This is a genomic window from Sphingomonas qilianensis (assembly GCF_039614825.1).
GTDB lineage: Bacteria > Pseudomonadota > Alphaproteobacteria > Sphingomonadales > Sphingomonadaceae > Sphingomonas > Sphingomonas qilianensis.
The window spans coordinates 228,246-325,643 of the sequence record NZ_JBDIMF010000004.1; the positions used below are offsets into that span (position 1 = coordinate 228,246).

At 65.8% G+C, this 97,398-nt stretch carries 95 protein-coding genes, 2 tRNA genes and 1 riboswitch; of the genes, 53 read left to right on the plus strand and 44 right to left on the minus strand.

Translation table 11 applies throughout. The features are described 5' to 3' along the window. Positions 1-123 precede the first annotated feature (123 nt). The 3 genes from ABC969_RS11230 to cysD form a co-directional block, all read right to left on the minus strand. Positions 124-852, minus strand: a complete 729-nt coding sequence (locus ABC969_RS11230) for a 3'(2'),5'-bisphosphate nucleotidase CysQ (RefSeq protein WP_380808318.1) — start codon at positions 850-852, stop codon at positions 124-126. Beyond that, positions 849-2,762: a sulfate adenylyltransferase subunit CysN gene (gene cysN, locus ABC969_RS11235; RefSeq protein ID WP_345865007.1), complete on the minus strand. Its 1,914-nt coding sequence runs from the start codon at positions 2,760-2,762 to the stop codon at positions 849-851. Before cysN ends, ABC969_RS11230 begins: the two co-directional genes overlap by 4 nt. A gap of 148 nt (positions 2,763-2,910) precedes the next feature. Further along, a complete protein-coding gene (gene cysD, locus ABC969_RS11240) occupies positions 2,911-3,819 on the minus strand; it encodes a sulfate adenylyltransferase subunit CysD (RefSeq protein ID WP_345865009.1) in 909 nt (302 codons plus the stop codon). Between the two features lie 130 nt (positions 3,820-3,949). Here cysD and ABC969_RS11245 point away from each other — a divergent pair, with 130 nt between their 5' ends. Then, positions 3,950-5,764, plus strand: coding sequence for a DUF885 domain-containing protein (locus ABC969_RS11245; RefSeq protein WP_345865164.1), 1,815 nt, complete (start codon positions 3,950-3,952; stop codon positions 5,762-5,764). 27 nt (positions 5,765-5,791) lie between these two features. After that, positions 5,792-6,307 (plus strand): hypothetical protein, encoded by a 516-nt coding sequence (locus tag ABC969_RS11250; protein WP_345865011.1) that lies wholly within the window; start codon positions 5,792-5,794, stop codon positions 6,305-6,307. Here the strand turns inward: ABC969_RS11250 and ABC969_RS11255 are convergent. Both ABC969_RS11255 and ABC969_RS11260 read right to left on the minus strand, forming a co-directional pair. Further along, entirely contained in the window at positions 6,256-7,455 is a 1,200-nt protein-coding gene (locus tag ABC969_RS11255) for a multidrug effflux MFS transporter (protein WP_345865165.1), read from the minus strand. The genes ABC969_RS11250 and ABC969_RS11255 overlap by 52 nt on opposite strands. A 20-nt stretch (positions 7,456-7,475) precedes the next feature. Beyond that, positions 7,476-8,762, minus strand: a complete 1,287-nt coding sequence (locus ABC969_RS11260; RefSeq protein WP_345865013.1) for a glycoside hydrolase family 130 protein — start codon at positions 8,760-8,762, stop codon at positions 7,476-7,478. 219 nt (positions 8,763-8,981) lie between these two features. On the opposite strand from ABC969_RS11260, the gene ABC969_RS11265 reads away from it, so the two are divergent. The 4 genes from ABC969_RS11265 (at position 8,982) to ABC969_RS11280 (ending at position 14,441) form a co-directional block, all read left to right on the plus strand. Further along, entirely contained in the window at positions 8,982-9,215 is a 234-nt protein-coding gene (locus ABC969_RS11265) for a CsbD family protein (protein ID WP_345865015.1), read from the plus strand. A 288-nt stretch (positions 9,216-9,503) separates the two neighbouring features. Further along, positions 9,504-11,159, plus strand: coding sequence for a ShlB/FhaC/HecB family hemolysin secretion/activation protein (locus tag ABC969_RS11270; RefSeq protein ID WP_345865017.1), 1,656 nt, complete (start codon positions 9,504-9,506; stop codon positions 11,157-11,159). A gap of 44 nt (positions 11,160-11,203) precedes the next feature. Continuing rightward, entirely contained in the window at positions 11,204-13,789 is a 2,586-nt protein-coding gene (locus ABC969_RS11275; RefSeq protein ID WP_345865018.1) for a two-partner secretion domain-containing protein, read from the plus strand. Between the two features lie 34 nt (positions 13,790-13,823). After that, positions 13,824-14,441 (plus strand): L,D-transpeptidase, encoded by a 618-nt coding sequence (locus ABC969_RS11280; RefSeq protein WP_345865020.1) that lies wholly within the window; start codon positions 13,824-13,826, stop codon positions 14,439-14,441. On the opposite strand, the gene ABC969_RS11285 is transcribed toward ABC969_RS11280, so the two are convergent. After that, a complete protein-coding gene (locus tag ABC969_RS11285) occupies positions 14,360-15,397 on the minus strand; it encodes a M48 family metalloprotease (protein ID WP_345865022.1) in 1,038 nt (345 codons plus the stop codon). The two genes, ABC969_RS11280 and ABC969_RS11285, sit on opposite strands and share 82 nt — an antisense overlap. A gap of 194 nt (positions 15,398-15,591) precedes the next feature. On the opposite strand from ABC969_RS11285, the gene ABC969_RS11290 reads away from it, so the two are divergent. From ABC969_RS11290 to ABC969_RS11300, 3 genes are all read left to right on the plus strand, one after another. Next, positions 15,592-16,770 carry a zinc-dependent alcohol dehydrogenase gene (locus ABC969_RS11290; RefSeq protein ID WP_345865024.1) on the plus strand — a complete coding sequence of 393 codons (1,179 nt, stop codon included), beginning with the start codon at positions 15,592-15,594 and terminating at the stop codon, positions 16,768-16,770. 155 nt (positions 16,771-16,925) lie between these two features. Then, positions 16,926-17,741, plus strand: a complete 816-nt coding sequence (locus ABC969_RS11295; RefSeq protein WP_345865025.1) for an SGNH/GDSL hydrolase family protein — start codon at positions 16,926-16,928, stop codon at positions 17,739-17,741. 7 nt (positions 17,742-17,748) lie between these two features. Beyond that, positions 17,749-19,380, plus strand: a complete 1,632-nt coding sequence (locus ABC969_RS11300; RefSeq protein WP_345865166.1) for an alpha-L-fucosidase — start codon at positions 17,749-17,751, stop codon at positions 19,378-19,380. A gap of 64 nt (positions 19,381-19,444) precedes the next feature. On the opposite strand, the gene ABC969_RS11305 is transcribed toward ABC969_RS11300, so the two are convergent. From ABC969_RS11305 to ABC969_RS11315, 3 genes are read right to left on the minus strand one after another with little or no spacing between them, the layout of a single operon-like run. Continuing rightward, positions 19,445-22,318 carry a glycoside hydrolase family 31 protein gene (locus ABC969_RS11305; RefSeq protein ID WP_345865027.1) on the minus strand — a complete coding sequence of 958 codons (2,874 nt, stop codon included), beginning with the start codon at positions 22,316-22,318 and terminating at the stop codon, positions 19,445-19,447. Between the two features lie 46 nt (positions 22,319-22,364). Next, a complete protein-coding gene (locus ABC969_RS11310) occupies positions 22,365-23,990 on the minus strand; it encodes a DUF5597 domain-containing protein (RefSeq protein WP_345865028.1) in 1,626 nt (541 codons plus the stop codon). Then, entirely contained in the window at positions 23,987-26,251 is a 2,265-nt protein-coding gene (locus ABC969_RS11315; RefSeq protein ID WP_345865029.1) for a beta propeller repeat protein, read from the minus strand. The genes ABC969_RS11310 and ABC969_RS11315 overlap by 4 nt, the downstream gene beginning before the upstream one ends. A gap of 239 nt (positions 26,252-26,490) precedes the next feature. Between ABC969_RS11315 and ABC969_RS11320 the strand changes: the two genes are divergently transcribed. From ABC969_RS11320 to ABC969_RS11330, 3 genes are read left to right on the plus strand one after another with little or no spacing between them, the layout of a single operon-like run. Continuing rightward, complete coding sequence (locus ABC969_RS11320) at positions 26,491-28,698, plus strand: TonB-dependent receptor (protein WP_345865031.1); 2,208 nt, start codon at positions 26,491-26,493, stop codon at positions 28,696-28,698. Positions 28,699-28,706: 8 nt separating this feature from the next. Further along, positions 28,707-29,858 (plus strand): PepSY-associated TM helix domain-containing protein, encoded by a 1,152-nt coding sequence (locus tag ABC969_RS11325; RefSeq protein WP_345865033.1) that lies wholly within the window; start codon positions 28,707-28,709, stop codon positions 29,856-29,858. After that, positions 29,855-30,040, plus strand: a complete 186-nt coding sequence (locus ABC969_RS11330; protein ID WP_345865034.1) for a hypothetical protein — start codon at positions 29,855-29,857, stop codon at positions 30,038-30,040. The genes ABC969_RS11325 and ABC969_RS11330 overlap by 4 nt, the downstream gene beginning before the upstream one ends. Here the strand turns inward: ABC969_RS11330 and ABC969_RS11335 are convergent. Genes ABC969_RS11335 through argH form a run of 4 tightly spaced genes read right to left on the minus strand, consistent with a single transcriptional unit; the run spans position 30,037 to position 33,680 of the window. Continuing rightward, entirely contained in the window at positions 30,037-30,816 is a 780-nt protein-coding gene (locus ABC969_RS11335) for a precorrin-2 dehydrogenase/sirohydrochlorin ferrochelatase family protein (RefSeq protein ID WP_345865036.1), read from the minus strand. The genes ABC969_RS11330 and ABC969_RS11335 overlap by 4 nt on opposite strands. Next, positions 30,813-32,075, minus strand: a complete 1,263-nt coding sequence (lysA, locus tag ABC969_RS11340) for a diaminopimelate decarboxylase (protein WP_345865037.1) — start codon at positions 32,073-32,075, stop codon at positions 30,813-30,815. The genes ABC969_RS11335 and lysA overlap by 4 nt, the downstream gene beginning before the upstream one ends. Before the next feature lie 10 nt (positions 32,076-32,085). Further along, complete coding sequence (locus ABC969_RS11345; protein ID WP_380808304.1) at positions 32,086-32,319, minus strand: hypothetical protein; 234 nt, start codon at positions 32,317-32,319, stop codon at positions 32,086-32,088. Then, positions 32,316-33,680: an argininosuccinate lyase gene (argH, locus tag ABC969_RS11350; RefSeq protein ID WP_380808944.1), complete on the minus strand. Its 1,365-nt coding sequence runs from the start codon at positions 33,678-33,680 to the stop codon at positions 32,316-32,318. Before argH ends, ABC969_RS11345 begins: the two co-directional genes overlap by 4 nt. 16 nt (positions 33,681-33,696) lie before the next feature. Between argH and ABC969_RS11355 the strand changes: the two genes are divergently transcribed. Then, positions 33,697-34,278 carry a TlpA family protein disulfide reductase gene (locus tag ABC969_RS11355; protein ID WP_345865039.1) on the plus strand — a complete coding sequence of 194 codons (582 nt, stop codon included), beginning with the start codon at positions 33,697-33,699 and terminating at the stop codon, positions 34,276-34,278. A gap of 109 nt (positions 34,279-34,387) precedes the next feature. Here the strand turns inward: ABC969_RS11355 and ABC969_RS11360 are convergent, their stop codons facing one another. Next, positions 34,388-34,708, minus strand: a complete 321-nt coding sequence (locus tag ABC969_RS11360) for a terminase small subunit (RefSeq protein WP_345865041.1) — start codon at positions 34,706-34,708, stop codon at positions 34,388-34,390. A 181-nt stretch (positions 34,709-34,889) separates the two neighbouring features. Here ABC969_RS11360 and ABC969_RS11365 point away from each other — a divergent pair, with 181 nt between their 5' ends. The 4 genes from ABC969_RS11365 (at position 34,890) to ABC969_RS11375 (ending at position 36,620) form a co-directional block, all read left to right on the plus strand. Further along, complete coding sequence (locus ABC969_RS11365; RefSeq protein WP_345865043.1) at positions 34,890-35,138, plus strand: type II toxin-antitoxin system Phd/YefM family antitoxin; 249 nt, start codon at positions 34,890-34,892, stop codon at positions 35,136-35,138. Next, positions 35,135-35,401 (plus strand): Txe/YoeB family addiction module toxin, encoded by a 267-nt coding sequence (locus ABC969_RS11370; protein WP_345865045.1) that lies wholly within the window; start codon positions 35,135-35,137, stop codon positions 35,399-35,401. Before ABC969_RS11365 ends, ABC969_RS11370 begins: the two co-directional genes overlap by 4 nt. A 140-nt stretch (positions 35,402-35,541) precedes the next feature. Next, on the plus strand, positions 35,542-36,075 hold the full coding sequence (locus tag ABC969_RS16510) for a RelA/SpoT domain-containing protein (protein ID WP_427916131.1): 534 nt from the start codon (positions 35,542-35,544) through the stop codon (positions 36,073-36,075). Then, complete coding sequence (locus ABC969_RS11375; RefSeq protein WP_345865047.1) at positions 36,075-36,620, plus strand: hypothetical protein; 546 nt, start codon at positions 36,075-36,077, stop codon at positions 36,618-36,620. The genes ABC969_RS16510 and ABC969_RS11375 overlap by 1 nt, the downstream gene beginning before the upstream one ends. Positions 36,621-36,627: 7 nt before the next feature. Here the strand turns inward: ABC969_RS11375 and thiC are convergent, their stop codons facing one another. From thiC to ABC969_RS11405, 6 genes are all read right to left on the minus strand, one after another. Beyond that, complete coding sequence (gene thiC, locus ABC969_RS11380; protein ID WP_345865048.1) at positions 36,628-38,559, minus strand: phosphomethylpyrimidine synthase ThiC; 1,932 nt, start codon at positions 38,557-38,559, stop codon at positions 36,628-36,630. A 52-nt stretch (positions 38,560-38,611) separates the two neighbouring features. Then, a riboswitch (TPP riboswitch) is annotated at positions 38,612-38,721 on the minus strand. Between the two features lie 89 nt (positions 38,722-38,810). Next, positions 38,811-39,848: a ferritin-like domain-containing protein gene (locus ABC969_RS11385; RefSeq protein WP_345865050.1), complete on the minus strand. Its 1,038-nt coding sequence runs from the start codon at positions 39,846-39,848 to the stop codon at positions 38,811-38,813. Positions 39,849-39,898: 50 nt separating this feature from the next. Continuing rightward, entirely contained in the window at positions 39,899-40,903 is a 1,005-nt protein-coding gene (locus tag ABC969_RS11390; protein ID WP_345865052.1) for a ferritin-like domain-containing protein, read from the minus strand. Positions 40,904-41,099: 196 nt separating this feature from the next. Then, positions 41,100-41,948, minus strand: a complete 849-nt coding sequence (locus ABC969_RS11395; protein ID WP_345865054.1) for a MipA/OmpV family protein — start codon at positions 41,946-41,948, stop codon at positions 41,100-41,102. 101 nt (positions 41,949-42,049) lie between these two features. Further along, the gene (locus ABC969_RS11400) at positions 42,050-42,424 is read right to left on the minus strand and encodes a DUF2141 domain-containing protein (RefSeq protein WP_345865055.1); all 375 of its coding nucleotides are present in this window, start codon (positions 42,422-42,424) and stop codon (positions 42,050-42,052) included. After that, complete coding sequence (locus ABC969_RS11405) at positions 42,411-43,205, minus strand: sterol desaturase family protein (protein ID WP_345865057.1); 795 nt, start codon at positions 43,203-43,205, stop codon at positions 42,411-42,413. Before ABC969_RS11405 ends, ABC969_RS11400 begins: the two co-directional genes overlap by 14 nt. A 236-nt stretch (positions 43,206-43,441) precedes the next feature. Between ABC969_RS11405 and crtY the strand changes: the two genes are divergently transcribed. Genes crtY through ABC969_RS11425 form a run of 4 tightly spaced genes read left to right on the plus strand, consistent with a single transcriptional unit; the run spans position 43,442 to position 47,628 of the window. Next, complete coding sequence (crtY, locus tag ABC969_RS11410; RefSeq protein WP_345865059.1) at positions 43,442-44,614, plus strand: lycopene beta-cyclase CrtY; 1,173 nt, start codon at positions 43,442-43,444, stop codon at positions 44,612-44,614. Beyond that, positions 44,611-46,095 (plus strand): phytoene desaturase, encoded by a 1,485-nt coding sequence (locus ABC969_RS11415; protein ID WP_345865061.1) that lies wholly within the window; start codon positions 44,611-44,613, stop codon positions 46,093-46,095. Before crtY ends, ABC969_RS11415 begins: the two co-directional genes overlap by 4 nt. Continuing rightward, a complete protein-coding gene (locus ABC969_RS11420; RefSeq protein ID WP_345865063.1) occupies positions 46,092-46,673 on the plus strand; it encodes an LOG family protein in 582 nt (193 codons plus the stop codon). Before ABC969_RS11415 ends, ABC969_RS11420 begins: the two co-directional genes overlap by 4 nt. Before the next feature lie 7 nt (positions 46,674-46,680). After that, positions 46,681-47,628 (plus strand): phytoene/squalene synthase family protein, encoded by a 948-nt coding sequence (locus tag ABC969_RS11425; RefSeq protein ID WP_345865065.1) that lies wholly within the window; start codon positions 46,681-46,683, stop codon positions 47,626-47,628. Positions 47,629-47,728: 100 nt separating this feature from the next. Here the strand turns inward: ABC969_RS11425 and ABC969_RS11430 are convergent, their stop codons facing one another. Continuing rightward, the gene (locus ABC969_RS11430; RefSeq protein WP_345865067.1) at positions 47,729-48,127 is read right to left on the minus strand and encodes a hypothetical protein; all 399 of its coding nucleotides are present in this window, start codon (positions 48,125-48,127) and stop codon (positions 47,729-47,731) included. Between the two features lie 81 nt (positions 48,128-48,208). Continuing rightward, positions 48,209-48,439 carry a hypothetical protein gene (locus ABC969_RS11435; protein WP_345865068.1) on the minus strand — a complete coding sequence of 77 codons (231 nt, stop codon included), beginning with the start codon at positions 48,437-48,439 and terminating at the stop codon, positions 48,209-48,211. Positions 48,440-48,534: 95 nt separating this feature from the next. Here ABC969_RS11435 and ABC969_RS11440 point away from each other — a divergent pair, with 95 nt between their 5' ends. Continuing rightward, a complete protein-coding gene (locus ABC969_RS11440; protein WP_345865070.1) occupies positions 48,535-50,358 on the plus strand; it encodes an ABCB family ABC transporter ATP-binding protein/permease in 1,824 nt (607 codons plus the stop codon). A 69-nt stretch (positions 50,359-50,427) separates the two neighbouring features. Here the strand turns inward: ABC969_RS11440 and ABC969_RS11445 are convergent, their stop codons facing one another. Further along, positions 50,428-50,700, minus strand: coding sequence for a GNAT family N-acetyltransferase (locus ABC969_RS11445; protein ID WP_345865072.1), 273 nt, complete (start codon positions 50,698-50,700; stop codon positions 50,428-50,430). 34 nt (positions 50,701-50,734) lie between these two features. Beyond that, positions 50,735-51,643 carry a hypothetical protein gene (locus ABC969_RS11450; protein WP_345865074.1) on the minus strand — a complete coding sequence of 303 codons (909 nt, stop codon included), beginning with the start codon at positions 51,641-51,643 and terminating at the stop codon, positions 50,735-50,737. A 98-nt stretch (positions 51,644-51,741) separates the two neighbouring features. On the opposite strand from ABC969_RS11450, the gene recQ reads away from it, so the two are divergent. The 3 genes from recQ to ABC969_RS11465 all read left to right on the plus strand — a co-directional run bounded on the left by recQ (position 51,742) and on the right by ABC969_RS11465 (position 54,291). Further along, positions 51,742-53,520: a DNA helicase RecQ gene (recQ, locus tag ABC969_RS11455; RefSeq protein WP_345865076.1), complete on the plus strand. Its 1,779-nt coding sequence runs from the start codon at positions 51,742-51,744 to the stop codon at positions 53,518-53,520. A gap of 184 nt (positions 53,521-53,704) precedes the next feature. Next, a complete protein-coding gene (locus tag ABC969_RS11460; RefSeq protein WP_345865078.1) occupies positions 53,705-54,139 on the plus strand; it encodes a protein tyrosine phosphatase family protein in 435 nt (144 codons plus the stop codon). Positions 54,140-54,144: 5 nt separating this feature from the next. Continuing rightward, positions 54,145-54,291 (plus strand): hypothetical protein, encoded by a 147-nt coding sequence (locus ABC969_RS11465; protein WP_345865080.1) that lies wholly within the window; start codon positions 54,145-54,147, stop codon positions 54,289-54,291. Between the two features lie 179 nt (positions 54,292-54,470). On the opposite strand, the gene ABC969_RS11470 is transcribed toward ABC969_RS11465, so the two are convergent. The 5 genes from ABC969_RS11470 to ABC969_RS11490 all read right to left on the minus strand — a co-directional run bounded on the left by ABC969_RS11470 (position 54,471) and on the right by ABC969_RS11490 (position 58,436). Then, positions 54,471-55,931, minus strand: coding sequence for an ammonium transporter (locus ABC969_RS11470; RefSeq protein WP_345865081.1), 1,461 nt, complete (start codon positions 55,929-55,931; stop codon positions 54,471-54,473). Positions 55,932-55,957: 26 nt separating this feature from the next. Next, positions 55,958-56,296, minus strand: a complete 339-nt coding sequence (locus ABC969_RS11475; protein WP_345865083.1) for a P-II family nitrogen regulator — start codon at positions 56,294-56,296, stop codon at positions 55,958-55,960. A 141-nt stretch (positions 56,297-56,437) separates the two neighbouring features. Then, the gene (locus tag ABC969_RS11480; RefSeq protein ID WP_345865085.1) at positions 56,438-56,641 is read right to left on the minus strand and encodes a putative signal transducing protein; all 204 of its coding nucleotides are present in this window, start codon (positions 56,639-56,641) and stop codon (positions 56,438-56,440) included. 111 nt (positions 56,642-56,752) lie between these two features. Then, positions 56,753-58,183, minus strand: coding sequence for a metalloprotease TldD (gene tldD, locus ABC969_RS11485; RefSeq protein WP_345865087.1), 1,431 nt, complete (start codon positions 58,181-58,183; stop codon positions 56,753-56,755). 19 nt (positions 58,184-58,202) lie between these two features. After that, complete coding sequence (locus ABC969_RS11490; RefSeq protein ID WP_345865088.1) at positions 58,203-58,436, minus strand: zinc-finger domain-containing protein; 234 nt, start codon at positions 58,434-58,436, stop codon at positions 58,203-58,205. A gap of 102 nt (positions 58,437-58,538) precedes the next feature. Between ABC969_RS11490 and ABC969_RS11495 the strand changes: the two genes are divergently transcribed. Beyond that, complete coding sequence (locus ABC969_RS11495) at positions 58,539-59,462, plus strand: ABC transporter ATP-binding protein (protein WP_345865089.1); 924 nt, start codon at positions 58,539-58,541, stop codon at positions 59,460-59,462. A 33-nt stretch (positions 59,463-59,495) separates the two neighbouring features. On the opposite strand, the gene ABC969_RS11500 is transcribed toward ABC969_RS11495, so the two are convergent. After that, positions 59,496-59,693, minus strand: a complete 198-nt coding sequence (locus ABC969_RS11500; protein ID WP_345865090.1) for a hypothetical protein — start codon at positions 59,691-59,693, stop codon at positions 59,496-59,498. A 154-nt stretch (positions 59,694-59,847) separates the two neighbouring features. On the opposite strand from ABC969_RS11500, the gene nadB reads away from it, so the two are divergent. From nadB to ABC969_RS11545, 9 genes are all read left to right on the plus strand, one after another. Beyond that, positions 59,848-61,437: an L-aspartate oxidase gene (nadB, locus tag ABC969_RS11505; RefSeq protein WP_345865091.1), complete on the plus strand. Its 1,590-nt coding sequence runs from the start codon at positions 59,848-59,850 to the stop codon at positions 61,435-61,437. Between the two features lie 48 nt (positions 61,438-61,485). Further along, positions 61,486-61,818: an ArsR/SmtB family transcription factor gene (locus tag ABC969_RS11510; protein ID WP_345865092.1), complete on the plus strand. Its 333-nt coding sequence runs from the start codon at positions 61,486-61,488 to the stop codon at positions 61,816-61,818. Between the two features lie 10 nt (positions 61,819-61,828). Then, on the plus strand, positions 61,829-62,257 hold the full coding sequence (arsC, locus tag ABC969_RS11515) for an arsenate reductase (glutaredoxin) (protein ID WP_345865093.1): 429 nt from the start codon (positions 61,829-61,831) through the stop codon (positions 62,255-62,257). Beyond that, entirely contained in the window at positions 62,257-63,543 is a 1,287-nt protein-coding gene (locus ABC969_RS11520) for an arsenic transporter (protein ID WP_345865094.1), read from the plus strand. The genes arsC and ABC969_RS11520 overlap by 1 nt, the downstream gene beginning before the upstream one ends. Then, positions 63,540-63,986 carry an arsenic resistance N-acetyltransferase ArsN2 gene (gene arsN2, locus ABC969_RS11525; RefSeq protein WP_345865095.1) on the plus strand — a complete coding sequence of 149 codons (447 nt, stop codon included), beginning with the start codon at positions 63,540-63,542 and terminating at the stop codon, positions 63,984-63,986. Before ABC969_RS11520 ends, arsN2 begins: the two co-directional genes overlap by 4 nt. Then, positions 63,986-64,759: an arsenical resistance protein ArsH gene (arsH, locus tag ABC969_RS11530; protein WP_345865096.1), complete on the plus strand. Its 774-nt coding sequence runs from the start codon at positions 63,986-63,988 to the stop codon at positions 64,757-64,759. The genes arsN2 and arsH overlap by 1 nt, the downstream gene beginning before the upstream one ends. Positions 64,760-64,880: 121 nt before the next feature. Next, positions 64,881-65,969 (plus strand): serine hydrolase, encoded by a 1,089-nt coding sequence (locus ABC969_RS11535; protein WP_345865097.1) that lies wholly within the window; start codon positions 64,881-64,883, stop codon positions 65,967-65,969. 53 nt (positions 65,970-66,022) lie between these two features. After that, positions 66,023-68,806 (plus strand): DNA polymerase I, encoded by a 2,784-nt coding sequence (polA, locus tag ABC969_RS11540; protein WP_345865099.1) that lies wholly within the window; start codon positions 66,023-66,025, stop codon positions 68,804-68,806. 101 nt (positions 68,807-68,907) lie between these two features. Further along, positions 68,908-70,332 (plus strand): lipopolysaccharide biosynthesis protein, encoded by a 1,425-nt coding sequence (locus ABC969_RS11545; RefSeq protein WP_380808942.1) that lies wholly within the window; start codon positions 68,908-68,910, stop codon positions 70,330-70,332. A gap of 251 nt (positions 70,333-70,583) precedes the next feature. On the opposite strand, the gene purH is transcribed toward ABC969_RS11545, so the two are convergent. From purH to ABC969_RS11565, 4 genes are all read right to left on the minus strand, one after another. Continuing rightward, positions 70,584-72,155 (minus strand): bifunctional phosphoribosylaminoimidazolecarboxamide formyltransferase/IMP cyclohydrolase, encoded by a 1,572-nt coding sequence (gene purH / locus ABC969_RS11550; protein WP_345865101.1) that lies wholly within the window; start codon positions 72,153-72,155, stop codon positions 70,584-70,586. Positions 72,156-72,180: 25 nt separating this feature from the next. Next, positions 72,181-73,908 (minus strand): heparinase II/III family protein, encoded by a 1,728-nt coding sequence (locus ABC969_RS11555; RefSeq protein ID WP_345865103.1) that lies wholly within the window; start codon positions 73,906-73,908, stop codon positions 72,181-72,183. After that, positions 73,905-74,567, minus strand: a complete 663-nt coding sequence (gene rpe, locus ABC969_RS11560; protein ID WP_345865105.1) for a ribulose-phosphate 3-epimerase — start codon at positions 74,565-74,567, stop codon at positions 73,905-73,907. The genes ABC969_RS11555 and rpe overlap by 4 nt, the downstream gene beginning before the upstream one ends. A 219-nt stretch (positions 74,568-74,786) precedes the next feature. After that, the gene (locus ABC969_RS11565; RefSeq protein ID WP_345865106.1) at positions 74,787-76,058 is read right to left on the minus strand and encodes an RsmB/NOP family class I SAM-dependent RNA methyltransferase; all 1,272 of its coding nucleotides are present in this window, start codon (positions 76,056-76,058) and stop codon (positions 74,787-74,789) included. A 126-nt stretch (positions 76,059-76,184) separates the two neighbouring features. On the opposite strand from ABC969_RS11565, the gene ABC969_RS11570 reads away from it, so the two are divergent. Further along, positions 76,185-76,373, plus strand: a complete 189-nt coding sequence (locus ABC969_RS11570) for a DUF1674 domain-containing protein (protein WP_345865108.1) — start codon at positions 76,185-76,187, stop codon at positions 76,371-76,373. Between the two features lie 170 nt (positions 76,374-76,543). On the opposite strand, the gene ABC969_RS11575 is transcribed toward ABC969_RS11570, so the two are convergent. From ABC969_RS11575 to ABC969_RS11585, 3 genes are all read right to left on the minus strand, one after another. Continuing rightward, the gene (locus ABC969_RS11575; RefSeq protein WP_345865110.1) at positions 76,544-77,113 is read right to left on the minus strand and encodes a fasciclin domain-containing protein; all 570 of its coding nucleotides are present in this window, start codon (positions 77,111-77,113) and stop codon (positions 76,544-76,546) included. 73 nt (positions 77,114-77,186) lie between these two features. Beyond that, positions 77,187-77,936 (minus strand): anti-sigma factor, encoded by a 750-nt coding sequence (locus tag ABC969_RS11580; RefSeq protein ID WP_345865111.1) that lies wholly within the window; start codon positions 77,934-77,936, stop codon positions 77,187-77,189. Continuing rightward, on the minus strand, positions 77,933-78,499 hold the full coding sequence (locus ABC969_RS11585; protein WP_345865113.1) for a sigma-70 family RNA polymerase sigma factor: 567 nt from the start codon (positions 78,497-78,499) through the stop codon (positions 77,933-77,935). Before ABC969_RS11585 ends, ABC969_RS11580 begins: the two co-directional genes overlap by 4 nt. A gap of 157 nt (positions 78,500-78,656) precedes the next feature. Between ABC969_RS11585 and rpiB the strand changes: the two genes are divergently transcribed. From rpiB to ABC969_RS11610, 5 genes are read left to right on the plus strand one after another with little or no spacing between them, the layout of a single operon-like run. Further along, the gene (rpiB, locus tag ABC969_RS11590) at positions 78,657-79,109 is read left to right on the plus strand and encodes a ribose 5-phosphate isomerase B (protein ID WP_345865172.1); all 453 of its coding nucleotides are present in this window, start codon (positions 78,657-78,659) and stop codon (positions 79,107-79,109) included. After that, the gene (gene glyA / locus ABC969_RS11595; RefSeq protein WP_345865115.1) at positions 79,106-80,422 is read left to right on the plus strand and encodes a serine hydroxymethyltransferase; all 1,317 of its coding nucleotides are present in this window, start codon (positions 79,106-79,108) and stop codon (positions 80,420-80,422) included. The genes rpiB and glyA overlap by 4 nt, the downstream gene beginning before the upstream one ends. A 1-nt stretch (position 80,423) precedes the next feature. Next, positions 80,424-80,594, plus strand: a complete 171-nt coding sequence (locus ABC969_RS11600) for a hypothetical protein (RefSeq protein ID WP_345865117.1) — start codon at positions 80,424-80,426, stop codon at positions 80,592-80,594. Next, positions 80,595-81,056 (plus strand): transcriptional regulator NrdR, encoded by a 462-nt coding sequence (gene nrdR, locus ABC969_RS11605; RefSeq protein ID WP_345865118.1) that lies wholly within the window; start codon positions 80,595-80,597, stop codon positions 81,054-81,056. Beyond that, a complete protein-coding gene (locus ABC969_RS11610; protein ID WP_345865119.1) occupies positions 81,053-81,790 on the plus strand; it encodes an RNA methyltransferase in 738 nt (245 codons plus the stop codon). The genes nrdR and ABC969_RS11610 overlap by 4 nt, the downstream gene beginning before the upstream one ends. Here the strand turns inward: ABC969_RS11610 and ABC969_RS11615 are convergent. Then, complete coding sequence (locus ABC969_RS11615; RefSeq protein ID WP_345865120.1) at positions 81,787-82,092, minus strand: chorismate mutase; 306 nt, start codon at positions 82,090-82,092, stop codon at positions 81,787-81,789. The genes ABC969_RS11610 and ABC969_RS11615 overlap by 4 nt on opposite strands. 209 nt (positions 82,093-82,301) lie before the next feature. Between ABC969_RS11615 and rpsD the strand changes: the two genes are divergently transcribed. Further along, on the plus strand, positions 82,302-82,916 hold the full coding sequence (gene rpsD / locus ABC969_RS11620; RefSeq protein WP_345865122.1) for a 30S ribosomal protein S4: 615 nt from the start codon (positions 82,302-82,304) through the stop codon (positions 82,914-82,916). A gap of 59 nt (positions 82,917-82,975) precedes the next feature. On the opposite strand, the gene ABC969_RS11625 is transcribed toward rpsD, so the two are convergent. Continuing rightward, the gene (locus tag ABC969_RS11625; RefSeq protein ID WP_345865124.1) at positions 82,976-84,922 is read right to left on the minus strand and encodes an alpha/beta hydrolase family protein; all 1,947 of its coding nucleotides are present in this window, start codon (positions 84,920-84,922) and stop codon (positions 82,976-82,978) included. Between the two features lie 162 nt (positions 84,923-85,084). Between ABC969_RS11625 and ABC969_RS11630 the strand changes: the two genes are divergently transcribed. The 10 genes from ABC969_RS11630 (at position 85,085) to ABC969_RS11675 (ending at position 91,948) form a co-directional block, all read left to right on the plus strand. Beyond that, the gene (locus tag ABC969_RS11630; protein ID WP_345865126.1) at positions 85,085-86,725 is read left to right on the plus strand and encodes a M28 family peptidase; all 1,641 of its coding nucleotides are present in this window, start codon (positions 85,085-85,087) and stop codon (positions 86,723-86,725) included. After that, positions 86,725-87,693, plus strand: a complete 969-nt coding sequence (locus ABC969_RS11635; RefSeq protein ID WP_380808941.1) for an agmatine deiminase family protein — start codon at positions 86,725-86,727, stop codon at positions 87,691-87,693. The genes ABC969_RS11630 and ABC969_RS11635 overlap by 1 nt, the downstream gene beginning before the upstream one ends. A 138-nt stretch (positions 87,694-87,831) precedes the next feature. Further along, positions 87,832-88,692, plus strand: a complete 861-nt coding sequence (gene aguB, locus ABC969_RS11640; RefSeq protein ID WP_345865129.1) for an N-carbamoylputrescine amidase — start codon at positions 87,832-87,834, stop codon at positions 88,690-88,692. Between the two features lie 15 nt (positions 88,693-88,707). Next, positions 88,708-89,202, plus strand: coding sequence for a sigma factor-like helix-turn-helix DNA-binding protein (locus tag ABC969_RS11645; protein WP_345865130.1), 495 nt, complete (start codon positions 88,708-88,710; stop codon positions 89,200-89,202). A 44-nt stretch (positions 89,203-89,246) separates the two neighbouring features. Further along, positions 89,247-89,615, plus strand: a complete 369-nt coding sequence (locus ABC969_RS11650; RefSeq protein ID WP_345865132.1) for a hypothetical protein — start codon at positions 89,247-89,249, stop codon at positions 89,613-89,615. A gap of 46 nt (positions 89,616-89,661) precedes the next feature. Further along, positions 89,662-90,108, plus strand: a complete 447-nt coding sequence (locus ABC969_RS11655) for a hypothetical protein (RefSeq protein ID WP_345865133.1) — start codon at positions 89,662-89,664, stop codon at positions 90,106-90,108. A 19-nt stretch (positions 90,109-90,127) separates the two neighbouring features. Then, the gene (locus ABC969_RS11660) at positions 90,128-90,520 is read left to right on the plus strand and encodes a hypothetical protein (RefSeq protein WP_345865135.1); all 393 of its coding nucleotides are present in this window, start codon (positions 90,128-90,130) and stop codon (positions 90,518-90,520) included. A 76-nt stretch (positions 90,521-90,596) separates the two neighbouring features. Continuing rightward, positions 90,597-91,076, plus strand: coding sequence for a 2-amino-4-hydroxy-6-hydroxymethyldihydropteridine diphosphokinase (gene folK, locus ABC969_RS11665; RefSeq protein WP_345865136.1), 480 nt, complete (start codon positions 90,597-90,599; stop codon positions 91,074-91,076). 16 nt (positions 91,077-91,092) lie between these two features. Continuing rightward, positions 91,093-91,168 (plus strand) — tRNA-Lys (locus ABC969_RS11670). 15 nt (positions 91,169-91,183) lie between these two features. Further along, positions 91,184-91,948 carry a phosphatase PAP2 family protein gene (locus tag ABC969_RS11675; RefSeq protein ID WP_345865137.1) on the plus strand — a complete coding sequence of 255 codons (765 nt, stop codon included), beginning with the start codon at positions 91,184-91,186 and terminating at the stop codon, positions 91,946-91,948. Here the strand turns inward: ABC969_RS11675 and ABC969_RS11680 are convergent. Next, entirely contained in the window at positions 91,928-92,761 is an 834-nt protein-coding gene (locus tag ABC969_RS11680; protein WP_345865139.1) for an HpcH/HpaI aldolase/citrate lyase family protein, read from the minus strand. The genes ABC969_RS11675 and ABC969_RS11680 overlap by 21 nt on opposite strands. 127 nt (positions 92,762-92,888) lie before the next feature. Between ABC969_RS11680 and ABC969_RS11685 the strand changes: the two genes are divergently transcribed. Next, positions 92,889-95,003, plus strand: a complete 2,115-nt coding sequence (locus ABC969_RS11685; RefSeq protein WP_345865141.1) for a TonB-dependent receptor — start codon at positions 92,889-92,891, stop codon at positions 95,001-95,003. A 34-nt stretch (positions 95,004-95,037) separates the two neighbouring features. Here ABC969_RS11685 and ABC969_RS11690 read toward each other — a convergent pair whose 3' ends face one another. From ABC969_RS11690 to ABC969_RS11705, 4 genes are all read right to left on the minus strand, one after another. Continuing rightward, complete coding sequence (locus ABC969_RS11690) at positions 95,038-96,039, minus strand: threonine aldolase family protein (protein ID WP_345865143.1); 1,002 nt, start codon at positions 96,037-96,039, stop codon at positions 95,038-95,040. Continuing rightward, on the minus strand, positions 95,937-96,806 hold the full coding sequence (locus tag ABC969_RS11695) for a DDE-type integrase/transposase/recombinase (protein WP_345865144.1): 870 nt from the start codon (positions 96,804-96,806) through the stop codon (positions 95,937-95,939). Before ABC969_RS11695 ends, ABC969_RS11690 begins: the two co-directional genes overlap by 103 nt. 96 nt (positions 96,807-96,902) lie before the next feature. Then, positions 96,903-97,166, minus strand: a complete 264-nt coding sequence (locus tag ABC969_RS11700) for a transposase (protein WP_345865146.1) — start codon at positions 97,164-97,166, stop codon at positions 96,903-96,905. Positions 97,167-97,291: 125 nt separating this feature from the next. Continuing rightward, positions 97,292-97,368, minus strand: a tRNA-Met gene (locus ABC969_RS11705). Positions 97,369-97,398 lie beyond the last annotated feature (30 nt).

A 97,398-nucleotide genomic window follows, 5' to 3' on the forward strand; every position in this document is an offset into this window, starting at 1 on the left:
TACCCCCACCGTCACCCCGGACCTGGTCCGGGGTCCACTAAGCCGCTTGGCTGGTGGCCAAATGCGCGTGCGCTTCGCGTGCCGCCCGGTGGACCCCGGAACAAGCCCGGGGTGACGAAGGGGTTAGGTTCCCGCCAAAATCGCCAGGACGACATCCCGCAATTCCGCGCGGCAGATCAGCAGATCGGGCAGCATCGGGTCTTCGCAATTATAAACAAGCGCCGCACCGTCGAGCCGCGTGGCGCTGAGGCCCGCGGCGATCGCCACTGCGGCGGGGGCGCAATTATCCCATTCATATTGCCCGCCGGCATGCAGATAGATGTCGGCACGGCCATCGACCACGGCCATGGCCTTGGCACCGGCCGAACCCATCGGGATCAGCTCGGCATCGAGCGCCCGGGCGACGGTGAGCGCCGCCTCTGGCGGGCGTGTGCGGCTGACCACCATGCGCGGGCGGCGGGGCGTTTCGATCGTCGCGAACTGCTGCCCGCTGTCGAACGTGACGCCTTGCGCGGGCAAGGCCACGGCGCCGATCAGCGGCACGCGATCGACCGCGAGCGCGACATGCACCGCCCAATCATCGCGCCCTTCCGAATATTCGCGCGTGCCATCGAGCGGATCGACGATCCACACGCGCGGGCAGGCGCAGCGCACGCGATCGTCGCCGGCTTCTTCCGACAGAATGGCATCGCCGGGCCGCGCCGCCGCCAGCCGGGCGAGGATCAGCGCATTCGCCTCGTGATCGCCGCGCACGCCGAGCGCCTTGCCGTCCTCACGGCCCTCGGCGCGGATCGCCAGCAGCAACCGCCCCGCCTCCTCGGCAATGTCCCGCGCCAATTCCGCGTCGTTCACAGATCGTGACTCCATACGCCCATGACATGCTCGACGATGCGCTCGGCCGCCGCTTCGGGGCTTTCACGCGTCGTATCGACGCGGATCTCGGGATTGACCGGCGCCTCATAGGGGCTGTCGATGCCGGTGAAGTTGCGCAATGCGCCCGACCGCGCATTGGCATACAGGCCCTTCACGTCGCGCGCCTCGGCCACATCGAGCGGGGTATCGACGAACACTTCGACGAACTCGCCCGCGGGCAGCATATTGCGCACCAGCGCGCGCTCGACGCGGAACGGCGAGATGAACGCGGTGAGCACGATCAGCCCGGCATCGGTCATCAACTTGGCGACCTCCCCCACGCGGCGGATATTCTCGATCCGCCCGGCATCGGAGAAATCGAGATCCTTGTTGAGCCCGTGGCGGATATTGTCGCCATCGAGCAGGAAGGAATGCCGCCCGAGCGCGTGCAATTTCTTCTCCACCAGATTGGCGATGGTCGATTTGCCCGAGCCGGACAGGCCGGTGAACCACAGCAATTTGGGATTCTGCCCCTTTAGCCGCGCATGCGCCTCACGCGTGATGTCGATCGCCTGCCAGTGGACGTTCTGGCTGCGGCGCAGCGCGAAATTGAGCATGCCCGCGGCGACCGTGGCATTGGTGATCTTGTCGATCAGGATGAACCCGCCCAACTCATGGCTGTCGGCATAGGGCTCGAACGCGATGTCGCGATCGGTATACACTTCGGCCACGCCGATATCGTTGAGCCCGAGCGTCTTGACCGACAATCTGGCCATCGTGTTGACATCGATGGCGTGCTTGGGCGCCTGCACCGTTGCCGAGACCGTGCGCGTGCCCAGCTTGAGCCACAAGGCGCGGCCGGGGAGCAAGGGCTCCTCCGCCATCCACACGATCGTCGCCTCGAACTGATCGGCGGCCTGCGGCGGATTGTCGGCGGCAGCGATGACATCGCCGCGCGAACAATCCACTTCGTCGGCGAAAGTCAGCGTGACCGACTGGCCGGCGACGGCGAGGAGCAGATCGCCATCGGCGGTGACGATGCGCGTGATCGTCGAGGTGCGGCCCGAGGGCAGCACGCGGATCCTGTCGCCGGGCGTAATGCTGCCACTCGCGATCATGCCGGAGAAGCCGCGGAAGTCGAGATTGGGGCGATTGACCCATTGCACCGCCATGCGGAACGGCTTGGCCTGTTCCGCCTCGACCTCAAGCGGGACGGATTCGAGATGCTCGATCAGCGTGGGGCCAGCATACCACTGCGTATTGGGCGACAGCGTGGTGATATTGTCGCCGGCGAAGCCTGAGATCGGCAGTGCGGTGAACGACGTGATGCCGATGCTCTCGGCGAACTCCGTGTAATCGGCAACGATGGCATCGTATGTAGCCTGATCATAGCCGACCAGATCCATCTTGTTGACCGCGAGCACGAGATTGCGGATGCCGATCAGGTGGCAGAGATAGGAATGCCGCCGCGTCTGCGTCAGCACGCCCTTGCGCGCATCGATCAGGATCACCGCGAGATCGGCGGTCGAGGCGCCAGTGACCATGTTGCGCGTATATTGTTCGTGGCCGGGCGTATCGGCGACGATGAACTTGCGCTTTTCGGTGGAGAAAAAGCGATAGGCGACATCGATCGTGATGCCCTGTTCGCGCTCCGCGGCGAGGCCATCGACGAGGAGCGCGAAATCGATGTTCTGCCCCTGCGTGCCGACGCGTTTGCTGTCGGCTTCGAGCTGGCTGAACTGATCCTCGAAGATCGTCTTGCTGTCGTAGAGCAGGCGACCGATCAGCGTGGATTTGCCGTCGTCCACGCTGCCGCAGGTGATGAAGCGGAGCAGCGATTTATGCGCGTGGCCGTGGAGGTACGCGTCGATGTCCGAGGCGATGAGGGCGTCGGTGACGTAAGCGCTCATCGTGCTCCCCTCCCTGAAAGGGAGGGGTTGGGGGTGGGTCGATGCACACGATACGGTGCCGTTTGAGCACGTGGTTTCCGTAACGCCTGGACGCTACCCACCCCCGGCCCCTCCCTAAGAGGGAGGGGAGTGAATTCTAGCGCGCCCATCAGAAATACCCCTCCTGCTTCTTCTTCTCCATGCTGCCCGCCTGATCGTGATCGATCGCGCGGCCCTGGCGTTCGCTGGTGGTGGTGAGCAGCATTTCCTGGATCACCTGCGACAAGGTGGTCGCCTCGCTTTCCACCGCACCGGTGAGCGGATAGCAGCCCAAGGTGCGGAAGCGGATCGAGCGTTCGACCGGCACCTCGCCCGGTGCCAACCGGAAGCGATCGTCATCGACCATCAGCAGCATGCCATCGCGCTCCACCGTCGGGCGCGGGGCGGCGAAATAGAGCGGCACGATCGGGATGTCCTCCGCCTGGATATATTGCCAGATATCGAGCTCGGTCCAGTTGGAGATCGGGAAGACGCGGATGCTCTCCCCCTTGGCTTTGCGGGCATTGTACAGATGCCACAGTTCGGGGCGCTGGTTCTTGGGATCCCAGCGATGATTGGTCGAGCGGAAGCTGAACACGCGCTCCTTGGCGCGGGACTTTTCCTCGTCACGCCGGGCACCGCCGAACGCGGCATCGAAGCCGTATTTGTCGAGCGCCTGTTTCAACCCTTCGGTCTTCCACAGATCGGTGTGCAAGCCGCCATGATCGAACGGGTTGATGCCGCGCGCCTCGGCATCGGGATTGCGATGGACGAGCAAGTCCATGCCGCTTTCCTGCGCCATCCGGTCCCGCAGCGCATACATGTCGCGGAATTTCCACGTCGTATCGACATGCAGCAGCGGAAAGGGCGGCGGCGCGGGATAAAAGGCCTTGCGCGCCAGATGCAGCATCACCGCGCTATCCTTGCCCACCGAATAGAGCATTACCGGACGCTCGGCCTCGGCCACCACTTCGCGCAGGATCTGGATGCTTTCGGCTTCGAGGCGATCGAGGTGCGTCAAAATCGTCGGTGTCGTCATGCATCCCCAAGTGGGCGATCGGGCCCGCCGACGGTATGCCCCGAATTGTTGGCCGCCGACAATCACAGGTTTGCCGACGCCCCGGCCTTGCTCCCCGCACGACGGCGACCTAGGCCTGTTTACCATGATCATGACACCGCTGCGGCTCGCCGCCCTGCTCGCCTCCACCCTTCTCGTCGCCGCGCCGGTCGCGGCGCAGCAACTGGCCAAGCCGGTGGCCGCGCCGGGCGACGGGCCGGAGGATGCCAGGCTCAAGCAATTGTTCCACGACAGCGATGAAGCGAGCCTCAAGCGCAATCCGATCAGCGCGCTGTTCCGCGGCGACCTGCGCTATGCCGACCGGCTGGGCGATTTCTTCTCCGACGCCGCGATCGCCGCCGAGCGCGCCGCGAGCCAGAGCGATCTACGGCGCCTGGATGCGATCCAGCGCGCCAAGCTGACGCCGGTCGATCAGCTCGCTTATGACGTGTTCCGTTTCGCCACGCTCAGCAGCCTGCGCAGCTCGGAACCCGATATCGTCGCGCTGACGATCGTGCGGCCGCTGGATCATTTCAACGGCATCCAGGGCTTCTATCCCGATATCGCCTCGGGCCAGGGCGCGGCGCCGTTCAAGAACGCGCTCGACTACGAGAATAATCTTAAGCGCAACGCGCAATATGCCGGGCAGCTGGATGCGGCGATCGCGCGCTTCCGCCAGGGCATGGCAAGCGGCGTGGTGCAGCCCAAGCTGACCGTGCGCAACATGATCGAGCAGTTCGACAATATCATCGCACAGGGCGTGGCGGGATCGACCTTTTACGGGCCGGTGAAAAGCTTCCCCGAGACGATCCCGGCGGCCGAACAGGCGCGGTGGCGCGCCGCCTATACCAATCAGATCCGCGACGTGCTGATCCCGGCGCACCAGCGCATGCGCGATTTCCTGAGCGGCACCTATCTGGCGGCGGCGCGCGACAGCATCGGACTGTCGGCGATGCCGGGCGGGGCCAAATTGTACGATTACTTGATCCAGCAGAGCACGACCTTGCCGCTGAAGGCCGAGGACGTGCATCAGCTCGGCCTGTCCGAAGTGGCGCGCATTTTGAGGGATATGGAGACGCAGAAAACGGCGACGGGCTTTACCGGCACGCTGGCCGACTTCTTCACCTTCCTGCGCAGCGATGCGCGCTTCCAGCCCAAGACCAAGGAGGAATTGCGGCTTGCTTACGAGGCGATCGGGCGGCGCATCGATGCGCGCGTGCGCGAGCAATTCTCGCTCATTCCGCGCAGCCAGCTCGTCATTCGCCCGGTGCCGGCGTATAAGGAAAAGACCGATGCCGGTGGCTCCTATCAGGACGGCACGGTGGATGGATCGCGCCCCGGCACGTTCTTCTACAACACTTATGATCTGCCCTCGCGCTACACCTGGGGCACCGAGACTTTGTTCCTGCACGAAGCCGTGCCGGGGCATCATTTCCAGATCAGCCTGGCGGCGGAAAACGAGAAACTGCCGGCATTCATGCGCTTCGGCGGCAATACCGCTTATGTCGAAGGCTGGGCACTATATGCCGAGACGCTGTGGCCGGAGCTGGGCATGGAAACCGATCCCTATCAGCGCATGGGCGGGCTTTCCGACGAGATGCTGCGCGCGATGCGGCTGGTGGTCGATACGGGCATCCACGCCAAGGGCTGGAGCCGTGAGCAGGCGATCAAATACATGCTCGACAATTCGCCGATGGCCAAGACCGACGCCACCGCCGAGGTGGAGCGCTATATCGCCATTCCGGGCCAGGCTTTGGCCTACAAGATCGGGCAGCTGACGATCCTGCGGTGCAAGGCCCGGGCCAAGGCGGCGCTGGGCGCCAAATTCGATCCGCGCGGCTTCCACGCCGCGGTGCTCGATTCGGGATCCCTGCCGATGCCGGTGCTGGAGCAGAAGATCGACGCCTGGATCGCGGCGCAGCGCTGACCCGCAGGTACCTGGACGATCGCGCTTATGCTGAGCAAACCGGATCAGGCGGCGGCGAACGTGGAACAGGCACGGGCGTTGCGCGCGGCGGGGCAGCCCTATCGCGAGATCGGCCGCCGACTGGGGCTGAGCAGCGCGCAACTGGGGCATGTGCGCCGCACGCTGAAGCGCGAAAAGGCCGCGCGCACGCGGCTGCGCAACGCCGCGCCACAGGCGGGCGATGCCGATCTGCCGGTGGCGCAGGCCGCGCTGCCCAAGGGACTGCGCCGCATCCTGACCCAGGCCGGATACCGCACACTGGGCGATATCGCCGCACGGCTGGCGGAAACGGACGACCGCGTGCTCGAGCGGATGCCGGGCATCGGCGCGCACCGCGCGCGGCTCGTGACGCGGCTGCTCGACCAGTTCGACCTGCTGCCCGGGCCCAGCGACCTGCAGGCCGCGGTGGAGCAATTATTCCCTGAATTCAGCGATGCCCCCGCGCCGCCGCCTCAGGCGGCAACCCGATGCGGGCGAAACAATTTGCCGCGCTCCACGACGTAAACGATGGCAAGCACGGCAAGGCCGATGCCGAGATAGCCGATCGCCAGCGGGAAAGTGGTGCCGTTATACGATTGCCCGATCAGCGACCCCACGACGACCGCGCCGATGCTGGTGATGAAGCCCTGGATCGACGAGGCGGTGCCCGCGATATGGCCGACAGGCTCCATCGCCATGGCGCCGAAATTGGAGCCGCACAGCCCGATACAGGTCATGCTCAGCGCCTGGAACGGGATATAGGTCCACAGCGATTCGAGCCCCGCGCCGATCACCGCGAGATGCACCAGCGACAAGGCGATCAACCCGAACACCGCGGCTTGCGAGATCAGCCGCGTACCCAGCCGCTCGACCAGCCGGCTGTTGGCAAACGAGGCACAGCCCATGGCGAACGCGCACAAGGCAAACAGCAGGGTGAAACGCGCGCCGGCATGGAATTCATCGACGAAAATCTGTTGTGCCGAGGAGACGAAGGCGATGATCCCGCCAAAGGTGAGCGACGCGGCGACGGCATAGCCGAAGGAGAAGCGATTGGTCAGCGTGAGCCGGTAACCCTCACGCAGCGAGGCGAGCGACAGCGGGATGCGACGCGCGGCGGGCAATGTTTCCGTCAAGCGGAGCAGCGCCCAGGCCAGCACGGCGGCGGCGAACCCGGCGAGCGCATAGAAGATGAAGCGCCACGGGCCGATGCCGAGCAGCAGCTGCCCCAGGCTGGGCGCGAGGATCGGCACGAGGAAGAAGATCATCTGCGCCAGCGACAGCGTGCGCGCCATTTGCCGGCCGGATTGGCCATCGCGGACGATCGCCACCGCCAGCACGCGCGTGGAGGCGGACATCAAGCCCTGCAACAACCGCGCGCCGAGCAATGCCGCGAACGTCGCCGAACTGGCAGCGAAAATGCTCGCCGCGACGAACCCGGCGAGCGTGACGACCAGGATCACCTTGCGCCCGTAGCGATCGGCGAGCGGGCCATAGACCAGCTGCCCGGCGCCAAAGCCCAGCAGATAGGCGGTGATGATCCATTGACGGTGGTTGGCCGCCACGATCGACAGTTCGTGGCCGATATCGGCCAGCGCGGGGAGCATCAGATCGACGCCCAGCGCATTGACCGCCATCACCGCGGCAATGAACGCGACGAATTCGCGCCGCGCCATGCCGCCGGGCTGAACCACGCTCATGCCGGGACCATCACCGAGAGCAGATCATCGACATTGGCAACCGCGAAGGCGGAATATTCATCGCCGATGGCATAGGGCAGCAGGATGCGCCGATCGTGCAGCAGCCCGCCGCAGCTATAGGTGACGTTAGGCACATAGCCACCGCGCTGCTCGGCGCTGGGAAACAGCAGGGGCGAGGCAGTACGCGCCAGCACGCGCGCCGGATCCTGCTTGTCGAGCAGGCAGGCACCGATGCAATAGCCGCGCACCATGCCGACGCCGTGGGTGAAGACCAGCCACCCCTCGTCGACCTCGATCGGCGAACCGCAATTGCCCAGCTGGACGAATTCCCAGGGATATTTGGGCGCCATGATCGGCGCACCCGCATCCCATTGATACAGATCGTCCGAGCGCAGCAGCCAGATATTCTCGTTATCCTGCCGCCCGAGCATGACGAACTGCCCATCGATGCGCCGCGGAAACAGCGCCATGCCCTTGTAACCGGTCAGTTTGCCGACCAGCGGGCGCATTTCGAACGTGCGCATGTCGACGCCGCGGAGTAATTCCTGCCGCGCATTCTTGCCGTCGAAGGCGGTGTACGTACCGATGATGCTCTGCACCCCATCATGATCAGTGAAATTGACCATGCGCAGATCCTCGATGCCCTGCCGCTGGCTGGGCAAAATCGGGAAGATCACGGTTTCGGAGACATCCTGGCTATCGTCGCACAGCAGGCGGATCCAATCATCGGCATAGCGCTCGATACGCGGCGGCACGCCGTGCGGACTGACCGGATCGATCACCAGCCGGTCCCCCGGACCCCAGCGGCCGGTGCGCAAGGTGACCGAGGAGACATGCCCCTCGCCAATGCCGCGCAGCGACAGCAGGAACTGCACGCCATCTTCCACGCTGGGCGTGGTATCGGGCAGGCGCACGATGCTGGGATTGAACAAAGCGGCGGATTCGAAGGCGAATTCCTGGCTGAAATAGGCACCGATCAGCAACTGCGTGGTGCCATCGACCGGCGGGTTGCCCAATTGCTCGCGCACCGCCTCGAAACGACGCAGGAAGACCGCATCGCTGTTACGATGCCGTTCCTGCATCGGTTTTCGCAGCAGGCCGAGCATGCGCGTGCGCAGCGCAGGGGTAAGCCCCTCGATGCGCTGCAACACTGCCGCCGCACGCGACGGGCGATCGGCGCGAAAGGCCTCGGGATAGTCGAAACTGAACGGGCGGATCACGGTCCGCGAGGGATCAGGCTTAAGCTCGATCTCGAGCTTGGTGAAAACGTCCGCTGCTTGCATGGGGCACTTTCATGACGCGGCCGGGCAGAATGCGATCGGCGCTGGCACAGCGCTGCTGACGCCATTTGTATCCCGGGCATAGCCGCAAAACACACATGTGACGTTATCGCTCACATGCCTGCAGCGCGCGAGCAATATTGCGCGCACCGCACAATGGCGTGGACATTATACGCCGCCGCGACGTTCTAGCGGGCACGATTAACCACAAGGACGATTGCCATGACCGACACCCGCACGACCGACACCGACACCACGCCCACCACCCAGACCACCAGCGCAGCATCCAGCGTTGCCGGCACGCTGCAAAACGGCACCACCGCCGTGCAGGACGCGGTGACGCCGATGGTGGACAAGGCACGCACCTTCGCCCGCGAACGCCCGTATGCCACCGCCGCACTGGTCGGCACGATCGCGCTCGCCGTGATCAACACGCTGCGCGGCAAGCGCGCCTAAACGGCGACCGCCGCCGCGGTACTTTGACGACCGATTCCCCGGGGGGCCAAGCGTGAGGCGCCTGCCCCTCGGGCGATCCCGACGCCGCGCAGACAGGCGCGGGGCCATTTCTGCTCCCGAAAATCTTGCCTTATATTAACTAGTCAGCAGTGTTTGGCGCCTAAGCGATAGATCATGGTTCGCAAGTGAACCCGGTCGACGTGTATGCCGGCCGATATTATGTTACGAGTGCGCCTCACTGCGCGTGAGGCGTCACCGCCTTACAACGCGCCAGCACTCGAGATCCTCATGCTCAAGACCAGCCATGTTGCGTTCGCCTTGTTAGCGACGATCCCTGCCGCGCATGCGCAGCAAGCGCCGAACGCCGGCACGCAGCTGCAGCAGCTTCCGCAACCGCCGGCGCCTGTTAAAACGGTGCCGGATCTGGTGATCGATGCGCCCCGCCCGGCCCCCGCCAGCGACAGTGACACCGCCGTGCCGGTGCAGACGCTGCAGATCACCGGACAGACCCTGTTTTCGGAACAGGAATTGCGCACCGCCGCCGGCTTCGTGCCCGGCGCGCTGACCTTCACCCAGGTGCGGGCGCTCGCCGCGCGGATCGCCGATTTCTATCACGCCCGTGGCTATATCCTCGCCCAGGCCTATCTGCCCGAGCAGGATGTGCAGGATGGTGCGATCACCATCGCGGTGGTCGAAGGGCGTTACGGCAAGATCGACGTGCGCAACGCAGCGCGCCTGTCGGACGGCGTGCCACGGCGCATCCTGCGCGGCCTCGCGCCGGGCGATGTCGTCACCAATGCGCCGCTCGAGCGCCGCTTGCTGTTGCTCTCCGACATTCCCGGCGTGCGCACCAAGGCGACGCTGGCGCCGGGCACGGCCGTCGGCACCTCCGATCTGATCGTCGATGTCGCGCCGGGGCCGTGGATCAGCGGCAATCTGGAAGCGGATAATGCCGGCAACCGTTATACCGGGGCCTATCGCTTCGGCGGCACGGTCAATCTCAACAATCCGGCCGGGATCGGCGACCAGCTCAGCCTGCGCCTGCTCGCCTCGGACAGCGGGCTGGGCTATGGCCGGATTGCCTATCAGGCACCCATCGGCAACGCGACATTGGGCGTCGCTTATGCGCATCTTCGTTACGATCTCGGTCGCGAGTTCGAGGCGCTCGACGCCTCCGGCACGGCCGACATCTTCAGCGTGTATGGCAGCTATCCGCTGATCCGCTCGCGCCGCGCCAACCTGTATGCGCTGGCAAGCTTCGATTATAAAATGCTCAACGACGAGATCGGGCTCGTTTCGAGCGATTCCAAGCGCCACATCAAGGCCGGCACGCTCGGCTTTGTCGGCGATGTGCGCGACGATTTCGCCGGCGGCGGCTCGACCGTGTTCTCGGGCAGCTGGACGAGCGGCGATCTCGACATCCGCAGCAGGCCCGAGCGCATCGCCGATGCCGCCAGCGCGCGCAGCAATGGCGGCTATAACAAGGTGCAGGGCAGCGTCGCACGGCTGCAGTCGATCGCCGGGCCGCTGTCGCTCTACGGCGCCGTGCGCGGCCAGCGGGCGTTCAACAACCTCGACAGTTCGGAGAAGATCCAGCTCGGCGGCGCATACGGCGTGCGCGCCTATCCCGAGGGCGAGGCGTTCGGCGACAGCGGCTATATCGCCACTGCCGAGGCGCGCGTGCGGCTCAACGAACCGGGCCTGCTTGGCCAGTTCGAGCTGATCGGTTTTATCGAAACGGGCGAAGTGCGCTTCGCGCAGGATCCCTGGTTCACCGGCTCCAACCATGCGGTGCGCAGCGGCTATGGCGCGGGGCTCAACTGGTATGGCCCCTACGGGCTGATCGTGCGTGGCAGCTACGCCCGCAAGCTCGGCACCGGCCCGGCCACCTCGGCACCTGATCGCGATGGCCGCTTCTGGGTCCAGATCGTCAAACTTTTTTGAACCAATTCCTGGGCGTCGCGCCTGTACGCGTAAAGGATTATCCCATGACCAATATTCGCCGCAAGACCCGCCTGTTCGGCACCAGCGCGATGGTGCGCTATGTCGGCATCGCGCTGGGCATCGCCGCGCCGATGGCGGCCGGCTCCGCGCAGGCGCAGACGCTGCCCGGCGGCGGCACGGTGGCGGCCGGCGCCGCGACCATCACGACCAGCGCCAACACCCTGACCGTCAACCAGACCAGCCAGAACGCCGTGCTCAACTGGCAGAATTTCTCGATCGGCCAGGGCGACGCGGTGGTCTTCGCACAACCCAACAGCGCCGCCGTCGCGCTCAACCGCGTGACCGGTGCCGATCCCTCGACGATCCTCGGATCACTATCGGCCAACGGCAAGGTTTTCCTGGTCAATCCCAACGGCATCGTCTTCGGCCGCGGCGCCAACGTCAATGTCGGCGGGCTCGTCGCCTCGACGCTGGATCTGTCCGACGCCGATTTCATGAACGGCAAATACGCCTTTGCCGGTAGCGGCGGAACGGTGCGCAACGAGGGCAATATCCGCGCCGATGGCGGTTACGTCGCGCTGCTCGGCGGGCAGGTCGACAATCAGGGCGTGATCCGCGCCAATCTCGGCACCGTGGCGCTGGCCGCGGGCACCGCGATCACGCTCGACGTGGCCGGCGACGGGCTGCTCAACGTGGCGGTCGACAAAGGCGCGGTCGGCGCGCTGGTGCAGAATGGCGGGCTGATCCAGGCGAATGGCGGGCAAGTGATGCTCACCGCGCAGGCGGCGGGCGCCTTGCTGCGTACCGTCGTCAACAACACCGGCATCATCGAAGCGCGCAGCTTCGCCAATCGCGATGGCCGCATCGTCCTGCTCGGCGATATGCAGAGCGGCACTGCCAACATCGCCGGCACCCTGGACGCCAGCGCGCCCGATGGCGGCAATGGCGGCTTTATCGAAACCTCCGCCGCCACGGTGAACGTGGCGGACGGCGCGCGCGTCACCACGCTCGCCCCCGCCGGCGTGACCGGCACCTGGCTGATCGATCCGGCCGACTATATCATCGGCGCGGGCGGCAACATTTCCGGCGTGACGCTGTCGGCGCAGCTGGCGACCAATAACGTGACGATCAGCACGATCCCGGCGGCCGGCGATGTCACCCCGGGCGAAGGCAACATCATCGTCAACGATGCGGTTGCCTGGTCCGCCTCGGGCACGCCGACGACGCTGACGCTGAACGCGTTCGGCGACGTGATCTTCAACGCGGCGGTCAGCGCGACCAACGGCAATATCGTCGCCTGCTGCGGCCGCGACGTGGTGGTCGATGCGGCGCTGACCACGGTGAATGGCAGCATCTCGCTGAGCGCCGGGCGCGACATCCTGGTCTATCATGCGATCACCACGACGGATGGCAATATCCGCCTGTGCGCCGGGCACGACGTGCATATCGAGGATGCCATCACGCTGACGCGTGGCTCAACCATTCCGGCCCAAAGCCTGGGCCTGCCGGTCGGGCTGACGCTGATCGCCGGGACGGACGGCACTGGCCCGGGCACCGCCGGCGGCACGGTGATCTTCGCCGCGCTGGCGCCGCCGACGACGGTAACCGTCGCGCCGGTCAACATCTTCTACAATCCCGTATCCTATGCCGCGCCAACCGATTTCGCGCCACGCTTCGTGCTGACCGAGGGCGCGACGATCAACCAGCGCATGTTGCTGTTCCCCAACGCCACCAAGACGTTCGACGGCAGCACCGCTGCGATCCTGAGTGGCTTCAACACCACCGCCACGTCCGGTCTGCCCGCGGGCGTGACGCTGGTCGCCGGCGCGGGCGCCAGCGCGACGTTCGACAGCAGCGCGGTTGGCACGGGGATCGGCGTGACCTACGCCGGCTATACGCTGGCGGGCGACAATGCCGGCCAATATGCGCTGGCCGACGCCTGCTGCACCACGGGCGCGCGCACCACCGGCAGCATCACGGCCGCGCCGACGCCGACGCCGACGCCGACGCCGACGCCAACACCGACACCGACACCCACACCGACGCCAACACCGACACCAACACCAACACCGACACCGACACCGACACCAACACCGACGCCGACGCCAACACCGACACCGACGCCAACACCGACACCGACGCCAACACCGACACCGACGCCAACACCAACACCGACACCGACACCGACGCCAACACCGACGCCGACGCCGACGCCAACACCGACACCGACACCGACACCGACACCGACGCCGACACCGACGCCAACACCAACGCCAACGCCGACGCCAACGCCGACGCCAACGCCAACGCCAACGCCGACGCCAACGCCAACACCGACACCGACGCCGGTGCCGGTCCCTGATACGCCAAACGCGGTGGAGGCAGCGCAGCAGCCGATCACCGGGTTTGCCCCCGCGATCGTCGCTTTCCCGGTCGGGGAAGGGCTGGGCGTGGTCGGCGGCGGGGTGCTGATGCCGACGCAACAGCTCGCCTCGTTCCAGGCACCGCAGCCGGTCGCCGAAGAGGTGCCGGTCAACCGGGTCGGCAGCGAGCAGGTCGGCAACGGCTTCTTGCCCAGCGCGCCGGCGCCCGTAGTGCCGGTGTATCGCAAGAAGCAGGCGCGTCATTAAACCCGGCCGGCGCACCCTGCTGTGCGCGGCGGTCATGGCCTGGTCCATGCCCGCCGCGGCCGCACCCGACGCGCGCGCCGACTTCAAAGGCGAAGCCGCGTCGACGGCAGCGCGCACGATCGCCGACTGGGTGGTCGGCTCGCGCGATCACGCCGGACTGCCGTTCATCATCATCGACAAGAGCGCAGCCAAAGTGTTCGTGTTCGATGCGCAAGCGGCCAGCCTTGGCGCGGCCCCCGCGCTGCTAGGCGTCGGCATCGGTGACGACAGCGTGCCCGGCATCGGCGAGCGCAAATTGTCCACGATCAAGCCGGCCGAGCGCACCACGCCGGCGGGCCGCTTCCAGGCGTCATTGGGCGAGGATTTCGATCAGGACATCCTGTGGGTCGATTATGATACCGCACTGTCGCTGCACCGTGTGATCGCGGGCAAGCCATCCGACCGGCGCACCGCGCGGCTCACCTCCACCACCCCGCTCGACAACCGCATCTCGTTCGGCTGCATCAATGTGCCGGCCGCGTTTTACGACAGCGTCGTCGCACCTGCCTTCAAGGGCACGGTGGGGATCGTCTACATCCTGCCCGAAACCAAACCGCTCGACGCGGTGTTCGCGATGCGCCCCCGCCCGGCACCGTCCGCGCCCACCCCCTGAGCGGCAAGGGCGGCGCGCAACAAAGCGAGCCGCCGCGCTGCTGCGGGATGCGTCGTCACAGCCGTTGGCGCGGTGCCAAGCAAGCCCGCCATGAACGCCGCGGCGCCCGACATGTCGTAACCGGCAATGGCCGTCAGCCGCACGGCCCAGAGATCAGCCTGCTCCTCGGCGATGCGGCTCTGCTGCAGTTCGGCCGCGCTGATCGGCGTGCCAGCATCGTCAGCGGCGCGGAACGCCGCGAGCCGCTGCCGGTGGCGCAGCAGATTATGCGCCATTTCGTGCGCGATGATCAGCGCCAGATCGGCATCGCTCGCGCACCGCTGCAACAGCCCCGCGCCGATCAGGATGCGGCTGCCATCGGCCCAGGCATTCGTCATCGTACCGGGGATCAGCTCGATGCTCGCCGCGCACCCGTAATCAGGCGCGAAGTGCAGCGTGCGCGCGCCGCGCGCGCCGGATACCGCCAACGTCACCGCGCCGCGCTGCATCTCCTCGACCAGCAAGCGCTGCACCTGATCGACGCGGGCGCGACTGGGCGTTCGGGCAGCGCCGCCCATGCCGGCGGGCAGCGCGCGGCCATTGATCGCGACCAGTTGATCGCCCGCGACAAGCCCTGCCTGCTGCGCCGGACTGCCATCGATCACCGCCATCACGCCGATCTGCTGCCCCAGCCCGAAGCGCTGCGCCGCAGCGGAGCGATCGGCCGGGGCATATTGATCAAGCGCATGCAGCACGAAGCCCAGTTGCGGCGTGAGCGCCATCGGGCACAGCGCGCGATCGGCGGTCGCCAGACGATAAGCGACCCGCGCCACGCGGCGATCCTGATCCTGCAAGCGGGCGAAGCGATCCAGCGGACTGCCCGCCGCACCGGCGCTGATGAAGCTGAACACGAGCACCAACAGCACGCCCAAGCGGCGCGCGACGACGCCCGATCTGGTTTGGAATGGTAAATACATTGGTAACGATTAGGCTGCGGCGATGGCCGGCGGAACCGCCGAACATGGTTACCAAAATGCTGTGCCGAACTGGCACCAAATGGTGCAGGGTTAAGCAACGAGCGACCGGCAATGTCGTTGCGCAACCGCAACGCCAGGAACTCGCGGCGTGTTCACCGGTTCGGCAGGACGTACCCCCAATCGGAGAACACCCCATGCGCGCCCTAGTATGGCACGGTAAAGGCGACGTTCGCGTCGACACCGTCGCCGATCCCGAAATCAAACATCCCCGCGACGCCATCATCAAGGTGACGGCCTGCGCGATCTGCGGTTCCGATCTGCATCTGCTCGACGGCTATCAGCCAACCATGCAGGCCGGCGACATCCTCGGCCATGAGAATATGGGCGAAGTCGTCGCGGTGGGCTCCGAGGTCACCAACCTCAAGATCGGTGACCGCGTCGTCGTGCCGTTCACGATCAGCTGCGGTGACTGCTTCTTCTGCAAGAAGGGGCTGTTCTCGGCCTGCGAGCGGACCAATCCCAATGCCGATCTGGCGATCAAGGCGATGGGCCATTCGCCCGCCGGCCTGTTCGGCTTCAGCCACATGCTGGGCGGCTATTGCGGCGGCCAGGCGGAATATCTGCGCGTGCCGATGGCCGATTTCGGCCCGATCAAGATCCCGGACAACGTCACCGACGATCAGGCGCTGTTCCTGTCGGACATCTTCCCGACCGGCTATATGGCCGCCGAGAATGCGCAGATCGAAGAAGGCGACACGGTCGCCATCTGGGGTTGCGGCCCGGTTGGGCAGTTCGCCATCCGGTCGGCGCTGATGCTGGGGGCCGGTCGTGTCATCGCGATCGACGAAGTGCCCGAACGCCTCGCCATGGCCGAAGCCGGTGGTGCCGAGACGATCAACTTCGCCGATGTCGACAGCGTGTATGACGAGCTGCAGTTCCGCACCAAGGGCCGCGGCCCCGACAGCTGCATCGACGCGGTCGGCGCGGAAGCATCGGGCCATGGCTCGGCCGATGCCGTGCTCGACAAGGCCAAGGCCAGCATCGGTCTGGCGACCGACCGTGTGCATGTGCTGCGCGAAGCGATCATGAGCTGCCGGATGGGCGGCACCGTCTCCATCCCCGGCGTGTATGTCGGCATGGGCGACAAGCTGCCGATCGGCGCGATGATGAACAAGGGGCTGACGATCAAAACCGGCCAGACCCACGTGCAGGCCTATACCAAGCCCCTGCTGGCGCGGATCGAAGCCGGTGACATCGATCCGAGCTTCGTCATCACGCATCCCGCGAGCCTCGAAGACGCGCCGGAAATGTACAAGAAGTTCCGCGACAAGGAAGACGGCGTCATCAAGGTGGTGATGCGCCCGCACGGCTAAGCTAGCCGCCAACGACGCGCCCGCCGGCCTGGCGGGCGCGTTCGCGGCGTTCCTCCGCGCACCGCCGCGGGCTAGCAACGCCATCCCGGCAGCGATAACAGTGAGTTCGTTCGGTTACTGACCGGTGATGCACACCGGCATATTCGAGGAACGCCATGACCCGTTTGCCCGCCCTGCTTGCTGCCGCCGCCGCGCTTACAGCCATCCTGCCGAGCGCGACGCGCGCGCAGACCAACGTGCCAGGCGATCCCTACGCCGCGGATCCGGTCGGCATCGTCGCCGCGCCCTGCCCGGCGCGTGGCACGCCGAGCGACGGCGACAACTGGCAGATGTTCAACCTGCACATGCTGACGCGCGATTTCGGCCAGCACTGCCGCTATGCCGCACAGAATGCCGCGCTGAAGGCCGCGGGCGCGCCGGTACGCGTGGTGTTCATGGGTGACTCGATCACCGACAACTGGATCAACCTCGACAAGACCATGTTTACCAACGGACTCGTCGATCGCGGCATCAGCGGGCAGACGACGCCGCAGATGCTGGTGCGGTTTCGCGACGATGTGATCGCGCTGCGCCCCAAGGCGGTTCATATCATGGCGGGCACCAACGACATTGCCGGCAATACCGGCGCCGCGACGATCGAGCGCGTACAGGGCAATATCGCCAGCATGGCCGAACTGGCGCGCGCGCACGGCATCAAGGTGATCCTTGCCGCCGTGCCGCCGGCAGGCGCCTTCCCCTGGGCCAAGGACAAGCAGCCGGTACCGCAGATTCGGGCGATGAACACCTGGCTGCGGCAATATGCGCGCGCCAACGGCGCTACCTTCGTCGATTATCATGCCGCACTGGCGACGCCGGAGGGCGCGATGAAAGCCGGCCTGGCAAGCGATGGTGTCCACCCGACCGCGGCGGGCTATGCCGTGATGCGCCCATTGGCCCTGGCCGCGGTGCGCCGCACGCTGGGGGGCAAGTGACATGAGCATGGATTTCAGCCGTCGCGCGGTGCTGGCGGGGATGGCCGCGATGGGCATGGCGCAACGCGCGCTGGCGCAAAGCCCGATGGGCCTGGCCCGCGGCCCGGTGCAGCCGACCTGGCAATCGCTGGTCGATCATTACCGCTTTCCTGACTGGTTCCGCGACGCGAAGCTTGGCCTGTGGTCGCATTGGGGGCCGCAATCCGTGCCCGAGCAAGGCGATTGGTATGGCCGTTTCCTGTATATGCAGGGCCATCCGATGTACGAGCATCACCTCAACACGTACGGCCACCCCAGCCAGTCCGGCATGATGGAGATCCAGCATCGCTGGACCGCCGAGCGCTGGGACCCCGATGCCCTGATCGCGCGCTACAAGCGGGCCGGCGCCAAATATTTCGTCAGCCTGGCCTGCCATCATGACAATCTCGATTGCTATGACAGCCGCTATCACGCCTGGAACAGCCTGCGTGTCGGCCCCAAGAAAGATGTGGTGGGCATTTGGGAGAAGGCGGCGCGGCGGGCCGGGCTCAAGTTCGGCGTGTCCAATCATGCGTCGCACGCCTGGCACTGGTATCAGCCAGCTTATGGCTATGACCCGACCGGCCCGCGCAAGGGCGAGCGCTATGACGCGTTCCGGCTGCGCAAGGCCGATGGGCGCGGCACATGGTGGGACGGGCTCGACCCGCAGCAGCTGTATACCGGCGGCCATGCGGTGATGCCCGACGGCATCGACAGCATTGCGGCGATGAACGCCTGGCATGACCAGCATGACGGCCAGTGGATCGAGACGGCGCCGCCCAACGATGCCGCTTTCGCCGCCAAATGGCTGCTGCGCCAGACCGATCTGATGCAGCGCTACAAGCCGGATTTCTGCTATTTCGACAATTACGAACTGCCCTTTGGCCCGATCGGGCTGCAGGCGGCCGCGGATTATTATAATCGCTCGATCGAATGGCACGGCAAGATCGATGTCGTGCTGACGGCCAAGCAGCTCAAACCCTATGCCCGCTTCGGGCTGGTGCAGGATGTCGAGCGCGGGTTTAGCGATCATTTGTGGGAAGAACCATGGCAGACCGATACGTGCCTGGGCGACTGGTTTTACAATGTCGCGCGGCTCAACGACAAAAGCTACAAGACCGCCGAGCAGGTGATCCAGCGGCTCGCCGATGTCGTGTCCAAGAACGGCAATCTGCTGCTGTCGGTCCCGCAGCCGGGTGATGGGTCGATCGACGGCGAGGAAGAGAAGATCCTCGATGGCATGTCCGCCTGGATCGCGATCAATGACGCAGCGATCTTCGGATCGCGGCCATGGCGCAGCTATGGCGAGGGACCGACCAAGCTGCAGGTCGGCATGCAGAACGAGCAATCGGCCGGCGCCTTTACGCCGCAGGACGTGCGCTTCACCACCAACAAGGGCGCGCTGTATGCGCTGTTCCTCGGCTGGCCGACCGGCAGCGCCTCGATCGCATCGCTGGGGCATGACCGCCTGAAGGATGCGGTGATCGAGCGCGTGACGTTGCTTGGCGGCGGTGCGGTGCCGTTCCGCCGCGATGCGCAGGGGCTGCATGTCGAGCTGCCGGCGCGGCCTGCCGCGGGGTTCGTGCCGGTGCTGCGGCTGGACGGCCGCGGCTTGGTGTAGCGCGCCCAAGCTATCGACCAAAAAAGGGCGGCTCTCGCGAGCCGCCCTTTTCATTTGCGCGATCTTAGCGCTGGCGCGTGACCGTCATTGCCGCGCCGGTGTACGTAACGGTCGTGTCCGTCGCGCTTGCGGCATCGGCCGACTGGTTGGGCCCGATCCAGCGCACCTTGATCGTGCGGCTCGCCGGCATGTTGGCATAACCCTTACCCTCGCGCGCGCCGAGCGTGAGCGTGCCGCTCGCCTCGTCATAGTTGAGCGCCACGCGGCTGAACGCGCCGCTGCGATATTGCTCGCTGCGGCCGTCATCCTCGTACAGGCTGAACTGCCCGTTGGCGCCGGTGTACACGACCAGCGTGATCGGCGCATCGGGCAGCTGATCGACATATTGCTGCACCGGCCCCATCGGCACGATCGAACCGGCGCGAACGAACAGCGGCATCCGCTCCAGCGGCGCGGTGGCGGTGATCGTGCGACCGCCGCGATAAGCCTGGCCCGAATGATAATCGTACCAGGTCTGATCCGCGTCCGGCAGATACACCTTGCGGGTGCGCGCCTTATATTCGGTGACCGGCGCCGCCAGGAAGGCTTTGCCGAACAGGAATTCGTCGTTCACGGTGCGCGCCTGCGCATCGTTCGGCCAATCCATCACCAGCCCGCGCATGATGCTGCCATCCTTGAACCAGGTATCGGCTGCCACCGTGTAGATATACGGCATCAGCCGGTACCGCAGCTCGTCATACCACACCATCGATGCGCGCATCGGCGAGCCCGCAGGCGAGATTTCGTAGATTTCGCGGAATGGCGGCTCACCATGGCTGCGGAACAACGGGCTGAACGCGCCGAACTGGAACCAGCGCAGGTTCAGCTCGCGCCACTCGTCGAGATCCGCAGGCAGTGGCTTGGCCGCCGCATAACGATCCTCCAGCGCGAAACCGCCGATATCGTGCGTCCAGTTGGGCAGCCCCGAGAAGGACGTGTTGACGCCGGCGGAGATCTGCGCGCGCAGATCGTACCAGCGGCTCGCCACGTCGCCCGACCACACCGCCGCGCCATTGCGCTGGAGGCCGCCGAAGCCGGAGCGGGTCAGCAGGAACGGACGGACATCCGGTTTGAACGCGCGCCAGCCATCGTAGAAAGCGGCCGAATTCATCAGCGGGAAGCTGTTGAAATATTCCGCTGCCGGGCCGCGCGCGGTTGGCCCCATGGCCGCGGTGCGCTCCTCGATCGACAGGTTGGAATGCAGATCGGGCTCGCTGGCATCGGCCCACCAGGCATCCATGCCGATCTTGCCCAGCTTGTTCTCGATCTGCTGCCAGAAGATGTGGCGCCCTTCGGCGGAATAGGGATCATACACGGTGTTGAGATAGCCGGGGCCGACCCAATCCTTGTTGCCCATCTTCAGATTGCCTTGATAGGCCAGGCCCTTGGCGGCGAATTCCTTGTAATTCTCGGTCGTCGGATAGAATTTCGGCCACACCGAGATCATGATATTGGCGTGCAGATCGTGGACCTGCTCGACCATGCCCTTGGGATCGGGGAAGCGCGCCTTATCGAAATCATGGCTGCCCCAGGCGTTTTCGGGCCAGTAGAACCAATCCTGCACGATGTTATCGATCGGGATGTTGAGCTCGCGATACTTCTGCACGACGCCGACCAATTCGGCCTGCGTGTTGTAGCGCTGGCGCGACTGCCAGAAGCCGTACGCCCATTTGGGCATCATCACGGCCTTGCCGGTCAGCTTGCGATAACCGGCGACGACATCGTCCATGTCGCGGCCGGGTACGTACCAATAATTGACCGAGCGCGCGACATCGCTGGTGAACCACACCGAATGGCGATCCGCCGCGGGCAGCGGATCGTTGTGCAACAGCGCGATATAGCCGGCGTTGGGCTCCCACTCGACCCGCACATCGACCTTCTTGCCCCGCGTCATCGGCAGATCGAAATTGGCGTACCAGGGGTTCCAATTCTGGCGCCAGCGATTGAGCACTTCGCGGCCGTTCATGAACACCTTGAAATAGCTCGAGCCGTACAGCTGGAACTTGTGCACGCCCGTTTTGTCCGGCGTGACCTGCCCGGTCCACACAACGCGCTGCTTCTGCACGGCATTGCCGGCGGTGTTCTGCCCGCCGGTGGCGGCGGTGGTCTGCGCCTTGGCCGCTTCGGGCCAGTTCGCCTGATCGCGGATATATTGATAATTGATCGTGGCTTCCTGCCGCATGACCGCCAATTTATCGTTGAGATAATAGGAGGCCGCAAAGCCCGGCTTGCCGCCGCTGGTGACCTTCAGGCCATCCCCGAGCAGCTTATAGGGCGCGGGATTGCCGAAGCGGGTGATGCCGTCATTGTCCCACAAAATGCCGTAATTGCGCGTGGACACCAGAAACGGGACGGCGATGTCCATATTGTGCTGGGCAAGTTCGACGTCCTCGCCATTATAATTCATCTGCTGATTCTGGTGCTGGCCCAGACCGTAGAAGCCCTCATCACTGGCGCGATTGAACTGCTGCGACGCGGTGACATATTGGCGGCCGTCGATCGTGGTCGGCGCGAAGCGCGGGGCGCCCGCCTGATCGAGCACGACACGCCCGGCGGCATCGAGAAAGCTGACCTCGCCCGTGGCAAGCTCGATATCGGCGGTGCCGCGCGCGGCGCGGATCAGCACATGGCCGGCGCGCTCGGTCACCTCATAGGCGCCCGCCTTGGGCGCGGCGGGGACCATCAGGCTGGCCTCCGCCGTATAGCCCTTCATCGCGGCGGGAATGGCGATGACATGGAACATGCCGTCACCATGCACCGTCACCTCGACACGCGCGGCAGTGCCGTTCGTTGGCGTCACCACGACGCCACCGTCGATCTTCTCGTACGGGGCGGCGGCGGCGTGCGCCGCGCTCATCGCGCTGCCGGCCAGCAGCACGCCAATAAGGGCCTTGTTCATCGCATATTCTCCGGATCGTTTCTGATGTGTGGGTAAGGGGTCGGGGTCAGCGATAGCGCCCCATAGTGACTTTCAGCACCACGGGCCGATCGATGATGTTGAGGCCATAATCGGTCTGGTCGCCGTTCCAGACGCGCTCCATGATCCAGCGACCATTATCGAAATGACCTTCCTCGACGCGCGTGACAATACCGTTCGGCGCGCCGCCCGCGCGACCGCCGAACGACACGCGGACGTGATCCCCGGTGAGGAGAAATTCGTTGGCCGAAAGCTGCGCCACGGTGACGCCGCCGACCGGCTGGCTGGCCCAGGGCGCGGGCTTGGATTTGAGCCAGGTCCAATCCTTCATCCCGAACTGCCATTCGCCCCAGCTGGCGGTGATGGTCCATTCGCCCATCGTGGTCGAAACGGCAGCGCCGTCATCGGGCTTCGCCGCGCCCCAGGTCGGGCGTTCGAAGGCGATCTTGGCCCATTCGCGGTTCATCGCCGCGAACACCTTATAGGGGCCGGCAAAAGCCTGCACGGTCGCCGCATCGAGCGCCTCGGCGCCCAGCGGAAAATTGAAGAAGCCCGTATCATCCATGCCGAACGGCGCAAAGCCGATCCCGCCATGCCCGAGCGCAGCATAGAAATATCGCGCGAATTCTGCCGCGTTGCCGATTTCGGGCACCAGCAGCGCGTTGTCCGGCCGCGCATACGCATCGAGATAAAGCGCGACGTTCTTGCTGGCGCGATCATAGATATCGGGTGCGGCGAAATCGATCGATGGCGCCGCCGCCTTCCAGATATCGAGCACATCCTGTTGCGGGCCACCGCTCGCCACGCCATCCGGATCGGGCACGTTCGACGGGCCGGCAAGCGCCGCATTGACGTACATCGGCACCGGTTTCACCGCCTTGCCCGCAGCGGCGATCTCGTTGACGTAGCTGGCGGTGTACCACGTGTTGAAAGCGCGATCGGCCTGCGCGCCAAAGGCCTGCGCCCAGGTGCCGGATTTGCCCAGCTTGCGCGCCAAAGCGGGCGGGATGGCGCGCGCAAACAGCGCGTTCGACGCCGCGCTGAAATCACGCGGATTGCGGTAACTGCCGACTTCGTTTTCCGGCTGCACCAGGATCACGGTATTCTGTGCATCGTGCTGCTTGAGATACGTGATCAGCGCAACGAAGGCGCGCTTGTCCGCCTCCAGCGTGGTACGCGCCATCGGCGACAGCACCTGATGATCTTCGCCAGCCTTGTTTTTCATGCGCGGGAAGCGGCGATTGTCCAGCTTGACCCAATCCGGCGTATAACTGGGCGAGGTATTTTTCCACGTACCGAACCACAGCAGGATGATGCGCTTGTCGTGTGTGCGCGCCTGATCCAGCAGCGTCTGGACGAAGGAGAAATCGAACTGCCCTTCGCTCGGCTCGATCTGCTGCCAGGCAACGGGGATCTCGACCGTATTGGCATGAAGCCGATCGAGCATCGGCCATACCTGCGGCAGCGCTGCCGCATAATTGCTCGAATTATTGACCTGTCCGGCCAGGACCAGGAAAGGCGCGCCATCGACGAACAGCGCGTGGCGCCCGTTCTTGCTCTCGAGATGCGGCACCGGCGTCGCGGCTTGCTGCGCGGCTGCGGGGACGGCGGCGGCAAGCATCGCGCTCGCCAGGATCGTATGGAGAAGCTTCATGATGTTCCTTTCCTAGTGGCGCGCGCGGCGCTGACGACGGGGTCGCCATAGACAATGCCACGCCCGTCCGTGCCGATATAGACGCGGCCGAAACGCTTCGGATCGCCGCTGATCACGCGGAAGCGCAGGCCCCATTGATGCGCGGCATCGTTGATCCGCTGCCAGCGGGTGCCGCCATCGATCGATCGCCAGATGCCATCGATCCCATCCTTGCGGCCAATGGCGTAGACCGCCGGCCAGCGCGCGCCGGGCGCGGCGCGGCCCAGCCCGTAATGCGTGATCGCCAGCCCCGGCGCGACACGCGTCCAGCGCGCGCCGGCATCGGCCGAGCGATACAGATCATCACCCAGCTTGAGCCATAATTGCCCGGCTGTGCCCGGCGTGGCCACCAGCGCGTTTTGCGCCTCACGCGATTGACCCTGCGACTTGCCGAGGTTGGACAAATCCGCCGGCAGCCCCTGCGTGGCAATCGGATGGAAGGTCGCGCCGCCATCATCGCTGCGCAACACACGACTGGCGGCGAAATCGATGGCGTAAAAGCGCCGCGCGTCGGCCTTGTCAGCGGTGGGGCGCAGCGCGCGGGGCAGGCCGGTGACCGGCTGCCAGCTGCGGCCATGATCACGCGTCAGCACCGGGTAATCGCTCTCGACCAGGAAGACGGCGCCATCGGCCGACACCACGATCGGCGCGTCCCCCGTGCGCTCGGGTGCAGGGCCATCGGCGCCGGCGGGGCGCGGCACCGCGGGCGGCTGCAGCGGCTGCCAGCTGGTGCCGCCATCGGCCGACCAGGCGAGGCTCGCACCCGGGACCTCCCGGGTATGCGTGCTGCCGCTGCGCACCATCACGTGCGGCGCACGGCCGGCATAATCCAGCGTGTTGGTGTTGGACAGAAACGGTGTGCGGTGCACATGCGGCGGCGACACCGACAGATCGTTATGCCGGAAGCCGCCAATATCGCCGAAGCCGGACACCAAGGGCGCGCCGCCGGTGGGGCTGGTCAACGTGATGACCGCGGTCTGCTCGATACCGCGCGTCCACGGTGCCCAGGGCATCGTGCCCGGGCGATCAAACGCCTTCGTGGCATACAGGGTGGCCCCGGTGACATAGGCGGCATGGCTCGCGTCGAACGGATCGATCGCGAGACCCGCGATCCAATGCCCGAAATCAGCCTCGCCGCTGAAAGCGAGAAACGGCGATGCGCTGACATCGCGCGTGCTGCGGCGATACAGTTCATCCCAATGGCGCCCCGCATCGGTGGATCGCCATACCGTATCGATCGGTTTGAAGCGATCGACGGTGCTGACCGCGATGACGCGCGGATCCTGCGCCGACACCGCCACGCCCATATAACCACCGATGGGGGCATCGGGCCGCTTGTCCGGCGTGACATCGCTCCAGCCCTGCGCCGGATCGTAGCGCCACACGGCGCCGCGCGTGATCCCGTTGGGGCCGATCCCGTCAGCATAAGTGATCGTGTAGACGTGATCGCGGCCGACCACCGCTTTCACCGGCAGCATGGTCTTGTCCGGGCCGCCCGTCACCGGCGCCCAATGCGCGCCGGCATCATCCGAGCGGAACAGATGCCGGTCGCCGGCGTCAGCGCTGCCGACCAGCACGCGCCCGCGCACCTCGCGATCGAACACGACAAAGCTCAGCCCGCCATGTGTCTGGCGCCGTGCCGTGGGAGCGCCCAGCCCGGCGAGCGGAAACGCGACTGCCTTCGACCAGCTGCGCCCGGCATCGCGGCTTTCCCATAGGCCATCGTGGCGCGACCCGAACAGCAGATGCGCGCGATCGTGCGGATCGATCGCCAGGCGTTCGCCCAGCCCGCGCCCATCCTCGTTGCCGCCCATGGCGAACGGCACACGGGTGATCGTCCAGTTCTGCCCGCGATCCGCCGAGCGCCAGATCGCCGCGGGACCGTAGGAACCCATGCCCGCGGCGAGATACACGATATCCGGGTTTACCGGATCGGGCGCGATGCTTTCGACACCCATATAGCTCGATTCGGCGTTGCCATCCTGGAGCGGAATCCACCGCGCTGCCGCGGCATCCCAACGATAGGCACCACCCATATCCGTGCGCAGATACGCGAGGCCGCGTTCGGCCGTGCTGAACACGATGCCGGGCGCGAAACCGCCGCCGCCAACGACGACATTCTGCCATTGATAGGGCGCAGCCCGGGGCGCCGGGGCGGCACCACCAGCCAAGACGCCGATCATTGCCAATGCGATAACGCCTGCAACCTTCCGCTGGATCATCCCCGTCCTCATTCCTGGCCAGCGCTGTGGCGCTGTGTTGATCCGCCTATCGCGCGAAGAGGTAGCGGTAACAAGTGCAGAACGTCGCAACGGCGATTCTCGGCATTGCGCTTTATTGCAACCACCTAGCGCGTATCTCGGAAGATCGACCCGCCGTGAACAGCATCCTAGCGCTATTTGATATTGATTATCATTAACGCGCGAGTTATCCGACGCCGGTCGAAACGAGATCGGATCCCATGAAGCTTTTCCTCCGCACGCTGATGTCAGGCGTGTTCATCGCCCCCGTCGCCGCCGCCGCGCAAACTGCGCCTGAGGACGTGCGACCGGACGACATCATCGTCACCGCGCAACAGGCGCAGAAGCAAGTGCTGAACGACGGCGCGGTGGGCGTGCTGGGCAATAAATCCGCGCTGGAAACACCATTCAACCTGACCAGCTACACCGCGCAACTGATCCTCGACCAGCAATCCGAGACGATCGGCGACGTGCTGGAAAACGAGCCGTCGGTGCGGGTCAGCGCCGGATTCGGCAACCAGGCCGAATTGTTCGTGGTGCGCGGTTTTGCGCTGGCCGGCGACGACATCGCCATCGACGGGCTGTTCGGCATCACCCCACGCCAGATCGTTTCGCCCGAGCCCTATGAGAGCGTACAGGTACTGGCCGGCGCCAATGCCTTTCTGTTCGGTGCCGCGCCCGGCGGCACGGCGATCGGCGGGGCGATCAACCTTATCCCCAAGCGCGCGGAAAAGCGCCTGCTGCGCGCCACCGCGAGCTACAGCGCGGATTCGATCCTGGGCGGCAATGTCGATCTGGGCACCCGCTTTGGCGCCGACGAGGCGTTCGGCGTGCGCGTGACGGGGGCGTATCGCAAGGGCGATGGCGCGGTAGAGGGGGAGAAGCGCGAGGTGCGCGTGGCCAGCGCCAGCGTGGATTTCACCAAGGGCCCGGGCCGGCTGTTCCTCCATCTCGGTTATGAAGACCAGGAGGCGATCGCCGCCCGCCCCAATGTGCAGCTGGGCACCGGCGTCACCGTCCCCGCAGCGCCCGGCGCCGACGCCAATTATGCGCAGCCGTGGAGCTTTACGCGGCTGCAGGATCTGTACGCGCTGGCGCGCGCCGAGCTGGATATCGCGCCGGGCGTGATGGTCTATGCCGCGGCCGGGTTTCGCGACGGCAGCGAGGATGGCGAGTATTCGACGCTGACGATCACCGATGGCGCCAGCGGGGCGGCGACCGGCAGCCGCCTGTTCGTGCCGCGCGAGGACAATAACCAGAGCGGGCAGATCGGCATCCGGGCGAAGTTCCGCACCGCGTCTCTCAGCCATGAAATCAACGCCGGCGGATCGGTCAACTATTCCGAGAACCGCAACAGCTATGCGTTCGGCGATTTCCCGCTGGCGCAGCGGCAATCCTGCGCCGCGCCGGCCAGCGCGATTTCCGCGCTCAATTTCTGCACCAATCTGTATGCGCCCGTGACGGTCGCCAAACCGGCGGATTCGACTATCCCCGGCTTCGTGGTGGGCAGCTTCAGCACGCCGCCGCGCGCGTCGCGGGGGGCATTTTCCAGCCTGTTCGCCTCCGATACGATCGGCGCGTTCGACGATCGCCTGCTGGTCACGCTGGGCGTGCGGCGGCAGAATATCGTCGTCGATGCGTTCGATCGCACCAGCCTGATCCGCACCACGCGTTATGACGAGAGCGCGACCACGCCGGTGGTGGGCATCGTGGTGCGGCCGACGGCGCGCTTCTCGCTTTATGCCAATCGCATCGAGGGCCTGTCACAAGGCCAGACCGCGCCGGTCGCCGCCAACACGCTGAACGCCGGCGACGTCTTCGCGCCGTACAAATCGGTGCAATATGAAGTGGGCGGCAAGCTGGCCGTGCGCGGGCTGACGGCGACGGTGGCGCTATACCAGACGCGGCAGCCCAGCGCCTACAACGCACCGACGCCGACCGCGACCAATCCCGCCGCGACGACCTTCGTGGTGGAGGGCGAGCAGCGCAACCGCGGGCTGGAAGTGTCGCTGAACGGCGAGCCGACCGACTGGCTGCGCATCATCGGCGGCATGGCGATCAACCATGCCCGGATCACCGCCTCGTTAAACGACGCGAACAACGGCAAGCAGGCGATCGGCGTGCCCGATTATCAGGTCAATCTGGGCGCGGAGATCGTGCCGCCCTTCCTGCGCAACGCGACACTCACCGGGCGGATCGTGCGCACCGACGATCAGCCGGTGGATATCGCCAATACGCAGTCGATCCCGGGCTGGACACGGTTCGATCTCGGCGCGCGGTATATCGTGGTGGCCGATGGCCGCCCGCTGACCTTGCGCGTGTCCGCCGAAAATATCGGCAACAAGGGCTATTGGGCTTCGGCCTTCAACGGCTATCTCGTGCAAGGCGCACCGCGCACGGTGAAGGCATCGGCGACGATCGAGTTCTGACCCGCCGCATGACCAACCGCACGATCAAGATCTGGTATCTGATCCATCGATGGACCAGCCTGGCCTGCACGCTTTTCGCGCTGATGCTGTGCGTCACCGGGCTGCCGCTGATCTTTCACGACGAGATCGATGCGGCGACGACGCCCCCGACGCTGCCGGCAATGGCGGCCGACACGCCGCTGCTGCCGCTCGACACCATGGTGCGCACGGCGACACGGCTCTATCCGGGCGAACGCCCGCTATTCCTGAGCTTCGACGACGATCGCCCGGTGGTGAACGTGACGACCGGGCCGCGCGCGCTTTCCGGGCTGGACGAGATGCATATCACCGCGATCGACCGGCGCACCGCGCGGAAGATCGAGGATCTGAACGAGGATGCCGGCGTGATGGGCTTCATCCTGCGGCTGCACGTCGATCTCTTCCTGGGCCTGCCCGGCGAGCTGTTCCTCGGCTTTATGGGTGTCCTGTTCTTCGCGGCGATCGTCTCGGGCGTGGTGGTCTACGCACCGTTCATGAAGCGGCTGAATTTCGGCACGGTGCGCACGCGGCGCAGCCGGCGCCTCAAATGGCTCGACCTGCACAATATGCTGGGCATCGTCACGCTGATGTGGCTGAGCATTGTCGCGCTGACCGGGGTGATCAACACGCTGTCTGCGCCCTTGGTCGATGTCTGGCGCAAGGATCAGCTGGCGTCGCTGGCCGGCGCTTATGCGGGCAAGGAGCCGCTACCGCCGGCGCGCTTCAGCTCGCTCGACAATGCCGTGGCGACGGCCGTGCGCCAGGCCCCCGGCACGACGCCGCAGTTCATCGCCTTTCCGGGGGTGCGCTTTACCACGGAACACCATTATGCCGTCTGGCTGCACGGCGCGACGCCGGCGACGCGGCAGATCCTGACCCCCGCCTTGATCGATGCGCAAAGCGGCGCGTTCAGCGCGATGCGGACGATGCCGTGGTACATGCTGGCGCTGCGACTGTCACAGCCGCTGCATTTCGGCGATTATGCCGGGCTGCCGCTCAAGATCCTCTGGGCGTTGCTCGATCTCGCCGCGATCGTCGTGCTGGGCAGTGGCCTGTATCTGTGGCTGGGCAAACGGCGCAGCTCGATCGATGCCCGGTTGCGGGAACTGCGCCGTGGCGGCGAGCCGGTACGCACGGCATGATCGCGCGGCAGCGCCGGCGTGGCGCGGTTTTCGGCATCCCCCTGCTCCTCGCGCTGGTGACGCTGGCGGGGCTGGTGATCGGGCTGCTGGGCGACGGCGGCTACGATATCGCGGCCGGGCTGGCGATGCTGCTGCCCGTGGCAGTGATCGCCTGGTCGCTGGGCAAGGCCCGGCGGGGCTAGCGCCGCCCCGACGGATCGAACAGCATATCGAGCGACAGTCCGGTGCCCGCGGCGGCCGGCGCCGCCGGGCAGGGTATGCGGATGGCATCCGCCCGCGCCCGATCGAGGATCGCCACCGGCACATCGGCACGGTGGAAGATGCGATCCGCCTGGCCCAGCAGGCGCGCTTGCCGCAGCGTCAGATCATCGGGATCGGCCGAAGTCAGCGTGATCGTGACCAGCTCGCCCGCCACCGCTGCCGCGCCCGCCAGCCAGTGCTCCACCGCGCCGCCCTCGACCAAAGGATCAAGCGCGCCGCCGGGGGCAAAGGCGGCGCCCAGCGCCCGGCGGCGATCCCCGCCATCCGGGTACCGCGTCTTGATCGCGCTGCGCACAGCGAACAGGCCGTTGGCCAAGGCACCGATGCCGGCGGGCAGGATCGTCTCGAGCCGCTGGCGCAAGGCCGCGGCCAATCCGGCGGAGACGCCGCCCGTGCCGATCGCCACCAGCACGGGATCACGATCGACGATCGCCGGCAGCGTGAAATCGCACAGATCGGGCCGATCGACCGCGTTGATCAGCACGCCGCGCGCGCGCAGCCGCATCACCGCCGCCACCGCTTCGCCCTCGTCCTCGATCGCCACCACGGCGAGCGCCGCCGGTGCTTCCTCACCCGACACCAAGGCACCGGCGCGTTCGAGCAGGCGGCGCTTGGCATCCGCCGGTTCGCCCTCGCCAAGCAGGATCACCGGGCGGCCCGCCAGCCGCACGAACAGCGGCAGGCTGTGCCAGCTCATGCGCGCAGCCAATCGGGCACGCGTTCGGCGGCGAAGATCGTCTCCGGCAGGATGCGATCGGCGACCACGGCATAACGATCGCCATCGACCAGCACCTCGGGCACCAGCGCGCGGCTGTTATACGTGCTGGCCATCGTCGCGCCATACGCCCCGGCGGAGCGGAAGATCGCCAGATCGCCCGACGACACCCGATCGATCTCGCGCCCCATGGCGAAGGTATCGCCGCTTTCGCACACCGGGCCGGCGATATTGGCGGTCATCCGCTCCCCGCTCGGGCGCACCGCGGCGAAATCGTGCCACGCATCGTACATGGCGGGGCGCGCCAGATCGTTCATCGCGGCATCGACGATCACATAGGGATTGATCGCGCCGGGCTTGACCCAGATCACTTCCGTCAGCAACGCGCCGGCATTGGCGGTGAGCAGGCGGCCGGGCTCAAACATGAGCTCCACGTCCCAATCCTTGGTCACGCGCGCGACCATCGCGCCATAGTCGGCGGGGCTGGGCGGCATATCACCCGGCTTGTACGGCACGCCTAGGCCACCGCCAAGATCGACGCGGCTGATGAAATGGCCGAACCGGCGCAGCTCGGCGACCAGCGCGCCGACCCGCTCGAACGCCGCTTCCAAAGGCGCCAGATCGAACAACTGGCTGCCGATATGGATCGCCACGCCGCGCATGCTGAGGCCGTCCTGCTCGGCGAGCCGGCCATACATCTCGACCGCGCGATCGATATCGACGCCGAACTTGTTTTCCTTGCGCCCGGTGGAGATCTTGGCGTGCGTGCCGGCATCGACATCGGGATTGACGCGCAGCGTGGCCGGCGCGCGCAGCCCGCGGGCGTGCGCCATGGCGCCGAGCACCTCGCCCTCTTCCTCGAGCTCGAGATTGAACTGGCCGATCCCGGCATCGAGCGCGGCGGACAATTCCTTGCGCGTCTTGCCGACGCCGGAAAAGACGATCTCGCTGGCCGGAATGCCCGCGGCCAGCGCACGCGCCATTTCGCCGCCGGAGACGACATCGGCGCCATAGCCCTCCTGCGCCAGCACGCGCAGCACGGCGAGATTGGGATTGGCCTTGATGGCGAAGGCGAGATGCACCCGCCCTGCCCCGGCCAGCCCCTCGCGAAACACCCGCGCATGCCGCCGCAACGTGGCGGTGGAATAGACATAGACCGGCGTGCCGACCTCTTGCGCGATCGTCTCCAGGCTGACGCCCTCGCAATGGAGCGCGCCATCGACAGCAGTGAAATGATCCATCAGTTTCTCGTCATTGTGGCGGCAGGCTGAATTCATCGCTGCGGCGATCCTGCGAGCGGGTGAGCAATTCATCGCTGCGATCGGGGCGTGCCTGGTTGCTCGGGGTGAGCAATTGCGCCGGGGTCGGCTTGGCCGTGGCACCATAAGGCGCGACCGGCAATTGTTTGCCCGGCGCGGGGGTAAGCCCCGTCGCGCCGCACCCGCCCAACGCCAGCGCGGCCAACAGCAGAGCGTATCGCATCATACTTCTCCTCGTGCCGCGGCGATCGCGGCGCGCACGCGCACCGGCGCGGTGCCACCGAAACTGGTACGGCTGGCGACCGAGGCATCGACGCTGAGCACGCCATATACCCGATCATCGATCCGCGCATCGATCGCCTGCAGATCGGCGAGCGACAATTGATCCAGCGCCACGCCCAGCTCTTCCGCGCGCTTGACCGCGCTGCCGGTGATGTGATGCGCCTCGCGGAACGGGATGCCGCCTTCGCGCACCAGCCAATCGGCGAGATCGGTGGCGGTGGCATAGCCCGCCTCGGCCGCGGCGCGCATCCGGGGCGTGCGGAACGTCGCGCTCTCGACCATCCCGGTCATCGCCGCGATGCTAAGGCCCAGCAGATCATGCGCCTCGAACACCGGCGGCTTATCGTCCTGCATGTCCTTCGAATACGCGAGCGGCAGGCCCTTCATGGTGATCATCAACGCGGTGAGGCAGCCGATGATGCGCCCGCTATGCCCGCGCACCAGCTCGGCGGCATCGGGATTGCGCTTTTGCGGCATGATCGAGCTGCCGGTCGACCATTGATCGGACAGCGCGACGAAGCCGAACGGCTGCGATGCCCAAAGGATAAACTCCTCGGCCAGGCGGCTGAGATGCAAGGCGGTCTGCGCCGCGGCGGTGAGATATTCGAGCGCGAAATCACGGTCGCTGACGCCGTCCAAGGAATTGCGCGTCGGGCCGTCGAAACCCAGGGCCGCGGCGGTGGCGGCGCGGTCGATCGGGAAACCGGTGCCGGCGAGCGCGGCCGAGCCCAGGGGGCACAGATTGGCGCGGGCGCGGGCATCGGCGAAGCGCGCGCGATCGCGCGCGGTCATCTCGTGATAGGCCATCAGATGATGCCCCAGCGTCACCGGCTGCGCGCTCTGCAGATGCGTGAAGCCGGGCATGACGCTGTCGGCATGTTCCTCCGCGCGGGTCAGCAACGCCTGCTGGAACGCGGCGAGCGCGGCATCGGCCTGATCGATCGCATCGCGCACCCACAGGCGGAAATCGGTCGCCACCTGATCGTTGCGCGAGCGCGCGGTGTGCAGCCGGCCGGCGACCGGGCCGATCAGCGCGGCGAGCTTCGACTCGCTCTGCATATGAATGTCTTCGAGCGTGAGATCCTCGGCCACGCCATTGGCCGCATAGTCCGCCGCGACCTGATCGAGCCCGGCGAGAATCGTCGCGGCATCCTCGGGCGCGATGATGCCCTGCGCGCCCAGCATCGAGGCATGCGCCCTGGAGCCGGCGATATCCTGCCGCCACAAGCGCTTGTCGAACGGGATCGAGGCATTTATCTCGCGCATCACCGCCGCCGGGCCTTCGGCAAAGCGCCCGCCCCACATCGCATTGGATGCGTTCATGTCTTTCCGCTCGACGATCGTATCGCTCCTGCTGCCGCCTACAGTAATATTGGGGGCCCTTGCCGGGTGCGATAAGCAAGACCAGGCGGCGGGGCAAGCAAACGCCACCGTCGTGGCGCCGGCCCCGGCGAGCAATGCCAGCGCCGAGGCGACCGGCACGCTCGACCGCAGCCATCAGGGCGAGACCGCGTCGATGCTGAAATTCCAGGGGCCGGACGGCAAACCGACCAGCATCGCCGCCTTTGCCGGCAAGCCCGTGCTGGTCAATCTGTGGGCCACTTGGTGCGCGCCGTGCGTGGCCGAGATGCCGACGCTGGACCGCGTGGCCGAGCGCATGCAGGTCGTCGCGGTGAGCCAGGATCTGGCGGGCGCGGCGAAGGTCGATCCATTCTTCGCCAAGGCCGGGCTGAAGAACATCAAGCGCTATCTCGATCCCGGCGTGGGGCTGAGCGTGGCTTATCAGGCCAGCCTGCCGACCAGCATCCTGTACGATTCGTCGGGCAAGGAAGTGTGGCGGATGAGCGGCGGGATGGACTGGACCAGCGCCGCCGCCGCAAAACTGCTCGCCGAGGCGCGCTGAACGCCGCGAATGTTGACAATGTTGAGGCGCTGACGCGGTGTTGCCGCCGACGCGCCGGGGAAGCGCCCGCGACGTGCGCCCCACGCGCGTCCGACGCGCCAGCCGCGCGTCATGACCGCGACGGCGACGCGGCGGGCGCGATGCGCGCCGGCGCGAACGGATCGGCGAGGCGACGGGCATGCACCGCCAGCGCCTGATCCCATGCCCTTACGAACGGCGCGCCGCCGAGCCGCGCGCGCAAGCGATGCGCGCTGGACGGCGACATGCCCGCGGCGCGCGCCGCCTCTGCGACGCAGCCGCACTCCAGCAGGGCGGCGAGGAAGATGCGCTGCTTGGCCGGGGTCCAATGCGCGCGGCGCGACGGGGACGGGGGTGCGGGGGCCGGTGGACCGGAGGCAGCGCGGGCGGGGGGAGCGGATGAGTCGGTCATCCGATAGTTTGGATCAGAAACGCCGCGTGTAGGACAGATGAGGCTGAGCGATTGTTGGACATTTTGCGGGCGGGGTGCGCCCATTGGGCATCCCTCAGGATTGCTCCGTTTACGCTGTCATCACAGGAGAGCCGCCGACCAATATCTTGACATTGGACAGGGTTTTGTCCAAGATACCCAGATGCAGGCAGTCTCCTATTCCGAAGCGCGCGAGAATCTGAAATCGATGATCGACAAGGTCGTCGCGGATCGGGCGCCGCTGGCCATTACGCGGCAGCGCGGCGAAGGCGCGGTGCTGGTTTCGGCGAGCGAATGGGCGTCGATCGAGGAAACGCTGTATCTGCTGCGCTCGCCCAAGAATGCCGAGCGGCTGCTGGAGGCGGTGCGCGGGTTTGAAGCGCGTGAAGCAGAGGCTATTCCGTTCCCGTGAACGTGGCGTTCTGGCCGACGGCGTGGGACGATTACCGCCATTGGCAGGACCATGACGCGAAGACGCTCGACAAGCTCCACGCGCTGATCGAGGAATGCCGCCGCCATCCGTTCAAGGGCACCGGCAAGCCGGAGCCGCTCGGCGGCAATCTGTCAGGCTGGTGGTCGCGGCGGATCAGCCAGGAGCACCGGCTGGTGTATCGCGTGACGGGCAGCGGGGACGCGCAGACGCTGCAGGTGGCGCAATGCCGCTATCATTATTAGGAAAGCATAATCACCTGAATTGGTGGCGGGAGCCTCAAGCAGTTGTGGAAGCGACAGACAGAGCATAACTTATTACATGTTGCCCGAACGCTGGAAGTCATCAATGTAGATTAAAACAGGGTTCTAATCGGATGCCATACATGTCGACATATCCCCCGCCCCCGGCATCGAAACGAGAAGTGAATCGGGCAGGCAAAGCGATCGCCGATGGAGAAGAGAGCGACGAAAACATTCAGGTCGTTGATCAGTGGCGAGCCGCGCACGGTTATGTTATCAATACCTTTCAGATTTTCTTTAAGAGAAGAGTAGAAAAATTTAACGCTTCCATTGAGTTTGCTCAAAGATTAAAACGGCGAAGCACGGTGATTGACAAAATCACTCGCCGGCATCCTGACGGCCGCCCTCTGATGTCCGATGTAACGAGCATGCAAGATTTTGCTGGGTGTCGCCTCATTTTTGACACCTTAGAAGACTTAACCCAATTCCGAGACTACGTTCACTCATCCCAGTCCATGGAACACGTTGCTCACAAACTGAAACATGATCGAGCGAAGTATGATTACATAAGTCACCCTAAGGCGAGCGGATATCGAGGTATCCATGACATCTATGCTCATTATCCCCGTGCGCACAGGCGCGGAAGTGACGCGTCGAACCGTGGCATGGGTTGCTAGTGGAAGTACAATATAGAACCCGTGTTCAACATGCTTGGGCTACGGCGTTAGAGATTTCTGACATCGTCGATGGGCAAAAAACAAAATTCGATCTGGACGATACGGACCGTGTAAAGTTCTTCGCTCTAGCTAGCGAAATATTGGCCCGCCACCATGAAGGCGTCTCGAACGCTATGACAGGGCGGGAAACTGAAGAGCTTTGCATAGAATTTGATAAACTTGAAAAGCAATTAGGCATTCTTCAAAGACTTCATGCTCTTAAAGCTTCTGGCGGATTCGATAAAATCAAGCGTCACAATGTTCTTAACGTCGTTCGTGACGCTGAGGGAAGTATCGGACTAGAAATATTGACATTTTCTAGTCCGGCAGATGCGATCGATAAAGCGTCCGAGCTCGAAAGTAACTCTGATAGCTTAAATGCTGTTTACGTTCGGGCGGATAACCCTGGTCAGGTACGAAGTGCTTATCGAAACTATTTTAATGATCCCGTCGATTTCGTGCGCCTAATTAACGAGGCTGTATCCAGTCATGGGATTTTAAGGTAGATATTTTCTAATCCCGCTCCCGTGGTCCAGCCCCCATATACAATTCGCTCCCCGTCTCCTTGAACACCCGGCTCATCTCTTCCATCCCGGCGATCGCCGCGGCCTTGCTCGCCGCCGCGGTTTCCGCACCGGTCGGGCCAGCGGCGATGAAGCCTTCGATGCCCTGATTCTGCTTCGCCGCGAAGTCGCGGACTTCCTGGCTGATCTGCATCGAGCAGAATTTGGGGCCGCACATCGAGCAGAAATGCGCGGTCTTGGCGCCTTCGGCCGGGAGCGTCTGGTCGTGATACTGTTCCGCCGTGTCGGGATCGAGCGACAGGTTGAACTGGTCGCGCCAGCGGAACTCGAAGCGCGCGCGGCTGAGTGCGTCGTCGCGCATCTGCGCGGCGGGGTGACCCTTGGCGAGATCGGCGGCGTGGGCGGCGAGTTTGTAGGTTACCACGCCGACTTTCACGTCGTCGCGGTCGGGGAGGCCGAGATGCTCCTTGGGCGTGACGTAGCAAAGCATCGCGGTGCCGTACCAGCCGATCATCGCCGCGCCGATGCCGCTGGTGATGTGATCGTAGCCGGGCGCGATGTCGGTGGTGAGCGGTCCGAGCGTGTAGAAGGGCGCCTCGCCGCAGACTTCGAGCTGCTTGTCCATATTCTCCTTGATCTTGTGCATCGGCACGTGGCCGGGGCCTTCGATCATCACCTGGACGTCGCTCTTCCACGCGCGGTGGGTGAGTTCGCCCAAGGTGTAGAGCTCGCTGAACTGCGCTTCGTCGTTCGCGTCGGCGATGCTGCCGGGGCGCAGGCCGTCGCCGAGCGAATAAGCGATGTCGTACGCCTTCATGATCTCGGTGATCTCGTCGAAGCGTTCGTAGAGGAACGATTCCTTGTGATGGCTGAGGCACCATTTGGCCATGATCGACCCGCCGCGGCTGACGATGCCGGTGACGCGCTTGGCCGCCATCGGCACATAGGCGAGGCGGACGCCGGCGTGGATCGTGAAATAGTCGACGCCCTGCTCGGCCTGCTCGATCAGCGTGTCGCGGAAGATTTCCCAGGTCAGGTCCTCGGCGACGCCTCCTACCTTCTCCAGCGCCTGGTAGATCGGCACGGTGCCGATCGGGACGGGCGAGTTGCGGATGATCCATTCGCGGGTGTCGTGGATGTTGCGGCCGGTCGACAGGTCCATGACGGTGTCGGCGCCCCAGCGGATCGACCAGACGAGCTTGTCGACTTCGGCGGCGACGTTGCTGGCGACCGCCGAGTTGCCGATATTGGCGTTGATCTTGACCAGGAAGTTGCGGCCGATCGCCATCGGTTCGGATTCGGGGTGGTTGACGTTGTTGGGGATGATCGCGCGGCCGCGCGCGATCTCGTCACGGACGAATTCGGGGGTGACGAAGTCGGGGATCGACGCGCCGAAGCTCTCGCCGTCGCGCTTGTATTCCTTGAGCATCGCGCGACCGAGATTCTCGCGGGTCGCGACATATTCCATCTCGGGCGTGATGATGCCGCGGCGCGCGTAATGCATCTGGCTGAGATTATGCCCTGGCTTGGCGCGTAGCGGGCGGCGGTGCGCGGCGGGGAATTGCGGCACGCCGCCCGAGCGATCGGGGCCGAGCTGGCCGTTATCCTCGGGGCGGACCTCGCGCGGGTCATAGCTCTCGACATCGCCGCGCGCAGCGATCCAGCCGCTGCGGATCGGCGGCAGGCCGGCATTGATGTCGATCGTCGCGCGGGGGTCGGTATAGGGGCCGGACGTGTCGTAGACGCGCAAAGGGGGTTCGCTGCACGAGGGATCGAGCACGATCTCACGCATGGCGACGCGGACATCGGGGCTGGAGGGCACGGCGACGTGGATTTTCCGCGAGCCGCGGATCGGGCCGGTGGTGACGCCGATCGTCGGCTCGGGGGTCGCGCGCTCGATGATGCTGTCGATGTCGGCCATGGTCGGTCTCCTATGCGTGTCGGAGACCGTGTCGGCAGATGCCCGTTTGCCGGGCCAGCTTGCCTCCGCTCCCTCCGCCGGTGTCAGCCGGATCAGGTTCAGCGGGTCGAAGGCTCCTGCCTTCCTCTCAGCTGCGGCACGGCAGCCCCCCGGGGAAGCGACTTGCATATGCCGTTGCGGGCATGACGCCAAACGAAAAAGGACCGGGCGTTGCCGCCCGGCCCTTCCTGCACACGCGCGGGTAGGCGCGATCAGGCGTTGGCGCTGCTCGCCTTGAACGTGCCGTTGAGCCCGCTCGGGAAGAAGCCGCCCGACGTCGCCCCCGCGGTTTTCGCCGCGGTGTTGAGATAGACGATGTTGAGCACCTGCGAGGGCGTGCGGCTGAAGGCGATGCCATTGGCATCGGCGGGGACGAGATTGGCCGAGCCGTCCGTATTGGTGATGCCCTGATCGCGCTCCGCCGTCGCACCGGTGGTGCCATCCAGGCTGTCACGCGCGTCGGAGATCTTGTTGGCATTGGTGCGCAGCGCATCAATGCCCTTGGCGTAGAGCGCGGTGCGGACGAGGCCGGCATGATAGGCCTCGGCGGCGAGGATGCCGGCGGCGGCCTCGAGATAGGTCTTGTTGCTGATCAGCGGTGCCGCGCCCTTATAGGCCGAGACGCCGACATCCTCGAAGATGAACGCGCCGAGCAGGAACGCCTCGGGCGAGGCATAGGGATTGAACACATCCCCTGCGCCGACCACGCCGGCGGCGCGCGCCGCCGCGGTGAACGCGCCATTGGCATCACCCGAAATGTTCAGATTGGGCATCGCCACCGCGCTGCTGCCGAGCACGGTGCGCAGGAAGGCGACATGCTGCGCCTCATCGCGCGCAATCTCACGGGCATAGGCGCCGACCAGCGCATCGCCGGCAAAATTGACCTGCGCGCCACCGGTGACGGTGCCCGGCGCGGTGCCGTCGCCGCCCGCGGTCAGGCTGGTCGCCAGGCCCGCGCCGGTGACGGCATAGCTGTAGAATTGCGCCTCGAGATATTCGAGATTGAGCGCGAAATTGAGCACCGCGAAATTCACCGTATTGTCCGATGCGGTCGGCGTGGGGGTGGGCGTTGCCGTGGGGGTCGGGGTCGGGGTGACTTTATTGTCATCGCCGGCGCCGCAGGCGGACAGCAGAGCGAGCCCGCCGACCGCCGCGGTGCCGCTGCCGGCGACCTTGAGGAACTGGCGGCGCGCATCACGGCGCGTAGCCACCGCGGCGAGGATTTCTTGAACGTTATCGTGATCGATCATGTCGAAAATTCCCTGGAAAAAGATGTCAGCAAAAGCGGGCGAAGGCGCGCTTATCCGCTCGTCTTGAGCGTGCCGTTGACACCATTGGGGAAGAAGCCGCCGGCCGTGTTGGTGCCCGCCTTGAGATAGACGATGTTGAGCACCTGGCCCGGCGTGCGGCTGTAGGCGAGGCCGTTTTCGTTGAGCGGCGCGATGTTGGCGATGGTGTTGACGCCGGTGCCGCTGGGCAGGATGCCCTGATCGCCATCGGGGCCGATGCCGCGCACGGCATCGAGCGCGGGGGCGCCATCGAGCGAATCGCGCGCGTTGGAAATCGCCTCGGTCGCCTCGATCAGCATCTTGGAGGGCGTGGCGATGCCCTTGGCATAGAGCGCGGTGCGCACGATGGCGGCATGATAGGCCTCGACCGCGAGGATGCCCGCTGCGGCCTCGATATAGATTGACGAGGTGAGCAGCGGCGCCGCGCCCTTATAGGCAGTGACGCCGACGTCTTCGAACAGGAACGCGCCGAGCAGAAAATTCTCGGGCGAGGCATAGGGATTGAATGCGCCCCCCGCGGTGAGCCCCGCGGCCGTGGCGGCGGCATTGAACGGGCCATCGGCCGCGCCGCTGATGTTGATATTGGGCATCGCCACCGCGGACGTGCCAAGCTGATTGCGCAGGAACGTGACGTGCGCCAGTTCGTCGGCCGCGATTTCCCTGGCATAGGCCGCGACCAGCGCATCGCCCGAGAAATCGACCTTCGCGCCGCCGGTGACGGTGCCGCCAGCGGTGCCCGTACCGCTCGCCGTCAGCGTGGCGGCAAGCCCCGTGCCGTTGACGGCATAGAGATAGAATTGCGCTTCGAGATATTCGAGATTGAGCGCGAAATTCAGGATGTCCGCGTCGGTCGGCGCGGTCTGCGCATTGACCACCGATCCCAGCGAGACCGCCGCAGCGCCCGCGCCGGCCATCGCCGCGGCACCAAACGCTGCCTTGAAAAAGTCACGTCGTTCGTTGCGTCGCTCGGCGCGCTCGTCGAACGCCGCGATCAGCTGCTGGTTGGTATCGGTCATCCCGTCTGTCTCCCTTGTCGTCGGCGGAGCGTTGCGGCCGCAGCCGCCCCGATCCGCCGATCCCAGGCAACCTTGAGACGCGCACCGCCCGATCTGCGGCAGCTGTTGCCAAGATCGGGCAGGACACGTCAACCAGATACGCGTGGACAGGGATTAAGACGCAACAATGTACGCGGGCTGAACCAATGAAGGGCGATCAGAACGTGTAGGCGAGACCCACCGCGCCGAGCAGCTGATTGCGATCACCGGCGATGCGCACGATCGGGCTTTCGGCAAAATCGCCCAGCAGCCGCGAATAGGAGCCGCCCGCGACCAGCGACAGGCCGTGCAGCAGATCGCCGGTCAGCGCGTAGCTGGCAAAGGCGGTAACCGAATAATTCTTCCAGCCCTTGCCGGCATTATAGCTCGGCAATGTGCTGAGCAACGAACCGGCGGGCGTGACACTGTAATAGGTATCGGCATATTCGCCGCCGACATATATCGCGTTGGCCGACAAGCCGACATAGGCCTTGCGGCTGAGCGGCGTGCCGTAATCGATCTGCGGCGTGATCAGATAGCTCTTGTGCGCCTTGTTGATATCCTGCGTGTACGACACGCTGGCGGCGAGCGTATCGTAATCCGAGGTGATCACGCCGGTGCGCGCCAGACCGACATAACCGCCGACCTCGATCGCGGTATCGCGTTCGCCAAGCGCCGCGACGCGGGCATTGTCGATCGTCTTGCGACGGGTGCGATCGAAATTGGCGCCGATCACCGGGCCGAGCTGGAAATCATAGCCGGGGCCGGCGGCATTGGGCACCAGATCGACGAACAATTGCGCGCCGCGGGTGGAGAAATTGATCCCCGACACCGAGCCGCGGATCAGGCCGGCGGGGATGATGCGATTGCTGCCCGAGCCTTCGAAATCGGGCAAGGTGGCAACGCCGACCGCAACCGTCAGGCTATCGCCGCCAGTGACGATTTCGGGCTGTGGTTGCGGGGATTGCGCGGTGATGTCCTGGGCGGCAGCGGGCAGTGTGCTGAGGGCAGCAGCAGTGAAAGCCAAGCAGCGGATCGTGTGGCGCAAAAAGTATACTCCGGGTGATATGAAAAATAGTGTTGTCGGGGCAACGCGCGCGTGGCGTCGTTAGCTCCGCGATGGGCGCATCAGAAAAGATACTTCATGCGGATCTGTTGTGTTTCGGCATCACTCGCCATGGTGAAGCGGGCGGCGGCAAAGCGCGGCGCGCCGAACAGGATTGCCGGATTGCGCGAGAAGCCGAACCCCTCGCGCGGGATGCCGGCGATCGTATCGAGCTTGTTATTGCCGTTCTCGTCATGAATCACGGCCAGCGCATAATCACCCTGCGGCAGCGCGCCGAAGGTGATGCCGGTGTCGCTGGCCGGCACCGAGCGGGTCAGCGCGCGCGCATCATCGACACAGGCGGGGAAATTCTTCGGATCGGCGGTGAGGCAGATGCGCACCATGCCCTTGGCAGAGCGCAATTTGGCGATATCGATATGCAGATCAGCGACCGGCATCGCCCCCGGCAACAACACCAGCAGCGCCGACGCCGCGGCGATCACCGGCAGGCGGGCGCGGCTTGAACGTACCGATGCCGCGGTCCGTGCCGCAGAGCCGATCCCAAAATCGGAAATAAAGGCCATAATTGCACCCATATCGCTCATGATGCCGCTGATGATGACTGGCGGTAATCAGCCACCCGCCGAGCCGCCCCTGCCACATCGCCGCCGGGAAAATCTCCCAACCCATGTGATTGGTGACCCCCATAACCGTCATCACCGTCAACACCACCCCTAGCGCAGCGACATGAATCGGAATCAGCAGCACCAGTAGCGGAATTGCCACAGCGCCGGTCAGCGCCTCGATCGGATGGAAGGCCATCGCCGCCCAGGCCGTGGGCGGGCGACTGGCATGATGCACGGCATGGGCGAGCTTGAACGGCCCCGGGCGGTGCATCCAGCGATGCGTCCAGTAAAACCAGGTATCGTGCGCGAAGAGATACAGCAGCACCGAGACGGGGAGATACCATAGCGGATAGGCATGGACATCGGCATACACCTCAGTCCAGCCGCGATGCTGCCAGCCCCAGGCGAGCACGCCGGCGGGCACGCCGTAAATCGCCGCCGAGGCGAGGCTCCAGCCGATCTCGCGGCGCATCTGCTTGTCGAGCCCCTGGTACAGCCCGGGGTGGCGCGCGCGCGTGGCCGCGGCGAAGGCGCCGCTGACGATCAGATAGCGGATTCCGACGATCAGCGTCATCGCGGCGGCGGAGAGCAGGATGGCAAGCGCAATGGACATGAGGGGGATATAGCGTCGCGGGGCACGGGGACCTAGCGCTGATCTGGCGTGCTGGCACAATCCGACAGCATTCTGAATTCGTTTCAGCATCCAGGCGCGACCGCCTGCCTTATGCGACGGCGGCCTTTTGGCCACTGCGCGAGCCTGGCCCTGAAACGCGTTCAGCATGATGTTATTGCGCGGCGGCCGCACCCTTCCCCTTGCGCCGCGCCCAAGATCGGGTACCCGCTAGAGCAATGGCGAGCACCTTACATTGCGATGTCGCGATCGTCGGCGCAGGGCTGGCAGGGGGGCTGGCGGCGCTGGCGCTCAAGCGACGGCATCCCCTGCTCGATGTGCGGCTGATCGATGCCGCGATGGCGATCGGGGGCAATCATGTCTGGTCGTTCTTTGGCAGCGACGTGGATGAAGCCGATCGCTGGATCATCGCGCCGCTGATCAGTTATGGCTGGCGCAATTACGATATCGCTTTCCCGGGCCACGCGCGGCAGATCGCCGCGGCCTATTATTCGATCGAATCCGAGCGCCTTGATGCGGTGGTGCGCAGCGCCTTGCCGGCCGACGCCTTGCTGCTGGGCCGCATGGTGGGCGAGGTCAGCGCGACCGAGGTGACGCTGGCGGATGGCGACCGCGTTGCCGCCAAGGCCGTGATCGACGCGCGCGGGCCGGGCGATCTCTCGCTGCTCGACTGTGGCTGGCAGAAGTTTCTCGGCCGCGAATTCCGCCTGAGCGTGCCGCATGACGATCCCCGCCCAATGGTGATGGACGCCACCGTGCCCCAGCTGGACGGCTATCGCTTCGTCTATTGCCTGCCGCTGACGGCGACCCGGATGTTCGTCGAGGATACCTATTACAGCGATACGCCGGAGTTTGATCGCAGCGTTCTGGCGGATCGTGTGCACGATTATGTCGCTGGCCGCGGCTGGCAGATCGAGCAGGCGGCGCGCGAGGAAGCGGGCGTGCTGCCGGTGACGATGGGGGGCGATTTCGAGGCCTATTGGGCAAGCAGCGGCACCGGCATGGCCAAGGCCGGGATGCGCGCCGGGCTGTTTCACCCGACCACCGGCTATTCGCTGCCCAATGCGGTGCGCACGGCCAGCCTGATCGCCGGCGCGGGCGATCTGGGCGGCGCGGCGCTGCACGATCTGACTCATGGCTTCGCGCGCGATCAATGGCGGCGGGGCGGTTTCTATCGCATGCTCGACAAGATGCTGTTCCGCGCCGCCGATCCCGAGGAACGTTACCGCGTGCTGGAGCGCTTCTACCGGCTCGATCCGCGCCTGATCGGCCGTTTCTATGCCGGACGATCGACCATGGCCGACAAGGCACGCATACTGACCGGCAAGCCGCCGGTACCGATCGGCCGCGCGATCCGCGCGATCACCGGAACCCACGGAGCAACGTCATGAACCCGCGCAGTGCAATCGTCATCGGCGCCGGCTTTGGCGGGCTGGCGCTGGCCATCCGGCTGCAATCGGCCGGCGTGGAAACCACCTTGATCGAGGCGCGCGACAAGGCCGGCGGGCGGGCCTATGTGTGGGAGAAGGACGGCTATACGTTCGATGCCGGGCCGACCGTGATCACCGATCCCGCCTGCCTGCAGGAATTGTGGGCGCTGACCGGGCGCGACATGGCCGACGACGTGACGCTGGCCCCGGTGCAGCCGTTCTACCGGCTCAACTGGCCCGATGGCGTGACGTTCGATTACACCAATGACGATGCGCTGCTGAACACGCAGATCGCGCAGCTCAATCCCGACGATGTCGCGGGCTATGCCAAGTTCCTCGACTATTCGGCGGGCGTGTTCAAGGAAGGCTATGAGAAGCTCGGCCATGTCGCGTTTCTCGATTTCGCCTCGATGATCAAGGCCGCACCGGCGCTCGCCAAATATCAGGCGTGGCGCTCGGTCTATTCGATCGTGTCGAGTTTCGTGAAGGACGAGCATCTGCGCCAGGCGCTGTCGTTCCACACGCTGCTGGTGGGCGGCAATCCGATGACGACGAGCGCGATCTATGCGCTGATCCACAAATTGGAACGCGATGGCGGCGTGTGGTTCGCGATGGGCGGCACCAACCAGCTGATCGCGGGGATGGTGACGCAGTTCGAACGGCTTGGCGGCAAACTGATGCTGAACGATGCGGTGGTGAGCATCGAGACGCTCGGCGACCGCGCGACCGGCGTGACCACCGCCAGCGGGTGGAGCGGAAACGCCGACATGGTAGCGTGCAACGGCGATGTGATGCACGTCTACAAGGACCTGCTCAAGACCAGCCGTTCGGGCCAGCGCACCAAGGCCAAGCTGGAGCGCAAGCGCTACTCGCCATCGCTGTTCGTGGTGCATTTCGGGATCAAGGGCACCTGGCCCGGCATCCCGCACCACACGATCCTGTTCGGGCCGCGCTACAAGGGATTGCTCGCCGATCTGTACGATACCGGCGTGCTGCCGGAAGATTTCTCGCTGTATCTGCACCACCCGACGGTGACCGATCCCAGCCTGGCGCCCGAGGGGCATTCGAGCTTCTATGCGCTGGCGCCGGTGCCGCATCTGGGCAAATTCCCGGTCGATTGGGACGAGATCGCGCCGGTGCTGGAAAAGCGTATCCTCGACGAGATCGGGCGGCGGCTGATCCCCGATATCCATGAGCGGATCACGGTGAAATTCTCCTACACGCCGAAGGATTTCGCGCAGGATCTGAACGCGCATCTGGGCAGCGCGTTTTCGCTCGAACCGATCCTGACGCAGAGTGCGTGGTTCCGCGTGCACAATCGCGACGATCATATTCCCAACCTGTATTTCGTCGGCGCGGGCACGCATCCGGGCGCGGGGATTCCCGGCGTGGTGGGCAGCGCCAAGGCAACCGCGGCGTTGATGCTGGAGACACAGACTTGAAGCGTTTGGCGATTTATTGCGGTTCGGCAACGCCGGCCGATCCTGTTTACATCGATTCCGCCCGCCACGTGGGGCGCACGCTGGCCGAGCGCGGCATCGGGGTGGTCTATGGCGGCGGGCGGCTCGGGCTGATGGGTGCTGTGGCAGATAGCGCGCTCGACGCCGGCGGCGAGGTGATCGGCATCATCCCGCAGGCGCTGGTCGATCTCGAAGTAGCGCATCAGGGCTGCACCGAACTGCACGTCGTCGAGACGATGCACCAGCGCAAGCAGGCGTTTACCGATCTCAGCGACGGCTTCGTCAACCTGCCCGGCGGCACCGGCACGATGGACGAATTGTGGGAAGCGCTGAGCTGGGCGCAGCTCGGCTATCATGCCAAGCCGGTCGGGCTGCTCAACGTGGCGGGCTACTACGATCATCTGATCGCCTTCTATGCCACGATGGGCGCGGTCGGCTTTCTGCGCCCGCAGCACCAGGGCGTGATGATCATCGATACCGCGCTGGACGGGCTGCTCGATCAGATGGCCGCGCATGAGCCGATGCACACCATCACCAAGATGAAGGCCAGCGACCTTTGAGCGTTCGGTGAGCGACGCCCTGCCCTCGCGCGAAGCGATCGTCGCCGCCGCGCAGCAATCCATCGCGCGCGGCTCGAAAAGCTTTGCCGCCGCGTCGACACTGTTCGATCGGCGGGCGCGCGAACGGGCATGGCTGCTTTATGCCTGGTGCCGCGCGTGCGACGATATCGCCGACGGGCAGGATCACGGCCACGGCATGACGGTGATCCACGATGCGCCGGAGCGGCTGGCGCGGATCACCGCGCTGACCGAGGCGGCGCTGGCCGGGCAGGTGGTGGGCGATCCGGCGTTCGATGCGCTGCGCATCGTCGCCGCCGAAACACGCATGCCACATGCCTTCGCGCGCGACCTGATCGCCGGCTTCGCGCTCGACGCGCGCGACTGGCGGCCGCGCACGGAGGCCGACCTGTACAAATATTGCTATCATGTCGCCGGCGTCGTGGGATGCATGATGGCGGTGGCGATGGGGGTCGATCCGGACGACCGCGAGACGCTGGATCGCGCCTGCGATCTCGGCATGGCCTTCCAGCTGGCCAATATCGCGCGCGATATCGAGGAGGATGACCGCGTCGGGCGCGCCTATGTGCCCGAGGACTGGTTTGTCGAGATGGATATCCCGCCGGGGCAGCATATGCGCCCGCCGTTTCGCCCCCGGCTGGCGGTGCTGGCGCGGCGGCTGGCGGAGCGCGCCGCCGCGTTCGAGGCGAGCGCGCGGGTCGGCACACCAAAATTGTCGTTTCGCTCGGCCTGGGCAGTGTTATCTGCGGCGGAGATTTATGGCGCGATCGGGCGCGAAGTGGCGGAGCGGGGGGAGCGGGCGTGGGATAACCGCGTGACGACCTCAGGCTGGCAGAAAGTGAAGTTCATCGCGCGCGCGGCGCGCGCGGCGCGCGGGCGAGCGCGGCTGTATCCGCCAGCGCCACGTGATATTGCCTGGGTGCGGCCGAACCGCTGACGGAGTGCGTCACCCCAGCGCACGCTGGGGTCTCGTGCGGCATCGGCACGACGGGGGTCGCATGAGACCCCAGCGTGCGCTGGGGTGACGCACGTCGCATTCATCCCAGCAGCGGTTCGCCCTTGTACGGCTTGTGGTGCGCACGCCATGCGAGCCCGGCACCGGCGAGCGGCAGCGCGATCGCGGCGGCCTGCAGCCATAAGGGATGCGCCAGCGCCGTCAGGGTGAGGACGTTGCCGGTGATCAGCAGCAGCGCGATGATCCAGCCGGCCCAGCGCCAATCGCTGACCCGCAACGCCAGCCAGGGACCGCCAAAGCCGGCGGCCAGCCAGGCGCACGCGATGATCAGCTGCGCGGCAAGCGGCACGGCCGCCATGCTGCGGCTGAGCGCGGCGGCATCGAACGCTGCCGGATAAAGCCCGTGCGCCATACGCTCGATCCCCGCCAGGATGGCCAGGGCAAGCGCAGCGCCGAGCACGATCCCGAGCATCCGCCGCATCCACCGTGCATACCGCATCAAAAAGCCCCCGTCGCGAAGCTGCGACGAGCGCGGTGTAGCAGTCGATCCGTTTCGGGCAACTCAGCCGCGGCGCTTGCCCTGTTCAGCCTGCGCCATCTGCGCGCCATTGGCGCGGCACGCGGCGGTAACCACGGGATAATCGATATCGCTGTTGCGCTGGAGCGCGCCGGGCATCGCCGCCTGGCATTGCTGGATCGAGGTGTAGCGCACCTGCTCGACACGGGCTTCCGAACATTGCGCGCTGCCATCCGCGCAGCCCATGATTGCCATGACGTAGAAAAAAGAACCCATGCCGCGTCTCCCGTATCGATCCGTAAAATCGACGAAGCGGCGTTCTTGTTCCATGAATTGCTTTCCCGGGGGCTTGACTGATCCTACATGGGGCTGTGCCCCCATTGACCGAACCCACCAGCGCCGACCGGCCGCTCCTGCCGACGCTTCGGCGTTTCCTGCCCTATCTGTGGCCGAAGGACGCGCCCGCGCTCCGCCTGCGCATCGTCGGTGCGATGACGCTCGTCGTGCTGTCCAAGCTGGTGCAGGTCTATGGCGCGCCGTTTGCGTTGCAGGGCGCGGTGGACGGCATGGCGCGCGGCGATCGCTCCGCCACCACGCTGATCGTCGCTTTGGTGGTCGGCTATGCCACGGCGCGGTTCGGATCGGTGCTGTTCGACAATCTGCGCAACGCGGTGTTCGAGCGCGTCGGGCAGGATGCGACACGGCGGCTGGCCGCCAACGTGTTCCGCCATCTGCACCAGCTGTCGCTGCGCTTCCATCTCGAGCGGCGCACCGGTGCCGTGACCAAAGTAGTCGAGCGCGGCACCAAGAGCATCGATACGATGCTGTACTTCCTGCTGTTCAATATCGCGCCGACGATCCTTGAACTGGCGCTGGTGATCGGCATTTTCGGTACCAAATTCGGCGGCTGGCTGGTTGCCGGCACGCTGGCGATGGTCGTCGTGTATATCGCCTTTACCCGCTGGGTGACCGACTGGCGCGCCGCTTTGCGCACGCGGATGAACGATCTGGATACCGGCGCCGTCGCGCATGCGGTCGATTCGCTGCTCAATTTCGAGACGGTGAAATATTTCGGCGCGGAGGAGCGCGAGGCCAGGCGCTATGATGCGGCGATGGCGGCCTATGCCGGTGCGGCGGTGAAATCGGAAAATTCGCTTGCGTGGCTGAACGTCGGGCAGGCGCTGATCACCAATATCATGATGGCGTTCGGCATGGGGCTGGTGGTGTTCGGCTGGGCGCGCGGCGAATTTACTGCGGGCAATGTCGTGCTCGTCTCCACGCTGCTGGCGCAGCTGTTTCGCCCGCTCGATCTGCTCGGCATGGTTTACCGCACGATCCGCCAGGGCGTGATCGATATGGGCAGCATGTTCGACCTGATCGATACGCCCTCCGAGATTCGCGATGCGCCGGGCGCGCCGGCGCTGGTGATCGGTGCGGGGCATGTGCGCTTCGAGGACGTGCGCTTCGGCTATGATGCAGATCGGCTGATCCTCAAGGGCATCGATCTCGACGTCCCGGCGGGGCACACGCTGGCAGTGGTCGGGCCATCGGGGGCGGGCAAGAGCACGCTCGCGCGGCTGATGTATCGCTTTTACGATCTGACGAGCGGGCGCATCACCATCGACGGGCAGGATATTGCGCAGGTGACGCAGGCCAGCCTGCGCGCGGCGATCGGCATCGTGCCGCAGGATACCGTGCTGTTCAACGACACGATCGGCTACAATATCGCCTATGGCCGCGAAGGCGCGGATCGCGCGGAAATCGAGGCGGCGGCGCGCGGCGCGGCGATCTCGACCTTTATCGAGGGGCAGTCGCACGGCTATGACACACGCGTCGGCGAGCGCGGGCTGAAGCTGTCGGGCGGCGAGAAACAGCGCGTGGCGATTGCGCGCACGCTGCTCAAGAACCCGCCGATCCTGATCCTCGACGAGGCGACCAGCGCGCTGGACAGCCGCACCGAGGGCGAGATCCAGGCGACGCTGGAAGATATCGAGCGCGGGCGCACCACGATCGTGATCGCGCACCGGCTCTCGACCATCGTCCATGCCGACGAGATCGTCGTGCTGGAGGCGGGCGAAGTGGTGGAGCGTGGCAGCCATGCGGCGCTGCTGCGGCAGAACGGGCTATATGCCGAAATGTGGAACCGCCAGGCGCAGGAACGCGCCGAGGAGGAGGGCGCGCTGGCGGCGGAATAGGCGGGCCGCGCCATCGGTCCTCACTTCCGGACTTCGTCCGGGATCCATCGGCGGCCAGGACTGCCGCCTTTAAGCCAGCAAGTCCCGCGTCTCGGGGTGCCGTTCGATATAGGCCGCGACGAAGCTGCACTCGGGGCGCACCTTCAGCCCGCGCGCGCGCGCTTCGCCGAGCGCATAGCCGATCAGCCGGCTGGCAATCCCCTGCCCTTCCAGCGCGGGCGGCACGATGGTGTGCGTGAAGGTGATCGTGTCGCCCGCCACCGTATAAGCGGCAAAGGCGGTTTCGCCCTGTTCGGCCAGCTCGAAGCGGTTTTGCGCGGGGGCGTCGTGCGGTTGGGTCATGCGCGGAATATAACCACAACCATTCGGCCGCCAGTCATCGACAGGTCAGCCGGATCTGCTTCGCGGGTTTGTCGAACACGATCTGCGAGCAGCGCTCGAGTTGGTCCGCGCCAAGCGACAGGCGATCGTGATTGGGATCGCGCTCCTTGCCCCGGGCGACGACGACGACCTCATCGGGATCGGCTTTTTCGGGCGGGCCTTCGGCGATGCCGGTGGCATTGCCGCCGTCATTGGTGCGCACGCCGAGCGTGGCGATCGACAGGGGCCCAAGCTCCAGCGGTCGCGCGAAATTCATCGTGCGCACCGGGCGCTGGATGCCGAACACGATTTCGGTCGGCACGCTCTCGCCGCTCAGCCTCCCCTCCTGCGCCGCGGCAAGCCGCAGCGCGGCGCCGGCAGTGGCCAGCGTGCGCGGGTGATAGGGATCGAAGCGGACGCGCATCGGCTGCCCGCCAACCATAATCTGTGCATAAAGCCCGAAAAACCCACCAAACATGCCGCCGCCATCGATCATCGGCAGCGCCACCGTGCGTTCGCCGGCCGCAGCCGCGCGCAGCACGAAGCGAACCACTGGCTCGGGCAGATCGGCGGGGCCGATCGTGCCGTCGGCAATCGGCGCATAATCGAGCTTGCCCCAGCCAATGCGCCGCTTGAACACGCCCTGCCCGACATCGAGCTTCGCCACCGCGGTCGACTGCATCGCGCGGATCGGCCCGACACCGTAACCAAGGCTGAACATGCCACCCTTCAGCCCAGCGCGCCCAGCATAATCGGCACTGACCAGCGGCACGCCGGGGGCACCTGGATCAACGCGTAGGTGGCCGGGCTGACCATTCAGGGTGACGGGGATGATCGCATCGCCCGCGACGATGCGTTCCGCCAGCGGTGCGGTCTCGCCTGCCAGGACACCCATCGCCGCGATTGCCAATGCTGCCTTGATCATGATCATCCCCCTCGTTTCAGACGGGAAGTCTTACCGGCGATCATGGCGGATCGATGTCGGCATTGCGGCACGGGCCCGCACGCCCTAGGTCCGCAGCAATGCCGCGCGATCCCCTGCCCCTGTTGCACTCCACCTTCGGTTTCCCCGGTTTTCGCGGGGTGCAGGAAAGCGTGGTCACGCGCGTGCTGGCAGGCGAGAATACGCTGGCGGTGATGCCGACGGGCGCGGGCAAATCGCTCTGCTATCAATTGCCCTCGGTGGTGCTGGAGGGGACCTGCGTGGTCGTCTCGCCGCTGATCGCGCTGATGCACGATCAGCTGCGCGCGGCGACCGCCGTCGGCATCCGCGCGGCGACGCTCACCTCGGTCGATACCGACCAGATGAAGACGATCGCCCGCTTCCGGCGCGGCGAGCTCGATCTGCTCTATGTCGCGCCTGAACGCGCCTCTAACATGGCGTTTCGCGAGCTGCTGACGCAGGCGCCGCTCGCGTTGTTCGCGATCGACGAGGCGCATTGCGTGTCCGAATGGGGGCATGATTTCCGCCCCGATTACCGGCTGCTGCGCCCGCTGCTCGATCATTTCCCGCATGTGCCGCGGCTCGCGCTGACCGCGACGGCGGACAAGGTGACGCGCGACGACATTCTCGATCAGCTCGGCATTCCACGAGAGGGCATGATCGTCGCCGGGTTCGACCGGCCCAATATCCGCTACACGATCACGCCCAAGGACAATACCACGCGGCAGATCGCCGATCTGATCGCCGAGACGCCGGGCGCGGGGATCGTCTATTGCCAGAGCCGCGCGGGCACCGAGAAGATGGCCGAGGCGCTGGCGCGCAGCGGGCGGCCGACGCGCGCCTATCATGCCGGGCTCGATCCGCAGATGCGCGCGCGCAACCAGGCCGATTTCGTCGCGAGTGAGGATATGGTGATCTGCGCCACGGTGGCGTTCGGCATGGGCATCGACAAGCCCGATGTGCGCTTCGTGGCGCATGCCGGGATGCCCAAATCGATCGAATCCTATTATCAGGAGACGGGCCGCGCCGGGCGCGATGGCGATCCCGCAGTGGCGCATCTGTTCTGGGGCGCGGAGGATTTCGCCAAGGCCCGGCAACGCATCGGCGAGGTCGAGCCGGCACGCCAGCAGGGCGAGCGCGTGCGGCTGCAGGCGCTGGGCGCGTTGGTCGAGACGCCGGGGTGTCGGCGGAAAATCCTGCTAAAGCATTTCGGCGACGACGCGCCGGACAATTGCGGCAATTGCGATAACTGCCTCAACCCGCCGGGCGCGGTGGACGCCACCGAAGTGGCCAAGAAAGTGCTCTCCGCCGTGTTCCGCACCGGGCAGAGCTTCGGCATGGGCTATATCGAGCAGGTGCTGACCGGTGTTTCGACCGAGCGCAGCCTGATGAACGGACATGAGGCGCTGGGCGTGTGGGGGATCGTTTCGGGCGACGAGCTTCCCCTGCTCAAGCCGGTGATCCGCGCGCTGCTGCTGCGCGATGCACTGCGCGCCAATGATTTCGGCGGGCTGGAATTCGGCCCGGGCGCGCGAGGCATTCTGAAAGAGCATGAGGAAGTGTCGCTGATCCTGCAGCCCAAGCGCGAACGGCGCGCGCGCGGTGGGCGCGGGAGCAGCGCGGGGACGGTGGCCAATCCGAGCGGCGATCCGCTGTTCGAGGCATTGCGCGCCAAGCGCCGCGCGCTGGCCGCGGAGGCGAGCGTGCCGCCCTACGTGATCTTCCACGATTCGGTGCTGCGCGAGATGGCGACGCTGAAGCCATCCACGCTGGCAGCGATGGGGCGGATTACCGGCGTCGGGCAGCGCAAGCTGGACGCCTATGGCGACGCCTTCCTGCAAGTCATCCGCGAGGGGTAAGGCTTCCCCAGCCCCAACCGTCAGCCCGGACTTGGTCCGGGGTCCACCCAGCGGCTTTCGACACGCTCGATTCCCTGCGCCACGCGACCGGCACAGTGGACCCCGGAAGAAGTCCGGGGTGACGAAGTCGGGAACCGGTTCTAGGAGAAATGGTCGTTTACGAGCAGCGCAGCGAGAACATGTCATGGCCACCATCCGCAAGATCGACGACCATATCTCGGTCGCGCCGCAAATAGCGCCGGAGGACGTGGAGGAGATCGCCGCCGCTGGCTTCACCGCGATCATCAACAACCGGCCGGATGACGAGGATGCCGGGCAGCCGGCGGGCGCAGCGGTGCGCGCCGCGGCGCAAGCGGCCGGGCTCGTCTATACCGAGGTGCCGGTGACGCAGGCGGGTTTTTCGCATCCGCAGATCGACGCGATGGCGGCAGCGATGGCGGCATCACCCGGGCCGGTGCTGGCCTATTGCCGCTCGGGCACGCGCAGCTGCAATCTGTGGGCGCTGGCCGCGGCGAAAAGCGGCGGGCATCCCGATACGCTGATGGCGAAGGCGGCGGCGGCGGGATACGATCTGACCGGGATCCGGCCGCTGCTGGATGCCCTGGCGTCCGGCCGCTAGGCGGCGTGGACACGAAGTGGCGCAAAGCGGGGCTCGCCGCGGTGATCGTGCTGGCGCCGGGCGGGTTCATCCTCGGCGCGACGCTGGGGCTGCGCGACTGGCAGAAGCGGCGCGCGGAAAAGGCCATAGCTGAGCGCGACAGCGCCACCTGACCTGGCGCTTTCCCCCGCCCGGCCGGGGAAGCGATTATCGTGGACCGCGATCCAATCTCGGCAAGCGCCGCTATGCCGACATCAAAAAAGGGCCGGTGCGTTGCCGCACCGGCCTGAGGTCGTCCGCAGGAGGAACATCGTGTGGGGCGCCGGCGCTTGCCGCCGGCGCGCCAATCTCGTCAATAATTGTAGGCGCGCTCGCCATGTTCGTTGATGTCGAGGCCTTCGCTCTCGACTTCGGCGCTGGGGCGAAGCCCGACCGTCGCCTTGAGGATGGTGAACAGCACCGCCGACACGCCGCCCGACCACAGCAGGGTGACGCCGACCGCCTTGGCCTGGGTGATCAGCTGCGCGCCGATATCGTAGGCTTCGGGGTGGAACGCGGCGGGCATCACGGTGTAATCGAAATAGCCCTGCCCGCCGAGCGCCGGCGAGGCGACGATCGCCGTGCCCAGCGCACCGACGATGCCGCCGACACAGTGCACGCCGAACACATCGAGCGAGTCGTCATAGCCGAGCTTGTTCTTCACCGTGGTGACGAAGAAGAAGCAGACCAGCGAGGCGACCGCGCCGAGCACGATCGAGGTCATCGGCGCGGCATAACCCGCCGCCGGCGTGATCGCGACCAGCCCGGCCACCACGCCCGAGGCGGCGCCCAGCAGCGACGGCTTCTTGTGCACGATCTGCTCGATCACCGCCCAGGTGATGCCCGCCGCCGCGGTGGCGACAAAGGTGTTGATGAAGGCGAGCGCGGTGACCGCGTTCGATTCCAGATTGGATCCGGCGTTGAACCCGAACCAGCCGACCCACAGCAGGCTGGCGCCGATCATCGTCATGGTCAGCGAGTGCGGCGGCATCGGCTCGACCTTGTAGCCCAGCCGCTTGCCGACGATCAGCGCACCGACCAGCCCGGCGATCCCGGCATTGATATGCACCACGGTGCCGCCAGCGAAATCGAGCGCGCCCCAGCCCCAGAGCAGGCCGGCATCGGCGGTGTTGGCGGCGAGGAAATCCGGGCCCGCCCAATACCAGACCATGTGCGCCATGGGGAAATAGACGATCGTCAGCCAGGCGACGACGAAGATGATCAAGGGCGTGAACTTGATGCGCTCGGCGAACGCCCCGACGATCAGCGCCGGCGTGATGCAGGCGAAGGTCATCTGGAAGATCACGAAGACATATTCGGGGAGATACACGCCGTTGGTGAAGGTCGCCGCGAAGGTCGAGGTCGTCACGCCCTGCAGGAACACCTTGGAGAAGCCGCCGACATAGGAATTGAGATCGCCGCCATTGGTGAAGGCCATCGAATAGCCCCAGCACACCCATACGAGCGAGGCGACGCAGACGATCGTCAACACCTGCATCAGCACCGACAGCATATTCTTGGTGCGCACCAGGCCGCCATAGAAGAGCGCGAGGCCGGGCACCGACATCATCAGCACCAGCGCGGACGAGATCAGCATCCAGCTGACATCACCCTTATCAACCATCGCCGCGGTGGGCACGAACGGCGCGGCCGCCGCCGTGGTGGCCGCAGCAGCGGCAGGCGCTGCCTCCACGGCGTTTTGCGCCCAGGCCGGCAATGCCGCGAACAGCGCAGCCCCGGCGCCCGCCGCGCCCGCCAGTTTCGTCGATGTCATCTTTTCCCCCTTCATGGTCGCGGCCCTCACAGCGCGGTCTGATCGGTTTCGCCGGTGCGGATGCGCACCGCCTGGCCGACATCGAGGACGAAGATCTTGCCGTCGCCGATCGCGCCAGTATTGGCCGAAACCTGGATCGTCTCGACCACGCGGGGGGCAAGCGCCGTATCGCAGACGATCTCGAGCTTGATCTTGGGCACCATGTTGGTGCTGTATTCGGCGCCGCGATAGATTTCGGTCTGGCCCTTCTGGCGACCGAAACCCTTGACCTCGGTAACGGTCATCCCCGCCACGCCGATCTCGGTGAGCGCCTCGCGCACTTCGTCCAGCTTGAACGGCTTGATGATGGCAATGACGAGTTTCACTCAAGCCCCCCTTATTGTCCCGGGAGCATACTCAGCAAAAGCCGTGCCAGAATGCTCGCGGGGCGGGAGCGTGCGAAATCGATTGCCGGGCGATCAATTCCCGGTCAGAAAATTGTGCAGATGCGAACGATTGCCTGCAAATTAAGCAGCGTCGGCGACAATGCGTTGTGCTGCAGCGAGATCGTCGTCATCGACCATCACGCGCACGGCGATGAACAGATAACTGCCATCGCCGATGCTCGCTTCGCCATCTAACGCGACGGCGGGGATACCATCGGACTCCAGACGCCCGATCAGGATATGCGCTTCATTGCGATTGAAGCGGCCGAGTTCGACAAGCGCCAAGCGGAGTTCCTGTTCTCAGCCCGATCGCCTGCCGGCGCAGGCGGGCATCATTATCGGTACGCGTCGCGCCCGCCCCATCGTCACCCCAGCTTGCGCTGGGGTGACGATGGATCAGACTGCCGTGCCGCCAACCGTCAGCCCGCTCATCAACACGCTCGGCTGGCCGACGCCGGCGGGAACGCTCTGCCCGCCCTTGCCGCACATGCCGACACCTTCATCGAGCGCGAAATCATTGCCGATGCCGATCACCTTGGTAAGCGCGCTGGGGCCATCGCCGATCAGCGTGGCGCCCTTGATCGGCGCGCCCAGGCGGCCATTCTCGATCTTGTACGCCTCGGTGCAGCTGAACACGAACTTGCCCGAGACAATATCGACCTGCCCGCCGCCGAAGCTCTTGGCGAAGATGCCGTTCTTGACGCGGCTGAGCAGTTCGGCGGGATCGTCGTTGCCGGCGCGCATGAAGGTGTTGGTCATGCGCGGCATCGGTGCATGCTGGAACGATTCGCGGCGACCATTGCCGGTCGGCGCGACGCCCATCAGCCGCGCGTTGAGGCGATCCTGAATATAGCCTTTGAGGATGCCGTCCTCGATCAGGATATTCTCCTGCGTTGGCGTGCCTTCGTCATCGATGCTGAGTGACCCGCGACGATCGGCGATCGAGCCGTCATCGATCACGGTGACGCCGGGCGCGGCGACGCGCTCGCCGATGCGGCCGGAAAAGGCACTGGTGCCCTTGCGATTGAAATCGCCTTCGAGGCCGTGGCCGATCGCTTCGTGCAGCAGGATGCCGGGCCAGCCCGGCCCGAGCAGCACGGTCATTTCGCCCGCCGGCGCAGCAACCGAATCGAGATTGACCACGGCCTGCGCCAGCGCCTCATCGATCGCGCGGTTCCACGTCGCCGGCTGCATCAGATCGTCATAGAGATAGCGCCCGCCAAGCCCGAACGTGCCCGTCTCGCGCCGCCCGTTCTGTTCGACCACGATCGACACGTTGAGGCGCACCAAGGGCCGGATATCAGTGGCGACGAAGCCGTCGGCACGGACGATCTCGACCACCGACCACGAGCCCATCAGCGCAACCGAGACCTGCGCTACGCGCGGATCGCGCGCCCGCGCGGCGGCATCGATCGTCTGGCACAGATTCACCTTGTCGGCGAACGGCACCAGATCGAGCGGATCGGCATCGGTATAGAGATGGCGGTTGGTGCCCTGCGGCGGCGGCGCCTTGGCCGCGGTGGACGGATCGATCAGCGCCATCGTCTCGCCGGCGCGCAGGATCGCCGCACCGCTCAGCTCGTTGGCATGGGCAAAGGCGGTGGTTTCGCCCGACACCGCGCGCAGCCCGAAGCCCGACTGCGTATCATAGCTGGCGGTCTTCAGCCGGCCATCATCAAAGCCGAACGCTTCCGACTTGCGATATTGCAGATAAAGTTCGCCGTCATCGGCCTTGCTCAGGACCTGCGCGGAGAGGCGCTGCGCCTCAGCCGGATCGAGCTGGCCGTCGTGATACAGGAACGCGCGGGGGTCTGTCGGACTGGTCATGCCCCACAATATAGGTGCGTTAGACGCTTGCGCCAGACGGGATGTCGCGCAGCGTGGATTGATCGACGCCGTCCGCCGGGCCGCCGATCAGCACGAAGCGCCGATCGCAATAGCCGCAATCGACATAGCCATGCTCGTCAATCTCGAGAAACACGCGCGGATGGCCGAGCGCCGCACCGCCGGCAATGTCGGTGGCGCCATCGCAGGTGTTGCGCTTGTGGCTGACGCGGAGCGTTTCGGGTGGGGCGATCATGGACTGCAGATAGCAGTTGATGGCGCGCGGCACAATTACCTCTCCCGTCTCCCCAAGGGAGAGGGCTTGAGGTCGTTGGGGTGGGGGCCTATCGCACCAACCATGACCGAAGCCGCCATCAGCATCGCCAATCTGTGCAAAACCTATGCGGGCGGCAAGCGCGCGCTGGATAATGTGTCGTTCGACGTGCCGCGCGGCCAGATCTTCGGGCTGCTGGGCCCCAATGGCGCGGGCAAATCCACGCTGATCAATATCCTGGCCGGCCTCGTCAACAAGACCGGCGGCAGCGCGACGATCTGGGGCTTCGACATCGACGCGCATCCGCGCAACGCCAAGGCGTCGATCGGCATCGTCAACCAGGAAATCCTGTTCGATCCGTTCTTCTCGCCGCTCGAGACGCTGGAGATCCAGGCCGGGCTGTACGGCGTGCCCAAGGCCAAGCGCCGCTCGATGGAATTGCTCCGTGCGGTGCATCTCGAGGACAAGGCCAATGCCTATGCCCGCACGCTTTCCGGCGGCATGAAGCGGCGGCTGATGGTGGCCAAGGCGATGGTCCATACGCCCCCGGTGCTGGTGCTCGACGAGCCAACCGCGGGCGTCGACATCGAGTTGCGCCAGCAGCTATGGGCCTATGTGAAGAGCCTCAACGCACAGGGCGTAACGGTGGTGCTGACGACGCATTACCTGGAGGAAGCCGAGCAATTGTGCGACCGCATCGCCATCATCAATCAGGGCACGCTGATCGCCAACAAGCCCACGCGCGAGCTGGTCGGCATGGCGACGGAAAAACTGGTCGAGGTGACGGTGGACCGCGATGTAATGGTGGCGCCGGACAATGCCTGTTTCCAGAAGATCGAGCTGAAGGGCAGCCGCACGCTGGCGATCACCTATGCCAAGGACAAGGTGAATGCCGGCGACGTGCTCGGCGCGGTGCAGGCAGAGGGATACGGCATCGTCGATGTATCGACGCGCGAGGCGGATCTGGAGGACGTTTTCCTCAATCTCACGCGCTCGGCCAACGCCTAGCATCACGTCACCGGGATGACGGGTGAAAACATGTCATTCCACCTCGCTCAATTCGCGCGATCGTTTCGCCAGTTTCAGCGCTTCGTCGATCAATTCGGCGCTATGCGCCTCTTCCTTCATCGCGATGGTCAGGCAATTGAGCGCCTGCTGGTGAAGCTTGGCGGCGCGGGTAGCGGGGCGGGTGGCGGGGTGGGTGGCGGGGTGGGTGGCGGGGCGGGCATGCTTGGTCATCTTGGTCACACAGGCGCAAAGCGCGAGCGACCCTGTCGTTCCACTGCCGCCCGTCAAAGCGTGTGCGGCATCCGATCGAGCGCGACGGATGCATGCCGCCTTGTCACGCGCGGCGCGAACGCCTTTAAGACGCGCCGGACTTAAGGAGACTGACGTGAGCGACGGCGAACATCGGAGCGACGTGCTCATCATCGGCTCGGGCGCGGCCGGGCTGACCGCGGCGCTCAACCTGGCCGATCGCTTCAAGGTCACCGTGCTGGCCAAGGGGCAGCTCAACGAAGGCTCGACCGCCTGGGCGCAGGGCGGGATCGCGGCGGTGCTGGAGCCGGGCGATACATTCGACAGCCATATCGAGGATACGATGATCGCCGGCGCCGGGCTGAACGACCGCGCCACCGTGGAATTCGTCGTCGAGGGCGCGCCGGCGGCGATCGAGCGGCTGGCGCAACTGGGCGTGCCGTTCAACATGGAGGGCGATGTGCGCCACCTGACGCGCGAGGGCGGGCATTCGCATCGCCGCATCGTGCATGTTGACGACGCCACCGGCTGGGCGGTGCAGGAAGCGCTGCAGAATGCCGCGGTGGCGCATCCCAACATCACGCTGGTGCCCGACATGGTGGCGATCGATCTTGCCACCGGCCGGCATGAGGAACGCTATTCGGGCGCGGGCAATGTGTGGGGCGTATACGCCGTCAACCGCGCCAGCGGACGCGTCGAGCTATACACCGCGCGCGCGACGATCCTGGCGACCGGCGGCGCCGGGCGCACCTATCTGTTCTCCACCGCGCCGCGCGGCGCCACCGGCGACGGCATCGCCATGGCCTGGCGCGCCGGCGCGCGCGTCAGCAACATGGAGATGATGCAGTTCCACCCGACCTGCCTGTACAATCTCGAGGTCAAGAATTTCCTGATCACCGAGGCGGTGCGCGGCGAAGGCGGGCGGCTGCTGATCCCCGAAACCGGATACCGCTTCATGCCCGATTTCGACGCGCGTGCCGAGCTCGCCCCGCGCGACATCGTGGCGCGCGCGATCGATCACGAGATCAAGCGGCTGGGGCTCGATTACGTCCATCTCGACATCAGCCATATGGGCGCCGACTTCATCACGCATCATTTCCCGACGATCTACGAGAAACTGCTGACGCTGGGCATCGACATGACCAGGGAGCCGATCCCGGTGGTGCCGGCGCAGCATTATACCTGTGGCGGCGTGGTGATCGACATCGATGGGCGGACTGATCTGCCCGGCCTGTATGCGGCGGGCGAATGCAGCGAAAGCGGGCTGCATGGCGCCAACCGCCTGGCCTCCAATTCGCTGCTCGAATGCTTCGTGTTCGGTGAAGCAGCGGCCAAGCATATCGCCACCTGCTGGGACGAATTGCCCCCGCCACCGCCGATCCGCGCGTGGGACGAAAGCCGCGTCGAGAATTCCGACGAGGAAGTGGTGATCAAGCAGAACTGGACCGAAATCCGCCGCTTCATGTGGAATTATGTCGGCATCGTCCGCACCACCAAGCGGCTGCAGCGCGCGCAGCACCGCATCAAGCTGCTGACCGACGAAGTGAACGATTATTACGGCCATTTCCGCGTCACGCCGGATCTGATCGAGCTGCGCAACCTGCTGCAGACCGCAGAACTGATCGTGCGTTCGGCGCTGCACCGGCATGAGAGCCGGGGCCTGCATTACACGCTGGATTATCCCGAGACACTGCCCGAGGCGGTGGATACCGTGCTGGTGCCCTAATGGATCCCGACATCTAGCGCTGTCGATCATATCGGCTATACTGGATATATGGATACCGATTCGGCGATCACGGCATTGGGCGCGCTGGCGCAGGGCACCCGCCTGGACGTGTTCCGCCTGCTGGTGCGGCACGAACCCGACGGCATGGCCGCGGGCGAGATCGCGCGCCAGCTCGACGTACCGCAAAACACCATGTCGGCGCATCTGGGCATTCTGGCGCGCGCCGGCATCGTGCGCGCCGAGCGGCAGAGCCGATCGATCATCTACCGCGCCGATCTGGATGGATTGCGCGCGCTGACATTGTTCCTCGTGAAGGATTGCTGCGCCGGCGCGCCGCAATTGTGCGCGCCGTTGCTCGCCGAACTCACCCCCTGCTGCTGAAGGATTGATCGTGGCCGTCGATATCGTAATCTATCACAACCCCGCCTGCGGCACATCGCGCAACGTGCTCGGGCTGATCCGCAATGCCGGAATCGAGCCGCATGTCATCGAGTATCTGAAGACGCCGCCATCGCGCGCGTTGCTGGCCGACCTGATCGCACGCGCCGCTATCACGCCGCGTGATCTGCTCCGCGAAAAGGGCACGCCTTATGCCGAACTCGGTCTGGGCGACCCTGCGTTGTCTGACGACGCGCTGATCGATGCGATGATGGCGCATCCGGTCCTGATCAATCGCCCGCTGGTGGTATCGCCCCTGGGCGTGAAATTGTGCCGCCCGTCGGAGGCAGTGCTCGATCTGCTGCCCGCGCCGCAACGTGGCGCATTTGCCAAGGAAGACGGCGAGCCGGTGATCGATGCCACGGGACAGCGTATCGCCTGATGCTGCTCGCGCTGGCCATTTTCATCGTTACGATCGCGCTTGTCATCTGGCAGCCCAAGGGCCTGGGCATCGGCTGGAGCGCTTTGGGCGGGGCGGCGGTGGCGCTGCTCGCGGGGGTCGTCTCGCTGGCTGACGTGCCAGTGGTGTGGGGCATCGTGTGGAATGCCACCGCGACCTTCGTGGCGATCATCATCATCAGCCTGTTGCTCGACGAGGCGGGCTTTTTCGAATGGGCCGCGCTGCACGTCGCGCGTTGGGGCGGCGGGCATGGCCGGCGGCTGTTCGTGCTGATCGTGCTGCTGGGCGCGGCGGTATCGGCGCTGTTCGCCAATGACGGCGCCGCGCTGATCCTGACGCCGATCGTCATCGCGATGCTGCGCGCGCTGGGTTACAAGGACCGGGCAACGCTCGCGTTCGTCATGGCGGCGGGGTTCATCGCCGACACCGCCAGCCTGCCGCTGATCGTCTCCAACCTCGTCAACATCGTCTCGGCCGATTTCTTCCGCCTCGGATTTGCCCAATATGCATCGGTGATGGTGCCGGTCGATCTCGCCTCGATCGCCGCGACGCTCGCCGTGCTGCTGCTGTTCTTCCGCCGCGATATCCCGGCGGTCTATGACCTGGCGCAGCTGCGCGCGCCGGCAGAGGCCATCCGCGACGCTGCCACGTTCAAGGCCGGCTGGGTGGTGCTTGCACTTTTGCTCGCCGGCTTCTTCCTGCTCGAACCGATCGGTGTGCCCGTCAGCGCTGTCGCCGCCGCCGGGGCGGTGCTGCTGCTGGTCATCGCCGCGCGCGGCCATGTCATCCACACGCGCAAGGTGCTGCGCGGTGCGCCGTGGCAGGTCGTGATCTTCTCGCTCGGCATGTATCTGGTGGTTTACGGGCTGCGCAATGCGGGGCTGACCGACCATCTTGCGAGCCTGCTCGATCGTACAGCCGAGGGCGGCGTATGGGGGGCGGCGTTCGGCACTGGGATCATCGCTGCCTTGCTCTCCTCGGTGATGAACAACATGCCAACCGTGCTGGTGGGGGCGCTGTCGATCGACGCAACGCACGCTACCGGCGCGGTCAAGGAGGCGATGATCTACGCCAATGTGATCGGTTGCGACCTTGGCCCCAAGATCACGCCGATCGGATCGCTGGCAACGTTGCTGTGGCTGCATGTGCTGGGCCAGAAGGGCATTCGCATCGGCTGGGGCTATTATTTCAAAGTGGGTGCGACGCTGACCATCCCGGTGCTGCTGGTGACGCTGGCCGCGCTTGCGCTGCGGATCAGCGCGGCATGAGCGCCTTGGTGGCCACGACGCTGGAGGCGGCCGCGATCGACGGCATGGCGCAAGCGCTGGCGGCGGCGGGGCTGCCGACCGCGGACCTGCTTCACCCCGGCCGCATCTTCTACCGCTTCGATGATGGCGCGGCGGCGGCGGGCTATGCCGGGCTGGAAGGCGATGGCGCGGATCGCCTGCTACGCTCGCTTGTCGTGCTGCACGACCGGCGCGGTGCTGGCCTCGGCCGGCGCATCATCGCCGCGGTGGAACGCGAGGCGCTGACGTTGGGCGTGCGGCGGTTGCATCTGCTGACCACGACTGCCGCGCCCTTCTTCCGCGCTTGCCGCTATGTCGAAGCGGATCGCGCGAGCGCCCCCGCGGCCATTGCCGGCTCGACCGAATTCACCGCGCTGTGCCCGGCAAGCGCCTCATATTTCGTCAAAACACTGGAAGCCGCCTGATGCCGCTGCGCACGCTCGCCGATCCCGATCATCTGCCCGCGCTCGACCGACGCTTTGCACTCGATCGTCCCGCGCTGGGCCTGGGGCCGGGCGATCCGCCGCCGCGCATCCTGCTACTGTACGGATCGTTGCGCGAGCGCTCCTATTCGCGCTTGTGCGTCGAGGAAGCAGCGCGGCTGCTGCGTCTGTTCGGCTGCGAAACGCGCATCTTCGATCCCACGACGCTGCCCCTGCCCGATCAGGTCGCCGGCGACGATCATCCCGCGGTGCACGAATTGCGGGCGTTATCCTTATGGTCCGAAGGCCAAGTATGGTGCAGCCCCGAGCGGCACGGCCAGATCACCGGCATCATGAAGTTGCAGATCGATCATCTGCCGCTGGCGATGGGCGGGATGCGCCCCACGCAGGGGCGGACGCTGGCAGTGATGCAGGTTTCCGCCGGCTCTCAATCATTCAACAGCGTCAACACGCTGCGCGTGTTGGGCCGCTGGATGCGCATGGTGACGATCCCCAATCAATCGAGCGTGGCCAAGGCATTCGAGGAGTTCGACGCGGCCGGCCGCATGCGGGCATCGAGCTATTATGACCGGATCGTCGACGTGATGGAGGAATTGGTGCGCTTCACCGTGCTGCTGCGGCCGCATAGCGCGCAGCTGGTGGATCGTTATTCCGAGCGGCGCGATGCTGGCGTGGCGATCGACGCCACGACCGACCTGTCGAGCATCGCCACCGCTCCACCAGCGGGTGCGACCGCGCCGCGCAACGCCGGATAGCACCGACTCGCTCCGCCGCATTTCAGCGGCAGTTCATCGCACCGCGGTTAATCAGCTATTTTTCAATATCTTTGGCGCAGTACGGTTGCGCGGGCGGGATTAGGGCAAAGATGTGACACGGATGCGGATAGATCAGAGCGCGCTCCGCCAATCGACCGCGGTGCTGACCTTGGCCGTCATCCTCGGCTCGTGCGGGCATGGCAAGCAGGAGCGCGTTGCCACCGTCGTGCCCAAGCCGGTCTATCAATTGATTATCCCGGTGCCCGCCAAGGCCGCCGCTGCGGCCGCCGCACCACGCGCGCTGACCACCAATATCGAGCTGCTCGGCGCGAATTTCGATGGCAAGGTCGGCATCGCGGTAAAAAGCGTGGAGGACGGCTGGATCGTGCAAAGTGGCGGCGCGACGCGCTTGCCGCAGCAGAGCGTAAGCAAATTATGGGTCGCGATGACCGTGCTGGATCTGCGCGATCAGGGCCGGTTGCGGCTCGACGATCCGGTGACGGTGCGGCGCGAGGATCTGACATTGTTCCACCAGCCATCGGCGATGCTGATCCAGGGCGATGGCTGGCATACAACGGTGGGCGCGTTGCTACAGCGCGCGCTGACCATGAGCGACAATTTGTGCAACGATCGACTGCTGCACTATGTCGGCGGCCCCAGCGCGGTACGCAGCTTCATCACGCGCAAGAGCCTGGGCGATATCCGTTTTGGGCCGGGCGAGCGCGTGCTGCAAAGCGGCACCGCCGGACTGACGTGGAAACCCGCATATGCGATGAGCGGCGCGTTCGAAAGCGCGCGGGCGGCGCTGCCCAAGGCCGAGCGGGTGGCGGCGTTCCAGCGTTACGTCGGCGATCCGCCCGACGGCGCGGCACCGATTGCAATTGCCGGCGCACTGGCCGAGCTGAAGCAGGGCGAGCTGCTCTCCCCCGATTCGACACGCTATCTGATCGGCACGATGGAATCCTCCAAGACCGGCAAGCAACGGCTGCGCGGCGCGGTGCCCCCCGGCTGGAGCTTCGGGCACAAGACCGGCACCGGGCAGGATCTCGCCGGGCGCACCGCGGGCTATAACGATGTCGGCATCCTCACTGCCCCCGACGGGCGCAGCTACGCGCTGGCAGTGATGATCGGCGATACGCCGCGCGGCATCCCCGAGCGCCAGCGCCTGATGCAGGCGGTGGTTTCGGCGGTGGTGCTGAATCACGGCTAAGCGCGTGTACGGTTAGGCTTGGGCCTGACCCAACTCGCTGCTATCCAGCGCGCATGCCTCATCTCTTTCTCGTCGACGGCTCGGGCTACATCTTCCGTGCCTATCACCGCCTGCCGCCGCTCACCAACAAGCATGGCGAACCGGTCGGCGCGGTCTATGGCTATACCACGATGCTGTGGAAGCTGGTCGACGAGCTGCATGCGGCGGACGGCCCGACGCATATGGCGGTGATCCTCGACAAATCGAGCCAGACATTCCGCAACGAACTGTACGACCAGTATAAGGCGCACCGCCCGCCCGCGCCCGAAGATCTGGTGCCGCAATTCCCCATGATCCGCGACGCCACGCGCGCGTTCAGCCTGCCGTGCATCGAGACCGAGGGGCTGGAGGCGGACGATATCATCGCCTGTTATTCCAAGGCGGCGCTGGCGCAGGGCTGGTCGGTGACGATCGTCTCCAGCGACAAGGATTTGATGCAGCTGATCGAGCCGGGGCTCGACCTGTACGATACAATGAACAACCGGCGGCTGGGGCCGGAGCATGTCGCGGAGAAGTTCCACGGCATCGCACCGTCGCAGCTGGGCGATGTGCTCGCGCTGATGGGCGACAGCGTCGATAACGTGCCGGGCGTGCCGGGCGTGGGGCCGAAGACCGCGGCAAAGCTGATCCTCGAACATGGCGATCTGACCGCGGTGCTCGCCGCCGCGCCGACGATGAAGCCGGGCAAGCTGCGCGACAATCTGATCGAGCATGCCGATATGGCGCGCCTGAGCCGCGAACTGGTCGAACTGCGCTGCGATGTGGCGCTGCCCGAGCCGCTCGACGAGCTCGAGCTGAAGGGCATTCCGGATGCGCCGCTGCGCGCGTTCCTGGAGCATCACGGCTTCCGCACCCTGCTCAACAAATTGTCCGCCGTCGCCGATGCGCCGGTGGCCGAGCCGGCGCCCGGGCTGCCCGGCGTGGCGGAAGACGAAGACCCGCCCTGCGATCATGACGGCTATGAGACGGTGGTCGATGAAGAATCGCTCGATCGCTGGATCACCATCGCGCGGCACCAGGGCTGGGTGGCGATCGACACCGAGACGACCGGCGTGGACGCGACGCGCGCCGAGCTGGTCGGGGTCAGCATGGCGCTGCACCCCAATCTGGCGTGCTATATCCCGCTGGCGCATGGCGGCACCGATATGTTCGCCGAAGTGCCGGTGCAGCTGGATCGCGCGGTGGCGCTGGCCAAGCTGAAGATGCTGTTCGAGGATCCGAGCGTGCTCAAGATCGGGCACAATCTGAAATACGACATGATCGTGCTGGCGGGCGCCTATGCGAATATGGGGGGGCTGGACGTGTTCCCCTTCGACGACACGATCGTGATGAGCTTCGATCTCGATGCCGGGCTGCATGGCCACGGGATGGACGAGCTGGCCGCGACGCATCTGTCGCACAGCTGCATCGCGTTCAAGGACGTGGTCGGCGTGGGCAAGACGCAGCGCAGCTTTGCCGAGGTCGATCTGAAAGCGGCGACGCGCTACGCGGCGGAAGATGCCGATGTGACGCTCAGGCTGTGGCGGCGGTTCAAGCCGCGGTTACCGGCGGAATCGGCGACGCGCGTGTACGAGATGGTCGATCGCCCCCTGGTGCCCGTGATCGCGCAGATGGAGCGGCATGGCATCAAGGTGGACGCCGCCAAGCTCTCGCAACTCTCGACCGAGTTCGCGCATCAGATGGGCGCGCTGGAGGTCGAGATCCATGCCGCCGCGGGCGGCGCGTTCACCATCGGCAGTCCCAAGCAATTGGGCGACGTGCTGTTCGAGCGGATGGGCATCAAGGGCGGGCGCAAGGGCAAGTCCGGCGTCTATTCCACCGACGTGACCGAGCTGGAGCGGATCGCCGCGGATAAGGATTCGCCGGGCAAGGATATTGCCCGGCAGGTGCTCGAATGGCGCCAGCTATCCAAGCTGAAATCGACTTATACCGATGCGTTGCAGGCGCAGATCAATCCGGCGACGGGGCGCGTGCACACCTCCTATTCGCTGACCGGCGCGCAGACCGGGCGCTTGTCCTCGACCGACCCCAATCTGCAGAACATCCCGATCCGCACCGAGATCGGCCGGCAGATCCGCGATGCGTTCGTGGCGGACGCAGGCAATGTGCTGCTCGCGGCGGATTACAGCCAGATCGAGTTGCGGCTCGCGGCGCATATGGCCGATGTGCCTGCGCTGAAGGCGGCGTTCGCCAATGGCGATGACATCCATTCGCTGACCGCGCAGGAATTGTTCGGCGAGGTCAATCGCGACACGCGCGGCCGCGCCAAGACGATCAACTTCGCCATTCTCTACGGCATCAGCCGCTGGGGCCTGGCCGGGCGGCTCGACGTGACGGCGGACGAGGCGCAGGCGATGATCGACCGCTATTTCGAGCGTTTCCCCGGCATCCGCAACTATATCGCGGCGACCACCGAGACAGTGCGCGAGACCGGCTTCACCACCACCTTGTTCGGGCGCAAGACGCATTTCCCGCGGATCAAATCGAAGGTGCAGCACGAACGGCAAGGCGCCGAGCGCGCGGCGATCAACGCGCCGATCCAGGGCACCAGCGCCGATATCATCAAGCGCGCGATGGTGCGCATGGGGCCGGCCTTGCTCGAAGCCGGACTGCCCAATGTCCGCATGCTGCTGCAGGTGCATGACGAACTGGTGTTCGAACTTCCCGAAGGCGATGTCGCGGCGGCCAAGCCGGTGATCGAGCGCGTGATGGCCATGGCGGCGGAGCCGGCGGTGGTGCTGGATGTACCGCTGGGCATCGAAATCGGCACCGGCCTCAGCTGGGGCGCGGCGCATTGAGCCAGGCGGGCGGGAACCAGACCGCACGCCAGATTGCCGACGGTAAGGATGAGTTGAACGCGCTGGCCAAGGGCGGGCGCACCAACATCATCGGCTTTCTCATGCGCCTCGTCGCGCGGTTGCCGTTCCTGTTCATTGCCGGGCGCATCTACGGGCCGGACATGGTCGGACGCTTCGCGCTCGCCGTGGTGGTGGTCGAGCTGGCGGCGTTAATCGCCACGCTCGGGCTCAAGCGCGGGCTGGCGCAGGCGTTGTCCAAGGGCGATCGCCCGGCGGTGTGCGTCGTGTGGGATGCCATGACGGTGGCGCTGATCGCCTCGCTGATCGCCAGCGCGGTGCTCGTCGCGCTCCCCGAGATCATGTATCCCAACAGCGCGATCCGCGGCATGGATCGCTGGCTGGCGCTGATCGTGTTCGCCACCGCCTGGTCCGACATCAGCCTCGCGGCGCTCGCCTATCGCCACAACGTGAAAGCGACGGTGACGGCGCGCGCGGTGGTCGAGCCATGGACTATCTCGATCGCCGCCTGGGCGTTCTCTTATTATTCGCTGCGCGACGGGCTGGTACTTTCGTACATCGCTTCGATGGTCGCCGCGCTGATCGCGTCGCTCATTCCGTTTCTACGCAGCTACGGACTGCCCTATGGCTGGCGGCCGCGGCCGAGCATCCTGATCGATCTGGCCGCGCGCAACGCGCCGCTGGCCGGCGCCGACGCGATCGAATGGGCCACGCGCAATGTCGACCGCTTCATCCTCGGCGTGATGTTCGAGCCCAAGATCGTGGGCATTTACTACATGGCGCAGCAGGTCGCCTCGATCCCGCAGAAACTGAAGACCAGCTTCGATCCGATCCTTGGCCCCGTGGTGACCGCGGCGCTGGCGCGCGGCGACAAGGAAGCGGTGGCGCATCAGGTGCGGCAGGTGGGCTTCTGGATCATGGCGGCGCAGACCGGCCTGGCGCTGATGGGATCGATTCCGGGCGAAGCGGTGATGGGCGTGGTCGGGCCGCAATTCGTCGCCGGCACGGCGGCGCTGGGCTTCCTGCTCACCGCCGAGGCGGCGGCGTCGACCGGCGCGGTGGCGGAGGGCGCGCTGGTATATATCGCGCGGATCCGCAACCTGCTGATCTCCGCGGCGATGCTGTGCTTCCAGATCGGCCTGAGCTTCGGGCTGATCTTCGCCATCCGGCGCTGGGGCTGGCCGGTCAATTTCCAGGCGGCGGGGCCGGCGATCGCGCTGCTGCTGTCGGTCGGGCTGACCTCGGTGATCAAATCGAACTTCCTGTCGCACCTGCTGAGCGCGCGCGTTGCCGGGTGGCGCTGGCCGATGCTGTGGGGCGCGCTGGCGGCGATCGCGGTGGGATCGCTGTTCACCTTGCTGCCCAAGCGGCTCGAATGGCTCGAGGTGCTGCTGGGGGTGCCGGCGATCGCGGCGACGTATCTGTACGTGATCTTCAAATTTGCGTTGACGGCGGACGATCGCGCGCTGTTCAAATCGATACCCAAAGAGGCCGCCGCGCCGGCCTGACCCTTTAAGAAACTGTTCGCGCAGAGGCGCGGAGGACGCAGAGAGGATATGAGGCGAAGCCTCCCACCAATTTCTTCTCTGCGTTCTCTGCGCCGCCGCGCGCCGATTTTGACGGTGCTTTTGGGCGGTGCCGGCAGATTTTTCGCACGAAGCCACGAAGCCACGAAGAGGTTTTGGCTAAGATGCTCCTGTTCGTATCGTCGTGTCTTCGTGCGAGCAAAAGCCTTCTGAAAAAGGCTCCCGCTCGCCGATCAGTGGCGGAAGTGGCGCATGCCGGTGAAGATCATGGCGAGACCCGCCTCGTCCGCCGCGGCGATGACATCGGCGTCGCGGATCGAGCCGCCCGGCTGGATCACGGCCGTAGCCCCCGCCTCAACCGCCGCCAGCAGGCCATCGGCAAAGGGGAAGAACGCGTCCGAGGCGACCGCCGAGCCGATCGTGCGCGGCGTGGCCCAGCCGGCCTTGTCCGCCGCATCCTTGGCTTTCCAGGCGGCGATGCGCGCGGATTCGAGGCGGTTCATCTGCCCCGCGCCGATCCCCGCCGTGCTGCCGCCCTTGGCATAGACGATGGCGTTCGATTTGACGTGCTTGGCGACCGTCCAGGCGAAGCGGCAATCGGCCAGCTCCTCGGGCGTGGGCTGCCGCTGGGTGACGACCTTCAGGTCTGCATCGGTCAGCATGCCATTGTCGCGCGTCTGCAGCAGCCAGCCGCCGGTGATCGATTTGGCCTGCAGCCCCGGGCGCGCGGCATCGGGCAGATCGCCGGTGAGCAGCAGACGCAGATTCTTCTTGGCGGCGAAGATTTCCAGCGCCTCGTCATCGGCATCTGGCGCGATGACGACTTCGGTGAAGATGCCGGTGATGGCACGCGCCGTAGCGCCATCGAGCGGACGGTTGAGCGCGATGATCCCGCCGAATGCCGAGACGGTGTCGCAGGCGAACGCCGCCTCATAGGCCGCCACGAGCGTGTCGGCTGTCGCCACGCCGCACGGATTGGCATGCTTGACGATGACGACGCTGGGATCGCGATCGCGGAATTCGGCGATCAGCTCCAGCGCGGCATCGGCATCGTTGAGATTGTTGTAGCTCAATTCCTTGCCCTGCACCTGGCCGGCCTGGCCGATGCCGCGCGTCGTCGCCCCGGCGGTGGTATAGAAGGCCGCCTGCTGATGCGGGTTTTCGCCGTAGCGCAGCGCTTCGCCGCGCTTGAGCACGATCGGCAGCGTGGCGGGGAAGGCATCGCCCTGATCTTCCTGCGCGAACCAGCCGGCGATGGTCGAATCGTAGACCGCGGTGGCGGTATAGGCCTTGGCCGCCAGCTTCGTGCGGTCGGCGAGCGTGGTGCTGCCGCCGGCGACCAGCGCATAATCCTCGGGATCGGTGAGGATCGCGACGCTGGCATGGTTCTTCGCCGCCGAGCGGATCATCGACGGGCCGCCGATATCGATATTCTCGATGATCTCGGCGCGCTCCGCGCCCTTGGCGACCGTGGCGGCGAAAGGATAGAGATTGACCACGACGAGATCGATCGCGCCGATGCCGTGCGCGTCCATCGCCGCGACATGATCGGGATTGTCGCGCACCGCGAGCAGCCCGCCATGCACCACCGGATGCAGAGTCTTGACGCGGCCATCCATCATTTCGGGGAAGCCGGTGAGATCGCTGATGTCGCGCACCTCCAGCCCGGCACCACGCAACGCCTTGGCGGTGCCGCCGGTCGACACGAGCTCCACGCCGTGCTGCGCCAGGCCGGTGGCGAGTTCGACGATGCCGGTCTTGTCGGACACCGACAGAAGCGCGCGGCGGATGGTGATATCAGTCATGGTAGCTCCGGAAAGAATTTGGCGCTCACTTGGCGCGTTTGAAGGCCCAGCTGACATTGCAGCCGCCGGCCGGGGATTCGCCGCTGACGACGAGTTGTTGCGTGGCTTGCGGGCGGCCATCGGCATCGACCCACAGACTGTCTTCGATGGCGAGCGCGCCGCCGCGCACGCGGAATTGCCATAGCCCGCCGCCGGGCAAGCGCAGCAACGCCGCCTGGCCATCCGCGGTGGGCGAGACCTGGACGCCGCGCCCGAGATGGAAACGAACAGCAAAGGCGGCCTGCTGGCTCTTGCTGCGCTTGCCCGCGGGCAGCAGCAGATCTTCGCCGCGCAGCTCGCGCCCTTCGCTCGACAGGATCAGCTGGCGGCGATGGAGAAAACCGTAACGCCGGGCATAGCCATCATGGCTGGCCTCGATCCGGCTGGACGCGTCGCTTTCCTGCCGCGCCAGCTCAACCTCCGCCACGCCGCGCCCTAGCGTGCCATCGGCGTGGATCGCGGTGGAATTGCTGTCCCCCACGGTGAGCGTGGAATGCGCCGCGGTGGTGCGCAGCGCCTCGGCCAGCGCCTTGGGCACTTGCGCCAGCACGGCGCGCGCGCCGCCGCAATTGACCACGACGCGATGCGGGCCATCGGACATTTCGAACGCCAGCGTCGATGCGCAACCGCCCTCGGCCAGCCGCGCGACGGGCGGCGGCGCGGCATCGATGATAGCGACTGTGCTGCCCGCAGCGAGCCGCTGATAGCCCCAATCGCGCGCCTGGCGCAGCGGACGCGCGCGCACGCCGGTGGCCTCGATGATCTGCGCCAGCGTGTCCGCGGCGACCGGGCCGCCGCCCTGCCAGCTGGACAGCGCCTTATCGCCGAGACACACGCCAAGCAGCGCCGGCACCATCCGCGCGATCGTTTCGTGCACCGCGCCGGGCGCCTCCAGCCGGCGCGCGGCATAGGTTTCGCGTAACATGGTCAGCAGCATCAGCACATCGATCTGCGCCATCGGCGCGCGCGCGATGCTGCCGCCATCCTCGAACACCGACATCGACACGGCGCGAGCCAACGCCGCTTCCATGCCGCCGCGCCGCGCATCACCGCCCGCGATCAACAACCCGCCGGCGACCACGCCGCACATCGCGGCAATGCGCGGCGCGCCGGGCGGCATCTTTTCCGCGCCGCGATCGATATGCCGCGCGCCCCGCGCCAGCGTGTTGAGCACGCGGCTGCGATAGACCAGATCAGCGGAAGACAGGATCAGCGGCGCATGCGCGGTCCAGAACAGGATACGCCGACCCCAGAGATCGGCGCGCCAGGCGGGCTCGGCCACGGTATCGGCATGATGCTGCAGCCAATTGCGCATGATCGGTTCGGCGATCGGCGCGGCCTGCGCGCGCGTCGCGACACTGGAGAGATCGCGCAGCCAGGCAAAGCTGTGCAGATAATCGGCGAACTCACGCGAATAATCGGGCTTGGCAGCGAACAGACCGGCGCTTTCGCGCACTTCGCCGCGCAGCATCATCTCACCGCGGAGCAGCGCCTGGCCGCGCTTGATATCGCCCATGAAAGGATCATCGGGCACCGCGATCAGCTTGAGCGGATGGCGGCCCTTCAATTTCATGCCGTGGATCGGCGTCCGCCAGGTGAGCCGATGGAAGCGTTCGGTCAGCCGCTCGGTCAGCGACAGGCCCTTGTCGCCGCCCAGCTTGATCAGCCGCTTGCCTTCATCGATGCCATCGCCGTCGGAGCGCGCCTCGCTCACCCGCCGCGCAAAGCCGCGATATTGGCGGTATAGGCACCCGGGCCGCCACGGAACGTAGCCGTGCCGGCGACCAGCGCATCCGCGCCGGCGGCGATCGCGCGCGGCGCGGTGACGACATCGATCCCGCCATCGACTTCGAGATCGACGCTCAGCCCGGCCTTGTCGATCATCTTGCGGATCGCCTCGATCTTCTTGAGCTGGCTTTCGATAAAGCCCTGCCCACCAAAGCCGGGATTGACGCTCATCACCAGCACGAGATCGACTTCCTCGAGCAAATAATCGAGCGCCTTGGCCGGCGTCTGCGGCGTCAGCACGACGCCGGCGCGCTTGCCCAGGCCCTTGATGCGCTGAATGGTGCGATGCGTGTGCGGGCCGGCTTCGACATGCACGCTGATCGTATCGGCGCCGGCATTGGCGAAATCCTCAAGGAAGGCGTCGACCGGCGCGATCATCAGATGCACGTCGAGCGGCTTCGTGGTGTGCGGGCGGATCGCCTTCACCACTGCCGGGCCGATCGTGATGTTAGGCACGAAATGCCCATCCATGACATCGACATGGATCCAATCCGCACCGGCGGCATCGATCGCGCGCACCTCCTCGCCCAATTTGGCGAAATCGGCGGAGAGGATCGAGGGCGCGATGCGGACGGGAGATTGCATGGCGATCCTGTAGCATGACGGCCCGCGCCGACAAGCCTTGGGACGCATTGGCAGTCCGCGGAACAAGGTTTCATCCTCCCCCGCCAGGGGGAGGTGGCACGCGCAGCGTGACGGAGGGGGAGGTACGCGGCACCCTACGTTCGAGAGCGCGTCGCTTACCGCCCCCTCCGTCGCCTTCGGCGACACCTCCCCCTGGCGGGGGAGGATTTTACCGTCGCCCTAACCGTTATGCGTCAGGCGGACCATGAAGAAGCCGTCGCATCCGCCGACATCCGCCAGCATGCCGGGCAGGATGCGCAGATAACCGCCGGCGTGCGGGGTCAGCCCGGCTGGGAGCTCGTCCGGCCGGATCGGATCGACCGTGAAGCGCGTATTGTTCTTCAGGAAATGATCGAGCTGCTGCTCGCCCTCGGCGGGCTCGAGCGAACAGGTGGCATAGACCAAGGTACCGCCGGGTTTGACCCAGGTGGCGGCGCGGCTGAACAGCCGGGCCTGCAGCTCGGCCATGTCGGCAATGACCGAGGGGCGGACGCGGTGCAGCACATCAGGGTGGCGGCGGAAGATGCCGGTGGCGCTGCACGGCGCATCGAGCAAGACGGCATCGGCGAGCTCGGCGGGCTTCCACAACAGCGCGTCCGCCGTAACCACATCGGCGGCGAGCTGCGTGCGCGCGAGATTGTCGGTCAGCCGTTCGAGCCGGGTGGGCGAATTATCCAGCGCGGTGACCTGCCAGCCGGCGGCGGCGAGCTGCATGGTCTTGCCGCCGGGCGCGGCGCAAATGTCGAGCGCGATGCCGCTCCCCTGCCCGACCAGGCGCGCCGGGAGCGACGCGGCAATATCCTGCACCCACCAGGCGCCTTCCTCGAACCCGGGCATTTCGGGCACGTGGCCGCCGGGCAGGCGGACGTGCCCCGGCATCAGCGAAATGCCGCCGAGTTGCTCGGCCCAGTCGGCCGTCTTGGCGACATCGGCGATGGTCAGATCGAGCGGCGGCGGGGTGGCGATGGCCAGTTCGGCGCCCTCGATCGCATCGTCGCCCCACGCGGCATGCCAGCGGATCGCCACCGGATCGGGCAAGGTCGGCTGATCGGGCAGCGTATCGCCGCGGCGCGACAAGGTGCCGAACACGCCGTGGACCAATTTGCGCGGGCCACCATCGACCAGCGGCAGCACGGTGGAGATGGCGGCGTGCGCCGGCGTGCCGAGCGCCAGCGTCTGGATCAGCGCAATGCGCAACGCGAAGCGCGCCTTGGCATCATCGGGCAGCGGCCGCGCCGTGGCCGAATCGATCAGCGCATCGAGATCGGGCAGGCGGCGCAGCACTTCCGAGGCGATGGCGCGGGCCAGCGCGCGATCATCGGCGCGGTCGATGCCCGCCGTGGCGCGGTCGAGCACGGCTTCGAGCGGCAGCCCCTGCCGCAGCACGGCATCGAGCAGTTTGAGCGCGGCGCGGCGCGCGGGGACGCCGGGCGTGTCGTCAGGATGGGCCATCAGGCGCGCGGAGTCTGAGCATGGATCAACAACATGATATTGCCATTGGACAGGCCAGACCCGATGTAAAGCCATGCCGCCGCGCGAATGCTTGTGCCATGCGCTGCGCCGATCAGGAGAGTCGTCATGGGCCAGCGCCCCGCCCACGTAAAACCACCGGCCTATCTATCGAATAATTCGCCCGTGCCGGCGCCCGATCCGCTGCCGAACGTGCAGCCCGACAGCGGGGCCAAGACCGCACAGCAGGATCATTTGGGGCTCAATCCAACGCGCTATGGCGACTGGGAGCTGAAGGGCATCGCGATCGATTTCTGAACGGAAGCGCGCGTTTGGACCTGCCGGCACGGGGGGAGCCGACAGATCCATTTACGCCAGGGGCGCCCGAAGGGGATAGCGGGCACCCTGTACACGTCCCTCCTTGAGGAAGGACGCCGGAGATACGACGGTGCGGCGCCAAAGATGCAGCGCCGCGAGATTTAATTTGATCAGGGCATCAGCACCGTATCGATTACATGGATCACGCCGTTCGACTGAGCGACGTCGGCGATGGCGATCGCGGCCATGCCACCCTTGGCATCCATCACCGCCCAGCCCGCGCCCTGCTTCATGAAGGTCACCGTGCCGCCATTGACGGTGGCGTAGGTCGCCTTGCCGCCATGCTGCATCGCATTGCGGGCGATCATCCTGGCGCTGATCTTGCCGGGGATGACATGATAGGTGAGGATGTTGGTCAGCGTCGCCTTATTCTCGGGCTTGACCAGCGTGTCGACGGTGCCGGCAGGCAGTTTGCCGAACGCCGTATTGGTCGGCGCGAGCACGGTGAGCGGCCCCGGACCGGATAACGTCTCGACCAGTCCGGCGGCCTTGACGGCGGCGACCAAAGTGGTGTGATCGGCTGAACTGGCGGCATTTTCGACGATCGTCTTGGTCGGATACATCGCCGCGCCGCCGACCATGGGATAACCCTGGGCATAAGCGAGCGAGGAACCGCCAGCGACGGCAACAGCAAACGCAACGATGGATACACGCAGTTTAAGTGTCATGGGCGAGGTCATGAGCGGTCTCCTGGCACGGCCCGCAGAGCGCGAACCGACCCAGATACGCAGCGATCACCGCTGCGGATGCAGATCAGACTAACGAAAGTTTACCCGAGGCGACGACCGGGCCGAGCGGCAAACCTGTGGGCGAGCCGCCAGGCGCTTCCAGCGACACAGCGAGCGTGGCGCCGGCGGCGATGCGCGCGCGATTGGCGGCGGCGACGGTGAGCGTGGAGGCGCCGTTGGCGCGCAGCAGGCCGAGCGAATGCGGCTTGCCATCCGCGCCGATGATCCACAATTCCGCGCTTTGATCGGCGCTGGCCAGCGCGGCCGCGCTAAGCCGCAGCCCGGCGGTGGCCGGATCGTAGATGGCGCTGATCGGCGCGCCCCGCTCGCCGGGATCGATCGCCGCAACGAGCATCCTGGCGGGGGCGGCGGGCTGTGTCGGGACCACGACGGACGCGGGCACCGGCGCGTCGGGGCGCAGCACCACTACCGCCAGCAACGCGGCGGCGGCAGCGCTCGCCACGCCGGTGGCGACGGGCCACCAGCGACTTGGTCGGCGCACCGTTTCTGGCAGCGGCATCGCCGCCGGCATCGCGATCGAGCGTTCGACGCGCGCCCACAGCGTGCCCGGCGGAGCCACGTCCGGCCAGATATCGAACCACTGGCCGAAGCGGTTGCGCCACAATTCGACCTCCTGCGCGAAGGCAGGTTCGACCAGAACGCGGCGCAGCGCCGCGCCACGCTCGTCGCCGTCAAGCAGGCCGAGTGCGAGCTCCGCCGCCATCATATCGGGGTCGCGGCCATCGGCTGGAGGAAGGAGAGTGTCGTCGCTCATCGCTCGAGACACTCTTTCAGCTTCTGCAGCCCGCGCCGCACCCAGCTTTTCATCGTGCCAAGCGGGACATTCTGCTGCTCGGCCAGCTCGGCATAGGTAACGCCATCAAAAAAGGCGGTGCGGATCGCGCCGCGCTGGCGCTGTTCCAGCGCGTCGATACACCCTTGCAGCAGTTGCACCTCTTCATCGGCGACCAGCGCCTCGCTGGCCAGCGGCGCATGATCGGCGATCGCCGGCGCATCCTCGATCGGGCTGGCGCGGCGCGTGGCCTGCGCGCGCCGCCAGTCGATCGCACGGTTGCGCGCAATGGTCGCGAGCCAGGTGATCGGGCTGGCGCGCGAGGGCTCATAGGCCCCGGCACGCTTCCAAATGGTGAGATATACGTCGTGCAACACGTCTTCCGCCGCCTGTCGGTCGCCACAGATACGCAGCGTGATGCCGAATAGCTTCGCCGAGGTCAGTTGATAGAGTTCGCGGAACGCCACGCGATCCTCGTCCCCCGTCCTGATCAACGCCTCGACAAGCCGCGCGCGGGCGGCGATTGCACTCGACGAGTCAGACATTTCTGTACGCGTATACGTCACAGCCCGTGGCGTAGCCGGGATCGGCCGAGGCCGCAATTGCCTGTTCGCCCGTGCAGGCGTATATCTACGGTAGCGTTTCGCGGGCGCTTTGCGTAAGAGCGCGCCCATCCGCTGCCGCCGCCCGAGGAACCCGGTCATCCGCATCGCCATCGCTTCTGATCACGCCGCTGTCGCGCTGAAATCCGCGCTGGCCGCGTGGCTGGCCGACACTGGGCACGACGTGCTCGATCTGGGCCCCGCCAGCGACGCGCGTGTCGATTATCCCGATTTCGGCTACAAGCTGGCCGCGGCGATCGCGTCGGGCGAGGCGACGCGTGGCATCGCCATCTGCGGCTCCGGCATCGGCATCTCGATTGCGGTCAACCGCCATCCGGCGCTGCGCTGCGCCTTGGTCGGCGAGCCTTATTCTGCCATGCTGGCACGCGAGCATAATGACGCCAACGTGATCGCGCTGGGCGCGCGCCTGACCGGTGAAGACATGGCCAAGGCGTGCATCGCGGCTTTCCTGGCCACGGAATTCGCCGGCGGGCGCCATACCGGCCGCATCGACAAACTCAGCCATCCGCACTTCGAGGAGACTTCCGCATGAGCACCAACCCACAGATTTTGAGCGACGTGCAACCGGATGGCTTCTTCACGCGCACGCTGGCCGATGCCGATCCCGCCGTGTTCGCCGGCGTGGCGCATGAGCTGAAGCGCGAGCAGACGCAGATCGAGCTTATCGCCAGCGAGAATATCGTCTCCAAGGCGGTGTTGCAGGCGCAAGGCAGCGTGTTCACCAACAAATATGCCGAAGGCTATCCCGGCAAGCGTTACTATCAGGGCTGCGCGCCGTCCGACGAGGTCGAGACGCTGGCGATCGAACGCGCCAAGCAATTGTTCGAGTGCGCCTTCGCCAATGTGCAGCCGCATTCGGGCGCGCAGGCCAATGGCGCGGTGATGCTCGCTTTGGTAAAGCCGGGCGAGACGATCCTGGGCATGAGCCTGGATGCCGGCGGCCATCTGACGCACGGCGCGCGCGCGGCGATGAGCGGCAAATGGTTCAACGCGGTCCAGTACGGCGTCGATCCGGTGACGCACCTGATCGACTTCGCCGAGGTCGAGCGGCTGGCGCACGAGCACAAACCCAAGCTGATCATCGCCGGTGGCTCGGCCTATCCGCGCCAGATCGACTTCGCGCGGTTCCGCAGCATCGCCGATGCGGTCGGCGCCTATTTCCTCGTCGACATGGCGCATTTCGCCGGGATCGTCGCGGCCGGGCTCCACCCCTCGCCGCTGCCGCACGCGCATGTCGTGACGACGACGACGCACAAGACGCTGCGCGGGCCCCGTGGCGGAATGATCCTGACCAATGACGAGGCGATCGCGAAGAAGATCAACTCGGCGGTGTTCCCGGGGCTGCAAGGCGGGCCGCTGATGCACGTCATCGCCGCCAAGGCGGTTGCGTTCGGCGAGGCGCTCCAGCCCGATTACAAGAGCTATATCGCCGCCGTGGTCGAGAACGCCAAGGTCCTCGCCGCCACGCTCAAGGAGCGTGGGGCCGAGATCGTCTCGGGCGGCACCGACACGCATCTCGCGCTGATCGACCTGACCCCGCTCGGCGTCACCGGCAAGGATGCCGATGAGGCGCTGGAGCGCGCCGGCATCACCTGCAACAAGAACGGCATCCCCAACGATCCGCTGCCGCCGACCAAGACCAGCGGCATCCGCGTCGGCTCGCCTGCCGGCACGACGCGCGGCTTCGGCCCGGCCGAATTCCGCGAGATCGGGCATATGGTGGCCGACGTGCTGGAAGGTTTGCGCAACCAGGGCGAAGCGGGCGATGCCGCGGTGGAAACCGCGGTGCGCGCGCGCGTTAAGGCATTGTGCGATCGATTCCCGATCTATCCGGAAGGTATCTGACATGGCCGATTTCAAGACCGAACTGCAATCCGATCCTAAGCTTGGCAAGAGCATGGCCAAATGGGCTGCGCTGGGCGCGGTCGTGGCGATCCCCGTGCCGTTCGTCGGCCCGATCATCGGCGCCGCGGCGGGCGCGGGCTATGCCTATTTCAAGCGGAAGAAGCAGGACTGAATGCGGTGCCCCTTTTGCGGCCATGAAGACAGCCAGGTAAAGGATTCGCGGCCCACCGAGGATAGCGCCGCGATCCGCCGCCGGCGGCAGTGCGAAGGGTGCGCCGCGCGCTTCACCACGTTCGAACGCATCCAGCTGCGCGAACTGTTCGTGGTTAAGAGCGAGAACAAGAAAGAACCGTTCGACCGCGAGAAACTGCTCCGCTCGGTCTCGATCGCGGCGCGCAAGCGCCCGATCGAGGCAGTGCGGCTGGAGAAGCTCGTCTCCAGCATCCAGCGGCAACTGGAGACGCAGGGCGAGACCGAAATTCCTTCCAAGCGCATCGGCGAACTCGTCATGGAGGGGCTGAAGGAGATGGATTCGGTCGCCTATATCCGCTTCGCCAGCGTCTATAAGGATTTCCGCGAAGCGCGCGATTTCGAGGAATTCGCCGGCGCCGTGACCGAGGCGGGCAAGGAATGAGCCTGCCCCCGGTGATTGTCCTCGTCCGCCCGCAACTAGGCGAGAATATCGGCAAAGCGGCGCGCGGGATGCTCAATTTCGGGCTGGTCGAGATGCGGCTGGTCACGCCGCGCGACGGCTGGCCCAATCCTTCCGCCGGGCCGGCAGCAAGTGGCGCGGACATCGTGCTGGAGCGCGCGCAGGTGTTCGACAGCGTGGCGGCTGCAGTGGCGGATTGCCCGCATGTTTATGCCACGACAGTGCGCAAGCGCGGCGTGACCAAGCCGGTGGTGACGCCGGAACAGGCGGCGCGCGCGATCCATGCCGCCCCAGGCCGCGCGGCGATCCTGTTCGGGCCGGAGCGATCGGGGCTGGAGACCGACGACGTCGCGCTGGCACGCGAGATCATCACCGTGCCGATCAACGCCGAATTCGGCTCGCTCAATCTGGCGCAGGCGGTGATCCTGGTCGCCTACGAATGGTCCAAGGGCATTGGCACCGGAGAAGGGGCGCTCGCCTCGCCGCCGGAAACCGATCTGCCCCAGCCGGCGCCGCAGGAGGAGCTGGACGGGATGATCGGGCAGCTCGATGCGATGCTGGAGGAAGCGAACTTCTTCTATCCGCCGGCGCGGACCCCGGTAACCAGACGCACGCTGCGCACGCTGCTGACCAAGCCCGGCTGGTCGAGCCAGGAAGTGCGCACGATGCGCGGTGTTTTGAGCGCTCTTTCGGGCAAGAAGGGGCCGCGCGGCTAGCGGCGATCGAACGCCTTCAGTTCATAGGCGATCGAGGCCTCGACCAGCGCATCCCACAGATCGGCGATCACGTCGGCCGGCAGCCCCGCCGCCTGCGCCGCGGTGATCGCGTTCGACACGACCTGCGCCTTGCGATCCTCGTCGCGCACGGCGCCCCGCGCCGGCTTGATGCGCGCGGCGGCGTCCATATAGGCGAAGCGGCGGGCGAGCAGCGCGATCAGCTCGCGATCGATCTGGTCGACGCCGGCGCGGACCTCCGTCATCGTGGTGCAATCGGGGCCGGCGAGGATGGGATCGGTCATGCCAGCGCTGTGCCGGGGCGGGCCGCGCCTGTCCAGCGTGTCCCGCTTGCTTGACTCCGCCCCCCTGCCCGGCTAACCGCCCGCCTTCGCAATTGGCGCCGCACCCCGGTGAAGCGGTGGCCCTGCCTTTGGCAGAGCGATGACCGGGTATCGATCAGCTGAGCTTCGGCGAAGCGGGTCTTGTTATTGGCACTTGCAAGGTATTTTCCATGTCGAAGCGTTCTAGCGCAAAGCATAAACTCGATCGCCGTATGGGCGAGAACATCTGGGGCCGGCCCAAATCGCCGGTCAACAAGCGTGAATATGGCCCCGGGCAGCATGGCCAGCGCCGCAAGGGCAAGGTCAGCGATTTCGGCATCCAGCTGCGCGCCAAGCAGAAGCTCAAGGGCTATTATGGTGACGTGACCGAGAAGCAGTTCCGCGCCTGCTACACCGAAGCCGCACGTATGAAGGGCGATACCGGCCAGAACCTGATCGGCCTGCTCGAGCAGCGTCTCGACATGCTGGTCTATCGCGCCAAGTTCGCGCCGACGGTGTTCGCCGCCCGCCAGCTCGTCAGCCACGGCCACATCCGCGTCGATGGCGTGAAGTGCAACATCGCCTCGCGTCGCTGCTTCCCGGGCATGGAGATCACGCTCGGCAACAAGGCCAAGGAAATGGCCCTGGTGATGGAAGCGCAGAGCCTGGCCGAGCGCGAAATCCCCGATTATGTCGCGCCGGACGGCCCCGCCAAGGTGACCTTCACGCGCGTGCCCACGCTCGACGAAGTGCCCTATCCGGTGAAGATGGAGCCGAACCTGGTGGTCGAGTTCTACTCGCGCTAAGTTTCTCGCGACACGTATCGATACGAAGGGGCGGTCCGGCAACGGGCCGCCTTTTCGTTTCACATCCCCATCGCCTTGCGCAGAAACGCATCGGACTTCGCCAGCATGGTCGTGCGCGCGGCACTGTCCTGGATCTGGTGATCCAAATTCTTGAATTCGACCAGCTCGACGGATTTGCCAACGTCCTTCAGCCGGTCGGCCATCAATCGCGATTCACCAATGCCGACGTTCAAGTCATTGGTGCCGTGAAACATCAGTACCGGCGCGGTGATGCGGCCAGCATTGAGTGCTGGCGATCCCTCGCGAACATGGGGACCTTTGCCGATGAATGCGTCCACCATGGCAAAACTGGTATAGTGCCGCGCTTCGTTGCGCAGCGTTTCCAAATCGGTCACCGGAGCGATAGCAACGATCGCCTTGAACAAGCTTGGATCCAGCACCGCCGTCTGCAAGGCCGCATAACCGCCATAAGACCAACCGACGATGCCGAGCTTGGTCGGATCGGCGATGCCCTGCTTGATCAGCCAGCGGCCGCCATCGTTGACGTCGCTGATCGCTAGCCGCCATGATTTGAAGCCGTTGTCGCGAAACCAAGCATCGCCGTAACCGGTCGAGCCGCGAAAGTTTGGCTGGAGCACGGCATAGCCGCGATTGGCAAAGAACTGCGCCAGCCAGTCGAAACCCCATTCATCGCGCGCGCCCGGGCCACCGTGCGGCATCACGATTGCAGGAATATTCTTGCCGTCGCTGCCAGGGGGGAGCGTGAGATAGCCGGGAATGATTGTACCGTCAGCAGCGGGGAAGTTGATCGCCTTAACCGAAGCCAATGGCACATCGGCGAGCTGTGGCCGCGTGGGCAAGATCTCGGCCATACTCCGCATCTTGTTGTCGAACAGGTAATAGCGGCCCGGATCGACATCGCTTCCGGCGAACATCAACAGCTTGTTCTCGTCAGTGCTGGCATCGACGAAATTGATCAGCGGCTGATGGGGCAGCGCTTTGCCTAGAGCGGCGCCAAGCTTCTTCAGCATGGGATCGAAAAATTCGGTCTGGCGGCGATCGGTAGCATAGCTCGCGCCGACCACGCGCCGCTGGCGGCCGATCCTGATCAGTCCGTCCACGTCAACATCCGGCCTTGCCATGACCAGTTCGCGTTTCAGGCTGCCGTCCAGCGACACGCGGTATAGCGCCTCGCGCCCGTCCTGCGATGCAAAGCCATAGGCCACGTTCAGATCGCGATCCACGGCATAGGGATTGAAACTCGTGCCGCCGCCCCCGCCCAGCACGATCTGGCTCAGCGGCAACCATTTGTCCGATGCCGGCTGGCGATACGTATAGATCACTTTCGCACCGTCATATCCGCCGCTCGTTTTTGGTCGCGTGCCCTTGATCCGGATTGTCCCATGGCCGTCGCTGATATATTCGACGGCATCCGCGCGGGGCGGCTCCACGATCTTGCGATTGTTGTTGTCGATATCGATCAGTTCGACGCCGAGCCCTTGCCGATCAGCCCTGATATTGCTTCCGGTCGATTGCTCGGGCACGAATGTGCGCGTCATCAATACCTTGCCCGGTGCGCCATCCGGCAGCAGATCAATAATCGACCCGCCATTCTGCAAAATGCCGAGCGACCGGTCGTTGATATCGGCCGTGATGACTTTCATGCCGCTGCCGTCGGCGTTGATAGCGATCAAACGGGTGTAAGCGATTTTATCGACGTCGTTGGCAATGAGATAGATATTGCACAGCAAACGCGCATCGGTGACCCAATGACAATCCGATAGTCGATCAGGATACCCCGAGGAGTATACCACCGGGCGTGGCGTGCCCCCTTGGACCAGATCGGCTATGGTCACGACGGAGCGGGCGCCATCGGCCGCTTGGATCATCGCCACCTTGGTTCCGTCGGGCGACAGACTGATCTGGGCGATCTGCTCGCGCGCGCCGAACGCCGCTGCGGCTTGTTCCGAGGTCAGAACGCGCGGCGCCGCGGTCGAAGGCTGCACGAGAATCGTCGCTAAAAAGAGCGACCAACCAACAACTTTCACACCTGCCCCCCAAAAATCCTTCCCCCCCACTCTATCGACCACCAGCCCGGCGGCAAGCCCGCGCAACTTGCCTTGCACAAGAGCGGCTGGCACAGCGACGCGGCCATCCGGAGACCATTTATGCAGACATCTGCCATCCTCGTGCTTGTTGCTGCGCTGCCGGCTGCGGCTTTTGCCCAGACGGCAGCAAGGCCCGCTATCTCGGTCGAGACGCTGAAGACCGTCACGCAGACGCTGTCGTCCGACGCCTATGAAGGCCGCGCGCCGACCACGCCGGCGGAGGACAAGACCACCACCTATATCGTCGAGCGGTTCAAGCAGGCGGGCCTCAAGCCGGGCAACAAAGGGAGCTGGTATCAGGATGTGCCGCTGGTCGAGCTCAGCGCGAGCGACGTGACACCACTGCGCTTCACCGGGGGCAAGACGCCGCTCGCCGCCGCCTATCGCAGCGATATGGTGATCGGCACCTACCGCGTGACGCCCAAGGTGGCGATCAAGGACAGCGACGTCGTGTTCGTCGGCTACGGCGTCAACGCGCCCGAGCGCGGGTGGAACGATTATGCCGGTGTCGACGTGAAGGGCAAGACGGTGATCATCCTGATCAACGATCCCGATTGGCGCACGGCCGGGTTGCAGGGCGATTTCGGCGGGCGGGCAATGACCTATTACGGGCGCTGGACCTACAAGTTCGAGGAAGCGGCGCGGCAGGGCGCTGCGGCGGCGATCATCGTGCATGATACCGAGCCGGCCGCCTATGGCTGGGGCGTGGTGCAATCGTCGTGGACCGGGCCGCAGCTGGAGCCGGATACGCCGGGTGACCATCTGGACCAGTCCGAAGCGATCGGCTGGATCCAGAAGCCGGTGGCGGAAGCCTTGTTCGCCGGCGCGGGCCAGGATTTCGCCGCGCTTGCCAAGGCCGCGGCGACCAAGGGCTTCAGGGCCGTGCCACTGGGGGTGACGGCCAGCGTCGGTTTCACCAACACGATCCGGCGCCAGGCCTCGAAAAACGTCGTTGGCATCCTGCCCGGCACCAGCGCGCCCGACGAGGTCGTGCTCTATTCCGGGCATTGGGATCATCTCGGCCGCTGCGATGCCGTGAAGGGCGACGATATCTGCAACGGCGCGGTCGATAATGCCTCGGGCATTGCCGGTCTGGTGGCGATCGCCGAGGCCGCGGTGAAGGCCGGGCCGACGCGGCGCACCCAGGTGTTCCTGGCCGTGACGGGCGAGGAATCGGGGCTGCTCGGCTCCAAATTCTATGCCGAGAACCCGGTCTTCCCGCTCGCGCAGACGGTCGGCGGGGTCAACATGGATGGGCTCAACGTGGTCGGCAAGGCGAAGGATTTCGTGCTGGTCGGCGCGGGCAAATCGGAGCTTGAGGACCTCGTCAAACCGCTGGTCGCCGCCGAAGGGCGGGTCATCGGGCTCGAGCCGACGCCGGAAAAGGGCTATTATTATCGCTCCGATCACTTCAGCATGGCCAAGCTCGGCGTGCCGATGCTGTATGGTGAGAGCGGCGACGATCTGGTCGTCGGGGGCAGCGCGGCGGGGCGTGCGGCGGCGGAGGATTATACCGTCAACCGCTACCACAAGCCGCAGGATGAGTATGACGCTGCCTGGAAATGGGATGGCGCGGTTTCCGACCTGAATATCTATTACGGGCTGGGCCATGGTTTGGCGCAGGGCAATAATTGGCCGAATTGGTATGCGGATGCGGAATTCCGCAAGATCCGTGACGCCAGCCGCAACGGAGCGAAATGATGACGGTAATGCAGCCGGCCGAATGGGCGCGGCACGATGCGGTGTGGATCGGCTTTCCCAGCCATGCCGATCTGTGGCTCGACGATCTTGCGCCCGCCCAGGCCGAAGTGGTGGCGTTTGCCCGCGCGGTGCATGCCGGCGGCAAGGGCGAACGCGTGATCCTGGTGGCGGCGGACGAGACGGCGGGCGCCGCGGCGCGGGCGCTGGCGGGCGATTTTGCCGACGTGGTGGTCGAGCCGTTCGGCGACATCTGGCTGCGCGATACCGCCGCCATCCTGCTCGGCGACGGCAGCGCGCGCGATTTCCGCTTCAATGGCTGGGGCGGCAAATATGATCTGCAGGGCGACGACGATATCGGGCTGCGGCTGGCGGCGCGGCGCGCGATTGCCGCGACATCGTGTGATTGGGTGCTGGAAGGCGGCGCGATCGATGGCGATGGCACCGGGCTGGTGGTCACCACCGAGCAATGCCTGCTCAATCCCAATCGTAACCCTGCCTTGACCAAGACCGAGATCGAGACGCGGCTGCGCGACGATCTGGGCTTTACGCGCGTGCTGTGGCTGGGAGACGGGCTGGTCAACGATCATACCGATGGCCATGTCGACAATCTCGCGCGGTTCGTCGGCACGAACCTGCTGGCCTTGCCCGAAGCGGCAGAGGACGATCCCAACGGCGAGATTTTCGCGGAGGCCAGACGCTGCGCGGCAGCGGCCGGCGTGGAGATCGTGTCGCTCCCCTCCCCCGGGCGCGTGCTGCGCGATGACGAGATCGTGCCGGCCAGCTATATGAACTTCTATATCGGCAACGCCGCGGTGGTCGTGCCGCTCTATGGCGCGGCCAACGATACGGCGGCGGTCGCGGCGATCGCGGCCTTGTTCCCCGAGCGCGAAACCGTGGGGCTGCGCGCGGATCATATCCTGACCGGCGGCGGATCGTTTCACTGCATCAGCCAGCAATTGCCCGGCTGAGCCCCCCGCCAGCAAGGGGGGCGGCCGGTGCGCGCAGCGCGCGACCGCGTGATCATGGTGGCCGCGCGCCGCACGAAAGACGATCCCTACGACCTTGCCAAGGTTTCAAATGCATAGGCGAAGCGCTAAGACGACGTCATGACCGAAATCACCGTCGCCGCGCTCCAGCTTGCCTTCACCCCGGATATCGATGCGAACATCGCCCGCGTTTCCAGCCTGGTGCGCGAGGCAGCGGCGCAGGGCGCGCAAGTAATTCTGCCGCCCGAATTGTTTGAGGGCGAATATTTCTGCCGCGTCGAGGATGAGGGCCTGTTCGCGCAGGCCAAGCCGGTCGGGCAGCATCCCGCGGTGCTGGCGATGCAGGCGCTGGCCAAGGAGCTTGGCGTGACCATTCCGACGAGCTTTTTCGAGGCGGATGGCCCGCATCATTATAACAGCCTGGCGATGATCGGCCCCGACGGCAACGTGATGGGCGTGTATCGCAAGAGCCACATTCCCGATGGCCCGGGATATGAAGAGAAATTCTATTTCCGCCCCGGCAATACCGGCTTCAAGGTCTGGCCGGGGCCGGCGGAAGCGGGCGGGGCCACGCTCGGCGTGGGCGTGTGCTGGGATCAATGGTATCCCGAGGCGGCGCGCGCGATGATGCTCATGGGCGCGCAAATCCTGTTCTACCCGACTGCGATCGGCAGCGAACCGCACGACACCTCGCTCGATACCGCCCGGCTGTGGCGCCGCGCGATGGTCGGTCATGCCGTCTCCAACGTCGTGCCGATCGTTGCTGCCAACCGCATCGGCACCGAGCATGACCAGACCTTTTACGGCACCAGCTTCATCACCGACGAGCGCGGCGATATCCTGGCCGAGCTGGGGCGCGAGGAAGAAGGCGTGATCGTCGCCACGCTCGATCTTGATCGAATCAAGCGCCACCGCGCCGCGTTCGGCTTTTTCCGCGATCGCCGGCCCGATCTGTATGGCCGCCTCGTGCAGGATGTGTGACCCGGTCCGCCAGCCATGACGGACGCGCAATTCGATCGTGTGACCGAGCTGCAACGCGAATGCCTGCGGCTGGTGCTGACCCGGCATAACTCCAAGGAGATTGCGCAGGTTTTGGGCATCTCCCCAGTGACAGTCGACAAGCGCATCGGGCGCGCGGTGAGCACACTGGGCGTGGCGACGCGTTTCGAAGCGGCGCGATTGCTCGCCGCACACGAGAGCGGGACATACCAGCCGTTGGTATACCAGCCGCCGGACATTGTGCCGGGCGCAAAACCGGCGATGATCACCGGGTCTGAGGCGCTGACAGCGGCCGACGGCGGCGCTCCAGCCGATACCGGCTGGCTGCCACTGCGGCCAAAGGGGGGCAGGTATAACACCCTGACCATATGGCAGCGGCTGTTGTGGATCGTCACGATCCCGGCGGCACTCGCAGTGGCGGTGGGCATGCTGGGCTTTGGGCTTAGCGTGGTGGGGAAAGTCCTCCGGCTCATCGGTGCCGTCGTGCCCTGAGACAGGCCAGCGGCTTACATCAGCCGTGCAGGGGGAGACGGACGATGACGGACACGCACAGGACGGATACGCACAGGATTGCCGGCCAGGTGGGAACGCTGCTGTACAAGCTGGAAATGCTGATCGACGAGGCGGTGAGCTGCGGCGCGGAGCTGACGGCTGCGCTGCCGCGCGCGCGCGTCGAAGCCAAGCTGCCCGCGTTGGTCGGCCAGCATTCGCTCGATACGTTGACCGAGGCGGTCCAGTCGCTGGTCGCCGCGCGCCGCCAGACCATCGCCACGCACAAGCATCTTGACAAGGTGCGCGAATTGATGGGCCTGCCGGTGATAAGCTTCGGCGAGGAAGGCCCCAAGCCCGACACCAATTTTTCAACCGGCGCCACCCGTCCCGATCACCTCCGGGTCGCCGCATGAGTTTCGGCGCGGTTGCCTCGACCCCAACCGCGCCGGGAACCGTCCGGTGCTCGTGATCCTGTTCAATGTGCTGCTCGGTGCTTCGGCGCTGTATGCCTTTGTTCGAGGTGGCGCACCGGAACGCGTGGTGGCGGTGGCGTTTATCGCCGCCGCCATCGCCAGCTACATCGCCCGGCCGCTTGGCCAAGTCCGCTTTGAGGATACTGAATTCGGGCTGCTGTTGATTGATGCGGCGTTGCTCGCCGTGCTGATCGCGGTGGCGCTGTGGGCCAATCGCTTCTGGCCGATCTGGATTGCGGCGTTCCAATTGTTCGCGTTGCTCGTGCATATCGCGATGCTGTATCAGCAGGATATCCTGCCGATCGTCTATTTCGTGGTCATTTCGCGCATCGCGTATCCGATGCTGGGCATGCTGTTGATCGGCACCACGCTTCATTTCCAGCGCTTGCAACGGCACGGCGCCGACCCGGACTGGATCCGCCATTCGTTATGATACTATTCGCGGCACGACCATGCCCGATAACGCGCCCAAAGCCGGCTGGCATGGCGCCGAGCGGATCGGCGCGGCAGGCAGCGGGCGCCCCACGGCGCATGACACCGCCACGCGCATGCTCGCGTTCAACACCGCGCGCCTCGCCGCTTTTGCGCCGCACGGGCTGATCGTCAGCGACGCGGCGTGGGACGTGCTGCTGGCGCTGTTCGTCGCGCAGGAACGTGGGCTGCGGCTGACCATCGCCACATTGTGCGACGAACTGCCGATGCCGCGCGCGAGCACGCTCCGCTGGGTGCGCGCGTTGCATGCCAGCGGGCTGCTGCAAGAGGATGATCGCAGCGCGGGGCTGACGGCGGCGGCGCGCCTAACGCCCGCGGCGGATGCCGCGCTGCGCGGGCTGATCGAGCGCTAGAGGGCACGCTCACGGCGCGACAGGGGAAGCTATGCTGCGCGCTGCCAAACCGGCCCGAATGCAGTAGGGCCGCGACATGCTTGCTCGCTACGTCATCGCTATTGGATCGAATCGCCGAGGACGGCACGGTGCGCCGGCGCGCGAAGTCGCAGCGGCGATCGCGGCGCTGAATGCGACCATCGCATCGCCGATTCTGGCCACGGCGCCGCTCGGCCCCTCGATCCGCCGCTTCGCCAATACCGCGGCGGTGATCGACACCACGGACACGCCCGCCGAATTGCTCGCCCGGCTGAAGCGTATCGAACGTGATTTCGGCCGCAGGCGGGGGCAGCGCTGGGGGGCGCGGGTAATCGATCTCGATATCGTCTTATGGTCGGGCGGCACCTGGCATGATGCGGCGCTGATCGTGCCGCATGTCGATTTTCGACGCAGGCGCTTCGTGCTCGATTGCCTGGTGCGGATCGTACCCGATTGGCGCGATCCGGTGACCGGATTTACCATAAGACAATTGACTTATCGGGCACGGGCGGTTGACCGCAGGCGCGCCGGTCCGTAACGCGCATCCCTTGGTAGGGCCCGTAGCTCAGTTGGTAGAGCAACGGACTTTTAATCTGTAGGTCTCGGGTTCGAATCCCGACGGGCCCACCAAATCAGGCGTATGCGATGACCGCCCCGCTTTCCCCTCTGCACCCTGCCCTTCTGGCCGAAGGCGCCGACGCGCGCGGCGTGGTGCCGGGCGATGTGCGCCATCCGCCGTGGTTGCTGATCTCGGGCGCGGCCCTGGGGCTGACGATCCTGATCGTTGGCGCGGTCGGCGCGCTGATCGGTGGCGGGTGGGAGCTTGCCGTCGATCGCGCGATCATGCTGTGGACACGGCATGGCAACGCGCATGGTGTGCCGATCGGCCCGCGCTGGGTGCGCGCGGCGATGATCGATATCACCGCGCTGGGCGGCGTGACCATCTTGACGCTGGTCACCGCTATCGCGGTGGGCTTCCTGGCGTTGAAGCGCTTGTGGCTGACCATGTTGCTGGTGATCGGCGGTACAGTGAGTGGGGCGATCGCCGTGTCCATCGCCAAATTGCTCGTTGCGCGGCCGCGGCCCGAGATCATCGATCATCTCGTCACCGTGTCCTCCGCCAGCTTTCCCAGCGGCCATGCCACCAACAGCGCGATCGTCTATCTCACGCTGGCGACACTGATCATGCAGATCGTGCCGGGGCGCGTGGTACGCGGCTATATTCTGTGCACCGCCGCGTTGCTGGTCGTCGCGATCGGCTGCAGCCGCGTTTATCTCGGCGTCCATTGGCCAAGCGACGTGCTCACCGGCTGGGGCGTCGGCGCGCTATGGGCGCTGATGTGGTGGGCGGTCGGCGCCTGGGTGCGGCTTCGGCGCGCGGGGCGATCGTTACTCCATCCCGGCGAGTAACGCGCGCGCCGCCTTCAGATGCGGCGCATCGACCATCTTGCCGTCCAGCGCGAGCGCGCCCGCGCCGGGATTAGCCGCGAACAGCGCGATCACCGCCCGGGCATGTGCAAGTTCCGCCGCGGACGGCGCGAACGCCGCGTTGATCACCGCAACCTGCGCGGGGTGGATCGCCATCATCCCGGTAAAGCCATCGCGGCGCCCCCGCGCGGCATAGGCCGCGAGGCCATCCAGATCGCGAAAATCGGGATAGACCGTCTCGATCGCCGGCACGCCCGCGGCATGCGCACCGAACAGGGTGAGCGAGCGCGCGAGCTGATAGGGCGCGGTATAGCCGCCACCGGGCTCACGCGATGTGGCCGCGCCGATCGCGGCGGGCAGATCCTCCGCCCCCCAGGTCAGCCCGGCAAGCCGCGGCGTGACCCCGCCATAGCTGCCCAGCGCGAAGATCGCCGCCGGCGTTTCGGTGGCGATCGGCAGGATCATCGTGTCACCGCTGAGGCGCGCATCGAGCGCGGCGAGCGACGCACCGCCCTCCGCTTTGGGCAGCACGATGCCGTCCGGCCGCGCGGGCAGGACCGCCGCGAGATCGTCCTCGGCCAGCCCGCTATCCAGCGGGTTGATACGCACAAACACCGCGCCGACCGGCCGCTGGCCAAGAAATGCGGCAACCGCCGCACGGGCCGCCGGCTTGTTGGGGTACGCCACCGCATCTTCGAGATCCAGGATCAGCGCATCGGCGCCAAGCCCCAGCGCCTTTTCCATCCGGTCGGGCCGATCGCCGGGGACGAACAACAAAGAACGAAAACGCTTCATAACAGGATCCTGTGCCCAATGGGGCTGCTTAGCATGGGCAAAGCGTGGGGAAAGCACGGTAAAGCGTCTTGTGACTTTGTATCATCACATCTATTGCGCTGCACAAGACCAGAGCAAAGGGCCCTCCATGATTCGTACCATTCTGCTTGCCGGCACTGCCTTCACCACCGCGCTCCCCGCCGCTGCGCAAACCGCGCCCAGGCCTCCGCAGCAGGACATCATCGTCACCGCGCCGGTGCAGCGCAGCGAGACCGACGTGTTGCAGGGCACCTCGATCCTGACCGGCGAGGAACTGACCCGCGAGCTCCGGCCCACGATCGGCGAAACGCTGGCGCGGCAGCCGGGCGTCTCCGCCTCGTCGTTCGGCCCCAATGCCTCGCGCCCGATCCTGCGCGGTTTCCAGGGCGAGCGCATTCGCGTGCTGACCGACGGGATCGGCTCGATCGACGTCTCCAACACCTCGGCCGATCATGCTGTGATCATCGATCCGCTGCTCGCCGAGCGCATCGAAGTGCTGCGCGGCCCCGCCGCCTTGCTGTTCGGCTCATCCGCCGTCGGCGGCGTGGTTAACGTCGTCGATACGCGCATTCCACGCAGCGTGCCCGCCAACGGCTACCGTCTCGACGGCATCGCCAATTACGGCTCCGCCGCGGACGAACGCTCGGGCGGGATGGCCGGCGATGTGGCGGTAAGCGAGCATCTCGTCCTGCATGCTGATGGTTCGTATCTCAAGACCGGCGATCTGCGCACCGGCAAGGGCTATCTGCTGTCCAACAGCGCGCGCGCCGAGGCGCTGTCGCAAGTCGGGCTGCCGCAGGACACCGAAGAGCCGATCGATTTTGCCGGTTCGGCCAATCTACGCAACCGCCTGCCCAATTCGGCGGCGGAAACCTGGACCGCGGGCGTCGGCGCGGCGATCATCACCGATACCGGCACGCTCGGCGTTTCCTACAGCCATTATGACAGCCTGTACGGCGTGCCGATCCGCTATGCCACGCAAGTGGGCCAGGAGCAGGAATCGCCGCGGCTCGATGTAGTGCAAAATCGCGTCGATCTGCGCGCCGAGGTCAATACCGGCGGCGGCTTCCTCGACAAGATCCGGCTGCGCGCGGGCCAGGCAAGCTATCGCCATTTTGAGCTGGCGCCGGACAATTCGGTCGGCACCGCTTTCTTCAACAAGGGGCTCGAAGGGCGGCTCGAACTCGTCCAGGCCAATCGCGGCGGCTGGCAAGGCGCCTCGGGCGTGCAATTCTTCAATCGCAATTTCAATGTGCGGGGCGACGAGGCATTCCTGCCCAAGAACGAGACCAGCCAGACCGGCATCTTCACGCTGCAGCAATATAGCGCGGGCGCGTTCAAAGCCGAGGGCGGTTTGCGCTACGAAGCGACCTCCGCCGCGGCGCGCACGCCTGTTGGCGATGATCGCTTCTTCCGCGGCACGCGTGATTTCCAGGCGGTGTCGGGCTCGATCGGCGCGTCCTATGGCGTGACAGACACGGTGCGCTTCGGGCTCAACCTGTCGCACACCGAACGCGCGCCATCGGCCGAGGAATTGTTCGCCAATGGCGGGCATGCCGGCACGCAGGCTTATGAATTGGGCAGCCCCGATTTCCGGCTTGAGAAATCGAACGGTGCGGAAGCGACGATGCATCTCCATGGCGATGGCTTCAGCCTTGACGCCTCCGCGTATTACACCAAATTCTCCAATTATATCTCGGAGAACCGCGTCGATCAGGCAGTGTGCGCGGCGGCGGCCGCGCCATCGGGCCGCGAGGCCGATCTGCCGTGCTTCCAATATCAGCAGCAAGATGCGCGCTATTACGGGTTCGAGGCGGACGCCTCGCTGCGCGTGGCGACGCTCGGGCAGTATGTCATCAACGCCGATCTGCTCGGCGACTACGTCCGCGCCAACATCATCGATCAGGGCGATGTGCCGCGCATCCCGGCGGCGCGTGTGCTGGGCGGTATCGAGGCGCAGGGCGATCGGCTGCAGGGGCGCGTTGAAGTCGAGCATGTGTTCGAGCAGAACCGCATCGCCGCGTTCGAAACGCCGACCGATGATTACACGATGGTCAATGCCTCGATCGGCTTCTCGCCCTTCGGCAAGCAGAGCAAGACGAGCTTCCTGATCAGCGCCAACAACATCTTCGATGTCGAGGCGCGACGCAGCGCAAGCTTCCTGAAGGATTTCGCGCCACTCGCCGGGCGGGATATCCGCGCGACGCTAAGGTTCGGACTGTAACACCCGCTCCTCCCGAGCGTTGCTCGGGAAGGAATTAAAGCGTGGCGATCGCGTCGGCCAGCGGGAGGATGTGCTCGGGCTGTTGATCCCAGGACGTGACCAGGCGGATCTCGCCGTCCGCCCAGTCATAGAAATCGAAGCCCTTCGCGCGCAAGCGTGCCGCTTCGTCGGCGGTGGCGCGCAGAAACACCTCGTTCGCCTCGACCGGATGTAGCAGGCGCTCCCCCGCCGCCCCCGCCAGCAACGCCGCACCGGTATTGGCCGCGCGCGCGGTTTCCAGCCACAGATCGCCGTCCAGCATGGCGAGCAATTGCGCGGCGAGATAGCGCCCCTTGGACAGCAGCAACCCGGCGCGCTTGCGCCGCATCAGCGTGGCGGCGGCAAGATCGCGCTTGAAGAAGATCAGTGCCTCGGCGCTCATCCCGCCATTCTTGATAAAGCCGAAGCTCAGCGCATCGACACCGGCGCGCCAGGTGACATCCGCCGGCGAGCAGCCTAGATGCGCCACCGCATTGGCGAAGCGCGCGCCATCCATGTGCAAACCGAGGCCACGCGTCTTGGCCAGCTCGCCGATCGCGGCGACCTCGGCCGGCGCATAGACGCGGCCATATTCGGTCGCGTTGGTGATCGACAACGCATGCGGCTGGACGCGGTGAACGTCGTTGGCGATGCTGTCGAGCAAGGTGGTGATCGTCGCGGGCGTCAGCTTGGCGCCCTCGCCCTCCGCCAGCATCAGCTTGGCACCGTGCGTGTAGAATTCGGGCGCGCCGCATTCGTCATTCTGAATATGCGCATCGCGGTGGCACACCACGCCGCCATAAGGCGGGCAGAGCGCGGCCAGCGCCAGGCAATTGGCGGCGGTGCCCGAGGGTACCCACAGTGCGGTGACCTCCGTCTCGAATAGCTCCGAGAACCGAGCATCGAGCGATTTGCTCAGTGCATCGCCGTCATAGGCGGTGTCGAGCGTGTTGGCATTGCCGAGGGCCGCCAGAACGGCGGGGTGCACGGGGGCTGCATTGTCTGAAAAGAAGCGCATGGGATGGCCATGCTGTGGCCGGGGAGGCGCGTCAACCAGCCGCGGCGGGTGACGTGCTCCCCATTTTCAGGCCGCTGATAACTTTGCTTCGGTGTCCATATGCCCTTGGCGGGTGCGGTTGGTAAACGCGGCGGGTGCCATGCCGCCAAGGCTGCTGTACGGACGTACGGTGTTGTAATCCGTCCGCCACGCCTCGATGGTCCGTTGAACGACTCCACGAAGCCGTTCTGCTGCGGCTTGCCGGGCGCGATGTAGTGCGACTCGACGCCGGTGTCCTGGCACCAGGCGAGGACAGCGTGACTGGTCAGCTCGGTCCCGTTGTCGCTCACCACCATGCACGGCAGCCCGCGACGCTCGGCGATGGCGGTCAGTTCTCGCACGACACGGCGGCCTGACAACGAGGTATCGACGATGCAGGCCAGGCGTTCCCGGCTGTAATCGTCGATGACGTTGAGCATACGGAACCGCCGGCCGCACGCCAATGCATCCGACACGAAGTCGAGAGACCAGCGTTGATTGGGTTCCTGCGGGATCGCCATCGGCGCCCGTGTGCCCAATGCGCGCTTGCGGCCACCACGCTTGCGCACGGTCAGTCGCCCCTCGCGATACAGCCGATAGACCTTCTTCAGGTTCATGCCTTTCCCCTCGCGCCTGAGCAGGATCGCCAGCCGCCGGTAGCCGAACCGGCGGCGCTCGTTGGCGATCTCGCGCATCCGCTCACGGACAGCATCGTCCTTCCCGCGAAGCGGCTCATATTGCCATGCCAACCGGTTGACCCCGATCAGCCTGCAGGCGCGACGCTTCCGAGAAGCCGTGGTCGGCCATCAGCTTCTCCACCGCAGCGTAGCGATCCACAGACCGGGTCAGTTTTTTCCCAGCAGATCCTTCAGCGCCGACACGTCCAGCATCGACTCCGCCAGCAGCTTCTTAAGCCGCCGGTTCTCGTCCTCCAGCGTCCGCAACCGAGCCGCCTCCGACACGGTCATGCCGCCATACTTCACCTTCCAGTTGTAGAATGTCGCATCGCTGATGCCGTGCTTCCGGCACAGGTCCGCGGTCTTCACGCCAGCCTCATGCTCGCGCAGCACGCCAATGATCTGATCCTCGGTAAATCGGCCTCGCCGCATCACTCGTCTCCATCTGACAAGCTAACTTACCAATGGCATGATTTCCGGGGAGCAGGTCACTGCTTGTAAAAAGGGCACAAAAAAGCCGCCGCAGGGGGTCCTGGGCGGTTTGGTATATGTTCCGATGGTTGCGGGGACAGGATTTGAACCTGTGACCTTCAGGTTATGAGCCTGACGAGCTACCGGGCTGCTCCACCCCGCGCCACGGTACGCCGCTCGCATGGAGTGCGAG

Coding starts and splice junctions, on each gene's coding strand:
- ABC969_RS11690 (WP_345865143.1), bottom strand. CDS start 96,039: ATGCGCTTCTTTTCAGACAATGCAGCCCCCGTGCACCCCGCCGTTCTG.
- ABC969_RS11305 (WP_345865027.1), bottom strand. CDS start 22,318: ATGAACAAGGCCCTTATTGGCGTGCTGCTGGCCGGCAGCGCGATGAGC.
- ABC969_RS11635 (WP_380808941.1), top strand. CDS start 86,725: ATGACGGTAATGCAGCCGGCCGAATGGGCGCGGCACGATGCGGTGTGG.
- ABC969_RS11575 (WP_345865110.1), bottom strand. CDS start 77,113: ATGACCTCGCCCATGACACTTAAACTGCGTGTATCCATCGTTGCGTTT.
- ABC969_RS11430 (WP_345865067.1), bottom strand. CDS start 48,127: ATGCGGCGGATGCTCGGGATCGTGCTCGGCGCTGCGCTTGCCCTGGCC.
- ABC969_RS11310 (WP_345865028.1), bottom strand. CDS start 23,990: ATGAAGCTTCTCCATACGATCCTGGCGAGCGCGATGCTTGCCGCCGCC.
- ABC969_RS11390 (WP_345865052.1), bottom strand. CDS start 40,903: ATGACCGATACCAACCAGCAGCTGATCGCGGCGTTCGACGAGCGCGCC.
- ABC969_RS11645 (WP_345865130.1), top strand. CDS start 88,708: ATGACGGACGCGCAATTCGATCGTGTGACCGAGCTGCAACGCGAATGC.
- cysN (WP_345865007.1), bottom strand. CDS start 2,762: ATGAGCGCTTACGTCACCGACGCCCTCATCGCCTCGGACATCGACGCG.
- ABC969_RS11260 (WP_345865013.1), bottom strand. CDS start 8,762: ATGCAAGCAGCGGACGTTTTCACCAAGCTCGAGATCGAGCTTAAGCCT.
- ABC969_RS11450 (WP_345865074.1), bottom strand. CDS start 51,643: ATGATCAAGGCAGCATTGGCAATCGCGGCGATGGGTGTCCTGGCAGGC.
- ABC969_RS11680 (WP_345865139.1), bottom strand. CDS start 92,761: ATGAAGCGTTTTCGTTCTTTGTTGTTCGTCCCCGGCGATCGGCCCGAC.
- ABC969_RS11570 (WP_345865108.1), top strand. CDS start 76,185: ATGGGCCAGCGCCCCGCCCACGTAAAACCACCGGCCTATCTATCGAAT.
- ABC969_RS11685 (WP_345865141.1), top strand. CDS start 92,889: ATGATTCGTACCATTCTGCTTGCCGGCACTGCCTTCACCACCGCGCTC.
- ABC969_RS11675 (WP_345865137.1), top strand. CDS start 91,184: ATGACCGCCCCGCTTTCCCCTCTGCACCCTGCCCTTCTGGCCGAAGGC.
- ABC969_RS11435 (WP_345865068.1), bottom strand. CDS start 48,439: ATGGGTTCTTTTTTCTACGTCATGGCAATCATGGGCTGCGCGGATGGC.
- recQ (WP_345865076.1), top strand. CDS start 51,742: ATGCCGCGCGATCCCCTGCCCCTGTTGCACTCCACCTTCGGTTTCCCC.
- aguB (WP_345865129.1), top strand. CDS start 87,832: ATGACCGAAATCACCGTCGCCGCGCTCCAGCTTGCCTTCACCCCGGAT.
- ABC969_RS11535 (WP_345865097.1), top strand. CDS start 64,881: ATGCGGATAGATCAGAGCGCGCTCCGCCAATCGACCGCGGTGCTGACC.
- ABC969_RS11325 (WP_345865033.1), top strand. CDS start 28,707: ATGACCAACCGCACGATCAAGATCTGGTATCTGATCCATCGATGGACC.
- crtY (WP_345865059.1), top strand. CDS start 43,442: ATGGCGAGCACCTTACATTGCGATGTCGCGATCGTCGGCGCAGGGCTG.
- ABC969_RS11630 (WP_345865126.1), top strand. CDS start 85,085: ATGCAGACATCTGCCATCCTCGTGCTTGTTGCTGCGCTGCCGGCTGCG.
- ABC969_RS11275 (WP_345865018.1), top strand. CDS start 11,204: ATGACCAATATTCGCCGCAAGACCCGCCTGTTCGGCACCAGCGCGATG.
- ABC969_RS11365 (WP_345865043.1), top strand. CDS start 34,890: ATGCAGGCAGTCTCCTATTCCGAAGCGCGCGAGAATCTGAAATCGATG.
- ABC969_RS11565 (WP_345865106.1), bottom strand. CDS start 76,058: ATGGCCCATCCTGACGACACGCCCGGCGTCCCCGCGCGCCGCGCCGCG.
- nrdR (WP_345865118.1), top strand. CDS start 80,595: ATGCGGTGCCCCTTTTGCGGCCATGAAGACAGCCAGGTAAAGGATTCG.
- ABC969_RS11490 (WP_345865088.1), bottom strand. CDS start 58,436: ATGATCGCCCCACCCGAAACGCTCCGCGTCAGCCACAAGCGCAACACC.
- ABC969_RS11330 (WP_345865034.1), top strand. CDS start 29,855: ATGATCGCGCGGCAGCGCCGGCGTGGCGCGGTTTTCGGCATCCCCCTG.
- ABC969_RS11470 (WP_345865081.1), bottom strand. CDS start 55,931: ATGACATCGACGAAACTGGCGGGCGCGGCGGGCGCCGGGGCTGCGCTG.
- ABC969_RS11295 (WP_345865025.1), top strand. CDS start 16,926: ATGACCCGTTTGCCCGCCCTGCTTGCTGCCGCCGCCGCGCTTACAGCC.
- ABC969_RS11360 (WP_345865041.1), bottom strand. CDS start 34,708: ATGACCGACTCATCCGCTCCCCCCGCCCGCGCTGCCTCCGGTCCACCG.
- ABC969_RS11600 (WP_345865117.1), top strand. CDS start 80,424: ATGGCCGATTTCAAGACCGAACTGCAATCCGATCCTAAGCTTGGCAAG.
- ABC969_RS11700 (WP_345865146.1), bottom strand. CDS start 97,166: ATGCGGCGAGGCCGATTTACCGAGGATCAGATCATTGGCGTGCTGCGC.
- ABC969_RS11255 (WP_345865165.1), bottom strand. CDS start 7,455: ATGGCGCGGCGCGAATTCGTCGCGTTCATTGCCGCGGTGATGGCGGTC.
- ABC969_RS11405 (WP_345865057.1), bottom strand. CDS start 43,205: ATGTCCATTGCGCTTGCCATCCTGCTCTCCGCCGCCGCGATGACGCTG.
- ABC969_RS11545 (WP_380808942.1), top strand. CDS start 68,908: ATGCGCCTCGTCGCGCGGTTGCCGTTCCTGTTCATTGCCGGGCGCATC.
- ABC969_RS11445 (WP_345865072.1), bottom strand. CDS start 50,700: ATGACCCAACCGCACGACGCCCCCGCGCAAAACCGCTTCGAGCTGGCC.
- ABC969_RS11265 (WP_345865015.1), top strand. CDS start 8,982: ATGACCGACACCCGCACGACCGACACCGACACCACGCCCACCACCCAG.
- thiC (WP_345865048.1), bottom strand. CDS start 38,559: ATGGCCGACATCGACAGCATCATCGAGCGCGCGACCCCCGAGCCGACG.
- ABC969_RS11250 (WP_345865011.1), top strand. CDS start 5,792: ATGCTGAGCAAACCGGATCAGGCGGCGGCGAACGTGGAACAGGCACGG.
- ABC969_RS11335 (WP_345865036.1), bottom strand. CDS start 30,816: ATGAGCTGGCACAGCCTGCCGCTGTTCGTGCGGCTGGCGGGCCGCCCG.
- ABC969_RS11320 (WP_345865031.1), top strand. CDS start 26,491: ATGAAGCTTTTCCTCCGCACGCTGATGTCAGGCGTGTTCATCGCCCCC.
- ABC969_RS11580 (WP_345865111.1), bottom strand. CDS start 77,936: ATGAGCGACGACACTCTCCTTCCTCCAGCCGATGGCCGCGACCCCGAT.
- ABC969_RS11400 (WP_345865055.1), bottom strand. CDS start 42,424: ATGCCGGTCGCTGATCTGCATATCGATATCGCCAAATTGCGCTCTGCC.
- ABC969_RS11415 (WP_345865061.1), top strand. CDS start 44,611: ATGAACCCGCGCAGTGCAATCGTCATCGGCGCCGGCTTTGGCGGGCTG.
- ABC969_RS11355 (WP_345865039.1), top strand. CDS start 33,697: ATGTCTTTCCGCTCGACGATCGTATCGCTCCTGCTGCCGCCTACAGTA.
- tldD (WP_345865087.1), bottom strand. CDS start 58,183: ATGACCAGTCCGACAGACCCCCGCGCGTTCCTGTATCACGACGGCCAG.
- ABC969_RS11290 (WP_345865024.1), top strand. CDS start 15,592: ATGCGCGCCCTAGTATGGCACGGTAAAGGCGACGTTCGCGTCGACACC.
- ABC969_RS11610 (WP_345865119.1), top strand. CDS start 81,053: ATGAGCCTGCCCCCGGTGATTGTCCTCGTCCGCCCGCAACTAGGCGAG.
- ABC969_RS11660 (WP_345865135.1), top strand. CDS start 90,128: ATGCCCGATAACGCGCCCAAAGCCGGCTGGCATGGCGCCGAGCGGATC.
- ABC969_RS16510 (WP_427916131.1), top strand. CDS start 35,542: ATGTCGACATATCCCCCGCCCCCGGCATCGAAACGAGAAGTGAATCGG.
- folK (WP_345865136.1), top strand. CDS start 90,597: ATGCTTGCTCGCTACGTCATCGCTATTGGATCGAATCGCCGAGGACGG.
- glyA (WP_345865115.1), top strand. CDS start 79,106: ATGAGCACCAACCCACAGATTTTGAGCGACGTGCAACCGGATGGCTTC.
- ABC969_RS11280 (WP_345865020.1), top strand. CDS start 13,824: ATGGCCTGGTCCATGCCCGCCGCGGCCGCACCCGACGCGCGCGCCGAC.
- polA (WP_345865099.1), top strand. CDS start 66,023: ATGCCTCATCTCTTTCTCGTCGACGGCTCGGGCTACATCTTCCGTGCC.
- ABC969_RS11500 (WP_345865090.1), bottom strand. CDS start 59,693: ATGACCAAGCATGCCCGCCCCGCCACCCACCCCGCCACCCACCCCGCC.
- ABC969_RS11345 (WP_380808304.1), bottom strand. CDS start 32,319: ATGATGCGATACGCTCTGCTGTTGGCCGCGCTGGCGTTGGGCGGGTGC.
- ABC969_RS11650 (WP_345865132.1), top strand. CDS start 89,247: ATGACGGACACGCACAGGACGGATACGCACAGGATTGCCGGCCAGGTG.
- ABC969_RS11315 (WP_345865029.1), bottom strand. CDS start 26,251: ATGATCCAGCGGAAGGTTGCAGGCGTTATCGCATTGGCAATGATCGGC.
- ABC969_RS11460 (WP_345865078.1), top strand. CDS start 53,705: ATGGCCACCATCCGCAAGATCGACGACCATATCTCGGTCGCGCCGCAA.
- ABC969_RS11385 (WP_345865050.1), bottom strand. CDS start 39,848: ATGATCGATCACGATAACGTTCAAGAAATCCTCGCCGCGGTGGCTACG.
- ABC969_RS11285 (WP_345865022.1), bottom strand. CDS start 15,397: ATGTATTTACCATTCCAAACCAGATCGGGCGTCGTCGCGCGCCGCTTG.
- argH (WP_380808944.1), bottom strand. CDS start 33,680: ATGTGGGGCGGGCGCTTTGCCGAAGGCCCGGCGGCGGTGATGCGCGAG.
- ABC969_RS11615 (WP_345865120.1), bottom strand. CDS start 82,092: ATGACCGATCCCATCCTCGCCGGCCCCGATTGCACCACGATGACGGAG.
- ABC969_RS11495 (WP_345865089.1), top strand. CDS start 58,539: ATGACCGAAGCCGCCATCAGCATCGCCAATCTGTGCAAAACCTATGCG.
- ABC969_RS11585 (WP_345865113.1), bottom strand. CDS start 78,499: ATGTCTGACTCGTCGAGTGCAATCGCCGCCCGCGCGCGGCTTGTCGAG.
- ABC969_RS11270 (WP_345865017.1), top strand. CDS start 9,504: ATGCTCAAGACCAGCCATGTTGCGTTCGCCTTGTTAGCGACGATCCCT.
- arsH (WP_345865096.1), top strand. CDS start 63,986: ATGCCGCTGCGCACGCTCGCCGATCCCGATCATCTGCCCGCGCTCGAC.
- arsN2 (WP_345865095.1), top strand. CDS start 63,540: ATGAGCGCCTTGGTGGCCACGACGCTGGAGGCGGCCGCGATCGACGGC.
- ABC969_RS11520 (WP_345865094.1), top strand. CDS start 62,257: ATGCTGCTCGCGCTGGCCATTTTCATCGTTACGATCGCGCTTGTCATC.
- rpe (WP_345865105.1), bottom strand. CDS start 74,567: ATGCAATCTCCCGTCCGCATCGCGCCCTCGATCCTCTCCGCCGATTTC.
- purH (WP_345865101.1), bottom strand. CDS start 72,155: ATGACTGATATCACCATCCGCCGCGCGCTTCTGTCGGTGTCCGACAAG.
- ABC969_RS11245 (WP_345865164.1), top strand. CDS start 3,950: ATGACACCGCTGCGGCTCGCCGCCCTGCTCGCCTCCACCCTTCTCGTC.
- ABC969_RS11510 (WP_345865092.1), top strand. CDS start 61,486: ATGGATACCGATTCGGCGATCACGGCATTGGGCGCGCTGGCGCAGGGC.
- cysD (WP_345865009.1), bottom strand. CDS start 3,819: ATGACGACACCGACGATTTTGACGCACCTCGATCGCCTCGAAGCCGAA.
- ABC969_RS11300 (WP_345865166.1), top strand. CDS start 17,749: ATGGATTTCAGCCGTCGCGCGGTGCTGGCGGGGATGGCCGCGATGGGC.
- rpsD (WP_345865122.1), top strand. CDS start 82,302: ATGTCGAAGCGTTCTAGCGCAAAGCATAAACTCGATCGCCGTATGGGC.
- lysA (WP_345865037.1), bottom strand. CDS start 32,075: ATGGATCATTTCACTGCTGTCGATGGCGCGCTCCATTGCGAGGGCGTC.